Consider the following 115343-nt stretch of genomic DNA (forward strand, 5'->3'; position numbering starts at 1 on the left):
GGCTCGCAAACTTTAACCGGTATTCCTTATGTTAATAAAATTTTGAAAGAGATATCAGGCGCAAAGCTTTTCCCTTTCGATATTGGTTTTAAGGCTATTGATAAGGGTGATTTAGATGATGTTAGTGTTGTTATAACCGAAATATATCCATCTATGCTAAAAACAAAAGCTATTGATGGCGAAACCAAAGATTTAACCCAAGTTCGGGCAATCGGTGAGTATTTTGCCACACTTGATGACAATGATAAGCTTGGCGCACTGTTTGGCGGCCTTGCAAAAATTGATGAAAATCAAAAATTAGCTATTGAGAGCGAAGAAGGCTGGGTTTTAGGTTTTTAGGCATCATCTTTATTAGGTGATAAAATGCTTACCAATGATTGGCTTTCAAACATGGATTGTAACATCTGCAATGCTTGGTATTGTTTATTGTCGTCCGCAGCTTGATACATTTGTGCCATCATTAATGGGTTTTGTGAAAATGAGCTTTTCTTGTCGGCATCATTATTCAAAATCCCAAGCGTTGCATCAACATTTGCAAGCTCAAGCGCAGAAAGAAATTTATTATCTAAATCGCTTTTATCATAGCTTGCCAATTCTATTTTATCGTTTGGCGATATTCCTTGGGTTGCGGTTGAACGCAAATTTTCAAGCAGCTCAACAACGCTAAGTGCGCGCCCATTCTTGTAAAATATTGACTTATTTGCACTAGCGGCAGTTGGAAATAGATTTGCCGCGATTACTTGTGGGTTGTTTTTTGCATTGTTAATTAAATCTGATGCACCCTTTGCGCCGAGAAAGTGTGCAGCATATAAATCGCCAGCTTGCGCATCTTGTCCGGTATAGTTTTTAATTACTCGTGCATTATCTGATGCATATTCGGCAGCCATAATTGAAGAAAATTTAGGGTCATAACGCAAATCTAAGATGCGTTTTCTGGCGTCATTATTGCCAATATAAGCCTTGCCATTTGCATCTGTGTTAATCATGGCGGCTTCATTCATTAACCCATGTTTAGCGCCATGTTTCTTAACTGTTTTAAGCCAAGTCTGATCCAAAAATTGAAATAAGCCTTTGGCAGATGATGTACGGGCTCGTGCTTTTGGGTTTAATGAAGATTCGCGCTTTGCTGTTGCCAATAAAAAGGCAAAATCGACACCAGTCTTATTACTTGCCTGTGCGATTGCTTCGCGAATTGGCACTTGGTTACTATTTTTGTTTGGGCTTATATCCATGGTTCATCCACATTCTGTGTTAGGATGAACAAGTAGCTGATTTGGTTAAAATTGCTTTAAAAGCGTTTATATGAATAGGTTAAAGGGTCATTATTAATTGACTCAATAACATATTTTCCAATCATAGGCGCAAAAAGCCAGCCATTACGATAGGCACCGGTTGCAAGGAAAATACCTTCTATTGAAGACTGCCCTAAAATTGGCATTTCATCGGTTGTATTTGGTCTTAGGCCTGCACGCGTATTAATAATTTCTTTGCCTACTAATGATGGATATAGTCTACAAGCGTTGTTATAAAGCGTGTCGATATCTTCCTGATTAGTTGACCAATCATCATTATTATTTTGCGATGTTGCACCAACAATTGTTTTTCCTGCACGTGACATAATATAGGTTGAATGATAACGAATTGACCCATCCGCAGGTGCAGGGCAGTCAATTTCAATTACTTGTCCACGTGTTGGGAAAAGATGGTTTAATTCGGGTAGAGATTCTTTTAATTGATGGCTTTGATAACCAGCAGCAACAATAATTATTTCAGAATTATAATTACCTACCTTGCCGAAAATCTTACCTTTTTCTAATGCTAAAACTTCATCATATATAATTGTTCCACCCAAATTTTTAAACAAGTTCAACATTTGTGGGTAAACAACCATAGGGTTCAACAACCCATCAGATGCCAATTTCAACGCTGCATTTGTTTTTAGTCCATTTGGTATTTCAATAAAATCAAAATCATAACCAAAAACACGTGATGCAATTTTTTGTTTTTCAAGAAATTCAATTTCTTCAGGGGTTTCACCTAATGACAGAGCATTTGGGCTAATGGCAATATTCAGATTTTTTGCAAAACCATCCCATAATTTTCGTGCTGTGAATGCAAAATCTGAAAACTCTTGAGTTGATTGGCATAAACACTCATAAGCAGGTGCAAGCATTCCACCCGCCGCAAGGCCAGCAATATGTGCAACTTCTGAACTTTCAGTGATAATTTTTACATTATAGCCCGCTTCAAGGGCAAATATTCCACAACTAAGGCCAACGGGCCCCGCACCAATGATATGTATTTCAGGCTTTGTCACATTAGACGCCTTTTAAAGGAATATTCAAAGATGGTACCGTGAAGTGGATTCGAACCACTGACCTCTAGTGCCACAAACTAGCGTTCTAACCAACTGAACTATCACGGCGCATCTTGAGCAAGCGGGACTAGCCGATTTTTATTTTTACGACAAGCCCCACATGACATAAATCAATGATGTTTTTCAGAAAACTAGACAGTATAGCCCATTTTCCGCAATTCTTCAGTAAGTCTCGCGATACGTGTCTCTTCACTTGGGTGTGTAGATAGGAATTCAGGAGGCTTGTTTTTATTGGCTTCTGCCATTCTTTGCCACAAACGAATTGATTGACGCGGGTCATAGCCGGCATTTTTCATATATCTTAGGCCAATGATATCAGCTTCTGATTCTTGCGAGCGTGAAAATGGCATTAAAACGCCATATTGAACCCCAAGACCAAGTGCTTGTGCGATGTCTTGTTGTGCGCCTGTGCTAAGTTTTGTTTGCCCTAAGCCAATTTGGGCAACACCCATTCCAATCTGTGCAGCAACAGTTTGTGACATGCGCTCAGCAGCATGACGACCAGATACGTGGCCAGTTTCATGCCCAAGAACACAAGCAAGTTGGTCATCATTTTCAACTAGATCAAGAAGGCCTTTATATACGCCAACCTTGCCACCGGGTAAAACAAATGCGTTGATGGTTTTATCGTCAAATACTTGATATTCCCACTGTGCATTTTGAATATTTGAAACCGCCGCAATTTTTTGACCTACTTTAGTGACACGATTAATCATTTTCTGGTCTTTTACAACCGGAGTTTTTTGTTTTACATCGATCCATGCAGAAGCGGAAAGTTGCACTAATTGTGCATCATCAACCAGCATAAGTTGGCTTCTTCCCGTCTCAGCGTTAGTTGCACAACCTGAAACGAGTACTAACGAACCTGTAGCAAGCCCCATTACCATTTCACGTCTTGATAGACCGTTGCGTGAGTCTTCTGGTTTTTCGTGGTGATTTAGTCCACAGCTACATGTCATATTGCTTCTCCATAATTTGTTTTAATACTTCCCTCGCCTATAATTTAATATTATTGAAAATAAGTGCAACAATATATTCATCTGGCGTAAATAATAGCTGTAATAACGTTGCATATATTTGGAGGGTAACATGAAAGTTAAAACCAACACTCTTATTATTTCAGCGGCTTTAATCAGTGCAACCTTGTTTAATTCTGCTTATGCAGATGATTTTCGTCAAGGGGGTCGCCGCCAACCACAATTAGTATTATTTGCTGGAAAAGACTTTCGTGGCGAAAGTGTCGTTATTAATCGTGATAACCCAGATTTACGTTCAATAAATTTTGATGAAAAAGCGTGGTCATTGGTTGCAACTGGAAAATGGGAAGTGTGCCTTGATCCTAATTATGGTGTAAGATGCCGCACTTATGAAGGGCGTGTTGACCACCTTGAATCATTCAAGGGACGTGTATCATCTGTGCGCTTTGTTGGATGGGGTGATAATGATGGTTATGGAACTAGACCAGATTATCCTCGACCAGATTATCCAAGGTTTAATGGAACAAGGGGTTCAGCAACAACCTTTTACGCCGGTACTATTAATGGATATGACGCAAATAAATCGTCCGCTGACGCATTCTGTCGTGCCCAAGGTAATAACTATTCAGTATATTACGATGGTTATGGGCGAACATTACAAGACGTTCTTTGTAAATAAAAAAAGGGCGGGAAATTCCCGCCCTTTTCTATAATCAATTATGTATTACCAGCTATAAGAAACACGGCCATAGATGTAACGACCATTATGCCCGAATGGTCCATATGTTGAGAATGGTGTGTTTGATGTGCTGTTTACAGCATATGGGGTTTTGGTTGGGTATTCATCAGTGATGTTTTCAGCACCCAAAGCCAATTTAACTGATTTGGTAATTTGATAACGACCCTCTAGGTCGATAACAACTTTTGGCTCCAAAACAACGTCAAATGCAGCAGTTGAACCTGGTGATAATACTTCACCATAACGTGTTGCACGTAATGTTGCGCCAAATTTATCCAAGGTCCAATCTGTATTCAATGAATACTTATCTTTTGGTGTACCTTTTTCAAAGGTTAGTACGTTTACGCGTGAGAACAAGCCAGTTGATGAAATTCCCAATGACGCCAATTCAGGAGTAGTTGGAGTTTTCGTAACTTTAGTGTCATTGAAGTTTGCGCTGAAGGTAAAGTTGAATTTACCAAAATTATCAGTCGCATACGGCGCGCTTACAATTAAATCTAGGCCTTTGGTTTCAGTATCAACACCATTGATAAAGAAACGACCGCCACCTACACCAATAAAGCCTTGGCTAATTAGATAGTTACGCACTTGTGTTTGAGTAAGGTTCTCAGAAAGAACGATACGGTCTTTTAAGTTGATTTGATAAGCATCAACAGTTGCACTAATGCGTCCAAATCTAGCAACAGCACCCAAAGCATAGTTTACAGATTTCTCAGCTTTAAGAGGTTTTGCGCCAAGTGCTTTTGCAACATCGCTATCAGGCTGGAATGTAGTGATTTCATAGCCAACGCCGTTGATAAAGTTTGTTGATGTCGCGGTAAAGCCAATTTGTTGCAATGAAGGCGCACGGAAACCGTTTTGTACTGATGCACGAATTGCGAAATTAGGTGAGAAGTCATAACGAGTAGCAAGTTTTCCAGTCGCAGTACTTCCAAAACCTTCATAGTTTTCACCGCGAATAGCCGCAGAAACTAACCAAGGTTCGGTGATATTTGTTTCCAAATCAACATAACCAGCAATTGAGTTACGCTCTTTCTTGGTTTCATTTGCAGGAGTAAAGCCAGGGAAAACCTGTGAACCAGAAGGTGTTGGGCTTCCGTTTAATAGTACGCCGCCATTCGCATATGATTCATATTCACCTGCTTTGATTGAATACGCTTCTGAACGTGCTTCAATACCTGTTGATACGTTAAGTGGTTTTGCAAAGCCAACATCATACCCACGGGTACCAGAAAGGTTTACAACCAATTGTGTATAGTCAAAGCCACCGGCATCAAACTCGGTTTTGCTTGCCGCACCAAAAGAGCGGTTCAAAGTGTTTTTGATAGTATAATCAACAGAGTTATAGCCACCAACTAAAGATAAATCCATATCCCAGTCGCCGGCTTTCCACTGCATGCCGCTACCAAAAGAAGCATCTTTAACCAAAGGCGAAATTAACGGTAGGAAGCCATCAGGGTAAATTGAAACTACGTTACGAGAATCGTTAGAGCGGCGGAAATAGCCAGCTGAAAGTGCTTCACGGTTTTGATAAGATGCCCATCCGTACAATTTTGCGCTGTCAGATAAATCATATCCAGCATTTGCAAAGACGGTATATTGATCGATATCAGGGTCACCGTACCATGCATTATAGCGATTGATTGCAACTTCGTTTGCACTAGTTGCTGTTGTACCAGTATATTGTTGTCTCCAATCTGGTGCAGTTCTAACTGTATGCTCTTTATGAGAATAATCAGCGGCAACTGTTAAGAAACCAGCAGTGCCCAAAGGTAAACCAGCCCATGCAGATAGGTTGGTTGATGCGCCATCATGCTTTTTGTATTTTGCTAATTTTGAAACGTCATAAAATGCACCGGCAGAAACAGGCATATAATCTGTATCGACAGTTGTGTTGTATTCGCCATAGCTAGCTGTAACACCGCCACCTGAACTTGCTTGTTTAAGACGAATGTTAACAACGCCGGCAATTGCATCAGAGCCATATTGCGCTGAAGCGCCGTCACGTAATACTTCAACAGTTGAAATGATGCTTGATGGAATTGTATTCAAATCAACGGCAGATGAACCACGACCAATAGAACCATTTAGGTTCACCAAAGAAGATGAATGGCGACGCTTTGAATTTACCAACACTAGGGTTTGGTCTGGTGCAAGTCCGCGTAAAGTTGCAGGACGCACTGAATCTGTACCATCAGTCAAACTAGGGCGTGGAAAGTTTAATGACGGAAGTGAAACCGATAGCGCCTGTGCTAATTCAGATGTACCCTGATTTGTGATTGCACTGCTTGAGATAACATCAACTGGTGCAGCAGTATCAAGTGCAGTTCTTTTTGCTACCCTTGTGCCTGTTACAACTACATTTGTGTCAGAAGCTTCTTGCGCTGCAGCGAAGTCAGTCGCTACAAAACCAGTTCCGAGCGCAATAATAAGCGCCGCATAAGATATTTTCATTTATTTTCCCCTTTAGGCATACTTTAAAAGTATGGGCTGTTATTATAGTTAGAAATCGTTTGTCATAACAATTTCCAACTAATGATTTATATTAGTTTTGACTTAATATCAACTTAATAGGCAAAAACAGTATTGTATTGCGAATTATTTAGGCAAAATAGAATTTTTATTTGAATTTAGGTTTTCTTTTTTCAATAATCGCATTTATTCCTTCGATATGATCTTCAGTTTCATGCAAGATTCCTTGATATGCAGCAGATAAATCCATGATTTCGTCAAAACTAGCGCTCATTCCACGCCTTAATAATGATTTTGAAAGCTTTAGAGCTTGGGAAGGCTGCTCGCTTATAATGCTTGCCATTGCATAGGCGGCATCGTTTAACTCTTCTGGTTCAACAACATCCGCTAAAAATCCCCATTCAAGTGCTTTTTGCGCATCAATTATTTCGCTTGTATAAAGTAGTTGCGATGCACGTGACATACCTAACACCCTTGGGGTTAGCCACGCACCACCATCGCCAGGTATGAGTCCGATTTTTAAAAATGGAATCCCAAAACGCGCACTTGTTGATGCTATTCTTATGTCACTCATTGATGCTATATCGAAGCCTAAACCAACTGCAGGGCCGTTAATTGCAGCAACAATAGGAACTTTAATATCCCAAAAAGATTTAATAATCCTATGAACTTCACGACGATATGCATCCGCAATTTCTGCCGCGCCACCTTTGAAATACCCCGTTTTCTCTTTCATGGCTTTTATATCACCACCTGCGGAAAAGGCTTTTCCTTCGCCTGTTATGATAACTACTTTAATGTCTTCATCTTCATTAATTGTATTTGAGACATTTACAAAATTATCGGCATCACCCTCTTTTCCTACTGCATTTAAAATATCTGGGCGACAAAAAGTTAAACGCGCAATTGCATTTTCTTTTTCAAGTTTAAGTATTTGCATAGTCAATTCCGTAACAGTAAAATTATAAAAACATAATATATCAATTAAATAAACTTAGCTAATTTAATTTTCTAATCCTCACTACAATAGCGCGCGCTTGTGACGCATATTATTAGTTGGACAAAAGGTCTAGTACGCGCAATGCCAGTATCTTTTTTATGATTCTGTGCATATTTGCCTATAAATAAAGGGATACCTAAGTTTTTAAGGGGTTTATAAAAATGAAGTTTTCAAAATATATGATTATTGGTGCTTTGGGTGCAATGCTTGCTCTTGGTGCTTGCGGTAAAAAAGAAGCTGCTACAGAAGCTGAAACTGCTACACCTGCCGCAGAATCTGCTGCACCTGCTGCTGCAACGAATGAAACCGCTGCTGCGCCTGCTGCCGCTCCTGCTGCTGCTGTGATTTCAGATGAAGATAAAGAAGCATTGGCAAAATTGCCTGCACCGTTCAACACTGCTGATTTGGCAAATGGTGCAAAAGTATTCGCACAATGTAAAACTTGCCATACAATGGACAAAGCTGGTAAAAATGGTGTTGGTCCTGATATGTATGGCTTGGTTGGTCGTAAATCAGGAACCAAAGAAGGTTTTGTATATTCAGATGCTATGAAAGCAGCTGGCAAAACTTGGGATTTGCCAACACTTAATGAATATGTAAAAGCGCCTAAAACCTTCATTCCAGGTAACAAAATGGCATTCGTTGGCGTTCCTAACGACAAAAACCGTACAGACGTACTTGCTTATATCGCTGTAAAAAGCAAAGAATAATCCTCGATAATTTCTTTGAAATTAAGATAGCCCCCTGTTTACAGGGGGCTATTTTATTATTTCTTTGCAAAGCCTGAGTTAATTATTTTATCTCGATATACTTTTGCATTCTGCACCAGACCAAGTGCAAACATTACGGAAAGCATCACAGAGCCGCCGTATGAGATAAAGGGCATTGGCATGCCGACAACAGGCATTAAGCCCATAATCATCGCTGCATTAATACTTACATAGATAAACAATAACATTGTAACGCCACCGGAAACCATCTTACCAAAAATGTTTCTTGAAGATGTCGCAATATAAATACCATATGCCATTACGGCAGCGTATAAAACTAACGCTAGGATACCACCAACAAAGCCAAATTCTTCTAATAGCATTGCAAATACAAAGTCTGTATGTCTTTCAGGAAGAAAATCTAGGCGACTTTGCGTTCCGTGCATGAAGCCAGAACCCCAAAACCCACCTGAACCAATTGCAATTTTAGACTGGGTTATTTGATAACCCTGCCCTAATTTATCTAGTTCTGGATTAAGGAAGGTTTCGACCCGTTTTCTTTGAAAATCATGAAGCAAGAAATTATATGCAAAAACAAACAATCCAACAGCGCCAACAATTGCACCGGTAATCCAACGCCAACTAATTCCAGCAAGAACAACCATTACGCCGCCGACCAAGATTACGGTGATTCCTGTTCCAAGGTCCGGTTGTTTCATAATAAGGCCAGCAGGGGCAATAACCATCAAAATAGGAATTATATGATGCTTAATTTTTTCAATATTTTTAACATTTAAATCTTGATAATAGCGCGCCAGTGCAACAACGGCAGTAATTTTCATAAATTCCGATGGTTGTAATCTTAAGGGACCTAATTGAAGCCAACGCTGCGCACCTTTTGATATATCGCCAGCAAGTTCAACCCCAACAAGCAGAACAAAAACAATTATATAAGCCGGATATGCAAGTTGATACCAAACCCTTATATCAATCACTGCAACAGTAAACATTATTGCGGAGAATAAAAAGAACCTGACAATATGGTCAAGCGCCCAAGGTTGCCAACTTCCACCTGCGGCACCATAAAGCAAAATTGTACCGTATGTGGCCAATACAAGTAATACAAACCACATCCCCCATTCAACGCGGCGGAGCTTAGAAAAAATATTGTTTTCAGACAAATCTGAACCAAATGGGAGCAAATCCATTATATTCCCCCCTCACCGTCATCGGTCGCGGCATTTGTCTTTTTGTTATGCGGAACAAAAAATGGCAATGTTGCAGGATCTTTCAAAATTGCGGCTTTTATCACTTCACGACCACGCGGTGCAGCGGCACTTGCACCAAAGCCACCATGTTCAATAATTGTTGCACAAGCGTATTTAGGATTATCAAATGGTCCATAGCAAATAAACAAACTATGGTCACGTAAACGCCATTCTAAAGATGCGTTAGATTTTACACCAGTTGCACGTTCTGCCATTGAAATTCGTCTAACCTGTGCCGTGCCAGTTTTCCCAGCAATTTTAACGCCTTCAATGCCAAGATTGGCAACGGCTGTGCCACCTGCCTCATTTGTAACGCCATACATACCGCGGTGAACAATATCTAAATGCTCTTGACTTATTGGAATATTTTCAAATGGTCTTTTTTGTTCAACACCATCAATTGATTTTATAATATTTGGCTCAATAGCTTTGCCATTAGATGCAATTCTTGAAACCATTATTGCCAATTGTAGAGGTGTGACCGTTACAAGACCCTGACCAATTGACATATTAATTGTATCATAAATTTCCCATTTTTTCTTATAAATTCTCATTTTATCTTCTGGTGATGGGAATGTTCCTTTGGCAACACCAGGAAGACCAATATCATGGTCTTGACCTAAACCAAAACGCCGCGCAGTCTTGACCATGTTTTCAGGTCCCATACGGCGTCCAAGCTCATAGAAATAAACGTCACACGATGTCTTGATTGCATTGACCATATTTAGGCTTCCATGACCACGCCGTGCGGTACAGTGGTAACGGTTTCCACCAATTTCTATAAAACCAGGGCAATTGATATGATCTTCAGCTTTAATAACACCACTTTCTAGCGCCGCAAGCGCCATCATTGGCTTTATTGTCGAGCCGGATGGGTATGCACCACGAATTGCTTTATGATAAAGAGGGTGTCGTTCATTTTCATTTAGCGCTTTATAGTCAGCAGAAGATATTCCATCGATGAATTTATTATTATCAAATGATGGTGATGAAGCAAGTGCAAGAATATCGCCATTATTTACATCAATTAAAACAATTGCACCGCTTTCTTCACCTAACTGGTCATGTGCAACTTGCTGTAACTCGGCATCAATTGTCAAAACAACAGATGCACCAGCTTTGGGGACAAGGTTCGGGTCATATATCTCACGCACTACCTTGCCATGGGCATCAACTTCGGATTTTTGCGCGCCATGAACACCTTTAAGTATATCTTCAAGTGTTTTTTCAATACCTTGGCGACCTACGCGAATTGCAGGGTGTTTTGCCTTTGGATCTTTTTCAATTTCCTTATCATTTGCTTTTGCAACATAGCCAATAATATGGGCAAATGCTTCGCCCATTGGATAGTTACGGCTTTCACCCATTTCAGGATGAACACCTATGAAATTTGCACTATAAAGACTTATCCTTGAATATGCTTCCCAACTTAAATTGCCGGCAATTTGTGTTGAAGTATGTCTTTTTGCTTCTTTAATACCTTGTCTGGCTTGGTTTAATTTGTTTTCATCTAATTGAATTATTGTTGCCACATTGTTTAATGTGCTATCAATTAGATTTTTATCAGGAAATTCGTCAGTTGCTATTAGAACCCTAAAATCACGCCTATTTACCGCAAGTGGGATGCCAAATCTATCATATATCGGGCCGCGTGATGCAGGAATGATTGAATAATTAAACTGGTTGCTAGCTGCTTCTAGACGGTACTCTTTGTTTTCAAAAATTTGCAATTGTGCCATGCGCCCAATAAGCGCCGTAAAGGCAAGCCCGCCAACGCCTGCTAATAAGAATGCGCGCCTTTCAAATTCTTCAGGTATATCACTCATCGGTGCTTTCCCCGAATTTAAAATATTTACCAACAAATGGCGTTAAAGCAAACGTCACAGCGACAGGTAAAAAAGTTGCAAGCACATCAGCGCGATTGCCTATAATTAGGCCAGTCACAAATATTACAAATATCATTATAATTAGACAAATAGCTGCTGACACATAATTTGGTCTCAATTTTATTGCGACAAAGTTTCTAAAAGTAAGGGCAAAAAGATAGGTTAGTATATTTACAACTGCCCAAGTTCCAAAAAATGTCGCAGTTGCCAAATCCTGTACGATGCCCAAAATAAAGCAAAAAAGAACTATTGAAGGATTTATCCATTTATCAAAGTTGGCCAGAATAACCCAAATAATTACATATGGAACAAACGTTCCGAAACGCCACATAGTGAATGGAAAAGTTACAAGTAATGTAACCATTATGGCAATTAAATACACACCAATAATGTGCTTATATGTCTTCGAATTATTTGCCATTTATGCCCTATTCAGGAGCTTTTTCTTGAGGCGTTTTTTCGCCGTCTTTATTGGTATTATGCTCAACCGGAGCAGTAGCGTTGCTAACGGTGCTAGTTGTCGGAGTGAACACGGTTACACTATTTGTTGATACTTTGTTATTTGTACCATTCTTAGCTGCAGCCAAAGCTTTATCCCGCTGCTCTTTTAATCTTTTAATCTCCTGCGCCTGCGCAATTGCACCAGGCGTAGAATTTACGGGTAAATTAGCAGCGCCATTCTCATCCGGTAAAATACCGCCGGCAATATTATCGGAACCAGAATTTTGTGGCGGAGCACCAAAATTTGGATTTGTTACGCGTTGTGACGGAATTTGTATATTGTTTGGCTTAATCAATTTAACAAAATCAATAGCGCCTTTATTGCTATTTAGTCTTACCCTAAGTTTTTTATCAGGCGCAATACCAGCATAACCAACTGCAATACCACGAGGTATAATTCCGTCATCACCAGATGTTATGATACGTTCGCCATTTTTGATAATATTTGGCGTATTTAATTGTGACAGAACTGGTGCAGATGATTTATCACCAACAAGCATCGCTCTTCCGCGCGTTTCTTCACCCATAACCGGAATTCTACTTTGATTGTCTGTCAGTAGAATAACTCGAGAAGAGTTTTGCGAAACTGAAATCACGCGGCCAACCAAACCATTTTCATTTATAACAACCCAGTCAGTCGCAATTCCATCCTTAGCGCCAACGTTCACAATCGCCGAATTTGAAAATGGGCCATTGGTTTCGCCAACAAGCCTTCCAATAACTGCTGATTTAATCTGTTCATCTTTGATATTGTTTAATTGTTCATATTGCTCAAGACGCATCGCAAGGGCTTTGGCTTCGTCGCGCCATTCAAGCAGGGCACGATTTTCTTGCTTTAATTTGCGAATAGTTTCTGCGTTGCCAAAGTATGAACTTACATAATCGCCAATTCCATTGAACCACTTTTGTGGTGCTGATATAATTGACGAAGTAGCGCCAAATACTTGATTTGAAGTATTTGAAAGTATTGTGCGATCTTTTTGCGTTAAAAAATAAACAGAGGCACCAAGCAACAGAACAGTAACTACGATGGCTGTGGCTTTATAACCCCTACCCTCATTTTTACGATATGAACCGCGTCTTGCCATAAATGCCTCTTATTTAGGTTATTATACCTTGGTTAGGATGCCTTTCCACTGCTCAAGATTGTCGACGCATTTGCCGGTGCCTAGCACAACGCATGAAAGTGCATCATCAGCAATGCTAACAGGGAGACCTGTTCTATGGCGAAGAACAACATCAAGATTACGTAGCAGAGCCCCGCCACCAGTAAGCATAATGCCTTTGTCAACGATATCAGCAGCTAATTCAGGTGGTGTGGTTTCAAGAGCAACATGAACGGCTTCAACAATTTCTTCAACAGGGTCAGCAAGTGCGGTAGAAATTGATTGTTCGGTAATTATAGATTCACGTGGAACGCCATTGATAAGGTCGCGGCCTTTTACATTCATCTGTAAGCCAACGCCATCTGATGGAGGTTCAGCAGAACCAATTTCTTTTTTGATACGTTCGGCAGTTGTTTCACCAATTAAAAGGTTTTCCGTGCGGCGCATATGGTTGATAATTGCCTCGTCCATACGGTCCCCACCAACACGAACAGAACGCGCATAAACAATACCTTCTAACGAAAGAACCGCAACCTCGGTCGTGCCGCCACCAATATCAACAACCATCGAACCTGATGGTTGATCAATTGCAAGGCCGGCACCAATTGCTGCCGCCATTGGCTCTTCAATAAGCCATGCATCCATTGCACCAGCATTTATCGCCGCATCTTGAATGGCACGACGCTCAACAGGTGTTGCACCAGATGGTACACAAATTACGATGCGCGGACGGCCACGAATGAATGATTTAGATTCATCATTAACACGCTTAATGAAGTTTTTAATCATTTCTTCGGCAACTTCAAAATCGGCAATCACGCCATCACGCATTGGGCGTATAGCCTCAATTTGTCCGGGTGTACGACCAAGCATTAGTTTCGCATGTTCGCCAACTGCTTGAACAACTTTTTTGCCACCTTTTATAGAATAAGCAACAACAGATGGTTCGTTTAGAACTATCCCACGACCTTTAACATATACAAGGGTATTTGCTGTTCCAAGGTCGATTGCCATATCGCTTGAAAACATACTAAAAATTTTTCCGAACATTGTTTTTTGCCAATAGATAAAGTTTATTAGATTCGCTACATGCGGTGCAAAACTTCGTGCCTTGATATGGTTTTTTAATCAAGTAGTGAAGCTGAAATTATAGTGTTAAATTCTGTTTTACATTCCAAGTTCCTGTTTTTCCAATTCGTGAATTTGATCACGCAATTTTGCGGCTTCTTCAAATTCAAGTTCAGATGCATGTGCAAGCATTTTCTTTTCAAGTTCTTGGATAATTGCCTTGATATTGTGTCCGTTTAATGGCGCTTTATCTTTTTGTTTTGAGCTTGCTGAAGAATCTAATTGTGCTGCCTTCATTTTTTCAGAAGCATCGGTTCCATAGATTGATTCAATTACATCTTTGATTTTTGATTTAATGGTTTTTGGAATAATTCCAAATTTTTCATTATGAGCGATTTGTTTTTCTCGGCGACGATTAGTCTCTTTAATTGCCCTATCCATTGAGCCAGTGACTTTATCCGCATAAAGAATTACGCGCGCCTCTGCATTACGTGCGGCACGACCAATTGTTTGCACCAATGATGTTTCCGAACGCAAGAAACCTTCTTTGTCGGCATCAAGAATACAAACCAACCCGCATTCAGGAATATCAAGCCCTTCACGCAAAAGGTTGATACCAATTAAAACATCAAAAACCCCTTCCCGTAAATCTCTTACGATTTCAATTCTTTCAACCGTATCAATGTCAGAGTGCATATAGCGAACCTTTAAACCTTGTTCAAAAAGGTAATCTGTTAAATCCTCAGCCATTTTTTTGGTTAGGGTTGTGATAAGAACCCTATGCCCCTTATCAATTGCAATACGGCATTCATCGAGACAATCATCAACTTGTGTGCGGCCATGCGCTTGAACTGGTCGAATTTCTACTGGCGGGTCAATTAGGCCAGTGGGTCGAATAACTTGTTCTGTGAAAACTCCACCTGTACGTTCTAATTCCCAATTCCCTGGTGTTGCAGAAACGAAAATTGACTGTGGGCGCATTGCATCCCATTCTTCAAACCTTAATGGACGGTTATCCATACAGGATGGCAATCTAAAACCAAAATCTGAAAGTGTGCGTTTTCGAGCATAGTCCCCCTTAAACATGCCGCCAATTTGCGGAACAGTTACATGGCTTTCATCAACAAAAATCAACGCGTTTTGAGGTAGATATTCAAATAAAGTTGGTGGCGGTTCACCTGGGTTACGGCCCGTTAAATAACGTGAATAGTTTTCAATACCGGTACAAAAACCTGTTGCCATCATTGTTTCTAGATCAAATTTAGTTCGTTCACTAATTCTTTGTGCCTCAAGCAACATTCCATTTTTATTATACCAGTCAACACGCGCATCGAGTTCAGACTTTATTTTAATCATTGCAGCTGAAAGTGCTGGTCGCGGTAAAATATAGTGATTATTGGCATAAATATTTACGCCTTGGAATTCATTGGTCTTTTTGCCTGTTAATGGATCGAACTCAATGATTGTTTCAATTTCATCGCCAAAATAGCTTATTCGCCACGCCCTATCCTCAAGGTGAGAAGGGAAAACATCAACTACATCACCTTTTACCCGAAAAGTTCCGCGGCTAAAACCAACGTCATTACGCTTATATTGTAATGCTACTAATTCTTTAGTTAGCTTGGTTAATTCTGAAAACTCGCCGACATTAAGATTAATTGTCATAGCCGAATAAGATTCAACAGAACCGATACCATAAATACATGAAACGGAGGCAACGATAATGACATCATCACGTTCAAGTAATGCCCGTGTTGCCGAATGTCGCATTCGATCAATTTGTTCGTTGATAGTGCTTTCTTTTTCAATATAGGTATCGGTACGTGGCACATAAGCTTCTGGTTGATAATAATCATAATATGAAACAAAATATTCAACCGCATTATCTGGGAAAAACTCTTTGAATTCGCCATAAAGCTGAGCTGCAAGAGTTTTATTATGCGCCATTATCAAGGCTGGTCTCTGCAATCTTTCTATACATTTTGCCATTGTATAGGTTTTGCCAGAACCGGTAACACCCAATAAAACTTGTTCTTGTTCTCCATTTTCAACACCTTTTACCAATTCATCAATGGCAAAAGGTTGATCCCCACCGGGTTCATATGGGGCAACAAGTTTGAATTTTTTACCGCCTTCTAATTTTTCAGGTATAACAGCTTGATGCGGTGTCCACTGCGGCGGTGCCTCTTTTCCTCTTGAATCAAGGATGTCATAGTCAAAATCATGAATGAATTTTGGCCTTGCCGGCGCAGTGGCGCTAATTGGGGTTGTTGGAAAGGGGCTTGGTTTCTTGCTCATGCAGTGAACATAAGGTGAATCAAACTATTTTTAAAGCCCTTCTTATATCCCAATATGTGAAAGATGTGCCTCTAAAACTAATAATCCTAAAAAACCCACAAAAAACATAGAGGTAATTAACGGGCTATCTGGTTTTTCGTGTGCTTCGACTAATAGTTCTTCTGTTACCAAATATAAAAGCGCGATTAAGGCAAATGTATAAGCAAAAGAAACCCAAAATGATGGTAAATTATGAACTGGCGCGCCAAGTAAAGCACCAATTGGTAATACCGCGCCAATAAAGAGTGCTGTCAAAATTTGTGTGACTTTATTTTTGAAAACTTCATGTAATTCAGCACCTATTGTTAAACCAAGAAATAAAATTTCTAGGCTTAAGGCAAATAGCAATAATGCCCCCTGTTTTGCACCAACGGCAAAACTAATGCCCAAAACAACGCCATCAATAAATATATCAACACCAACTAAAATTATTAGTGAAAGATTACCCTTAAACATGCTGCCAATTGATTTGACGCCAAACATTGTCAAAAGACCAAAGGTTCCGCCCAATATAATTGCCCAAATGGTTGCGCTATGCTGCACATCTGGCAAAATTTCAGTTGCCGCTGCGGCAAAAACCACCCCTGCTGCAAGGTGCTGCAATGCTGCAAGTAATTTGTCATTTGGTGCTTTTAGACGTGCAACCATTGCACCAACGAAAAGACATGCCCAAGGAATTAAAGTAAATTGCCACGCAGCCATATAAAAACCTCATATTTAAAACAGGTGGCTTTTAATTATTGTTGAAAATATATCTATGCGGCATATGTCCTATAAATGCCTGTTTATTCATTTCCATAGTTAAAAGATTCATCTTTTGATCCATCCGGACGCGGCGGGCGCGTGCAACCCCCTAGCCCCATTTCCATGCAAAGTTCATATGGGGTTTTAACACGTGGGGGCTTCTTCCCTATCGGAACGCATACCATATATTTACCACCATTTTCCATTTGGCATTTGTCTCTTACGCCTGCGTAATATCGTGAATTATTTTCGGCCTTTGAGAAACCTTCAACCATTTCGGGACGATATTTAGGTGCTCTTGCAGCTTGTATTAGCTTTCTTGCCACATCATTTGGTGGACAGCCTTTAGGCCTACCTTCACTATCAATTTTTGTAAGGCATTCAGTGTTGTAAATGGTATTTTGTGATGCGTTGGATAATTTCGGCAAAGTTGGATTGGTTTTTATTCCATTAATGCCAGGTATAATGGTTTGAGCGTTGGTGGTTAAAGTATTGCGCTTTAATAAGCCATCTTTGTTATTTAAATTGGGTAACTCATCCTTAAAATTATTTATTGCGGCTTGTGACGTAATAGTTTTTTCAACCGACGTATTGGGAGGTATATAGTTTTCAGGGATTTCTGGTTTTGCTTTTATTATGTCAGTTTCAACTTTTTCCCATTTTATTGACGGCAATTCTTTGAACTGTTTATTCTTTTGATTAAGTAATAATAATATAAAAATACCAAATATAATGATTGCGGTGCCATTGGTTAGTAACCGCAAGTAAATCCTATTATTGATGATTTCAAAATGTCCCATAATTTTATATGAACAACTCATATAAAATTATCAGCTTAAATATCTTTTATCTAGATTAAATAGTGGCAATAGTTAGACTTGGCCATCTTTAAAACGCTCACGCTCCCATTTCATAATGGCCCAAGCGTGGCTTTCATGTCTAACGTTTTTAATAGCTTCATCCGGTGTCATCCAAACGAGCGTATGGTCAGGCTCAGTTGGTTTTGATGGGTCACCGGTTATTTCCACCTCATAAAAGCTTGCCAATGAGTTTAAAGGCTTGTCACCATTTATCCAAAATTGCCCGGCACGACCAAGTACGCGAATTGGCCAGATATCAAGACCGGCTTCTTCTTCAAATTCTCTGATTAATGCTTCTGGTTCGGCTTCCATAGTTTCAACGCCACCACCCGGAAGATCGTAGTGATAATTATCTTTTGAGCCAATCTTGATAATCGCGATTTTACGTAATTCACCTTGGCAAATTCCATAAACGCTTGGACGTTCTTTGTAATTTTTGCCTGGCTGATTGATGCCGAATTGGATTGAAAACCTTGCCATTTTAAACCTTTAATATTGCCAAGCCTTTAAACATAAATTATGGCTAGTCAATATTTTTTGTATTGCTGGGCATGTTAAATGAACTTGAACTCATCTAAACTTACTTTTGGTAAAATTACACTCGGAATTTTGGGTTTGTTATTCATGTCTTCATGTGGCAAACAACCCACCCAAATAAATAATTTGTTTGAAAACACATCGGCAATTAAGGCTGAACCTTCTAAACCTGAAGTTCCATCTGCGCCGAAAAACTATGCTAATTCAGATGCACTAATTGCCTATTCATATAATATCAGCATTTTATTACCAAAAGAGAATATCGATAAAATTTCAAGCTATCATCGATCAATTTGTGAGAAAGCTGGTTATAATAAATGTAGAGTGATTAGTTCAAATACGACTGACACTTCGGCCAATCTTTCAATCCGCGCAGAGCCAACATTTCTAAAAGGGTTTAGAGATTCACTTGGTAATGATGCTAAAGACAATAAAGGTAAAATTATCAGCTCTGAAACCAAGAGTGAGGATCTTACCTTTCAAATCACTGACACTGAAGCAAAATTACGTGCCAAAAATATTTTAAAAGAACGGATTGAAAAAATCATTGCATCACAACCTGCAAAGCTTGCAGATTTATTGGAGGCAGAAACCAAACTAGCTGAAGTTCAGGCAGATATTGATTCTACAAATTCAAATCTTGCCGTTGATAGAACAAGGGTTAATATGTCTGTCCTTGATTTAAATTATCAAACGCGCGACACCACAGGACTTGATGTTTTTGAACCATTGAATGAAGCTTTTGGACAATTTTTTTACGTAATGTCGGAAAGTTTGTCTTTTCTAATTCTTGCCTTTGCAGGAATATTACCTTTTTCTGTTGTAATAGTTCCAATTGTAATCTTTTTCATGTTCTTACACAAAAAGAGAATTGAAAAAGAAAAGAACAAAGATGTTATTGTAAATACAAAAGAAAATTAGCCACCATAATCAAACATAGATTTTGCCGCGCGATGGAATGCCAGTCTTGCGGAATACTCACGCGGGTCTTTTTTTGTAACTAATGCACCATCATTTGGTTTAAGCCAGTCATCAAGACGAGTTAAAAAGAAGCGAAGCGCCGCCCCGCGCGCTAATAGTGGAATAGCAGCCTTTTCTTCTTCACTCAAAGGACGAATGCTTTCGTAGCCACTCAAGAGCGCTTTACCTTTCGTTAGGTCAAATTCTCTACCCAATGGTAAGAAACACCATGAGTTTAGCATTACAGCAATATCATAAGCATAAAAGTCAGTAGCACCAAAATAAAAGTCAATTAAACCTGATACATTATCTCCAACAAACAAAACATTATCAGGGAAAAGGTCGGCATGAATAAAGCCAGATGGTAAATTTTTTGCCCATCCGTTCTCTATCGCCAAAAGGTCACTTTCAACAAGACTAACTACACCAGTTTCAACGGTCTCTGCGCCTAATTTGTTCTTATCCCATAATTTCCGCCATGATGCAGGTCCAAGAGAATTACTTCTTTTCAAAGGAAAATCGGATAATGCATTGTGTAGTTGCGCCAATGCTGCCCCAGCAGAACGAACTTGTGAAACATTTGGTTGTTTTGGTGAAATCCCCTTTAGAAATGAGCATAAGGCACAGGTTTTATCACCGATTTTATAGGTCATTTCACCGTCGATGGTGTGAATTGGTAAGGCCGTTGGTAAACCTTTTTTCGCGGCATATTCAGTTGCCCCCAAATAGAAAGGTAAGTCTGCAACCTCTGTCATCGCCTCATAAATGGTAAGGATATAACGAGTATCATTTGTTTCAATGAAATAATTAGAGTTAGAAACCCCCTCTGCTATACCTTTAAAAGCAATAATATCACCTAAATTAAAGGCGTGTTGAATTTTTAAAATATCATCATCTGAAAGAATTGTATAAACGGCCATTTTTGCTCTATATTAGTTTTCCATTCAGAAGCAAAGATATAAAATGCCGATAATTGAATTAGATGAATTTACTGCATTCTTAAATGCACAAGAAAATAAAAAAGGCGCACTATTGGGCATTGATAATGGCTCAAAAAACATAGGGCTTGCGGTCTCAGATTTAACGCGGACTATTGCTAGTCCTATTTATGCTGTGAAGAAGAAGAAATTAGCGGAAACTGCTGGCGAAATATTCAAAGCTTTTGATGAAAAAGAATGTGTCGCGATTATAATGGGGCATCCACTAAATATGGATGGCTCAAAAGGACCGTCAGCGCAGGCCGCACGTGCATTCGCACGCAATTTATTAACTGTGCGCGATGTCCCCCTTTTGATGTGGGATGAAAGATTATCAACATCGGTTGTGCAAAGGCAGATGATTGAGGCAGATATGACGCGCGCAAAGCGGGCCGAACAAGTCGATTCAGCTTCGGCAAGTTATGTATTGCAAGGTGTATTAGATCGTATTTATGGGCTTTGATTTACGTGCAAAGTGTAAATAGTGAAGTGCAAATATAATAGAAACAATAAATCCTATGGAAATATGAATTATGCTAGATATTGCTAGATTTAATTCACTAGAAAAATAATATAGACCCATTGCGCTTAAAAATAATATTCCAAAGCAAATACAAAGTCCTATTCCGCTTAAGATATTTTCTTTTTTACGCCAGCCTTGGCGCATATGATATGCCCATAAACTACCAACTACGAATATAAGTAATATAGAAGAAAAACCGTGAACAAAGGCTAATAATATCGAGTAACTTTCGGGAACGGGATTAGGAATTGTTAAAGCAAATTTTAATTCAATTGCTTGCGGCAAAATTAATATACCGCTTATAAAAGTTAAAGCCAATAAAATCATAAGAAGCGTTAAAAACCCTTTTGGATACCCACGCATTTATCAAACCTCTATTAAATGTCCGCCTAATTGAGCAATTTTTTCAGATGCAATGCATTTTTCATAATTACAAGCAATCTTTGTTAATGCATCTGCGCGCCATGCGCTTGCTGCGATTACGCTAAAGCTTCCTTGTCTTTTGTTTTTCCCAATAATCCATGACGGAAAATTGGGGGTATGATTTTCACGAACTACGCTTGTCGCAATTGCAGAATTTTGAATTCCACCAATTTCAATATTTTCACCTGCTTCATTTCTTATTGACACTGGAAATGCATAGTCACCAAAAACACGTATATCGCCACCGGCATTTATCCAGCCGTATTCGCAAGCAAATTCTTTTAGTTTTTTAGTGGCATAATCAACCGCAAAACCTTTGGCAATTCCATCAAGGCAAATCAAAACTGGACGCAAAAGCCGTGCTTGGTCACCTTTTATTTCAATATCTTTTGCATCAGATGAATTTATAAAATCACCAAAATCATGATTAGGCAATATTCCATATTTTACCAATTCCCCACCGATTGTTGGATTAAATAGCCCATCTGATGCACATGAGATGGTTTTTGCAAGCTTTAGGCAGTTTTTGGTTTTTTTATTAATTGTAACCCAATTACCATTTGCCAAATTTATGCGTGAAATATCGCTTTCAACTTGATGAAAGCTCATAATATTATGAATTTCTTGGATTTCTTTAAATGCGGCGTTAACTGCATCGTTTTCATTTCCCAAGGTGCAATGCGCCCCAATTTCGACATAAGTTCCCAAAAAGGGGCGCATTCGCTTTAACATTCCTATACCTTCTGTAGAAACATATCTTGCAATACTAAAAGGCGTTTAACACCATTCATAATATTCTTGCATGATAAAGTTGCGCCTGAAATGTTTGGGATATCCTTATTCAATTTGAATGGATCGTTTAAAGTTTTGCCTTTAAAAATATTGCGCCAACTTGATTGACGTACTTCATCCCCCCTAGTTTCTTTGTATGTCATTATTTCTATGCCACGAACATGCCCATCAAGACTAAGCCCTGTACCATAGGTTATAAATTCATGTTTTCCGATAACGTTATCGGTAATAAAATAGCCAATTAGTTTTCCATTTTTTTCTGCACGCCAAACATCTTGCTTTGACCAACGTTGCATTATGCCAGAACGCTTTTGTATTTCTTTCATCTGCTCTTTTGATAATGCCACTGGGGCATATGAAAATTTATCTGCCTCTGGAAAGATTGATTTTGCAGCCTGCTCGGCATTTAAATATTCGGTTGCGTAAGCAGGACTAATAGCAGCCATAGCCGCAGGGGCAATTAGCCAATTTGGATTAAATCTCATGATGCACCTTAGAAATTATAGCCAAGTTTAAAGCGGACTTCGTATTTTTCATGATCGGCAAGATGTCTACCTACATCGTTATCTTTAGCTTCATTAGAGCCCGCAAGTTGTGTAACTGCAGTCAAAGTTGCCCAATATTTCTTGCCGCCATAATGAATACTTGGACCAAAGAATGCATCCCAATGATCAAATTCCCAATTGCCGCCTATCGGATTAAGGATTTCAGCATCAACCCAACCTTCACCCCCAATAAACCAATTTGGTGCAAATCTGTATGCAACCCCTGAACGCCAGCGAGCAGCAATGGCATATTCAGTGCCATCTTCAACTTTTGGCGACCAAGATTCTGATTCTAGTTCTAAGTTATTTACCCATTGTAATTGGCCATCAAGATATGGTTTTTGGAAAATTACTTTGGTTTCAAGTTCAAAACCATCGCCTTTATCCCCAGTTATACTATCAATAGTATCGTAAGTTAGTTCTCCATATAAAGATACTCCAATATCGTTTTCATAAGGCGATAATAGCATTTTCTTTAATTCAACAGAAAAGCCGCTTAATTTAAAACTATCTTTACTGCCGGGAATTTCACGATCATTTACTGGTCCTGCACAGCCTTCTCCACAATTATAATCGTGGCGATATGCATTAAGGTATATTGCACCAGTTAGGCGATCTGTAAATCCATATTCATATTCTGCACGTAGATATTGTGCGCTATAATCACCATAACGTTTATCGCCATGATGTGTTAAGTGTAAATAGGCCTCCGAAGTACCTTTTGGAAGCGTTTCAGCGCCGGTTGTATATCCCAATAGATTTTCATCTGCCATTGCATTTGAAGCAATTAGCAATGGTGCAATGCCGCATAATATTTTAATTGTTAGTCTCATAAAGCCCTCCATATTGCTAAGGGCACGCAATAGCATATAAATAATTAATTGCAAGTGATTATCATTTGCGATATTTGGTCGCGCATAAACTTGTTGTAATCTATTACGACACTTAATAACGGTTAGATGTATGATTTAAGAGAAATTATACTTGCCTATAACCCCCAAATATGTCTAAAGCTGAGACTTGTGAACACATTAATCAAACCCCAAACTCGCGCACCATTTGCTAAAAAGCATTTGCTGCAAATTTTAGACCTTAATCGCTTAGAAGCTCTAGAGCTTATTGAGCGGGCGGAAGGTTTTCTCCCTTATACTTCTATGAAAGAAAAGAAGCTCGACTTTTTGGCGGGGCGCACACTTATTAATCTTTTCTTTGAAAACTCTACAAGAACTCAGTCATCGTTTGAACTAGCTGGCAAGCGCCTTGGTGCGGATGTCGTTAATATGGCGGTTAAATCTTCAAGCGTTGCCAAAGGGGAAACCTTATTGGATACTGCTGCGACTTTGAATGCAATGGGTCCTGATTTATTGGTTATTCGCCATAAATCATCTGGTGCCGCACAGCTTTTGGCGCGCAAGGTTAGTTGTTCGGTCATTAATGCAGGCGACGGTACTCATGAGCACCCATCGCAGGCCTTTCTCGATAGCCTAACATTAAAGCGTACCTTTGGCCGTATAGAAGGGCTGAAAATTGCAATATGCGGTGACATCCTTCATTCGCGTGTTGCGCGTTCAAATATTATGCTTTTGAACATGCTTGGTGCAGAAGTAAGATTAATCGCCCCCCCTACCCTTATGCCAACGGATGCTGATAAATGGGGGGTGAAAATTTATGACAACCTTCTTCATGGTATCGAAGGGGTTGATGTTATTATGGCATTACGCCTTCAACTTGAACGTATGTCAGGATCTTTCTTGCCAAGCCCACGTGAATATTTCCGTTATTATGGTATTGATCGTGAAAAAATAAGGGTTGCCGCGCCACATGTTCGAGTAATGCACCCCGGGCCAATGAACCGTGGTATCGAAATAGATTCGGAAATTGCAGATGACCCAAGAATTTCTCTGATTGTTGATCAAGTGCAATCAGGTGTGGCAATGCGAATGGCAATATTAGAGGCTATGGCTTCATTTGAAGGTGGTGAATATGCGTAAATCAAAACTATTCACCAATGCCCGCGTAGTTGCCCCTAATTTAAATTTTGATGGCAATGCTGAAATATTAGTTATTGGCGATGTCATTGCAGAGATTGGTGAAAGCATCGAGGCTCCACAAGATGCCGAAATTATCGACTGTGATGGCAATTGTATTATGCCTGGCCTAATTGATATGCGGGTTTCAATCGGTGAACCGGGTGCCGAACACCGTGAAACATTGAAGTCTGCTGGGCGGGCTGCTGTTGCTGGTGGCATCACCACAATGCTTATTCAACCAGATACAGAACATCCAATTGATGATGCTGCAATGGTTGATTTTATCATCCGCCGAGGTCGTGATGCTTCTTTAGCAAAAGTTCTATCTGCTGGTGCGCTAACCAAGGGGTTGCGCGGTGAGGATATGGCGGAACTTGGATTAATGAGTGAAGCGGGCGCCGTATTATTTTCTAATGGTCAAAATCCAATCAAAGACACAAAAGTAATGCAAAGGTTGATGTCGTATTCATGCGCATATGACACATTGGTTTCAACGCGACCACAAGATCCTTGGTTGGCCGGAAGCGGAAATATGGCACAAGGAGAGCTTGCAGCACGAATGGGGCTTTCTGGTATAAGTGCCAATGCAGAAGTTATTTTTGCCAATCGTGACATTGTGCTTGCACAAGCAACTGGATGCAAGTTGTTATTAGATATGATTTCAAGCGCAAGAACAATTCCTATTATTGAAGATGCCAAAGCCGATGGTCTTGATGTTTATGCAAGCGTAAACGTGCATAATCTTTGCCTAAATGAAAATGATGTCGAAGATTATCGAACCTTTGCAAAACTTAACCCACCACTTCGTTCTGAAGACGACAGGGTAGAGTTAATAAACGCGCTAAAAGATGGAATTATTGACGTTATTGTTTCGGGGCATGATCCTCGCCCGCCAGAAGAAAAGCGGTTACCATTTGATGAGGCATCTTTTGGTTCAAGTGCTTTAGAAGTATTATTATCGGCTTCTTTAAGTCTCTATCACAATGGTCACATAGACTTGATTGATCTTGTGAAAACCATGACATTAAATCCCGCAATGATTTTGGGGCTTGATAGTGGGAAAATTGCAAAAGGTGCGCCAGCAGACTTAATTGTTGTTGATTTGGGTTATCCTTTACGATTTGATGCATCTGAACTATATTCCAAAGGTAAAAACGCCGCATTTGACGAAAAACTATTGCAGGGCAAGGTTTTGCAAACATATGTTGACGGCGAAAAAGTATATGACATTGAAGCCGGTCATATATAATAACTCGGGGGGAATATGGATTTAATTAACATAATTATTGCTGTTATTGTCGGCTATCTTGTTGGTTCAATACCTTTTGGTTTGGTAATTACCAAAATGGCAGGACTTGGCGACATTCGTACTGTTGGTTCAGGTAATATCGGTGCGACCAATGTTTTGCGAACTGGCCGTAAGGATTTGGCGCTTGCAACACTTTTACTTGATGCAGGTAAGGCAGGTATCGTGGCCCTTGTTTTTGGTAAAGTTTTTAATCAAGATGTTGGCTTGATTGCTGGCGCGGCCGCCTTTTTTGGTCATTGTTTTCCCGTTTGGTTAGGATTTAAAGGCGGAAAAGGTGTTGCAACCTTCTTTGGGACGCTTTTATGTGGCGCACCAGCTGTTGGGGTTTTGGCTGGGTTAATTTGGCTCGCTTTTGCATTTACATTTCGTTTTTCATCTTTATCTGCATTAGCAGCAGCACTTCTAGCACCTTTATTTGCATCACTTTTTCATTTCCATCCGATTGGTATTGGCGCAATTTGTTTTATGTCGGCAATTATTTATATTCGCCATATCGAAAATATAAAACGCCTTATAAAAGGTGAAGAGCCAAAAATTGGAAATAAAAAGGATAAATAATTGGCCTCAAATAGTCTATTAAATTGGTTGCGCCTTGCCAGAACAGATGGCATTGGGCCAGTCACATTTTTTGGGCTCTTAACCAAATATTTAACCCCCGAAAACGCACTTAAAGCTGTTGCTAAAATAACCACCCAAAACGGAGATATAAAATATAAAATCCCTCCGATCGACGATATTAAAAATGAAATAGAACAGACGGAAAAATACGGTGGTAAATTTATAACCGCAGATGATAAAATTTTCCCGAAAGGTTTAGGTGCATTAACACCGCCGCCACCGATTATAACGGTACTTGGTAATTTATCACTACTTAATAAACCAATGCTTGCAATGGTTGGTGCAAGAAATGCGTCTATGGCGGGTATGAAAATGGCGCAAAATTTGGCGCGAAATCTTGGCAATGCTGGCTATGTTATTGTTTCTGGCCTTGCGCGTGGCATTGATGGTGCTGCACATATGGCGGCACTGGAAACCGGAACAATTGCTGTTGTTGCTGGCGGTATAGACCATATTTATCCCCCAGAACATGATGGTCTTTATCATAAAATCGCAGAATCTGGCGTAATAATTTCTGAAAATCCTTTTGGTGCAAAGGTTTTTGCGCGTGATTTTCCGCGGAGAAATCGTATTATCTCTGCACTTAGCCTTGGGACAATTGTGGTTGAGGCAGAGGAAAAATCAGGCTCTTTAATTACTGCACGTTTTGCTAATGAACAGGGGCGTGAAGTTATGGCTGTTCCTGGTTCTCCACTTGATCCACGTGCCGCAGGACCAAATAATCTTATAAAACAGGGCGCAAGCCTTGTGACATCACATCAAGACGTTCTTGATAATATCTCAAGCCAATTTAAGTTATCGGCAATTGATGAATATGAATATCAAGGCAATAAAGAGTATAATTCTGATGACGCCTTGAAACAAAAAATTGAAGAACTTTTGTCACCTGTGCCAATATCGCTTGATGAAATTTGCCGTTATAGCGGTTATTCATGGCGCATAATTGCGGCAATAATTATAGAGCTTGAACTCGAAGGAAAAGCATTTTTGAGAAGTGGCAATATGGTTTCAAACACACCATAAACTAAGGCTTGTGCTTGACAAAACCCGTAAACTAAGTGCAAGGCTTAGAATGAAACAAGAACAATTTGGTAGATATGCAGTTAGTAATCGTTGAATCCCCCGCAAAAGCAAAAACAATCAATAAATATATTGGCTCTGACTATGATGTAATCGCCAGTTTTGGTCACGTACGCGATCTGCCTTCAAAAGATGGTTCAGTTGACCCGGAACATGATTTTGCAATGCATTTTGAGGCTGATGCACGTGGCAAAGAGCGTATTAAAGAAATCACTGAGAAAGTTAAAAAAGCCTCTGCCGTAATTCTTGCAACCGACCCTGATAGAGAGGGTGAAGCAATTTCTTGGCATATTGCGGAAATCCTAAAACAGAAAAAACTATTAGGAAAAGTTCCACTTTCACGAGTTACATTTAACGCAATTACTAAACAAGCTGTTTTAGAAGCGATGCGTAACCCACGCGAAATTAATCAAGAATTAGTTGACGCGTATTTGGCACGCCGTGCATTAGATTATCTTGTTGGTTTTGAATTATCGCCAGTTTTGTGGCGTAAACTTCCTGGCGCTCGTTCAGCTGGACGTGTACAATCGGCTGCATTGCGACTTGTTGTAGAACGTGAACAAGAAATTGAAGCATTTATCAGCGAAGAATATTGGTCGATCACAGCAAGTGGAAAAACCAATAGTTCTGCCCACTTCCCGCTTCGATTAATCGCGCTTAATGGCAAAAAATTAGATAAAAAAGATATTAAGAATGAGGTTAGCGCTAATGCTGCCGTTGCTCAAATTGCGGCCTCTTCTTATGTAATTTCATCAGTTGATGCCAAGCCACATAAACGCCACCCACAACCACCTTTTACCACATCAACATTGCAACAAGAAGCCGCCCGTAAGCTTGGTTTCTCTGCAAAACGGACAATGGATGTTGCGCAACGTCTCTATGAAGGCGTTGATATTGGTGGTGAAACTGTTGGTCTTATCACTTATATGCGTACTGACGGCGTATCGATGGAAAATGAAGCGATAGTTGCAGCACGTGCAGTTATTGGCCGTGAATATGGCGATAGCTTCGTTCCAAAAGCGCCACGTCAATATGATGTTAAAGCCAAAAATGCACAAGAAGCGCACGAGGCAATCCGTCCAACTGATATGGGGAGATTGCCAAAAAATCTTCGATTAAATGAGGATATGGCAAAGCTTTACGATTTGATTTGGAAGCGTGCTGTTGCCTCACAAATGGAAAGTGCATTGGTTGAACGCACTACAATAGATCTCGAAGCAACGGATAAAAAATCTACGTTGCGCGCTACTGGCCAAGTAATTTTGTTTGAGGGCTTTCTAAAACTTTATCAAGAAGGTAAAGATGATAGCGATGATGAGGAAAATGCGCGCCTTCCAAAAGTAAATGTTGGTGAAACTGCAAATGTTTCAGATATTAAACCATTGCAACATTTTACCGAACCGCCGCCGCGCTATTCAGAAGCTACATTAGTTAAAAAGATGGAAGAAATCGGTATTGGTCGGCCATCTACATATGCCTCAACAATTTCTGTGCTTCAGGACCGTGAATATATTCGTCTTGAAAAGAACCGGTTCCATCCAGAGGTTAAGGGGCGTTTGGTTACCGCATTTCTTGAAAGCTTCTTTAACAAATATGTTCAATATGATTTTACCGCAGGCCTAGAAGAGCAGCTTGACTTAGTCTCAAATGGTGAGCTTGAATATAAAAAACTATTGCATGATTTTTATGATGATTTCCACAAAGGCATCACTGATATGGCCGATGTGCGAATTACCCAAGTTATTGATTCACTTAATGAACGACTTGGTTCATATTTATTCCCGGTTGATGAAAATGGAAACCAAAGTCGCGTCTGTCCAACCTGTGGAACCGGTGAATTATCATTAAAAGTAAGTCGTTATGGTGCGTTTACTGGTTGCTCTAACTATCCTGAATGTAAATACACCCGCCAATTAGGTGTTTCTGATAGCGATGCCAAAGATGCATTGGCAACAAATAATGATGAAGCACTTGGGGTTGATGATAAAACTGGATTAAATGTTTATCTTCGTAATGGCCGTTTTGGACCATATGTTCAATTAGGTGAGGATCCGGAAAAGGGCTCAAAAGACAAACCAAAGCGTTCAACAATACCGCGTGGTTTTAATCGTGACGTTACATTTGATGTTGCTATGGAGCTACTATCATTGCCACGTGTTATTGGAACCCATCCAGACGATGGGAAAGAAATTGTTTCCAATTTTGGTCGTTTTGGTCCTTATATCCTTCATGATGGTACATTTGCCAATCTAAAAGATGCTAATGAAGTATTTGAAGTCGGTTTAAACCGCGCTGTTACATTGCTTGCTGAAAAGCGCGCTGGTGGTGGACGTGGTGGGCGAGCAGCACCTGCGGCATTGAAAGAATTAGGCAAGAATGGTGATGCTGAAATTAAACTTATGAGTGGTCGTTATGGTAATTACGTTACTGATGGGACGACTAATGCGACTTTGCCAAAAGATATTGCCGCAGATGACTTAACTTTAGAAATAGCTATTGGCTTGATTGAGGCGCGCGCCGCACTTGGTCCTGCGAAGAAAAAAACAACCCGCAAAACAGCCGCAAAGAAAGCAACTACAAAAAAGCCAGCTACAAAAAAGGCAACGGCAACAAAAGCAACTAAAACAAAGGCAAAAGCATCTTGATTAAGAAAATAAAACGTAACAAGCCCAGCCCAATAATATTTGATAAGGCATCATTGTTGCGTTTTATCGAAAGCCAAAACGGGCAAATAACTAAGCGTGAAATTGCGAAACATTTTGGTATTAAAGGTGACGAACGACGTGTCTTAAATCAATATCTTAGGGAACTTTCTACCGAAGGAACGGTTGATGTTCATCGTCGTCGTGAAATAAAAACCCATTCAACACCACCTAAAACAGGGATATTTCAAGCTGTTGAAATTGATGACATGGGGGATGTTTGGGCGCGTGTTGTTGATGAAGATGGTGTTGCAGGCGCAAAGATTATTATTCAAACCCATTTTCAAGCTGATAAAAATCTTAATGTTGGTATAGGCGAACGTTTTGTTGGCTTAACAAGTCGAAATGAAAAAGAGAATATCTGGCAAGTTAAAATTGTTAAAAAACTTGGGCTGGTTATTGAGAAAATATACGGGGTTTTATCGTTACATAGTCCGCAAAGTGGTGGACGCATAATACCAGCAGATAAAAAGCAAAAAAATGAATTATTAGTTTTGCCGGAGCATGTTGGCGATGCAAAAGATGGTGATTTAGTTGCGGTAAGATTATTGCCAAACCGTGGGTATGGACCAAGAAAATGTGAAATTGTTGAAGTTTTGGGGAATAATAATGACCCTAAATCGGCTTCAATTCTTGCCATTGCGGCCCATTCCATTCCAATCGGGTTTACGCCGGAAGAAGAAGCACAGGCAGAAGCAGCAAAGCCATGCACTCTTGAATATAGAACTGATTTACGCCACCTTCCCCTTGTAACTATTGACCCCGATGATGCACGCGATCATGATGATGCGGTTTATGCAGAAAAGACAGAAAAGGGATTTAATGTCTGGGTCGCAATCGCCGATGTTGCCCATTATGTAACAACAAATTCACCACTAGATATTGGCTCGCAAAAACGCGGTAATTCGGTTTATTTTCCAGATCGTGTTGTACCTATGCTTCCTTTTAAATTGTCTGCGGATTTATGTTCATTGCGAGAACATGAAGAACGGGCCTGTCTTGCAGTCAAAATGAATATTGACAACGATGGTGATTTAAAAGGATTTGAATTCTTTCGTGGGTTGATGAAGTCTGTTGCTCGCCTGACTTATACACAAGCACAATTGGCAATTGATGGTATGCCAGACGATAAAACAGCCCCAATTCTTGAAACCGTACTAAAGCCGCTTTGGGAGGCATATGAAGCGCGAAAAATTGAACGTGCAGAGCGTGAACCGCTTGAAATTGCATCATCTGAACGTCGAATAATACTTTCACCAGAAGGCAAAGTTGAAAGCATTACACAAAAAGAACGATTTGATGCCCACCGACTAATTGAAGAATTTATGATCCTTGCAAATGTTTGCGCGGCGACCGCACTTGAAAATAAAAAGGCACAATTGATATATCGTGTTCACGATATGCCAAGTGATGCAAAAGTTGCTGCGCTCGCTGACTTTTTGGCGACGCTTAACATTAAGTGGGCTAAAGGGGTTGCAGTTACACCTAAACGATTCAACAAAGTGCTTGAAGCACAAAAAGATGGCGAAAATTTCCAAACTATAAATGAAATCATCTTACGAACTCAGGCACAAGCGGTTTATGATACGCAAAACCTTGGTCACTTTGGTTTGCAACTCGAACGTTACGCGCATTTTACAAGCCCAATTAGAAGATATGCCGATTTATGTGTTCATCGCAGTTTGATTGATGCACTTGGCCTTGGTGGTTTTGGTTGGGGTGAAAAGCCACCAACGGGTGAAACATTAAAACGCATTGCCCAGGAAATTTCTGATTGCGAACGTCGCGCAATGGCAGCAGAACGTGACGCAACGGATCGTTATTTGGCTGCATATTTATCTGAACGAATTGGTGCGGTATTTGATGGTAGAATAACTTCTGTAACTGGTTTTGGTGTTTTTGTAAGACTTGATGAAACCATGGGTGATGGTCTTGTACCAGTTTCAAAACTTGGTGACGAATATTTCGTTTATGATGAGGCTGCTCATAGCTTAATTGGACAATTTTCAGGTGACCGTTGGGAATTGGGAATGAAAGTAAAAGTGCGGTTGTTAGAGGCCACACCTGTTTCCGGTGGCTTAATGTTTGAGGTTGTTTCTGAACCTAAAAAAGGACCACCACCTAAATCAACACGTCAAAAGCTTGGCGGCCGCGCACGATTAGGTGATAGACGATCAACCCCAAAAGGTATAAAAAGAAAAATAGGTAAAAAACGCAGATAATTAGTAGGTTGGTTCTTCTTGTTCGCGCTTTTTCTCAACTAGTTTCACCAAATACGCACCACCATAATATAATATAAGAAGCGGCAACGACAATAATAATTGAGAGACAACATCTGGTGGGGTGATAAAGGCCGCGATTGTTATAATTGCTAATACAGCGTAGCGCCCATTTTTAAGCCAAAATTCAGATGAAACCAAATCGGCTTTTCCTAAAATAAGCTGTATAACGGGGATTTGAAAACAAACACCAAAACCAATAACCAAAGTGGTTATCATATGAATATAGTCAGCCACCTTACCTTGATAGGTAACCTTTACGCCGCCTACTGAATTTGAAATTTCTTGTCGCAATGAAAAATTCATTACCATTGGCATCGCAATATAATATGCCATTGCCGCACCAGCAACAAAAAGCGCCGGTGCCATAATCATAAATGGTATGAAGGCCTTTTTTTCATTAGTATAAAGACCTGGCGCAACAAAGCGATATAATTGCCATGCAACAATAGGAAATGCTATACAAATACCGCCAAACAGTGCGACATCAAGCTGTGAGAAGACGGTTTCCATTGGCGCTGTATAAATTAAGCCAAGCCCATCTTTTAAGGCATTTGCGCCTTTTAATGCAATTGCCGCTTCTTTGTATGGCTGGATTAAAAATTCCAAAATTGGACGCCAAAAAACAAAACAAACCGCAAAACCAACAAATATAGCCAAAATTGAAATGAAAAGACGATTCCTCAACTCTTCAAGGTGACTAAGAAGAGGTGCAGATGAGGCTTCTATACTTTCCTCGTCTTTTGCTCTTTGTTCATCAACAGTATCAGTAATCGTGGATGGTAGTTGTACTTCATCATCAGGAAGATTTGTCATCTGCAACCACCATTTTTTCGGTTTCTTTTATAGGCTCTTCTGGAAGTTTAATATTATCAATTACCGCTGTATTAGAAACATTTTCAACAGCAGCTTTTTCATTGTCTAAAATTGCCTGATTATGTGACGCGATATATTCATCACTGATATGTTCCAAAGCAGGATCAGGTTTTTCATCGGGTTTTGAATTATAGACGTCCCTACCCATATCAATTGCGCTGTTGAACTCATCTCTAATTTGATTGATAGGGTTCACCTTACGCAATTCATCAAGTTCTTTGCGCAACTCTGCAATTTCTGAATGTCGTGCGATATCTTCAAAGTTATTTTTGAACTCATCCGCCATAAGGCGCATTTTTCGTGTAAATTGGCCCAGTGATTTCAATAATTTAGGCAAGTCTTTAGGGCCGACGACCAACAAGGCAACAACGGCAATAACCATCCATTCGCCGAAACCGACACCATCAAACATCCGAACGCCTTTTACACATCAGTTCAAAGGAAATTATGAATTTGTTGTTTCTTTGTTTACAACAGTCGCGTCAATGGTTTTGGCTTCCTCAACACGTTTTGCTTCATCGGTTTTAACATCTTCATCTTGAAGACCTTTTTTAAAACCTTTGATACCTTGTGCCAAATCAGTCATTATGCCTGATAATTTGCCTCTTCCGCCAAAAAATACCAGAACAACCAGCAAAATCAGCAATATATTGGTTAAACCGGGTGCGTGCATCGTTTTCTCCGCCATTAATAATCTATTCTTATAAGATAATTAGTTGCTATGCCAATTACAAGCAAAACAAACTGTAAGACCTGCGGTATGATGTTAAATATAAGTAATTTTATTCAGTTTCTGTAAAAAAATCAGTCACAAAATCAGCCTCATTGCCTGTTTCTTCAAACTCTAAATCATTATTTGGGACAGAAAAAGGTTTTGGTATTTCAAAGTCTTTTGGCAAATTCGCACTTAATAATCCTTGCGCTTGAAGTTCTGCCTTGCCCGGTAAATCATCAAGACCTGAAAGATTAAAGTGTGATAAAAACTGTTCAGTCGTTTTATAGGTCATTGGTTTGCCAACAGTGCGTCTCCTTGCACCATATTTGACCCATTTTAATTCCATTAAAAAATCAATCGTTCCTTTTCCAACCGTAACACCACGTATCTCTTCGATTTCAGCGCGCGTGCATGGTTGATGGTATGCTATTATTGCAAGTGTTTCCATTGCGGCATTTGATAATTTTTTTGGTTCTTCGCGGTGTTTATTCAATAATAAAGCCAAGTCAGGCGATGTTTGAAATCGCCATCCGCCACCTACTTCGACTAAGGTAACGCCCCTACCTTTATAATGACGCTTCAGGCGGGCAAGTGCATTCCCAACCCCCTCTTCTGCCCCAATATATTCTGCAATTTCTGACGGTTTTAAAGGTTCGGAACTAGCGAACAAAATCGCTTCTACTGCACGCTCAAGATCATCAATGTCTTGCGAAAGTATATCAGCGCTATCGGCAAGGTCATATTCCGGTTTTATGGTTTGATATTTAGTTTGTGCAATTTTTTTTACTGCATCATAAATTTCTTGTTCGGTATCATCATCACTCATGGCTTTTTTGCCTTTTGTTTTGAATATAAACTTCGTCAAAGTTTGCAAGCTGCCGGATATTCAAATCGCCACCTTTTACCATTTCTAAACTAGCTGAAAATAAACCCGCATAATATGAAGATGGCGTTGGTGAATCTGGTGTCGTTTTCATTTCAGTTGGTGCAAATTTACCAAGACTATGCCACGCATTGTCTTGTGGTAATTTTTCACGCAGATTTTTACGTGCTTCTTCAAGACCGTAAACTGGCCAACTCCTAACTTTATGAACACGGGTCTTTTGTTTATTTCGTTGACGACAATATGCCTTTAGCAAATCTAATAAATCGGCATTTTCAATCATCTTTGTAACTGAAACCCCTAATTCCGCTGCACCACGTACGAAAACATCACTTCCCGTTTGTGGCATTTTCATAATTTTACCGCCACTATTGCGCATGGTTTCAAGTCTTTTTAGTCGCCAAGCAAGGTGGGATGACAAAAGTTCGGGTGCGGTTTCTTTATCATCATCACGTTTTTTAGGAAGCAATAAACGTGATTTTAAATATGCTAACCAAGATGCCATAACTAAATAATCGGCGGCAATTTCTATTCTTTCTTTTTTTGCATTGGTGACAAAGTCAAGATATTGGTCAACAAGCTTCAAAATGGATATGCGCGCCAAGTCAACTTTTTGACTGCGGGCAAGTTCCAGTAATAAGTGGAGCGGTCCTTCAAATCCATCGACGTCAATAATCAATGAGACGCCGTCATATTTGTCGGCATCTATTTTTACTTCATTAACTTCGAATGTTTCAGGCGACGACAAATATACCTCTTAAATGCCATTAAACCCTTTCTGTTGGGTCTGGCGCTAAAGAAAGCATTGTACCTTTTTCAATACCTGTCAAGGCAGCAAAGCGCGACCATGCGTCCTCATAATCAAATGTTTTTGGCGCACCCATTACAACTTTTTCCGAATTAATTGCACGCTCCAAAGCTATTCCAGCTAATTCGGGGCAAGCAGAAGTAAATTCAATCCTTTGCTCAAGTGGCGCATTGCAAAGCATTGCAACATCACATCCAGCGTTAATTGCACCTTTGGCCTTTTCTTCTAGGCTACCTTTAAGTGCTTTCATTGATATGTCATCTGTCATTAGAAGACCATTAAAGCCAAATTCTTCGCGAATTAAATTTTTAATAATAGTTGGTGATAAGGTCGCACAATATTCAGTATCAAGGTTTGTATATTTAACATGTGCAGTCATCGCCATTGGTGCATCTTTTAAAGCTTTGAACGGTGCAAAATCTAATTGTAAATCTTGTATGCTTTCTTCAACAACTGGTAATTCATGGTGACTGTCTGCACGTGCGCGACCGTGACCAGGAATGTGTTTTATAACACTTGCAACTTTGCCATCATGCAATCCGTTTATTGCGGCATGCCCTAATTTTGAAATGGTTTCTGGGTTAGCTGAAAAAGCACGATCCCCAATCACAGAGTGCGCACCATTAATTGATAAATCAACACATGGCGCACAATCGGCGTTTATGCCTACTGCACGTAGCTCAGCAGCAATTAGCAAATGATGTAAATATACCGCTTCTAATGCTTTTCCTTCATCTTCAATAAAAAGGCGTCCGTAAATTTCATTAGGCGGAAATTGTGGGAATTGTGGTGGTTTTAAACGCTGTACACGACCACCTTCTTGATCAAGGAATATTAAGCAATCACGGTCAACGCTATTACGTATGTCATCACAAAGTTTGCGAATTTGTTGTGGATTTTGGCAAGAGCGACCAAATAAAATGAAAGCCCAAGGCTGTGCAGATTTAAAAAAATCCGCCTCTTCTTTAGTTAGTTCAGTACCGGCAACATCGATAATTGCAGCTTTCATATTATATATCCATCGTTAAAATTCAAAAAAATGGGGCACCTTAATAAATAAGATGCCCCTTTATAAAACAGATTCTTTCACAAATTAATTAGATGGTATGCAATTTGCACCATTTGCCTTTGCTTTAGAGCAGAATGAAACAACTTGATCACGGCTTTCAAAGCCAGTTGCTTTGATACGATACCAAGTTCCTTTTGCACCCAAATCAGCTTTGACAACACCGACAGCGCCAGTAAGTCCGCCAGAACGGTATTTAGCCAACGCCGCATCAGCCTGTGCTTTGTCTTTGAATGAGCCAAGCTGTGCAGAATAAGAGCCAGAAGATGCCGGCTTGTCTTCTTTCACAGCAGGTTTAGCAGGTGCAGTTGTCGCTTTTTGTGGCGGTGCAACAGAAGGCTTTGATTCAACAGTTGCAGGTTTAGTTGGTGTTGCTGGTTTAACTGCAGTTTTGGTAGCATCTGTTGCAGGACGTGGTGGTACTACAGTAGTTGCGGTTTTCTGTGTTGCGGTTGGTGAAGAAACCGCATTTTGGCTAACAACAGGTTCTTCAGAGGCACCCATTGCTTGTACTTCAAGCGGAGGTGGGGCATTTGCACCAACACCATTAACCGCATCAGCACCATCAATAGCGTTCGCTGATACATCACCTTCAATAGGAGTTTCTTTGAATGATTCTGAATTTGCAGCAACTTGCGGTGTTTGACCATCATTTGATTTGCCGCCTTTGTAGATTGCAAATACGATGGCACCAAAAACCAGAAGCAAAAGAACTATACCGGCAAGAATATATGGTCCACGACCTGCGCCTTCTTTTTCATCACGCGCATCAAAAGTCATAAATCCTTCTTCGTCTTCTTCCTCATAGTCGAAAGGATCTTCATCATATTTTGCCATTTTCGAACTCCGTTATATTTTTGTGGCAGTGCAGCTATTACAATGTTCTGTCAAGGTTAAACAAACGTCTATGCTCATCTATTGCAAAATCATCTGTTAATCCAGAGATATAGTCACATACATGACGCATAAGTTTTGCCTTATCTTCAAGGTCAATATTTTGCCACATTGGTGGCAAAGTATCTGGCTCATTCACGAATACATCAAACAATTCTTTTACGATTCGGCGCGCTTGAGAACGGGCACGATTCACTTTCCAGTGACGATACATTTTAGCAAATAAGAATTTGCGCAATAATGCAGCTTTAACAAGCATATCTTCTGAGAAGCCCACTAATGGAACGCCAATATTACGAACATCATCCGCAGTTTCGGGTGCGTATTTATCAATTCTTTTTTTAGTTTCATTGACAAGGTCATTAACCCATATACCGATTAATCTGCGAATTGCTTCTGCCTTGATGCGATTAGGTGAAACCTTTGGATATTGCTCCATAACTTGGGTAAAGATTTCTCCAACCCATGGAACTTCTGATGAAACATCTTCAACGGTGAAAATTTCTGCGTGCAGACCATCATCAAGGTCATGATTATTGTATGCAATATCGTCTGAAACCGCTGCTACTTGTGCCTCTAACGAAGCAAATGACGTTAGGTTTAAATCAAATCCATTATTAATGCTTTTCCAAACTTCTGGAAGTTTATCAAATTCTGAAATTGATTTAATCAATGGGCCATTATGTTTTACTGTTCCCTCTAGAGTTTCCCAAGTAAGGTTCAAACCATCAAAGTGCGGATAAATCTGCTCCATTTTTGTGACAACGCGAATGGTTTGCGCATTGTGGTCAAATCCACCCCATCCAGTCATTGCCTCATCAAGTACATGCTCACCAGTGTGTCCAAATGGCGGATGCCCCAAATCATGTGATAATGCGCAAGCCTCAGCCAAATCTTCATTAAGCTTTAAACGCCGTGCCACAGAGCGGGCAATTTGTGAAACTTCTAAAGAATGCGTAAGGCGGGTTCTATAAAAATCGCCTTCATGTGCAACAAAAACCTGTGTTTTGCCTTTTAATTTCCTAAAAGAGCTAGAGTGTATAACCCTGTCACGGTCGCGTTCAAAGGGTGTTCGAAACGCGCTTTCGGATTCATTATGCCTTCTACCACGGCTTTGGTTTGGGTTAGATGCATAAGATGCCTGATTGGAAATATCAAATCTGTCCATAAATTTTCTTCTACTACTTTATTTTATTGCAAGAAATAATATATAATGAATTGCAATAGTGTTTAAATGACGAAAATTACTATCATTATATAAATAAAAGCGGTTAACAAAAAGAGAATCAATTATGGCGCAAGCTAATGAAATAGATCAACATCAATTCTTGATTGCCGATAATGCGGCGGCGCGCATACATTCAATGCTAGAAAACGACAAAAAATATGCCTTTAGAATTTCTGTTGAGGGTGGCGGCTGTTCGGGTTTTCAATATGATTTTAGCCTTGCCGAAGCACCAAATGAAGATGATATTGAATTTAAAAATGGCGAGGCCCGTATTTTAATAGATGAAACATCAATTGAATTTTTAGAAGGCGCGCGCCTAGAATGGGTAGAAGATTTGCTTGGCTCTTCTTTTCGGGTTAAGAACCCTAATGCCCGCTCTTCATGTGGATGCGGCATTTCATTTTCTGTTTAGGATTTATATGACACGTATCGCTTGCTTTAATGTTAATTCCGTTAATGCCCGTATTAATAATTTAATTTCATGGCTTGTTAGTGCGTCACCTGATGTTGTGTGTCTTCAAGAATTAAAATGTATGGATGAAAATTTTCCATATGAGCAAATTGAGAATCTTGGATATAACTGCCTTGTTTATGGGCAAAAGTCATATAATGGCGTTGCAATATTATCTAAACATTCAATAGAAATTGAAAACAAAGGTATTCCAAAGTTTGATGATGAGCAAGCAAGGTTTATTGAAGCAATTATAAGTTTGCCAAATAATAAATCTGTTCGTGTAATAAGTGTATATTGTCCCAATGGTAATCCCATAAAGAATGAAAATGACGAACCAAGTGAGAAATTCTTATATAAATTAAAATTTATGGATGCTTTAAATAAGCATGTTAAAGAATTACTCAAATTCGAAGAAAATTTTGTTATTTGTGGTGATTGGAACATTATCCCACGCGAAGAGGATTGCTATGATCCAAAAGCCTGGCTAGGCGATGCATTATTCCGCCCTGAAGCACGCGGCAAATGGCATGAAATGCAAAATATTGGCCTTACAGACGTTTTTATGGCTTTAGATGGTCGTTCACATCAATATACTTTTTGGGATTACCAAGGCGGCGCATGGGCGCGCAATTTTGGTATCCATATAGATACTTTGCTAGCAAGCCCGAATGCAGCAGATTGCTTAAAAGGATATAAAATTTGGCGTGACGAACGTGACCTTCCAAAGGCGTCGGACCACGTTCCTGTTAGCGCAGATTTTGAATTTTAGCTTATTTAAACTTCATTTGTATCTAATTGCATGCCTTCCCGCTTTTTGTGATAGGCATAAGAACCAACGCAAACAAAGGCAAGATTTATAAAACCTGAAAACGTACCCATGCAAAAATAATAAAGAATATAATTAGGGCGAAGGGCCGCAACAAAGCTTTCTGGGAATAAATTTTTGGCATTTTCTGGGTTAAAAGTTGACATCCCAAATATTGCACCGAGCGAACCTTGAATAATTAATGATGCAATCATTGCAAGTATGAACGCCAACACATATGCCCCCATATACGACCAAAATTGCGGTTTGGTTTCTGACATTACTTCTTTTAGTTTAAATCTACCATTTGCGATACTAATAACGCCATATTGCGAAACGGCTACTACAAACCAAATCATGGCAACTGTAACAATTGCCATCACAACCGGGGTTGCATATTCCACTGCAATACCAGCAGCTGCAAGAATACCGCCCAGAAGTCCAGCCGCAAAAAAGCTACCGATATATATTATTGCAACTATAAACATTGCGAATAACAAATTGTTTTCGTCTTTTCCCCATGTAAGACCATAAAAACCAATTTCTTGATTATTAACGGTTTTGCGTAATGCCATGGCCATAACCATTGTGCCAAATGCAATGCTTACAATAAAGGTTATTGCAACAACCACCCAATTAAGTGAGCTAAAAACACTTAAGATGTCTTGTTCAGATGGGGTTGCACTACCCATTGCCGCCATTTTACGTATTATTCCAAAATAACCAGTTGCGGCCAACAAAAGAACTGAAACCACCTGAAATACGCCATAAATCAAGGAATAGCGCAAAACAAATTTAGGATGTAATTTGGTGAATTCAAAAACCGATACCGAAGCTTCGGATGGGGAAAATTTATTAAGCATCAAATATACTTTCTGATTAACTGAATCAATATCTCGCATTTGTAATAAATAATGACTAAATCGGCTCTATGACAAATACAACAGAAATTCACGTTATTGGCGCTGGTTTAGCAGGTTCAGAGGCCACCTGGCAAATTGCAAACCAAGGTTTAAAAGTTACTTTGCATGAAATGCGCCCGAATAAACTTACGGATGCGCATCATACTGGCAATTTTGCGGAAATGGTATGTTCGAACTCATTTCGTTCAGATGATAGCGATTATAATGCCGTTGGTCTTATCCATTATGAAATGAGAAAGTGCAATTCAATAATAATGGCTTGTGCCGATGAGAACAAAGTTCCCGCCGGCTCTGCACTTGCTGTTGACCGCGATGGATTTGCGCAAAGTGTAACCGCACGGCTTAAAGACCATCCAAATGTTACAATTGAATATGGTGAGATTTCTTCAATTGATGAATTTGGTGATAAGCCTGTAATTATTGCTACGGGGCCCCTTACATCTGAAAATCTTGCTAAGTCAATTTTGACGCAAAGCGGCGAAGAAGAGCTATCATTTTTTGATGCAATTGCGCCAATTGTTTACAAAGAAAGTATCAATTTTGAAAAAGCTTGGTACCAGAGCCGCTACGACAAAGTTGGGCCAGATGGCGATGGGGCAGATTATATTAACTTACCGCTTGAAAAAGATGAATATTATGCCTTCATAAATGCGCTTTTAGAGGGCGAAAAAGCAGACATAAAACAATGGGAAGGTACCCCATATTTTGAAGGATGTTTGCCAGTTGAAGTTATGGCAGAACGCGGTGTCGATACGTTGCGGTTTGGCCCGTTAAAACCAGTTGGCCTAATTAACCCACACACTGGCACAAGACCTTATGCGGTTGTGCAGCTACGCCAAGATAATAAAATTGGCACGCTTTATAATATGGTTGGCTTCCAAACCAAGCTTAAACATGGTGCGCAAACTGAAATATTTAAAATGATACCAGGTCTTGAAAATGCACAATTTGCAAGACTTGGCGGCATACATAGAAATACCTTCTTAAATTCTCCTAAAATCTTGGATGAAGAATTAAGAATGAAGTCAAAACCAAATCTTAGGTTCGCTGGTCAAATTACAGGCTGTGAAGGATATGTCGAAAGCGCAGCTATTGGGCTTTTGGCAGGACGTTTTACTGCGGCACAAGTTTTGGATAAAAAATTAAGTGCGCCGCCAATCACAACTGCATTGGGTGCAATTTTAAACCACGTTACAAATGGTCATGTTGAGGGTAAAAAAGGAACATTCCAACCAATGAATGTTAATTTTGGCCTTTTTCCAGAATTAGACCAAGAGGCTATGAACGAAGTTAAAAAGGTAAAAGGCAAAGAAAGAGATAAAGCAAAAAAACTTGAAGTAACAAAACGCGCTAAACGAGATTTGGAAAGCTGGGGGTGAATTAGTTTACATCATCTTGCGCATCTTTAGTAAGTTTTCCAATTCTTACTGTTTTTGTATATTCGTCTTCATTACTTTCTTCGATGGTTCTAATTTGATTGCGAATTTCAATGTTTTTTTGAATTTTATCGTTTTCTGCTTGGATTTTCTGTGCGGTAATTCCGATTTGTGAGTCTTTAGGACTAAAAAAAGCGGCAATTTTTGCGGCAAGACCAATTTTGTTATAATAATTACTAGCTTTATCTATCGCTTTATCCGTTGCGATATCTTGTTGCCTCTGTGACATATCTGGGTCAAAATCAGATAATAGATTAGTTATTTTATCTTTTTCTTCAGCGCTACGTTTATAAAAATCTATACTTGGGTCAATGCCATTAGTTCTAAGAATTCTATCTTTTATTACCTTTATACGTTCCTTAGCATCTTCTTCAGTGATTTTGTTATTACTTAAATCGGTACGAATGTCGTAATAAGCCTTTTTATTGAAGTCCATAAATTTATCGCCACTATCAAATTTAGGTTCTTTTCTTAATTCACTACTAGCATCTTGTAAGGTATCATCACCTTCGCGTGGTGATAATGGGCTTATGATTTTTGTGTCATCTTTATCGAAGTCAAAATGAATCTGATCACGCATATAATATGCGTAACCTCCGCCCGTAATGACAATCAGGAGAATGAATTGCATGAAAGCTTTTACAGACATATCTCCCCCTCTCTACTACAATTATTACAGCGTAAAATAATTAAAGTTTAATTGTTATCATTTATATATCTACTTTTACGCGAAATAATTTAGTGCAATATTTAGAAACCAAGTCCTGGGAATAATTGCTGATTAAGTTCCACCTTAACGTAATAAGCGTACCAGGAACCCAACAATAGTAATAGGATAAATAATTGCACCGCCCCTTTTATAGACATGAAATCCTCCATACCTATGGGTAATTATATTATGAGATGCTTAATTAATGATTATAAATTCCATTAAAATTAATAAATAAAGGCTTTATTCGTTTGTATTATCTTTAATTTTTTGTGAAGCTTCGTCAAACGCTTTAATTACTGCCTCATCACTAATGTCAACCTCATTATTTTGTGCTGCATCGCTTGCAGAATTTTGGGTTGTGTTTTCAGTTTGCGCCTGAGGTTGCGGTTTGGTTAGTGCATCAAAATGGTTTGCAAATTGCACCAGCGTAAAAGCTAAAATTATGCAATCTAATACCAATAAACGCAATTTCCATTTTGATGGAACAAATAAATAAAACATATTGCCCTCTTTGGAATGGCAAAATATCTAATAATGAATAAAATTGGGTTTAATAATCGATAAAATTTTATTTAACTTTATGTGTTATCTTGTCAGAAGGTTCTATATTATCTTTTATAAGAACAACAGAAGATTGTGTGTCAATAAAACCTTTAAGGGCAAAATCTTTGTTTATATTAACTGCAGCATTGAAATTTGCATTGTTAAGCAATGGTGAAATTGCAACTTTTACTCTGTCACCATAGTTAATGAATGAAGTTTTAATATTATTTATTGCGTAGTTAAATGATGTTATATCAGAGCTTAACTGATCACGCATGGTATATGCGTAACTGCCACCAATTGATATAATTACAATTAAAAAATGATTTAGTGACGTAAACTTCATGTTATGCCCAATATAACGTTTCAATTGCAGACAATAATCTGCACAACGTTTAATCAAGCAAAACTAGTGCCAATGTTATATAAATTTAACCGACACGCCGCGTTGACGGAAATATGCCTGCATCAATTTACGCCCTTGGCGGTTGTTTTGTGCAAGTTTAGCAGCCTCAAATTCAGCTTCTTTAATGTTGTTTTCTTTCATAGCTGATTTTAGCTCTGAAATTTTTATATCTAAATCCTGATTATCGTTTTCTAATGCTTGATAAATTGAATCAATGATTGCTTTCAAAGCCATTTTAAATCCCTTAATATATATCTTTTCTTAAAAGACGTCCCTGTTCTACTTTCCATTCACGGTCTTTAGTTGCTTCACGTTTATCGTGAGATTTTTTACCACGTGCAAGAGCCAATTCAAGCTTCGCAAGCCCCTTTTCATTAAAATACATTTTTAATGGTACAAGGGTTCTTCCCTCGCGCTCAATTGCGCCAACTAATTTATTGATTTCTTTTGTTTTTAATAATAATTTACGATGACGTTTTGGTTCGTGATTAAAGCGTGATGCGGGTCCATATTCGGCAATATAAGAATTTATAAGCCATATCCCGCCATTTTCAGCACTAGCGTATGATTCAGCAATATTTGCCTTTCCCATACGAAGCGATTTAACCTCTGTACCAGTTAAAACAATTCCTGCTTCAAATGTGTCTTCAATCAAATAATCAAAACGTGCACGTCGGTTTTCGGCAATATGTTTCCTTGCCGCCATTCGTGCATTAATTTTCTTTTGATCTGCTGACATTAAAGCCCTGCTTTAATCATCGCATCTTTGATGATTTTTTTGCTTTCGTCAGAAATTTCAACTAATGGCAGGCGTACTTCAGGAGAACAAAGACCCATCTCAGCCATAACCCATTTTGTACAAACCAAACCAGGCTCGGTGAAAATCGCCCTTTGTAAAATATCAATTTTGGCATTAAGGGCGCGTGCAGCTGCAAAATTGCCATTTTTAACGAGCGTTTGAAACTCCGCAGCTTCTTTAGGCATAATATTTGATAATACAGAAATTGCACCTTTTGCGCCGTATGCAGCAAAGCCAAGATTATGATTATCGTCACCTGATAAAACCGTAAAACCTTCTTTACACGCGGCATAATTAAGAACTGTGCGTGACGGATCACCGGCGGAATCTTTTAGTGCAACAATATTTTTATGCTTTGCTATTTCACCCAACGTAGCTGGTAATATATCAATACCAGTACGCCCCGGAATATTGTAAACAACAATCGGCAAATCAACAGCATCACAAATTGCATTAAAATGCGCAATAATGCCGCGTTGATTAGGTTTATTATAATATGGCGCGACATGAAGCGCACCATCAGCACCTAGCTTTTTTGCCATTTCAGTATGTTCAATTGCTGCAATTGTATCATTTGAACCACAACCAGCAATAACTGGAACGCGTTTGTTTGAAACTTCGACAGCTAACTCAAAAACACGCCAATGCTCTTTGTCGTTCAAAGTTGCGCTTTCACCTGTTGTCCCAACTGGAACAACACCATTAATGCCCAAGTTTATTTGGCGTTCCAACAAGTCTTGGAAGCACTTTTCGTCTAATTTCCCATTTTTAAATGGTGTAACAAGTGCAGTAATTGCGCCGGAAAATAATGGTGAATCGAGGTTTGTCATTTTTTCTTAAAAGCACTTTAACAGTTAAATGGCAAGAATTTTGTCATTAATACTTAGTAGTAATTGATTTGTAGCTATTACACTTGCCTTAAAGGTCGAAACACGGTTAAAGCGCCTTCTGGAGAATAGAATGACCCCAAAAGCCCGTTCTTATAAAAATGGACTTGCTTCATTTTGTGCTTTTTCAAGCCTTTTTATTGCGTCTTATGCCTTAGCGCAGGATCAAGATGTTCCGACATCTGTTCCGGTTCCGATGAATGGACCAATAAATATTCCTGCCGATATTCCAACATCGGTAAGTGTACCTATGACACCATTCATTCCGTCATCACCGCTTGAAGCCATAAAAGCAGGATTGTCGGCAGAACGTGCAAGGAATTGGGGTGAAGTCAGACGATTATATTCTATTGCACAAGATGACTATGTTAAATCTGCATTATTATGGATGATTGTTACTGACCCATCATCTGATGCCACGTTTTTTGACTTTGATAAGGCCTTAAGAGAATTAAATTACTATCCGGGAATTTCAGATGTTAGAATGCGTGCCGAAATGCAAATTGATAATTTTGCACTTTCTCCACAACAAAAAATTGATTTTTTAAAACGTACTGAGGTTGGCCTTAAAAACAATGGCCCTATAACGGGTGAAGGTATGCTTTCTTTGGCATCTGCATTGATTGCAAAAGGTCAAACAGACGAGGCAAAATCATATATTTCAAAGGCGTGGCGTAATTTCAAGTTTGATTCAAAAAAACAGGCAAATTACCTAAGCATCTATCAATCATATCTTAGCCCAGAAGATTTTGATAAACGCGTAGATCTTTTAATTTGGAATGATCGGGCAACACAAGCAAAGCCATTGTTTCCGTTTATGACAGACCAAGGGCGGGTAAATGTTAATGCGCGCCTTGGTATTGCCAATGAAGAAGGTGCAGTTATTAGTGGTTCCGCACTTGATGACCGTGGGATTCTATACGCAAGGGTTGTAAATCTTCGTAAACAAGACAGAAATGCAGAAGCTTTAGATCTTCTTTTGAAAATCGATTCAAACGGACTTCCTGAATCTGCGCAAGAGGATATTTGGAAAGAACGCCGTATCCTACTTATTGAGGCTTTAAGATCCAAACGCTATAATGATGCATATAAAATTGTATCGCAACACGGCTTAAGCTCGGGGCAAAAATTCGCCGATGCAGAGTTTGTTGCCGGTTGGATTTCGCTTAGATTTTTAAACAATCCAAACCAAGCCCTAAAACATTTCAACGCCCTCGATAAAGCTGTTGAGACTTCAATGAGCAAGTCACGGGCTTATTATTGGCTGGGTCGCACATTTGAAGCCAATGGCGATAAAAAAACAGCCGATGCATACTATACAAAAGCACTTGTTTACCCGACGTTTTATTATGGACAGCTTTCAGCGGCGCGCCTAGCGGCAGAGCGTGGTCAAAAGGCAATTTTAAGCTTACCTCATGAAGCAAGGGCAAGTAAGGAAGATATAAAACAGCTTAATACAAACCCACTAATGAAAATCGCAACCGCATTTTCTGATATGGGTGAACGCTCACTTTTTGTGAGATTTGCTTTCGCATTGGATGATACTTTAAAAACTAATGGTGAGCACCAAGCATTGAGCGAATATGCACGTTCAAAGGGTGAAAATTTAGTTGGTATTCGTGTTGCTAAGGCCGGTCTTAACCGCGGTATTATTGCCACTGAAGCCGCCTTCCCTATCATTCCAATTCCAAGAATTGACGGTTATCATCAGGCAGAAGATGCATTTACACTTGCGATTACGCGCCAAGAAACAGAATTTAATGAAAGCGCAAAATCTGGTGCTGGTGCATTGGGGCTAATGCAATTTTTACCATCAACAGCACGCTCTCAAGCAAATAAAATGGGTATTCCACATGATACTTCATGGCTAATATCACGCCCGCAACACAGCCTAACACTAGGCTCTGCTCACCTTGCAGATTTGGTGGAAAGATTTAACGGCTCATATGTCCTTGCTATTATCAGTTATAATGCGGGTCCTGGAAGATCGTCACAATGGATTGATACCTATGGCGAAATTCGCGAAGTTGACCCCGATACGGCAATTGATTGGGTCGAGATGATTCCATTCTCGGAAACCAGAAACTATGTTCAACGTGTTATGGAAAATATCCAAGTTTACCGCGCGAGACTTAATAAAGATAGCGCGCCAATTGATATCTTGAACGACTTAACACGTGGCACAAAGCCAGCACCATTTTTTAAAGTTAACATTGCACCCGAAGCATTACAAACACCACCAGAAGAGCAGTGATATAGTTATATTATCAATGCCAATGCTTGATAATTTGGCATAGCGTTGCTAAATGATATATTATAACACTTATTTGGTATATTAATGACGCTTGAATTTATTAACCTAGGAATTGGTTACGAACAAAAAACATTATTTTGTAATCTTAACGCCTCACTAAAATCTGGCGATAGCTTAGCTATAATGGGATGTAATGGTGCAGGTAAATCAACGTTATTAAAAACCTTGGCCCTGCGACAAAAGCCAAACTCAGGGGGAATTTTGTTCAATGGCAATCTGCTTAAATCAAGTGATATAGGTTATTTACCACAATCATCTAATATTGTTTCGGATATTGGTATAAGTGCATCTGAATTCGTAAAATTAAGCCTTAAAGGTAAAATTTCACAAACTAAATTTGAAAATACTTTTGCGGAATATGATCTTGATAAAATAATTGACACCCCATTAAATGAATTATCGGGGGGACAACTTAATCGGTTGCAAATGGTGAGAATAGATTTGCAAAACCCGCAAGTTTTACTTTTTGATGAACCTTTTGCATATCTAGATAATTCTAGTAGAAACATCCTGATTAAGAAAATTTCTGATTGGAAACAGCTTGGAAAGATCATTATTGTCTCAGTTCATGATGAACGATTGACACTTGAATTTGATCACTTTCTAACGCTTGATGGCACTAATGCTCATTGGGAAGAAAAAATGAAGTCCCACAACAAAGATTGCGCACTTGCCGGTTGTGCCCTCGTGGGAAGTTGATATGGCTATTTACGATCAACAATTAACATACGCAATTATAACGATAATTGCACTAATTATTGGTGCAACGCCAATTGGTTTTTTTCTAATAAACCGCAAGATGTCATTAGTTACTGATGCTATGGGGCACACGATTTTACCCGGTGCCGCATTGGGTGCAATTATTGGCCATAACTCAGATTGGGCGATATTAATTGGTGCTACAATCACTGGCGTGATTTTATTTTTACTTGCGGCTAAAATGCCAAAAATTGCGCGCATTGGTGAAGATACAAATTTTGCAATATTTTATCTTGGTGCATTGGCAACTGGTTTATTAATCGCTGATTCAGGGCATGGTGATGTCCATCTTGATGATTTATTGTTTGGCAATATTTCAACAATATCAAATACAACACTGATATTCACATTGGTTATAAGTGTTGTTTCCGTAATTGCAATTTCAATAATTTTTAAACCACTTTTGCTTGATACAATTGATAAAGAATATTCAATTGGATTAAACTCAACAGTAATCGCAAGACAGATTTTTTATGCAATTCTTGCATTAATTGGTGTTGCAGCATTTAAAGCAGTTGGGACACTTTTGGCAGTTGGAATAATTATTGGACCATCAGCATTTGCAATCATCTGGGCAAAATCAATAAAGTCGCAGTTTATTGTAGCAATCATATTCGGCATTATATGTGCAATAATCGGCACTATAATTGGTCATTTATTTAACTTAAAGACCTCGGCACTTATTATATTATTGATGGTAATTTCGATAATTATTTCAATTTTTATAAAAAATAATAAAAATTAATTATCTTATATTGCATATAAGCAACATATTCTTGCAAAATATACATTTGCATTTTTTGCGGGCTAGATTATTGTGTAAATAAAATAACTAATAAGGTCACAAGATGCCAAAATCACTATTTGAAGATGTAAAAATTTGTTTATCTGTTCTTACTCGCTTTCCGGTTACAACTAGCCTTTCAACCCTGCCAGAAGATGGTGAAGACAAGTTGAAACGAATTGGTAAAGCTTACCGTGCTGCACCTGTTGTTGGTTTAATTGCCGGTGTTGTCGGAGCTTTTGCATATCTTGTCGGTAGTTCAATGACCGGAAGTCCGGTTTATCTTGCCGCTGTTATGGCGGTTGGCGCACAATTGCTTATAACTGGTGGTTCGCAAGAAATTGGCTTCTCAAAAGTGATTTCACTACGCCCTCACCCATCAGCTGATCAAAATGGACATGATGAGTCGGCTGGCGTAGCTGCCGGAACACTTGCAACAATGATTATGATGTTGCTTAAAATCTTTTTGATTGGTGAACTTGCAACACCATGGGCTGCAGGTATGGGGTTAATCGCCAGCGCGGCATTAGGGCGTGCGGCACAAGTGCAATTGATGGCATTTAGTTCCGATAATTCATCTGCACAGCCTTCAAAAGTTGATGCGACAACTTCTATGGTTGTTGGTGCTGCAATTGGTGGCGCTGCATTATTATTTGCATCTGGCCTACAATTTTACTTACCAGTTATTGGTGCGGTTATTGGGATTGCAATCTCGACACTTGTGTTTTTTGGGTTCACTAAATCACGCCATCACCTTGATAATTTGAATGTTAAAGAGGCTTTAAGCCTTGTTGTTGAAATCGGTGCCCTTTACGGTATCGTTGAATTAATGCCTGTTGGATTTAACTAGATTAGTAATAAATTGAACAAAACAATTTCATCGCCCTGTATTTTGGTCTGTCACATTGACCAACATACTGGGCTTTGTCTTGGCTGTTACAGAAATATTGATGAAATTGGCAATTGGACCAAGTATTCAGAACAAAAGCGACTTGAAATAATGGCAGAATTGCCTGGCCGCAAGCTTGAGTTTAATTTGCCTTAAAGGCGGATAAAATGACTTTTGATACAATTATTAAAAACGGCACATTGGTTAACCACAATGGTATCGGTGAAGGCGATATTGCTTTCAAAGATGGCAAGATTGTAGGAATTGGTGATTTTAAAACGGCGCATGCAGAAAAAATCATTGATGCCAAAGGTCTGCATATTCTTCCTGGCGTAATTGATTCACAAGTTCATTTCCGTGAACCAGGGCTTGAATATAAAGAGGATCTTGAAACCGGCGCCAATGCAGCGGTTCTTGGCGGTGTTACTGCGGTCTTTGAGATGCCAAATACAAACCCAACTACATCAACTAATGAAGCGCTTGATGATAAATTAAATCGTGCTTCGGGGCGCATGTCTTGTGATTACGCATTCTATGCAGGTGCAACCAATGATAATATCGATGAATTGGCGGACCTTGAACGTCATGAAGGTTGCGCAGGTATTAAAGTATTTATGGGTTCATCCACCGGTAGTCTTTTAGTAAAAGATGATGAAAACGTTGGTCGCATACTTTCAAAAATTAATCGCCGTGCGGCATTTCATTCAGAAGATGAATTTATTTTAGAACAAGATAAATCAAAAATACGTGCAGGCGACCCTTCTTCACATTATGAAGCAAGAAGCCATATTGCCGCCCTTACATGTACACAGCGCCTTGTACGATTGGCTCGTCAATATAAAAAACGTATCCACGTATTGCACGTATCAACTTTTGAAGAAATGCAGTTTCTTAAAGATCATAAAGATTTGGTTACTGTTGAAGTTTTGCCAAACCATTTATCTTTCTATGGTCCTGATATTTATAATAAAATTGGTACATATGCCCAACAAAATCCACCAATCCGCGAAAAACATCATTATGATGCATTATGGCAGGCAGTGCAAAATGGTTTGGTTGATGTTCTAGGGTCGGATCATGCGCCACATACAATTGAAGAGAAACAAAAGCCTTATCCATCTTCACCATCTGGTACACCAGGCGTGCAAACAATGCTTCCTGTTATGCTGACTTATGTAAACGAAGGAAAATTATCTCTATTGCGTTTGGTTGATTTATTATGTCATGGTCCAAATCGTATTTTTGGAATTGCTGGCAAGGGGCGAATGGCATTGGGTTATGATGCTGATATAACGATTGTGGACCTTAAAAAACAGCAATTGATAACAAATGATAGCATTGTTTCTAAATCAAAATGGACCCCTTTTGACGGGTTTATGGCAAAGGGCTTTCCAACACATACTGTTGTACGTGGTGAAATTGTTATGACAAATGGTGAAATAATTGCTAGTGGTAAAGGGAAACCGATTCAATTTCAGGAAAATTTGAAAAAATAAATGCTACCAACGCCATATATTTTACCTACTCGTGTTAATGTTGAGAAACGCGCCGATGGTGCTCTTCTTGTTACCAATCCCAACCCCATGCGTGCAACATTTGAAAATGTTGTGGTGCCAATTCGTATGCATGCACAGACGCAACCAAATAAGCTTTGGCTCTGTGGCAAAGAAGGTAATGAATGGATAAAAGTAACGTATGCACAAGGCTATAAGATTATAAACAGCCTTGCGGCATTTTTGTCTAAATACATTGGGCAAGGTGATATTGTTGGCATTGTTTCGCCAAACTCATTGACCCACGCATTTTTAACCTATGCATTACCAATTATTGGCGCTGTGCCTGCACCCATTACACCTGCATATTCGTTAAAAGCAAAAGATGCGGGGCGATTAAATGACATTTTGGGGCTTTTAAAAGCAAAAGCAGTGTTTTGCGAAGGCGAAAAGTTCAATCACATCCCAAATTGGTTGGAAAACACTGTTGAATATATTTTCACAAAAAACGTTACCACACAAAATAATAAAACTATCATTATTGATAATATTGAAGATACTGAAAAACAATTTGATATTGACGCAATTGACCCACAAAGCTTGTGCAAAATATTGCTAACATCTGGCTCAACTGGACTGCCAAAGGCGGTTGGTATTTCTCATTATAACCTTACACAAAATGCATCACAAATTAAGGCAACTTTTGACCCTGTAAAAGAAAAAGAAATGTGGCCAGATGGAATGATTATGATTAATCACCTTCCGTGGTCGCATTCACTGGGCGGAAATGCTGTTTTAAATATGCTTACAGATTCTGGTGATACTCTTTGGATTGATGACGGAAGTCCAACACCAGAGGGTATAATTAAAACAATTGCCAATATCAAAGAAATCAAACCCAATTATCATAACACTGTGCCGATTGGCTGGTCATTGCTTGCTGAATATCTCGAAAAAGACGCTGAATTGGCAAATGCCCTGTTTGGCAATTTGGTATTAATGCAATATGGCGGTGCCGCACTAACCCAAGAACTATACAACAGATTACAAAATGTGGTTCGCAAAGTTCGTGGTGATATCATTTCTGTTGCCGCTGGTTATGGCGCTACTGAAACAGGACCGACCGCATGTACTGTACATTTCCCAAATGATACTATGGGGCTTGTTGGGCTTCCGGTTCCGGGTGTCGTTCTAAAATTAGTACCACATAATGATAAAATGGAAGTTCGCATTAAAAGCCCTGCAATATTGCCATATTATGTTAACAACCCAGAAAAAACCAAAGAGGCTTTTGACGATGAAGGTTATTACCTTTTGGGGGATGCGCTTAAATTTTATGACCCTGAACACCCAGAAAAAGGTTTAAAATTTGATGGTCGTATTGCCGAAGAGTTTAAACTTGGCAATGGTTCATTTGTTCAAGTTGGCAATTTACGTACTGAAATCGTTAATTGTGCACATGGTCTAGTAAGCGATGCAGTTATTTGCGGTGAAGGTGAAAATGAAATTGGAGCGTTGTTATTCTTGAATGCTGCACGCTGTAAAATAATCATCGAAGAAGGCAATGATATTAAATCACGCCTCAAAGAAATATATGAAGCAGAGTTTAAGGGAAAGTCAGCAACAAGAAAAATAACAAAATTTTTGATATTAGATGGCGTCCCGTCAATTGAAGATGCTGAGATAACTGACAAAGGATACGTGAACCAGTCAAGGTGTCGTGAAACACGTTTTGAGGCTGTTAAAGACTTATATAAAAATTGCGGGGGAACAATAGTTTTAAATGTCTAAGACAGAGCTTAAATCTGGCGCTAATGCCCTTGTTGAAACACTTGCAAATTGTGGTGTTACTCATTGCTTTGCCAATCCAGGCACTTCAGAAATGCATCTTGTGCAGGCGCTTGATAATGAACCACGAATAAAATCAGTATTATGCCTTTTTGAAGGTGTGGCAACTGGTGCAGCTGATGGTTTCGCAAGGATGACTGGTATACCTGCCATGACGCTTTTACACCTAGGTCCAGGTTACGGTAATGCGCTTGCAAACATTCATAATGCGATGCGTGCATATTCGCCAATGATAAATGTTATTGGCGATCACGCAACCTATCATCGCGATCTTGACGCACCACTTACTAGCGATATCGAAACACTTGTTAAGCCACATAGCTCGTTTATTGGCGTTGTTGAAACACCTGCTATTGCGGGTGAAGTTGCGATGAAAGCGTATGTAAAATCTATTTCGCCACCCGCCTCGCCTGTTTCAGTTTTATTACCTGCTAACAGTGCATGGGGTAATGATGGCGTGGCATTACAAAAGCCTTCTGATATATCAATTGCAAATGTTGCAGAAGGTAAAATTCAAACTGTTTACGATGCAATTCAGTCGGCTAAAACGCCCGCAATTTTAGTTGGTGGTGATTCACTTTATGATGAAAATACCCTAGGAATTTTAGGTGCAATTTCTGAATACGGAATTCGTGTTTTGATTGATACTTTTCCGGCACGTCAAAAACGTGGAAGAAATATATTTCATCCTGATAAGATGCTATATTTTGCTGAAATGGCTGTTGAGGATCTTCAAAAACACGACTTGTTAGTTCTTGCCGGCACACAAAGTCCGGTTGCGTTTTTTGCATACCCGAATACGCCAAGCAATCTTGTGCCAGATGAAACAGCGGTAATTGAACTTTCGACAAGGCAGCAAAATACCAAAGCTGCAATTGAAACATTGGCAAAGCAACTTGGCTTAAAAACTGCCTCATCAAATGAAATTGATACGTCCGATATACCGCTACCTGAAGGCAAAATAAACGCCTATAAAATAGGTAAAATATTGGCCCGTCATTTACCAAAAGATTCAATTATTTCTGATGATGCTGTAACATGTGGGTTACCAATTTATACAGAAACAAAAAATGCCAATGATCATGATTGGTTGTTTTTAACTGGTGGTGCGATTGGTCAAGGTTTGTCATTGGCAATTGGCGCACAAATGGCGTGCCCAAATCGCAGAACTTTTGCCCTTCTTGGTGATGGTGCATCTATGTATAATATTCAGGCATTATGGACCATGGTTCGTGAAAAACTGCCGATTATTACATTTATTTTTGCAAACCGTAGCTATAAAATATTAAATATTGAAATGGAGCGTACCGGTGCAGGCGCAGTTGGTGATACTGCGCGTGAAATGCTTTCACTTGAGACACCATCGCTAGATTTTGTTAAAATTGCCGAAGGTATGGGGATGCGCGCGGAAAGCGTTAGTGCTTGTGATGAATTAGATAATATTCTCCAGCACGCCTTAACGCTTAATGAGCCAATGTTAATCGAAATCTGCCTCTAATTCTTCGGTTTCTTCGCCAAAAAGCCATAATATTAAAAGACCAATAACAAATGTCCCTCCAGCGGCAATTAAAGCACGCATAGCACGTGATGCATGCGCGTGAACACCAGTTTCGAACAACATGCCAAATGTAAACTTAACGTCTGAAAATGCAAAATATGACATCCAAGCTATACTTGCCATGGAACCAATAATAGCAGCCAAAAATCTATATGAAATTTTAAATCCGCCTCGTCCAAATTTACGCATAAATTCGCCTTCAAAAGCAATCATCAAAACTAATGCCAAACCAGTTACGGCGGCAATTTCATAAGAAAGCCCTTTGAACAAGGCATTAATTACACCAAGAGCAAGAAGAAAAGTTGCCATGTAAAAAGCAGTGCGGCTTTCACGCCATAAAAAATTGGATAATATCATTAAAGCCATGCCGATTATTGCTGAGAAAGCATGGCTAAATTCAATAAAATTCGGCCCTAAATATGATTCAAGTTTTATAAAACGGGTTGAAAATACTGGCGTAGCAGATGACGCAATTAGAATAAAACCAGCAATGAATACCAATAATGAAAGCAATTGCGGTGCGGCATTGATTGCCCTTGTCCCAATTTTTCTTACAACTTTTGCAGCAGGCTTTGCAACTGGTGCGGCATGATCAATTCCAAGGATTATTGTCGCAACAATCAAAGGAATTATGTTGTATGCAAGACGATAAATCAAAAGTGCTACCGCTGCACCCGGTGTATTTTGCGAATTAGGTGCCATTGTTAAGATAGCGGCCTCGAACACACCCAAGCCACCAGGCGCACCAGACAATGCACCTAATAGGCCAGCCAAAACAAATACTGCCAAAAATGGCGGAAAATTCCAGCCACCATAATCGGGTAACATTAGATACAAACATGCGGCTGCGCCAATTTTATCTAACATTACTAAAAGTAAATGCCCCACACCGCCCTTAAAAGTAGGCAAGAATATGCGTGTGTTACCCCATTTGAAACTTGCCCTGTCACTATGACAGAACCAAAGCCATAAAATAGCTGGCAAAAATAATATTAGAGAAAGTATCCACCAAAATACTGCATCAAATGGCCCATGCCTTGCTATTTCAGGTGCACCTATAAAAAGACCTATTGCAGCACATGTAAGAGAACCAATTTGAACACCGGTCCCAGTTGTCATAGATAATGCGCCAACCTCAGAATTATCAAGTCCCCATTTTTTATAAAGTCTTGCTCTTGCAGTTGATGCAACGGCCCATGAATAACCCAATGTTTTTGCAAGTGCATATGATGCAAGTCCACCACGTATTGATTTGGAATAGCTTAGCCTTTTTCCAATCATATCAAGGCATAATCTGTCATTAAATGTTAGCGCTAAATACGCACCAAACGCAAAAACTACGGCAATGAAGGCATTTAATTTATGAAAATCGCCGAATGCTTCAACGATGTCGTCAATTGTATAATTACTTAGCTCTTTATTGATTATAAAAAGCGCTATCAAAAATATCAACAATGAACCAAATGTGGTAACACGCGGATGATTAGTTATAGAGTTAAATCTAGCTCTACACCAATCAATCACATGCCATATTTTTATAAATGTGCCTTTAATAAGTGATGAAGCCATATTTTATCCATGATGCGTTAACCGCGCACCTTGGGTTTGAATATATCACGCATAAGCCCACGTCCAAAGATAGAAAGTGCATATGAATTGCCAACATCACGCACCGCACCGATCCGTGCAAATCCATCAATAAGTGTTATTATATTTTTGGCCTCTTCTGCCTTATGCGTAATTATGACGGCATCGGCAAATTCTAGGCTGTCATGAAATTCATGAAAGTCTTTTTCAGTGTTAATCCATAATACACGACTAGAATTTTTGCATTCAGTTATAGTGTCATATTCAAAATTAAGTGTTGGAAATTGTCGTGCCAAAAGCGCAATATACGCCCCCATATTGTCGCCCATTAATTGAAGCACTTCAACATTATTAAGATTGATATACTGATTAACAACTAACAGTGTTTTCCAACAATCTTGTTGTGCACGTTGGTGCTCTAATTGCACAAGCGAAATCTCATCCATATTTTGGTTGGAAGCGACATTTTTGATATTGATTCTTTTAGTTTGCACTTAATATTTCCCGTCTTTATTTCTAAACATTCGGGTGTTTCGGTTATCGAAAGGTTATCAAAAATGCATAAATGCAATTAATCTTATAGTAATAAAATAAACAAAAACCCCTGTAAAACAGGGGTTTAGACTTTGTTAATTTTTAAAACATTGACAAAACGTTAAAAAGATTACCTTGGAGTATTAACTCCTATCTGGAAAAAGAGGCTTGCGGATTAATCCAGCTTGTCTCTGATTTGCTATTTCCTTCATGTAGAGATCGTTTTTCAAAACCTCAGATACAGGTTTCTTCAGCAATGCATTCTGCGGAACATCGTGATTGCTTGTATCTTTTGGAATTACCGTTTTACTGTTTTCATATTTTTCTTGGGTAGATAATCCACGCATTGCTTTAGTTAGATTTAAGGCATCCACTTCGTCAGCTTTTAGAATATTAACTTTACCTACGCCGAATTCATTACGTAATTTAGCAATATCATAATTGTTGAAATATAAACGCATTGGAACTTGAACACCTTCACCGAATGCGATTGCTTCGCGGTTATCAAGAGCCGCAAGGAATGAAACAACAGATGCCGATGAATCGGCAAGCGCAGATTTAATAATGGCTTGGTCATTTTCGTTCGCAAGACGCATAGCAAACACAGTAGAACATTGTGAAAGTATTGTTGAATCTAGTTCCCCTGGCCTTTGTGTAATTACTGCAATTGCGCATCCATATTTACGCCCCTCTTTTGCAATTCTTGCAATTGCACGCCTTGTTGGTTCAAAACTATTGGCACGATCGGCCGGAACATATCTGTGCGCCTCTTCACAAACCAATAATACTTTAATTGCGCCCCTACTCGCCTGTGCAACATCGAAAGCCAAACGCGCAAGAACCGAAGCAACACAATTAATAACCTCACTAGGTAAGCCTGAAAGATTTACTGTTGTCATTGGTTTGCCATTTGCTGGCAATCTGAAAATGTTTGAAATAATGCGCGGCAAACTATCATCATTGCCATTAAAACCAAACATAAATTTATAGCGTGGGTTTGCTTCCAACATTTCAAGCCTTAGCTTTATGTTTTTAAGCAAGATGCGGCTAAAGCGCGGCTCTAATTGACCTAAGATATCATCAATTTGTTTATAAACATCAGTAAGGCGATAAGGAACAGGTGTGTCAATATTTATTGATCCAATGTTATAAGTTCCTTTTAACAAAGCGTCATCTTGTGATTGTTGCGCACGAATCCTTTTCGCAATTAACACTAATTCCCGAAGAATTGTGCTTTCTTCAATATGAATCATGCCTCTAAAGACGACATCTTCTAATTCGTCAAAATTTAAAATCCAATATGGAATTTCTAGATTGCTTTGATCCAATGATTGGGATTTATCGCCAAAAGCACCTTCAAATTCATTATGTGGATCAAGCATTATTACACGAAGATTTTCTTCTGCAGCCATTGCTTTATTAACAACGAGACCAACTGCACATGATTTACCAACACCAGTTGTACCAACAATTGCAAAGTGTCGTTTTAGGATGTCGTCCACACTTATATATGCGCTAATTTCTTCATTTTGGCTTAGTTTACCGATTTCAACGCCTTTACGTTCGCCAATATCAAATATTGATTCTAAATCTCTTGTTCTTATTTTATGTGCAATTGCGCCAACCCATGGATATTCACTAATACCGCGTTTAAATTTTGGACGCCCATCTTCAATATCTAATACTTCGCCAACAATATCAGCTTTTATAATAATAGAATTTATTTCCCCATCGGTCCATTCGCCCTTATCAGCGTTAATTTCACGAACCATCGCTACAACACGTGCTTTGCTGGTTACAATTGAAATCATTTGTCCAATAGACCAAATGTTCTTATTGGGATCACCGGCATCCGAATTTGCACAAATGAATACGCGTGAACCATTACAAGAAATCACATTGCCAATTGAACGTGACTTTGCTTGTTGGCGATTACGTCTTTCGCTAACTGCATCAATGGTTTCAGCTGTTTTTTGCAAATCGCTGGCAATTACGTCAACAATTTGGCGCTCGTTGAGCGGTTTATCAATTATAACTTCGCGGCGATTTACAGCTTCACCGTTATTCTGGTTAGGCTCAATATTTTGTGGCCCTGAAGTATGCATATTTTGCACATTTGTAGCACGAAGCATTGTTGCCGCTAGACTTTCGTCATTTCTGAACATTGGTGGTTCAGGATTAGCATTTGCCGCAAAGCTTTTTTGTACCGTAGCAGAATGAGAATCACTCTCTGAAGCTGCATGATTAGCCTGTGCTTCTGACTTTAAGTTTGATAATTGTTCACGAAGCTCTTTTAAAAAGTCATTTCCATTGTTTGGACTTGCCATTTTTTAATCCTGTAAAATACAACAGATATAGATTAGACAGTATTTTGGTTAATTTATTATGTTTACATTTTGCCAATCATCATTTTAATGGCCTTTTTGGTCACTTTAACGGGACAATTTATATTCATGCCAAACCAAGCACCAGCAAAAATTCAACTTAAAGACTATCGCCCTTATCCATATTCAATTTTGCAAACTAATTTATCATTTGAACTTGATAAGAAGCGGACAATTGTGAAGAGCAAGTTGGAATTTGCATTAAATAAAAATGATGAGGTTCCAGAATATGTTTCACTTGATGGTGAGAATTTAGAATTAATTGAATTGAAGCTCAACGGAAGGCTTTTAGATACCACTGAATATACATATTCTAACGATACACTTCGTTTTCCCCCACCATCTGATAAGTTTTCATTTGAAGCTACGGTTGCAATTTCGCCAGAGGCAAATAAAGCCCTATCCGGTCTTTACCTTTCTGGTGAAAGTCTTTGCACTCAATGCGAGGCAGAAGGATTTAGAAGGATAACATTCTTCCCAGATCGCCCAGATGTCATGTCACGTTTTTTTGTAAGATTAGAAGCAAACAAAGATACTTATCCGATTTTGCTAGCTAATGGTAACCCTATTGCATCTGGTACAATTGGCGAAAATCATTTTGCAGAGTGGAATGACCCTTGGCCAAAGCCATCATACTTATTTGCAATTGTTGCCGGCAATTTATTGAATAAAAGTGCTGACTTTAAAACGCTATCTGGCAAAAATGTCAAGCTGAACATCTATGTAGAAAGCGTTGATATTGACCGTATAGACTATGCGATGGATGCACTAATAAGGTCTATGAAATGGGATGAAGATGTCTTTGGACGTGAGTATGACTTAGATGTTTTCAATGTTGTTGGGGTTCGTGATTTCAATGCCGGGGCAATGGAAAATAAAGGCCTAAATATTTTCAATTCTGCGCTTTTAGTTGCAGATTCACAAACGGCAACAGATTTTGATTTCGCAAACATTGAACGAGTTATAGCCCACGAATATTTCCATAATTGGTCTGGAAATCGTGTTACCTGCCGTGACTGGTTCCAATTATCACTTAAAGAAGGTTTGACGGTATTTAGAGATCAAGAATTTTCCGCCGATCAACGTTCACGCGCAGTTCAAAGAATTCATGATGTTATACAATTACGCGCTCGCCAGTTTGCTGAAGATGCAGGCCCCAATGCACACTCTGTTCGCCCACATGAATACGCATCGATTGATAATTTTTATACTTCAACAATTTATGAAAAAGGTGCTGAAGTAATTCGTGTTGCACAAAATATTCTGGGTGAAAGTAATTTTAACAAAGGGGCAATCAAATATTTCGAAACCAATGACGGCAAGGCTGCAACCATTGAAGATTGGCTTGAAGCATTAAGAAGCAGTTCAAACGACCCATTGGATGGAATTGAAAAATGGTATTCGCAGGCAGGAACGCCGATTTTAGATGTTAAAACAGATCTTGTGGAAAATACTTACTCCATCAAGTTAGCGCAAAACACGCCTCCAACAAATAACCAACCAGTTAAAGAATGGGTTCCCATACCACTAGACATGGCTTTCTTTAATAAAAATGGTGAGAAAATGGTTCTCGACTTTGAAGGCACACATATTGATTCAATTCATTTAAATTTATCAACCGAAGAAACATTAATTGAATTTGAAGGAATTGATGAAAAACCAGTATTGTCGATTTTACGCGGATTTACAGCACCTGTAAAATTGATTAGCGACCATACAAACGAAGAATTGGCAATACTTGCCGCACATGATGATGACACTTTTGTACGCTGGGAATCTTTGCAAACAATTGCCCGCAAGGAATTGCTAATTGGCGCCTATGCGGTCAAAAATAATATGGAATTTTCCACATCAAAGATTTTGATGAATTGCTATAATAATGTGTTTGATATTGCACAAAATGATTATGCATATGCAGCATTATTGCTTCAATTGCCTGCAACAAACGACTTAATTCAAGCAAGCAACGATGCATATCCAGAAAATATATTTGCGGCGCGCGAGTTGTTGGCAACATCTATTTATGAACAAAACAAGGATAAGATTTCAAAATTCATTGCAGATTATAAGTTTGATGCCGAATATTCACCAGATGCGAAAAGTGCGGGTCTTAGAAGTTATGCAGCAGCATGTTTTTATCTTCTAAGTTTTGACGATAGCTCTTCTGAGCTATTGGAATATTTTAAATCTGCAAATAATATGACAGACAAAATGTCATTACTATTTGCTCTTGCTCGTAAAGGTGATGATGCTTGGTCACAAGCCTTAAATATTTTCTATAATGATTGGAAATCGAATAACCTCGTGCTTGATAAATACTTCTCCAATCAAGCTGCATCAGCATCTGGAAACCCTGTAAAGCGTTTAAAAGATTTGTTGGTACATCCTGATTTTGTTTTAACAAATCCGAATAGAGTTCGTTCAGTACTTGCAAGCTTTGCAGTAAACAATCCTGTTGGATTCAATAGCGCTGATGGTAGCGGTTACGAAACAATTGTAAATGAATTAATTAAACTTGACGGCATAAACCCAATGGTTGCAGCACGAGTAGCAACCGCATTTGAAAGGGTTGTTAAAATTGAGCCGCAAAGACGCAGTATTGCAAAACAACATCTTGAAAGATTACTGCGTGAAAATATTTCAAAACAAATGCAAGAAATTGTTTCTAGTATAAACAAATCAATCTAATCTTTTGATAATATATGAAAAGATGAGTTTATTTACTCCATTTATTTTAAAATGGACAAGTAAGTTAGTCTTTGTTTATATTAACTTTGGGCAAAGTAGATTCGGTGGGGAATATGGGGCATAGAAAGCATAGTGCAAATAGCAATTGGCAATGGTCCGTTGCTGTTGCATTGGTTATTTGCGCAATATTTGCCGCCGCTATCGCTCTAAAGGCAAAGAGCGACCTTTCAAATTATAAATCTGATATCACTGGCGAACTTATTGAAAATGCGAAAAATGCCGGGAATATTGTTGACCGTGAGTTCTTGATAGTTAAGGCAAGACTTTCTGGCACTTCTTTAAATGACAGTAATAGTGTCGCAGGTAGTTTGATTACATTACCTCAAATCAGCGATGTAAGTGTTTTTGACGCTTACGGGGCGCCAACAAACAATTCTACGGCAAGTGGCGTAGTACTTGACGCCCTAAGTGCAGCCGCTGTTCTTGCAACTAATGACGGTTGGTTTGGAACAATCGCACTTTCGAAAACAAATTACAAACCTGCATTGGCAATAAAACAGCCAAATGGTCAAATTATTACGGCGACACTAATTGCACCAAAGGATCTAGGGCTAAATCCTAATACTTATGCTATTATAGCCGATAAAAACGGGCATATAGTTTCAGCATCAGATAAGTTAAAGCTAAATTCAATTGGCGACATAAGGCAGGCTTTAAATTTTAAAAATAGAACCCCAAATGACTATTCATCCGGTGAGATAACTTCTCTAAGTGGTGAAAAATACTTCATTGGCACTAAGTTATCCCAATCTGGGTTTTATATTTATACCCTTAAGCCAAAAGCAATCTATAATTCATATATGATAAGGCTTTTATCCTATTACGCCTTATTATTCATGGGGCCAATTCTAGCTTATTTTGGCATTTTATATGTAATCAAAGACCAAGCCGCAAACTTCAAATACCAACAATCAAAAGTTCGTGATGCGGAACGCAGGCTTAAGATTGCAATTGAAGGTGCAAAATGTGGAATATGGGAATGGGATTTGTACGATGATAAAGTCTATTTATCTGCACGTTCCGCAAAAATATTTGGATTTAATAAATCAGGTATATTTAGCGGTGATGAATTCATGCCGCTTGTTTCACAAGATGATAGAACAAAGCTTCGTGAAGCTTTAAATAATGCACCGAAATTTGGCAATATTGATATCGTTGTAAAAATAAAGTTTGCACTAAAATCGAAGGATAATCCTGAAACAAAACAGGTTGTTAATTACATACAATTGCGTGGAAAAATTGCGCCAACCAGTAAGCGCAATAATCAATTATTGCTAACAGGTGTTGCAATGGATGTTACTTCTCAAATTGGTAACAAAGCAAAAGTATCAATAATTGAAGGCCGTGTAAGAGATGTGATTGAAGCAATATCCGGCCCCTTTGCCGTCTGGAGCGAAGAAGGTAAATTGATTTCATGGAACCATGAATTTGCAAAATGTTTTGAACTAGAAGACAAGAAAATTTTTCCTGGACAAAAATATTCCGAAGTTTCAAAACTTGCCGCTAAAGCTGTTGTTTCTCAGAAAAGCGATGTTAACGATAAGCGTGCCCAAGAATTATTATTAAAAGACGGCACTTGGATTAAAATGGTTGAACGTAAGACCCGTGGCGGTCGTATGATTTCAATTGGCTTAGATATAAGTAATCATAAGCGTACAGAAGCTGCAATGGAGGCATCAGAAAGAAAGTTACAAGATGCCACGAAAGAAATTAATGCATCACGAGAAGAGGCATTAAAACTTGCCAAAAGTTATGAAGCTCAAAAAGTTCGTGCAGAAGAAGCTTCAAGCGCAAAAAGTAGCTTTCTTGCAAACATGAGCCACGAACTTAGAACACCACTTAATGCCATAAATGGTTTCTCACAAATTATGGCCGATGAACTATATGGACCGCTCGGTGATAAACGATATGCTGAATATTCGAAATCAATACTCTCAAGCGGTCGTCATCTCCTTGAGTTAATCAATGATGTGCTTGATATGGCAAAAATTGAGGCGGGCAAATTCAATATTAATCCACGAAATATTTCTCTCTCAGAGACTATCTCTCAAGTAATCCATATGCTTGATATGCGTGCTGAGGAGAAAAACATAATCGTGGAAACAGACCTTGATGATAATGATGAAATTCAGGCTGATCAACGTGCTGTGAGACAGATTGTTATTAACTTATTATCTAATGCAATTAAATTTACCAATTCTGGTGGTCGTATATTAGTCCGCACTCGTGAAGACGGCGATAATATGATTTTATCAGTAATTGATACCGGCATAGGCATTGATAAAAAATATTTACCACGTCTTGGATATGCTTTTGAACAAGTTGAAAATGATCATGCAAAGGCGTCACAAGGAACCGGTCTTGGCCTTGCGTTATGTCGCGCATTTGCCGAAATGCATGGCGGCAGTATAAATATAATATCAAAAGTTGGGGTCGGTACGCGCGTCAATATTGTTTTGCCAAAATATGCGGCGATTGAAGAAGCGGCATAATTAAACAATGGCTAGTTAATCAAACAACGCATCCACATTATTCTGCGCATTGGTATTGGCATTATCATTACCGTGAATCATACCATCAAGAATAAGTATGCATGATTGCAATTCAAAGCATGTATATTGCGAAAAATCAGTTAAATTTTCACCACGCGCAATTAAATCTTTTGCCTCGGTAATAGCGTTTTTGATCATTTCACCTAATTCACGACTATTATTGTCAAAAGTCGCACGGACATCTTCTGCAATTAAATCATAAACTGCAATGGCAAGGTCTTTGGCCTGAAAACTAGATCTACGAAAGTGTTCTTTGTAGTCAAGAAATTCCCAGATTTCTAATTCTTCAATTATTTCTGGCATATCGCCTAAAAGCCCGAATAACATCACAGCTTCGTTAAATACGTTCAAATAATCTGTGGCAAAACCTGTTTTAGGGTTTATATTTGCGCGCGAAAGCATATTGGGGTCTAATTGCTCAACCCCAATTGCATTTCTTACTTCCGATAAAATTCCTAGGTTCTGATTATCGTCCATAAGTAGCTAATTTATATCAAACATATTAACCAAAACTAAAGCCTATATCATTCAAAATATTAAACTAAGCTTTATTACCAGAAAGGCGTTTCTTCGCTTTATCAGAACCGATTAATGCAAAGATTTGTGACATATCAGGCCCGTGTGCCTGACCAGTCAAAGCAAGTCGTAGTGGCATAAAAAGATTTTTACCAGTTTTACCAGTTTTTTCTTTAACCGAAGCTACAAAGCCAGACCATGTATCACTTTTAATGTCGTCTGGAACCAATGCAGCCGCAGCGTTTGCAAACTCTGCATCTTCTATAACAGGTTCTATTTCACCACTAATTACTTGCGCCCATATTTTAGCATCAGAGATTTTGTGCAAATTACCACGGATAATATTCCAAAAATCCACGCCAAGATCGCAGCCAAGTTCCGCAAGATGAGACTTAACAGCGTCATATTCAGTTATATGTAATAGTTGCGAATTAAGCCTAGTAACATCTTCTGGGTTAAAGCGCGCTGGTGCACGGCCAATCTTTGCAAAATCAAATGTTCCAATTAAATCATCAATGCTTAAAACTGCTTCGACAGCATCAGAAGTACCTAACTTCGCCAATAACGACAATATTGCCATTGGTTCAACGCCATCACCACGCATTGATTCAATTGATAAAGAGCCAAGGCGCTTCGACAACCCCTCACCGTCTTTGCCAACTAGTAAGGGAAAATGTCCAAATTCAGGGCGTGTACCAGAAAGAGCTTCGAAAATTTCAATTTGTGCACCAGTATTGGTAACATGATCTTCGCCCCTTATTACGTGTGAAATACCAAGTTCAACATCATCAACAACACTAGGCAATGTATATAAATAAGCACCATCTTCACGAATAAGCACTGGATCAGACATTGATGAAGTATCTACGGTTTGTTCACCACGTACCAAGTCATTCCATAAAACACGATTACCACTTAATTTAAAGCGCCAGTGAGCTTTGCGTCCCTCGGCTTCTAACTTAGTCTTTTCTTCAGCGGTTAGTTGAAGTGCAGCGCGGTCATAAATTGGTGGTTTACCCAAAGAAGTCTGAATCTTACGCTTTTTATCAAGCTCTTCAGCAGTTTCGTAGCAAGGGTACAAAAGTCCTTTAGCAATTAAATCATCGCGTGCTTTATCGTAAATTTCACCGCGTTTTGACTGATGTTCCAATGAATCCCATTTAATTCCAAGCCATTCAAGGTCGGCATAAATGCCATTCTCAAATTCTTTGGTAGAACGGACAAAGTCTGTATCATCAATACGCAACAAAAAATGACCTTTATTGATTTTGCAATAAAGGTAATTCATCAGAGCGACACGAATGTTGCCAACATGTAGTTTCCCGGTTGGCGAAGGGGCAAATCTAACTTTCATATAAGCCAGATAAACCTAATTTAACAAAATGGCAAAAACACATTTCATTAAATAAGATAAAATTCTGGAATTTACATTTTATTTGCAATTTGACTTTACAAAATATCAGAACATAGATAGAACGTTCTTTATATGTTCATTTCGATTCATTAATTAGAATAAGTATATTTTAGTTAGAATCAATAATGGGGAATTTGATGTTAACCTCTAAACAACAAGAATTATTATTATTTATCAACGATCGTTTGAAAAAAGACGGGGTTTCGCCTTCTTTTGAAGAAATGAAAGAGGCGCTTAACTTGGCATCTAAATCTGGTATTCACCGTTTGATTTCTGCTCTTGAAGAACGTGGATTTTTGCATCGCCTCCCTCACCGTGCACGTGCGTTGGAAGTTGTTAAGCTTCCCAATAGCCCAACTACTGCACCAACACAAAAACAAGGATTTAAACCTGTTATCGCGACAAATAATAAAGATATTATTGGCGCCCCTAAGTTGGGAATTCCAATACTTGGTAAAATAGCAGCCGGTGTACCTATTGCGGCCATTCAACATGAAATTGGAACTCTAGCTCCACAAGAAGAACTTAGTCCTGAAAACCACTTCGCATTAGAAGTCCGCGGCGATTCAATGATTGAAGCAGGCATTCTTGAGGGTGATATTGTAATATTGAAACGTACAGATAACGCAGAAACTGGCGACATCGTTGTTGCGTTAATTGACGAAGAAGAAGCAACTCTTAAAAGATTGCGTAAGCGCGGTAAATCTATTGCCCTTGAGGCCGCAAACCCGCGTTATGAAACAAGAATTTTTGGTCCAGATCAAGTTCGTATTCAAGGTGTTTTGGTATCATTATACCGTAAATACTAGCAAATATTATTTTCCCCAAGGCGTATTACTTGCCTTTGGCTGATCTAGTTGCAGTTGCCATCCATAACGATAAAGGATTGCCCCATTTGGGGCATTTTCTGTATTAAAGCCATAACTTCTCTTATCGTAGGTTAATGATAGCAAAGGTTCAGATCCTTTAAATTTTATATAATGCGCCTCCCAATCACCGCCGCGTAAAGAACATGAATTTATGTATTTTTTATCAACTATATTGGCCATAATATCTCGTTCGTCTTTGTTTAACGCTGCATAACTAATCATCTGTCTTGCATAAAAACCACCCCCCTTAATATAACAAAGGCGGTTTCTTCCGTAATATTCATTTTCAACAGCCATAACAGCAACACCATTTTTTGCAATTAGCAAAACTGGCGTAGGTTGATACCACCAAAGAATTGTCCCGATTACAAAACCCACAAACGAAATATAACGAATTTTCGAGTTTAACAAACAAAGACAAGTTATTGAAATAACGTAAATAATAGTAGATAAATTATTCAATCTATTAAATTGCGAATCCGCAAATGGCAATTTAGCGATGAATTGAGATATTTTTATAAGAAGTTCACAACCCCATGCGGCTATTACCCAAAATGGTTTTGCAATACCTAATAAAGACGTAAAGCTTGCTAATAATGCAAACGGCCCAATAATAAAGTCATTTATCGGTGCGGCAAGCATGTTAGCAATTACCGAATATTGGTTTATTCGTCCAAAATTATTCAAGACTAATGGTGCGGTTGCAAGCCCTGCGACTAAACTAACCAATAAAGAACCAACAAACCAAACCATTATTTTGGAAACAGGATGTATATCTTTATAAAATTTGCGAACATTTATGGCATCCCATAATGCAATAAGTGCCATAGTCGCCAGAAAGCTCATTAAAAAACCGGTATCAAAAACGCTTTCTGGTACGAAAGTTATAATAAAGAACGCCGCAACTGCAAGACCACGCATATTAATTGCCCGCCTGTCAAATATAACGGCCCCCAAAACAACTAAAGACATAAAAAATGCACGCACGGCAGGCGATTCAGCACCAGTAAAAACAACATATATCAATGATACTAATATGCTTATTCCCGCAGCAACTTTACGCACATCAACTCTAAGTGCAATATTCTCAAATAGTGATAGTATTTTTGACATTAAGAAAAAAGCAATACCGCCAACCAAAGCAACATGTAGCCCAGATATGGATATAATATGCCCCAATCCAGATATTTGCATTACTTGAGTTTCTGGATACGAAATATAGGCGCGGTCACCTGTTACCAGTGCGGTAAGTAAACCGTAACCACCACCAATTTTTCCTTGAGAAATTTCTTCAGAAGCATTTTTTCTTAATTTTATTAGAAAATAATCAAACTTGCCAAGCGCATTTGAACCTTCATCAATAATTATAATCTGTTTACAGTTTCCTATGGCGCCGATTTTTTTAAACCACATTTTTCTGGCAAAATTATATGAATTTGGCAGAAATTTTCCTGTTGGTGGCGTCAGAAATCCTTGTGTACATTTGATTTTTTGCCCAATTCTAAAATCGCCTTCATTTACTAAATTTATTCGCACTTTCTGTGGAAAATTATCATTATCCAAACCATCAATTTTGTCAGGCTTTAATGTAAGTCGTGGTAGTTCATCATAGTTTCTGTCATAATCAACTACTATTCCGCTTAGCTCTTTTATTTTTATATTTTGATGAATGGTGTTTGTTGATACTAATTCTAAACGTATAGCAGAAACAAATATTCCAAGTACAAATACCAGGATAAATTGCAAAATACGTGTAAAATTTCCATTTCTCAAAACAAACAATGTTGTTAAAAATATAAGACTTATAAATGCTGAGATATAGGTTGGAATTATGTTTAAATATTCAAAACCACAATATGCACCAACTCCATATGCAATAGGCAAAAATAGGCTAATTCGACTGCTTAATTTCTGTATCTCGCTCTTTTCTAAAATATTATTTACAAAATACAAAATTGCATTTTTGGGACTGTTAAATTGTTCATTGTCTGCTAAAGCAACATCATGCCGCAAGTAGTCAACTTGCAATCGCTTATTTGATGTATCACCGGATTCTTTTTGCATGAACCAAAACAACAATATCGAAAATGTAATAACTCGCTTTGCCCCTTCCCCTACTGGCTTTTTGCACATCGGCGGGGCACGCACTGCATTGTTCAACTATTTATTCGCAAAACGCAATAATGGTAAATTCCTTTTGCGCATTGAAGACACGGATAAAGAGCGTTCAACCCAAGAAGCCGTTGATGCAATCATTAGCGGTATGGAATGGCTAGGGTTAAAGCATGATGGCAATATTGTGTATCAGTCGGAACGCGCTAACCGCCATGCCGATATTGCACATGAATTGATGGCAAAGGGCGCTGCATTCAAATGCTATATGACAGCAGAAGAAACAGAGATTGAACGTAATAAAGCATTTGCAGAGGGTCGCGCATTACGCTCACCGTATCGCGATAATAAAGAAACGCTTGATAAGCCATTTGTTGTTCGTCTTCGCGCCCCTGATCCAGATGTTGAAATTATAATTGATGATAAAGTTCAAGGCCCAGTCAAAACAATTGCCAAAAACCTTGATGATATGATTTTATTACGTACCGATGGTACTCCAACCTATATGTTGGCAGTTGTTGTTGATGATTATGATATGGGAGTAACCTATATTATTCGTGGCGATGACCATCTAATAAATGCAGCACGCCAATCAGTAATTATTGATGCAATGGGATGGCAAAGACCTGTATATGCCCATATACCACTTATTCACGGCGAAGATGGCAAAAAACTATCTAAGCGCCACGGTGCACTTGCGGTAAATGAATACGAAAATATGGGCTATTTACCAGAAGCTTTGGATTCATATTTATTACGTCTTGGATGGTCACATGGTGATTTGGATATTGTTGATCTTGATGAGGCGTCAAAAATATTTAATTTATCTGGACTTGGAAAAAGTCCGTCGCGTTTAGATTTTACTAAACTTGGTGTGGTAAATGCGCACTTCATAAAACTTGCAGACGATAAACGACTTTTAAATTTGATTATTGAATATGCAAAGAACAATAACATTATTATTGATACAGCCAAAATAAAGCTTATTGAACCAGCAATTAAAGATTTAAAGGAACGCGCAAAAACAATTGGTGAACTACTTGAACAAACAGCTTTTTTACGCGCCAATATTCCTCTCGATTTTAGTCAAAAGTCTAAAACTTTAGTCGAAGGAGAGGGAAAAAACGTTATTGCACTTGCAATAGAGCTATTGAACACTTTAAAACAATGGGATAGGACGCAAATAAGTGAAATAATAACTAAAATCGCGACAGACCGTGGCGTTGGCCTTGGGAAAATTGGACCGGTTATACGTGCCGCCTTAACTGGCGGGTTAGTAGCACCCGATTTAAGCGCGACTATCGAATTATTGGGGAGAGATGAAACACTGGTTCGTCTTAAAAATGCATTAGAAATTTAATACACCGAATGCCAAAATGCTATTATGCTAGGGGATAAGAATGGAAAACAAAGTAAAACCAAATGGAAGTGCAACGCTAGAAGTCAATGGTAAAAAAATTGATCTTCCTATCTATTCAGGTTCAATCGGCCCTGATGTTTTGGATATACGTAAGCTATATGCAGAAACGGGCATGTTCACCTATGATCCTGGTTTTACCTCTACTGCGTCTTGCGAAAGCCAAATTACTTATATTGATGGGGATGCTGGTGTACTTATGCACCGTGGTTATCCAATTGATCAACTTGCAGAAAACTCTAGCTTCCTAGAAGTTTGTTATTTGCTTCTAAAAGGTGAATTGCCAAATAAAGAAGAATTTGCAGATTTTGAATATACAATCACTCGCCATACTATGGTGCATGCACAATTTGATCGCTTTTTTGAAGGCTTCCGTCGCGATTCACACCCAATGGCTGTTATGGTTGCTGCGGTTGGTGCATTGTCTGCATTCTACCACGATAGCCTTAACATCCATGATCCAGTACAACGCAAAGTTACTCAAAACCGCCTAATTGCAAAAGTGCCTACTCTTGCTGCGCGCGCATTTAAATATTGGATGGGACAGCCGTTCATAAGCCCACGTAACGACCTTGGCTACGCTGCAAACTTCTTGCGTATGTGTTTTGCTGTGCCTGCAGAAGATTACGTAGTTAACCCTGTTCTTGCAAAAGCAATGGATAAAATCTTTATCCTTCATGCGGACCACGAACAAAACGCTTCTACATCTACCGTTCGTCTTGCTGGCTCATCAGAAGCAAACCCATTTGCATGTATTGCGGCTGGTATTGCTTCTCTATGGGGGCCTGCTCATGGCGGTGCAAACGAAGCTTGCTTAAAAATGCTTGAAGAAATTGGACACGTTGACAACATTCCTTCATTTATTGAAAAAGTTAAAGACAAAAACTCTGGCGTTCGCTTGATGGGCTTTGGTCACCGCGTTTACAAAAACTATGATCCGCGTGCAAAAGTTATGCAAAAAGCTTGTCATGAAGTTCTTGAAGCCGTTGGCATCAAAGATGATCCATTGCTTCACGTTGCTGTTGAGCTTGAGAAAATTGCGCTTTCTGATCCATATTTCATCGAGCGTAAACTTTATCCAAATATTGATTTCTACTCAGGCATTACCCTTAAAGCTATGGGATTCCCTGTTGAAATGTTTACTGTATTGTTTGCTCTTGCGAGAACAGTTGGTTGGATTTCTCAATGGACTGAAATGTACGAAGACCCAATGCAAAAAATTGGCCGCCCTCGTCAAATTTATACAGGCGCAACCAAACGTGATTATGTTCCGTTTGACAAAAGATAATCCTATAGAGATTAAATTATTAAAGCCCCTGAATTCAGGGGCTTTTTTATTGATTAATCAATAATCTTGCTGCGACTTCGGCGGCAGGTTGCGAACCTAGCCCCATTTTTTTAAGCGCTAAATTCTGGTACATCAGTTGCTTATTTCTAAGCTTGACGTCTTTTAGCAATTTTACCAAGTGCCATAAAATATTGTCTGGGTAAAATTCACCTTGCAATAATTCTGGTATAATTTCCGCATCCATTTCAACGTTAATTATGTTCACGTATTTTGTCTTCAATAAAAATGTTTTTGCTATAAAATAAGAAATTGAATCAAGACGATAACCCATAACCATTGGCACGCTTGCTACTGCAAGTTCAGTTGTAACCGTACCAGAGCAAGCAATTGCCGCACGCATTTGTAAAAAAGAGGCTTCTTTAATTGTTTCATCAACTTTGAAAAGCCATTTTGTATCCGCAAGCCCGCTTTGATTAATTATGTCGTCAATGAGCTTTTCCTTGCCATTGGCAACGACCAAAAGAAAAGGCAATCTAGTAACTTGATTAAGTTTTTTTGCAGCTTCAAGCATATTGGGTAATAGCTTTGTTATTTCGCTATTCCTAGAACCAGGTAACAAGCCAACATACTTACGCTTACTACCATCATATACGTCTGTAGCCTTGACGCGCGCTAATGCCGGATTACCAATAACTGAAACTTTAATATCGAAATCTTTATAGAATGGTAGTTCAAAGTCGTGAATGCACCATAATTCGTCAAAAATTTTGGCGAGTTTTTTTGCACGTTCTGGTCTTGTTGCCCATACTTGCGGACCAACCATTTTAATTAGACGAATATTCGGAATTGCTTTTTTTAAGGCCTTCCCGGCCCTTACACTAAAACCCCAGGAATCAATTAGAACGGCAGTATCAGCTTCCCAATAATCTGCATATTCTGCAATTTCTTCAGCTTTTTCTTCCGCTGTTTTTAATGCTTTAAGCGCCTCAACAATGCCGAATATAGATAATCCATCAATTGAAACCTCTGACGTAACGCCTGCATTAGCCATTTTAGGGCCACCCATGCCGCGTATTTCAATATTGGGCGATAATTTTCGAACTTCAGTTATGAACTCAGCACCCAATTCATCACCAGATGCTTCAGCAGCAATTACCAATAATTTTTTCGGTATTGCCATATTAACCACCATTCAAATCTTTTTCAGAAAAGCCGTATATAAATAACCCCATTTCATCCGCAAGCTTAATTGCCTTCTCACGTTCTAAAATGATGGCTTTTCCTGCCTCTAATGCGATGCCTGCCAACCCTGCCCTTGCTGCATTTTCAATAGATCTAATACCTATTGTTGGCAAATCTACCCGCATTTCCTGAATAGGCTTAGGGCATTTTAATAAAACACCCTTTGCCTTATCCATAGTGCCGCGAATATTTTCAGGAAGAGAAACAATGCGCTTTAGCATTTCATCAGTGCCTTCTTGTGCTTCTACCGCAAGGGTAATTCCATCGCAAACAACTACGCCTTGCCCAATGTCAAGCGAACCAATTGATCGTGCAATGGGTATAGCACACCTAATATCTGATAAATTTTCTTCATTGGGCAATGTTTTACCAATGACGCCTTCGGTTATTATAAAGTCGGTTTGTATGTCTTCAACCCCAAGTACCGAGAAGCCATTTTTTTCAAATTCATTTACCAATAGACGCAAGAGAGCATCATCGCCCTTCTTACCTTCTGAAAGCATTTTTGGAAGCATTGAAAGCCCATAGGTATCTAAACCGATTTTAGAAAACTCTGGACGCTTAATGTACCCTACTAACACAACCGAATTAACATTTGCGGCTTTTAATAAGTCAAAACGCTTTCCGAATTGACCGAGCCCCAAATCATGCCCAGAATAAATGCTCAAAGCATCATCGCTAATCCCACGAATTCGACTAATTATAAAATCTTTATTCTGTGCTTGTAAGGTTTTGGCAAGTTCTATCGGAAGCTGACCGCCACCGGCAATTATTGCAATTTTGCCAAAACCTTTGACCATGGCTAATCCCGCGGCAAACAGATTGGTCGAGAAGATTCCGCGCGAACAAATTCTACAATTTCAATTGCTTCTGGAATATTAGAGAATCTTTCCAAAACATCCTCAATACGCTCCTGCATTGTGCCTTCATTTGAAAAAAGCATACGATATGCAGAACGCATTTCATGTATCTGAACACGACTAAAGCCACGGCGTTTAAGACCAACGATATTTAATCCCGCCAAATGGGCATGAACACCAACGACAGATCCATAAGGTATGACATCAGCAACAACAGCAGCAAGACCACCAACAAAAGCGTGGCGACCGACACGGCAATATTGATGCACGGCAGAAAGACCACCCAATATAACTCGTTCGCCAATTGTAACGTGGCCGGCTAAAGCAACTGAATTAGCCATGATGACATTGTTCCCGACAACACAATCATGGCCAACATGGGAATTTGCCATAAAATAACAATCATCGCCAACAACGGTAACCCCCTTGCCGTTTGGCGTGCCCCTACTCATGGTTACATATTCACGCATAGTGCAGCGGTTACCAATTACCAAAGTAGTCGGTTCATTTTTATACGATAAATCTTGTGGGGCACCGCCAATAACCGCAAAAGAATCAACATAGCAATCCTCGCCCAAGGTGGTGTAATTACGTATTTGCGCATGATTTCTGAGGCGTGTTCCAGCCCCAATCTTAACATTGCCTTCAATAATGCAATACGCACCTATCTCGACATTATCACCAATTTCGGCACTTTCATCAATAATAGCAGTTGGGTGGATATTTTGTGCCATTACGGCCCCCTATTAATTATAAATCAACCTTCATTGCGGCCCATTCGGCTTCGCAAGCTAGTTCACCGTCAACAATACTTTGACCTTTGAATTTGAAAATATTACGTCGCGCTAAAAGCACATCAATTTTCATTTCAAGAATATCACCTGGGCGAACCGGTCGGCGGAACTTTGCACCTTCAACTGACATAAACATGATTCCAGCCTTGGATATATCCACATCAAGGGTTTTACTCATTAGAACAGCACTAGCCTGTGCCATTGCCTCTATAATAAGTACACCAGGCATTAGTGGACGATTGGGAAAGTGCCCTTGAAAAAATGGTTCATTAAATGTTACATTTTTAATACCGATAATCGACTTGCCTTCAACATATGAATGGCATCTATCAACTAATAAAAATGGATATCTATGTGGGATGCGATTTGTAATTTCTTCGCAATCGATAATTTCATTAGCGCTCATTAAAAGTCCCCCTATTATCTTTTTCCCTTATCAAGCAGCCTGCTTAACGCAATGGTTTCGCGTAAAAATTTTGCCTTAGGCTTTGCCGGGTAGCCAACATATGTTTCACCAGCAGGTACATCGGACAAAACAGCAGATCCAGCCCCGAGTTTTGCGCCTGTCCCAATTTTAAAATGATCGCCAATGCCAACACGACCACCCATCATAACATAATCACCAATTTCTACTGAGCCAGATATACCCGCATATGCGGCCATAATCACACCCTTGCCAATTTTGACATTATGCGCAATATGACAATGGTTATCAGTTTTTGTCATCATACCAATCACAGTGTCATCAAACGCTCCGCGATCAATTGTACAAAGTGCACCAATGGTCACCGAATCTTGAATAATAACGCGTCCAAATTGTGGGACATCAATTATGCCTTCATCGCCACCAACGACACCAAAACCTGATTTGCCAATAACGCTATTAGCACCAATTTTCACATTATCACCAATATAGGCAGCGCTAATTGATACTCCTGAACCAATTTGGCAATTTCTTCCAATTGTTACACCTTCAGAAATAATTGAATTTGCGCCAATTATTGATTTTTCACCAATTTCAACATTTTTACCAATAATTGTTCCCGCACCAATAATTGCCCCAGTTTCAATTTTTGCATCTGTTCTTGAATCAATAGTTGTATATTTATCTAAAACAAATCCTGCGGCGAATTTTGCAAATGAAAAACGTGGTGATTTAACAATTATTGCATTAATGCCTTTGGGAAGTTTATCAACAAGGCATTGTTTGGTAATAACTAAACCTGCAGATGTTTGTATTTTTCCATCTGCCTTCCACTCTTCACAATAAGTTAAATCTGATATTTGTGCACTATCAAGGCTAGTAACACTTGAAATCGAGATTTCTTCATTTCCAATAATTACGCCGCCAATTTGGCTTGCAATATCTTTTGCAAGCATTGGCGGCATAAAATCATAGAAACGACTATCAATCATAGTTTATTTTATTTTTTACCAGGCTGACGTGGAAGTGGTGCGCCTGTTGTTGTAGTTGCAGGTTGCGGCGCAGCTTTTGGTGCTTCACCTTGTACAGGAACTGACTGGCGTGTAACAGCGATTGTTTTTGTTGTGGCATTCATTTTGGCAACTAAAGTTGACGTTACATCAACTGAAGGAACCGCATATGTTACCATTGATGAATCAAGCAATACAGTCGCATTTTTTTCAGCCATTAATGATTTTACAACTGGATCAAGGGCTGTTTGAAACTTATCAAGGGCATCTTGACGAGTTGCTTGAAGATCCGCAGCAATTTTACGTTTTTTAAGTTCAAAATTTTGCGCACGAACATTCAACGCATCACGTTGCTTAATAAATGCATCTGATTGTAGTTGAGAAGCAGGCGTTTGCTCAAGACGAGTAACTTCTGCATCAATTGCATTACCTTCAGGAGTAAGTTCTGTCTTCATTGCATTGGCGATTGTCGCCAATTTATTGTTCATGTCTTTGCCTGCATCAGTAGTAACAATTACTTCTTGTAGGTTTGCAACCAAAACAGATGATGCAGTCTGCGCAAATGCGCCAGTTCCAACAAGGCTCAATGCAACTACACCTGCGCTAATTAATTTTTTCATTTAATACTCCATTTATTGGCATGTGGCTTAACAATAATTTATTTATAGCCCATCTAGCCTAGAATTGTGTTGAAGTTGAGAACCTAAAGTTCTCAGTTTTGTCATAATCTTGTTTTGCGAACGGATATGCAAAGTCAAATCTGATTGGCCCAAATGGCGAAGTCCAGAATACTGAAAGGCCAGCAGATGCACGAAGGGCCATACCATCTCTTGTGGTCGCATATGTACCAGCAGCAACATCACCAGAATATTTATCGCTCTTATCAAGAACGCCTAATGTGCCAAAATCAGTAAATAGTGACGCTGAAATACCATAAGATTCAGGTAACGGGGTTGGCACAGTTAATTCAAATGAACCAATTGCGTATGCCTTGCCGCCTAATGCGTCACCATATGTATACGTGACATCATTTGAATAAGTATTCACCCCATTGCTGTCAGTTGATACAATTGCGCGATTTGCATAAATACGGCGTGGGCCTACACCAGCAATTTTAAAGCCGCGGAATGATGGGCCACCTTTAAAGAAGCGGTCAGTAATACGTACCTTATCACCACCAAAACCATCAATATAGCCAACATTCGCTTTTGCACTTGCCGTCCAACCAGGGATAATTCCGTAGTAAACCCCGCCAGATACTTCGTTTTTAAGGTATTTAACGCCAGTTCCAACACCCGCAAAATCTTGGCTTACATCAACAAAGAAGCCACGTGTTGGTTTAACAGGATTATTACGTCTATCCCAATCAAAACTATAACCAAGCATTGAAGTAGTATAGTCACCAGCCGATGCGCAAATAGAATCAGCCGTTGCAAGAATTGCCCCAGTACTATCAAAACACGATGAATTCGGAACTTCGATTGTATCGCGACGGAAAGTATAATGTAACCCTATGTTTTTATCCGCTGATAATGGGAAACCAACACGAAGGTTTGCACCTGTTGAACGGCTTAAGAAGTTTGCATAATTCAAATAGTCTGTTTCAACTGAGAATACGTCAATACCTGCCGCAATATTGCGTCCCATGAACCTTGGCTCAGTAAACCTGATATCAATATTTTTGGTATAATAACTTGTAGCAATACGGAAGCGGAAAAACTGCCCACGACCGCGCAGATTACGTTCAGTAATTGAAATATCAAATTGGTAAGATTCTTGAGACGAATAACCAACGGAGAATGCCAATTCACCGGTCGGTTGCTCTTCTACTTTAACTTCCACAATTGTTCTATCAGGAAGCGTGCCCTTCTTTTCTTTAACATCAACTTCTTTAAAGAAACCAAGCGCTTGAATACGGTTTTTAGAAGCATCCATAAGAACGCGGTTAAATGCATCGCCTTCTGAAATTCTCAATTCACGACGTACAACATTATCAAGAGTAGCTGTGTTACCGATAATATCAATACGTTCAATATAGACGCGTGGCCCTTCATCAACATCAAATTGAATATCAACTGTATGATTTTCAGGGTTTGCAACTTCACGAGGTCTTACATCAACGAACGCATAGCCTTTTGAACCAGCCGCAAATGTAATAGCTTCAATTGCTTTATCTATTTGGTCTTTAACATAAAGCTTGCCTGTTTTTACCGGGACAATAGCTTTTAAAGCATCGGTTGAAAGGCGATCAAGCTGTGTATTTACTTTAATATCACCAAATCGATATTTACCGCCTTCATCAATAGTAAAGGTCAGATAGAAATCTTTTTGATCTGGCGTTAGTTCAGCAACAGCTGATTTAATGTTAAAATCATAATAACCGTTATTAAGATAGAATTTTGTCAATTCTTCACGGTCATATTCTAATTTATCGGGATCATAATTGTCGCGGGTTGAAAAGAATTTATACCATTTTGATTCTTGTGTTGCTATTACACCCTTCAAATCTTTGTCTGAAAACGCGTTATTGCCGATAAAATTAATATCACGAACGCCAGTTTTAGCGCCTTCTTGTATTTCGAAAATCAAGTCCACGCGATTCTGTGGCAATTCTTTAATTTTAGGAGTGATTACCGCGCCAAAATGACCAGAACGTCTATATAGTTCAATAATACGTTTTTTATCGGCCTGAACACGCCCTAAAGAAAACCATGCACGAGGCTTGATTTGAACCTCTTTTTCAAGTTTTTCTTTTGTAAGAGATTTTTGCCCTTCGAACAAGACTTGGTTAATTGTTGGGTTTTCAACAACTTTAATAGCCAATACATCGCCGCGTTGCTCAAACTTTACGTCCGCAAAAAAACCTGTCGCAAACAGTGCCTTTAGTGAAATATCTACGCGCTCAGAATCAAATGCCTCGCCAGGAGAAATGGCAACATATGCAAGAATGGTTTCTGTTTCCACACGTTGATTGCCTTCGACAACAATTGATTTGATGATGTCGGGTGCTTTTTGTGGCGCAGGCGCCTCCTGCGGAGCAGCAGCAGGCGCAGGTTGTGCAGGAAGCACTTTTTCAACTTTGCCCTTTGTTTTTACAGTATTCTTCTTTGCAGCTTGTGCAAATGCATCTGTATAAGACATGCTGCTTGCCAATAAAACAAAGCCCGCTACGCTCAAGTAGGCACTCTTTTTTATTGTTATTCGTTTTTGCGAAACCATAAATATAACCTTTGTTGGCATTTGTTAGCCAATATATTGCCAGATGCCTAGTATTTTATACATTGTTTTTTGTGTAGAATTCACACTTCAAAAACTTATGTAGTCTAATTTACCATAACAATTGAACTTAATTTTCCGCAATAAATCAGCCCATACCAGCAATAGAATGAATTCCCCGGAAAATCCCCGTTCTTTCTATATCCTGAAATGTTGCAAAAACAAACAAAATCATTAAGCATGCAAAGCCGACCTTATAACTAGCAATCTGAACTGATTGTGGAACAGGTTTCCCCCGCAACCCTTCTAGCGCATAAAAAACTAAATGTCCGCCATCAAGAATTGGTAGCGGCAATAAGTTCATAAAGCCAATCGCAACCGATAAAACACATGCCAATTGAATTAAGCCTAATGATAATGCCTCAAGTTTTAACAATGCGCCTGCATCGTGACCGACACTATCAATTGAGTTTTTAGCAACCATGCCAGCACTTTGACCGATTCCTAATGGTCCGCTCAAGTGACCAAGTGACATTGCGCCACGGAATAAGGCACCAATAAATTTAACTTGTGTTGAAATAATCTGATAGGTTTTCTCAGTGGCTTTTTGAAGTGCTGTTATAGGGTTATATTTTACATTGTAGCTATATTTTGGATTATCACTCAAACCAATTCCGATTGCACCTTGCGTCTCTTTGTCACCAAATGGCGTTTCACGTGCCACAACCTGCGGAACTACATCGATATATACATGTTGATTATTGCGAAGAATATCTAATTTTAACGTTTCGCCGCCAGATGTAATAATGGTTCTCTGTAAATCTTGAATACTATCAACTTTTTGACCGTTAACTGTAAGAACTTCGTCACCAACAAGAACTCCAGCTTTATAAGCAGCACCATCAGGCATCACCATTTCAATCACTGGCTTATGAATTATTTCACCATATGATAGAAGCAATGTTGCAAAAACTAATATTGAGAATAAAAAATTTGAAAACGGGCCGGCGGCCGCTACAAGGGCACGAACCCAAACCGGCATATTATGGAAATGACCCTTTTCATTATCTTCAACAACATCAGCTATTGCATAAGATTCATCTGGAAAAGATGTACCATCTTTATCGCCTGCGAACTGCACGAAGCCACCAAGTGGATAGGCACCAATACGCCATTCAACACCATCTTTGTCCGTCCAACCCAAAAGTTTTGGACCAAAACCAAGCGAAAATTTATCTATTTTAACGCCCAACCACTTTGCGACTTGGAAATGCCCAAATTCATGCACAAAGACAACGATTGATAGAACGATTAGAAAAGAAAAAACACTTAGAAGAAAATAAACCATACCATTATCTAACAACGCCAGTCTCCATTTGCCTCATCGCAACAAATTCAAGCGCTTTTCTCCTTGCTGCATCATCACAATCAATAATAAGCTCATAATCATCAGCTCTGTCAATTGATGAAAAATTAAATTTAGAATTTAATACATCTTCAACTATAGCAGCAATCTCGAAAAACTTAATTTTACGGTTCAAAAATGATTCAACCGCAACCTCATTTGCTGCATTAAGCAATGTTGATGCCAATCCACCCTGCTCTGCTGCATCTCGTGCAATTCTTAGTGCAGGGAATTTCTGTGTATCTGGCTTCAAGAATTGTAAATCAGGGGCATCAGCCAAAGATAAACGTGGTGTAGATATGTTAATTCTCTCTGGATACGCCATGCAATATGAAATTGGAATCCTCATATCTGGGGTACCCATCTGTGCCAAAACTGAACCATCTTCATAACAAACCATTGAATGAACAATTGATTGGGGATGTATTAGAATATCAATTTTGGTTGCGGGCATTTTGAATAAATGACAGGCTTCTATTAACTCTAGCCCTTTATTCATCATTGTTGCGCTATCAACAGAAATTTTTTGCCCCATGCTCCAGTTCGGATGTTTACACGCCTGCTCAGGGGTTGCATTTTGAATAACTTCAGGCGTTGAATTATAAAAAGGTCCGCCAGAAGCTGTAAGTATTAGTTTCTCAACATTTTTTTTATTCAAAACCTGAAAAATTGCATTATGTTCAGAATCAACAGGAAGAATTGTAGCAGCATTTTGTGCGGCCTTTTGCATAAAATAATCGCCGGCACTTACCAAGCATTCTTTATTCGCCAGAAGAATTGTTGCACCACGTTCAACCGCTTTTATAGTTGGCATTAATCCCGCAAAGCCAACAATTGCTGCCATAACCATATCACTTTGTATGGACGCTGCTTCTAATAGCGCACCCTTACCCGCACCACATTTGATACCATGTGGCGAAAGTGCTGATTTTAATTCTGAATATTTTTCTTCATCAGCAATCGCAACGAACTCTGGTTTAAATTCAATTGCAATTTTTATTAAATCATCAACATTATTATTTGCTGTAATTGCCTTTAATTCATATTTCACATCTGAATTAGGCTTTTTATTTATTTCACGAATTATCGCAATTGTCGAACAACCTATCGATCCGGTTGCACCTAAAATACTTATTGTTTTTAAATTCATTTCAATAGTGCCGCCACTAAGGGTATGCTTAGAATTATACTAAACACTAACCCTGCTGAAAGATGCCCATCCATGCGATCCAAAAGCCCGCCATGACCAGGAATTAGTTTTGACGTATCTTTTACGCCAAAGTATCGTTTTATCATAGATTCAATTAAATCACCAATCTGTGTAGCGAGTGACAATACCAAACCCACCATTGACCAGTTACCAATCGTCTTAAACAAATTGCCTGGATTTAAAAAAATATTTGCTAAAACCGAATATAATGCTGCCGCAGCAATTCCGGTAACAATTCCGCCAATAAATCCTGACCATGTTTTATTGGGACTAACAACAGGGAATAATTTGGGGCCTTTTAATAGCCTGCCGAATGCATATGCAGAAGAATCTGTTGCCCACACGACTGAAAACAAGCCAAAAATATATAAAAGTCCATTCGCATCATCCATTCGCAAAGATGCGAGTGCAAATGCACAAATAGCAAAATAAGCACCGGCTATTGCACCAAGTAGCTTACCACGCCAACCAACGAACATTAGCGCAGCAATATAAACCACACATGAAAGAACTTCTATTCCTGTTTGACCAATAACAAATGCAAAACCACAAACCATTGCAATTGCAGTTGTAATATTTCTAGCGCGCTTTGATACCCCAGTAAGCATCGACCATTCGAATGCAATGATTGCGGATACAATTGATGAGGCCAATGCCCACAAAAAACCACCCATAATTGCGGCAGCTAAACTACTACCCATTAAAAGAAATGAGTATATAACCCTTTGACGTAATTCATTATTTTTACTTTTCTCAATAACAGGCGGTGTAGTTTGATTCATAAACTAAAGTCCCCCATAACGTCTTTTTCGGCTAGAATATTCTTCTAACGCAATTATGAGGTCATTTTCTTTAAAATCTGGCCAAAGAACATCAAGAAATACAAATTCTGAATAAGCGCTTTGCCACAAAAGGAAATTGGATAGTCTTTTTTCGCCTGCAGTTCTGATTATCAAATCTGGATTTGGTATTTCACGATTGAACAAATAATCTTGAAATAAGTTCTCATTGATATTTTCAATTTGCAAATTGCCATTTTTGACATCAGTAGCAATTTTTTTTGTTGCATCGATAATTTCGGCCTGTCCGCCGTAATTAAAGCAAATAACAAGATTTAGCTTATCATTATTACGAGTTTCATCTTGAACAATATCGATAAGTTTAAGTATTTCATCAGAAAGGCCTTCGCGACGACCTTGTATGATTACTTTTACGTTATTCGCTTTTAATCTTGCTAAATCGCTTTTGACAAATTGTTTTAAAAGCGCAAATAGACCTTCAACTTCTTCAGTTGGACGACGCCAGTTTTCTGTCGAAAATGCGTAAACAGATAGTGTCTTTATGCCAAAATTTGGAACAGCCTCAACAAGTCGCCTTAAAGCATCTACACCTGCTTTATGTCCGAATGCACGTGGCATAAATTTATTTTTAGCCCAACGCCCATTTCCATCCATAATCACTGCTATATGTTTTGGCGCAGTCGCAATTACCTCATCCGATGAATTTGCAGGCAATTCACCGTCAAGTTTTTCATTTGGTAATGGTGAGGTAATTGCCATTTATTTCTATTTCTAAACCTGCATAATTTCTTCTTCTTTTGCCTTTAACATAGTATCAACTTGTTTAACAAAAGAATCTGTAGCTTCCTGAACTAAAGTAGATTGTTTCTTATGTTCATCTTCGCCAATTTTTTTGTCTTTCTCAAGTTTTTTTAACTCTTCGTTACCGTCACGGCGAACGTTGCGAATAGCCACACGCGCAGTTTCGGCATATTTACCGGCAAGTTTAACCAATTCCTTACGACGCTCTTCATTAAGTGGAGGAATTGGAAGACGAATTGTTTGTCCATCAACAATTGGATTAAGCCCTAATTGTGAATTACGAATCGCCTTTTCAATTGAAACAATTACTCCCTTATCCCAAGCAGTAATCATCAACATTCTTGGCTCTGGCACTGAAACTGAACCAACCTGATTCAGTGGCACTGTTGAGCCATAGGCATCTACTTCAATTGTATCAAGCAACCCAGCATTGGCACGCCCTGTGCGAAGCCCTTGGAATTCGGTTTTAAGAGAAGATAATGCGCCTTCCATGCGGCGTTTTAGATCATTAATATTAAATTCACTCATTTTAATGTTCCATCTATGTAAAATTACTTACCATGTATAGTGGTGCAAATACCTTTTCCGTCAATCACTTCTTTCAGGCGGCCTTTATGGCGAATATTGAATACAATGATTGGGATATTATTTTCACGCATTAACGAAATGGCCGTAGCGTCCATTATTTTAAGATTTTTGCTTAACACATCTGTATATGAAAGCTCTTCATAACGTTTAGCATCTGGTTCTTTTTTCGGGTCAGCTTCATAGACGCCATCAACACCAGTTCCCTTTAGTAAACAGTCACAACCCATTTCAGCAGCACGCAGTGCCGCTCCGGTATCTGTTGTAAAGAACGGGCTTCCGACACCTGCCGCAAATATAACTACACGCCCTTTTTCCATATGTCTTTGCGCACGACGTCTGATATATGGTTCACATACAGTTGCCATTGGTATTGCCGATTGAACACGGGTTGGAACCCCAATTCCTTCTAATGCACTTTGCATTGCCAAGGCATTCATAATTGTAGCCAACATCCCCATGTAATCAGCACTTGCACGTTCCATACCTTGCGCTGAACCAGAAACACCACGAAAGATATTACCACCACCAATAACAAGGCAAATTTCTATGCCTTCGTCGTAAACCTCTTTAACTTCTTTAGCAAAACTCAGACAAGTTGCAGGATCTATTCCAAAGGCATTCGGCCCCATCAAAGCTTCACCAGACATCTTAAGCAATATACGTTTGCATTTAGTCTTTTGTATGGTTTGTGAATTTGTCATGTTAAATCGCCCCGATATTTTTTCCCTATTAGCATGAATCAATTTTTATTAAAGTAACCGAATGCTAAAAAGGCGGCATGCAACGCACACCGCCCTTTATAAAACCGATTTTTATTAAATTATGCGCCAGAAGTCATAGAAGCAACTTCAGCAGCAAAATCATCTTCTTTTTTCTCGATGCCTTCACCAAGTTTAAAGATTGCAAAGCCAGTTACTTTTGCTTTACCACCGGTTGCTTCTTTAACAAAAGCTTCAACAGTCTGGTCAGGGTTCATAACAAATGGCTGTTTAAGAAGAACAACTTCTTCTTCATATTTGCGCATGCGGCCTTCAATCATTTTTTCGATAACCGCTTCTGGTTTTCCAGATTCACGTGCAAGTTCCATTTGAACATGACGTTCGCGCTCAACAATAGCAGGATCAAGGTCGTCTGAAGAAAGCGCAAGTGGTGCAGTCGCCGCAACGTGCATTGCAACTTTACGACCAACTTCAGTTAATTCAGTAGCATCGCCTTCACCTTCAACACCAACCAAAACGCCAATGCGACCAAGGCCAGTAGCGATTGCAGAGTGGGTATATGGCGCAACAACACCGTTTGCAACTTCAACTTTTTTCATACGACGCAATGTCATATTTTCGCCAATTGTTGCAATCAAATTGGTAAGATATTCATCAACTGTACCATTGTCAGTTGCTTTTGTTTTAAGGTCTTCAACATCAGAAGCACCAAAAGCAAGGTCAGTAATTGTTGTTGCTGCTTTTTGGAAATGCTCGTTACGTGAAACGAAATCGGTTTCCGCATTAAGCTCAACAAGAACACCAGTTTTACCATTTACAGCAACGGCAACCAAGCCCTCAGCAGCTACGCGGTCAGCTTTTTTAGCAGCTTTTGAAAGACCTTTTGCACGCAACCAATCAACGGCTGCTTCAAGATCACCTGCAGTTTCTGCAAGTGCTTTTTTACAATCCATCATACCTACGCCAGTTTTTTCACGTAGTTCTTTTACTAATCCTGCGGTGATCTCGGCCATTGCCGGTCTCCTCTATTCTATGTGGTTAAATGAATATGGTAGCGGGCATTATAGCCCGCTATTATGAAAATTATGCGTCTTGTGCTGGAGTTTCTACTGCAGCAGCAATTTCTTCAGCAGCAGCTTCAGCGACAACAGTTTCAACTGGATTCACAGCTTCACCAAGGTCAACACCCAAAGAAGCTTGAGATTCAGCCAAACCATCTAATGCAGCATCAGCAATAAGATCGCAGAACAATTGGATAGAGCGTGCAGCGTCATCGTTTCCAGGAATTGGGAAATCTACTTCGTCTGGATCACAGTTAGAATCAACCAATGCAATTACAGGAATACCAAGTTTATGAGCTTCTTGAATTGCGATTGCTTCTTTGTTGGTATCGACAACGAACATCAAGTCAGGAATACCGCCCATAGAAGCAATACCACCCAAAGAACGTTCTAGTTTCTCGTGTTCACGAGAAAGGTTCAAAAGCTCTTTTTTAGTAAGACCAGCAGGTGCTTCACCGCCAGTGATTGCTTCAACTTCACGCATACGCTGAATTGATTTTGAAACTGTTTGCCAGTTGGTCAAAGTACCACCCAACCAACGGTGATTGATATAATATTGTGCACAACGTTTTGCAGATGATGCAATAGGGTCAGATGCTTGACGTTTAGTACCAACGAAAAGAACGCGACCGCCTTTAGCAACAACTTCACGAACTTTTACCAATGCTTGATGCAACATAGGTACAGTTTGTGATAAATCAAGGATATGGATATTTGAACGTTCACCAAAGATGTATTTTTGCATCTTTGGATTCCAACGGTGAGTTTGGTGACCGAAGTGTGCGCCCGCTTCCAATAGTTGACGCATAGTGAATTCAGGTAAAGCCATATTAAATTTTCCTTCTCTGGCTGGCCTCCGCGGACTGATGCAATTAAATGCGCCAGAAGGACGTTTTAAATATTTTCACCATGAAAACATTCAAAATGCCCAAGTCCGCGTGCGAAATTAGGTGGCTCGCATACCAAAATCATACCAAAATGCAAGCCTTTAAAGCACTTGGATGCAGATTTTATCACTTATTGTAATTCACTAATTGCTTCTACGCCCTTCAGCGCCTTTAAAGCACGCCGTGACGGTATATCTATCGGATAACGGCCAGGAAGTTTAATTTCGACTTCACTTTCATTTTCAATACGCATCATTATTCTTAATTCACCAGCTTGTTTTGCTTCTACACCCCTTAATTGCTCAGTCAGGTTTTTGAATTCAAGAACATCAAAGCTAGTATCAACATATAAGATTACGCCCGAATAATTGTTTGATCGCATGTTTTCTATTGCGTCAAAACGTGAAGCAGAAATTTTTACTTCACCATCTAAATTTTTTGCCGATGCAATAAAACTAACGGTTTTACCAACTTCTATAAATTGCCGTGAATTTTCTAAATCCTCTGGTCTAACAAAAACCTCAAACTCTCCGGTTGGATCAGACAAAGTTACCCATGCGAACTTCCCACCTTTACGTGCAGGTCGTTCCTTTGCAGCGCGAACCACGCCAGCCATAGGGAACAAGGCCTCAGAGGTTTGCATGTATTCTGCAATGTTTCCCCAGAAAACAGTTCTACGCGCTATTAAAATTTCAGATATATCGTCAAGAGGATGCCCCGATAAAAATAAGCCAAGCGCCGCAAACTCATGCGATAATTTTTCTTGCTCAGCCCACTGATTTACATTCGGCAAAGGAACGCGTGGTGGGGTAACAGAATCGCCAAACAAGCTAATTTGGTTCTTTTCAGCCTCATTATTACATGATGCAGCATGCGACATAAGCATATCGGCGGAATCAACAATCAATGCACGATTAGGCTCAATATCATCAAAAGCACCAGATTTTGCTAAATTCTCAATAGCTCTCTTGTTTAAATTTTTTGGGCCAATGCGTTCCATAAATTCATGGATATTTGAAAACTTTCCATTGGCAATTACATCTTCTTCAACTGCCTGCATTGCTTTTGGTCCAATATTTTTAATTGCACCAAGAGCATATAATATTTCACCATTTTCAATTTTGAAATATGCGCCAGATTTATTAACATTCGGGGGATTAACTATTATACCAAGCCGTTTTGCTTCTGTAACATAGGCGCCAAGTTTGGTTGTATCCTCTATATCCAAATTCATTGCAGCAACCAAAAACTCAACCGGATATTTTGCCTTTAACCATGCTGTTTGATAGGAAATAACCGCATATGCAGCCGCGTGGGATTTGTTAAAACCATAGCCCGCAAATTTATCAACAAGGTCAAAAATTGATCCTGCAAGCTCTGGGTCGATACCCTTTTCCTTTGCACCTTCGGCAAAACGTTGACGCTGTTTTGCCATTTCATCTTTTTGTTTTTTACCCATAGCACGGCGTAAAATGTCCGCCTCACCTAGTGAGTAGCCAGACAAGATTTGTGCAATTTGCATAACTTGTTCTTGATAGATGATAACCCCGTGGGTCTCTTTCAACACTGGCTCAAGTGATGGGTGAAGATAGTCGGGTGGCTGTTTACCGGCCTTAACGTCACAATAAAGTGGAATATTTTCCATTGGACCAGGACGGTAGAGCGAAATCAACGCGATAATATCATCAAGACAGTTTGGAACCATTTTGCGCAACGTATCGCGCATACCCTGACCCTCGAGCTGGAAAACACCTAAAGTATTACCTTGGCATAGAAAATCAAAAACTTCTTTATCATCATATCGTTGGGAGGCAAAGTTAACGTCAATTCCACGTGCGCGCAGTAAATCAATCGCATACTTAATGACCGTGAGCGTCTTCAAACCCAAAAAGTCAAACTTAACCAATCCCGCAGATTCAGACCATTTCATATTATACTGAGTTGCCGGAATATCTGACTTTGGATCTTTATAAAGCGGAACAAGTTCTTTTATTGGACGACCAGCTATAACTACGCCAGCAGCGTGAGTTGAACAGTTCCTATAAAGCCCCTCAAGCTCCATAGCTGTATCATAAATATTATGTACCGCCTCATCGTTATCATATGCTTGTTTCAGGCGGTCTTCCATCTCAAGCGCTTTACGAAGGCTAACTGGATTTGCAGGATTGTTAGGTATTAGTTTAGTTATCTCACTAACCCGCATGAAAGACATGTCTAAAACACGCCCCACGTCACGCACTGCTGCACGAGCCTGTAATGTACCAAATGTGATAATTTGTGACACGCGTTCAAAGCCATATTTTTCCTGAACGTATGAAATCACTTCTTCACGTCTATCTTGACAGAAATCGACGTCGAAATCGGGCATTGAAATACGCTCTGGATTCAAGAACCGTTCAAATAGCAAACCAAATTCAAGAGGATCCAAATCCGTAATCTGAAGACTATAAGCAACAATAGAACCTGCACCAGAGCCACGACCTGGGCCAACTGGAATATCATGTGCCTTTGCCCATTTTATAAAATCAGATACGATTAAGAAGTAACCCGCAAAGCCCATGCGATTGATAATTGAAATTTCAAATTCAAGGCGTTGTTGGTATTCCTCAACTGACTTAACTGGCGGCCTAGTTTTTAATCGATATTCAAGCCCCGCTTTGGCTTGTTCATATAGTTCATCACTTTCTGAGCGCCCTTCCCCATTGTCAAAACTTGGTAAGATTGGTTTGCGCTTTACAGCACGTACTGAACATCGTTTTGCAATTTCAACACTATTTGCAAGGCATTCAGGCAAATCAGCAAAAAGCGCACACATTTCATCTTCAGTTTTGAAGAAATGTTCCTCAGTTAAGCGCGTTCGATCTGGGTTAGAAATTTTGTCGCCAGTACCAATACAAGTTAAAACTTCATGAGAATAATATTTATCACGTGATAAAAAACGAATATCATTTGTCCCGACTAACGGAATATCGTTTTCGTATGCATAATCAATTAATTGTGCCTCTGTCGCTAATTCATCTTGCCGACCATGTCGTTGAATTTCTATGTATAAATTATCTTTGAATTCAGTTTTTAATTTATCGAGCCATTCAATTGCATATTGTGGTTTATTATCAAAAAAAGATTTATTTATTGGAGATTGCCAACCACCGGTAAGGACAATAATCCCATCTTTATTTTCAATTAGCGTCTGAATATCAACCGAGTTATCTTCATCAGAGCCATCCAAAAAATTGGTGCTTGATAAGAGCATAAGATTATCAAAACCAATTTGGTCTTTTGCAATTAATGCAATACTTCCACTTGTTGTGGTTTCATCTTCATGCTTCAAAAAACAAGGGAAGCATAAACCAACAATTGGTTGCACACCGCTACTTGCTAATGTCTCTGAATACTCAAGTGCGCCAAACAAATTTGGGTCAGATATACCAAGAGCGGGCAAATGCCTTTCTTTTGCAATTGCAGAGACTTTTTTAACCGTCATAGCACCATCAAGAAGCGAATATGCGGTTCTAAGCCTTAAATGGATAAATCTTGGTTCTGCCATAATAGTCTAAATGACGTAATTTATTTAAATGGGAAACCAAAATCTGCAATTACCCACAGTAAATTTCAGTTTGCGTATATATTAGCCAAACAAAGAACCGATACCCCACATCACAGCAGAACAAGCGATAATGGCAACCAAACCTAATAAATCTTCAATCGAAAACTCAACTTCCATGACAACCTCTCGAACAATTTGTTTCTATTTTGTTCCATGTTCTGGTTGTGTTCCATTTTATAATTAATGTCAAGCATAAAATTTTATCTATATGATTATTTTTCTTCTACTAAACGGCCGTTTTCAATGCGAACTATACGGTCCATTTTGTGTGCAAGCTCAAGGTTATGTGTACCTATAAGAGCCGCAACATTTTCCTCTTTTGCAATTTTTGCCAAAAATTCAAGCACATAAATTGAAGTTTGAGGATCAAGATTTCCAGTTGGCTCATCAGCAAGCAATAATTTTGGATGATTTACCAAAGCACGACCAATGGCAACACGCTGCTGCTCGCCACCTGATAATTGCGCTGGCAGATGTTTCACACGCGCACCTAAACCCAACAATTCAAGCAATTCAACCGCTCTTTTATTAGCTATATCACGCGAATGACCAGCAATTAACATTGGAAGTGCAATATTTTCGCATGCATCCAGTTCCGGCAGTAGGTTGTGAAACTGATAAACAAAGCCCATTTTATCACGACGAACTTTTGTTCTTTCATTATCATTAAGGGATGAAACATCTTGCCCTAATATTGATATTTTCCCACCTTGAGTTTCTTCCAATAAGCCAACAGAATGTAATAACGAAGATTTGCCAGAACCTGAAGGGCCAATTAGTCCGATTATTTCGCCTTTGCGGATTGTAAAATCAACGCCTCGCAAAACTTCTAATACGCCTGCTTGTGTGGAATAAGAACGAATTAAGCCTTCGGTTTTTAATATAACCTCACTCATAACGAAGTGCCTCCACAGGGTCGAGACGTGCAGCACGCCATGCAGGTGGTAATGTAACTAAAACACTCATGATAAGGGAGAAGCTAGCAACGATTACAACCTCGCTCCATTCAACATGAGCAGGAATTTGTTTCAAAAAATATACTTCAGATGGAAACACTGGGCCAAAAACCATTTCAACAATTTTTTGTATCGTATGGATATTTAAACAAAACAAAGTGCCAGCAACGACCCCAAAAAGGGTTCCCAAAATTCCAATACTTGCACCAATCATCAAAAATATACGCATTATTGCGCCTTGTGATGCACCAATTGTACGTAATACCGCAATATCACGCCCTTTATTTTTAACAAGCATAACAAGGCCCGAAATAATATTTAATGCCGCAATTACAACCAGCATCATTAAAATTAGTCGCATTACAGCACGTTCCACACCAAGTGCGGAAACTAGACTCTCTGAATGCTGACGCCAGTCCGTAATAATTGTGTTTGGCAGAAGCTTAGAAAATTGAGCCATTACTGGTTCAGTATTATCAGGATTATCAAGTCGCGCCTCGACCATTTCAACAACGCCTTCACGACCAAAAAACAATTGAGCCTGCTCTAAAGGCATATAAATTAGGCTATTGTCATATTCGCTCATGCCAACATCAAAAATTGCGCCAACCTTATATTCTTTGCTTACAGGCGCCGCACCAAATGCAGTAACCGCGCCAGAAGGTGAAACAAGGTTTATATAATCGCCTTGTAACAAGTTAAGGTCGCTGGCAAGACCTGAACCAATGGCAATCTCATCGCCGCCATATTCACCCTTGCCATAATTATTTAAGCTACCGCCGATAATATTTTTTGAAACCATATCAAGCTTCATTAAATCGCTACGCTCGGTACCTTGAACCATTGCGCCACGTGTTGCACCAGCATTGCCAACCGCCAATACTTGCCCCTGTGTGAGCCTTGTAAGCGATTTAACACCAGTTATTTTGCCAGCATCACGAACAAAGTTATCGACCATAGGCGGGGTTAAGCCACGTGTATCAACAAACACATGTCCATTAACACCAAGAACCCGATTAAGAAGCTCGGTCCTGAAGCCGTTCATCACGCTCATAACAATGATAAGCACAGCAACCGCCAACAAAATCCCAAAAAAGCTGATTGTCGAAATAAGCGTCACCCCGCCATTTTCCTTTTTGGCACGTAAATAACGCATGGCAATTTTTCGTTCCCATTCGCCAAAAGGTTTTGGGGCAATTGTTACTTCACTCATGCCTTTAACCACGTTTCAAATTCAGTAATTGGAATTTCTTTTTTCTCTTGTGTTTTGCGATCTTTAATTTCTATAACGCCATTTTGGATGCCGCGTGGACCAATTGTAATTTGGGTTGGAACACCAATTAAGTCCATCGTAGCAAATTTTGCGCCTGCACGTTCATTGCGGTCATCATAAAGTGGTTCACGGCCTGCTTTTAATGCAATATCATAAAGTTTATCACAAAGTGCATCACATTCTGCGTCACCAGATTTTAGATTTATAATACCCAAATCAAATGGTGTAATTTCTTTTGGCCAAACAATACCATTTTCATCATGACTAGCTTCGATAATTGCACCCACAAGACGTGACACACCAATGCCATATGAACCCATTTGCGCATTAATTTCTTTGCCCTCTGGCCCCATTATTTTCGCACCCATTGGCTTTGAATATTTTTCGCCAAAGAAGAAAATATGACCAACTTCGATACCACGACCTTCGCGACGACGCTCTTCTGGAACTTTGGCTTTGAATTCAGCATCATCATGCATTTCATCGGTGGCAGCATAGGACTGAAGAACCTCATTGAACAATTCTTCGCGCTGTTTACGACCAGTATCAGTATTGGAAAAATCAATTTCAGCATTAGCCCAATCGCGCTCTTCATAAATTGCGTCATAAAATACGCCGCTTTCACCAGTTGGTGCAAGAATAATGAATTCATGACTTAAATCACCGCCAATTGGACCGGTGTCAGCGCGCATCGGAACACCGCGTAAACCCATACGTTGGAATGTACGCAAATATGCAAGGAACATTTTACGATATGAATCACGGGCACCATTCTCATCAATATCAAAAGAATAGGCATCTTTCATAAGGAATTCGCGGCCACGCATAACGCCAAAACGTGGACGAATTTCATCGCGGAACTTCCATTGAATATTGTAGAGATTCAACGGCAAATCCTTGTATGAACGCACATAGGTTCTGAAAACATCGGTTACGACTTCTTCGGCGGTCGGTCCGAATAAAAGATCGCGCTCATGGCGGTCTTTTATGCGTAGCATCTCAAGACCATAGTCATCATAACGACCTGATTCACGCCACAAATCCGCACCCTGCATAGTTGGCATCAAAAGCTCTATCGCACCAGCATTATTCTGTTCTTCACGAATAATATTCTCAATTTTCTTTAGCACCTTCAAGCCAAAGGGGAGCCAAACATAAACGCCGGCCGATTGCTGCTTGATAAGACCTGCACGCAACATAAGTTGGTGAGATACAATTTGTGCCTCTTTAGGGGTTTCTTTGAGAACAGGAAGAAAATAGCGCGTCAGGCGCATGTTAAGCCTCTTTGAAAAAATTTAAAACGAGTAGCCATTAATACAAAAAGGATTAGCCAAAAGACAGTGGCTAATCCAGTTTGTTTCGCATTTATTGCAATAGATTAATTAATGGCCCTTTGGCGGTTCCATCAATTCAACCAAAACACTGTTAGAATTCTTTGGATGAATAAATATGATTAGAGTTCCATGTGCGCCAATACGAGGTTCATTCAATACTGTTGCACCCTCCGCAATAGCCTCTTCGCGTGCCTTATGAACGTCATCAACCTCAAAACATAAATGATGCTGGCCGCCAGCAGGGTTTTTCTCAAGAAACTTACGAATTGGTGATTTTTCACCCAATGGTTCAATAAGTTCAATTTGTGAATTAGCGACATTTACGAAAGAATATTTAACACCCTGTGTTTCCATTTCACCAATTGGCGTAATATCTTTATCTTCTACGCCATAAAGTGTTTTATAGGTCTTCCAAGCTTCTTCTATTGAAGGGACAGCGATACCAACGTGATTTAGTCTTCCGATTTTCATTTATATACCCCTATACGACCATTACCATAACTTCGACCATTGGCTTCTTTTTGATAATGTCAAAAATATTTTTGCGAATTGTACGAACAATTTTATTTTCGCAATATTCTTCATCAAGTCGTTCCGCAATAGTCAATTTGTCTATGGTTCTTTCGGCAATATCGGCAATAACATCCAATGTGTCACCCAAAGGCTCACCATTTTTATCAGCAATACCTCGCGCACGGACATCAGGGCCGCCAACAATTCGGCCCTTTTTATCAAAGCTTACCATAATAACAATTACGCCATTTTCGCCAATCTTGCTTCTTTCGCGAAGTATTTCAGCGCCTTGTGCAATAATCGTGTTACCGTCGACATAGAGCCTACCATTAGGAACTTCATCGACAATCATTGGTCCATTTGGTGCAATTTGTACCATTTCTCCATTACGTGGCGTAATCGTCTCTTTAATTTGCAAAGATTTAGCAAGCCTTGCATGCTCAATTAAATGTCTTCTTTCACCGTGGGTTGGTATGGCAATTTGAGGACGTACCCATGAATACATTTGCGCCAATTCATCGCGACAAGGATGCCCAGATACATGGATTGCCCGCTCGTGAGCGGTTACAACTTCAACACCAGCAAGCATGAAATCATTTATAAGATCATAAATATCGCGCTCGTTACCGGGAATTTCTCGTGAAGAGAAAATAACCGTGTCCCCCTGCCCCATATTTAAACTTGGATGTTTGCCTTGTGCAATCCTTTTTAATGCGGCCCTTGGCTCTCCCTGTGAGCCGGTACAAAGATATAATATTTCATTATCTTTATAGGTTGATGCTTTTTCTGGTTCTACAAAAACAGTATCAGTTATTATTCCAACCTTACGCGCCGCACCAACAACACGAACCATTGAACGACCCAATAAACAAACCGCCCGTCCACTTTGTTTTGCAGCCTCAACCCCACTAAGCACGCGGGCGACATTAGAAGCAAAACATGCAATAGCAACTTTTCCTTTTTGTTCAGACACAAGTTTTATTAACTCTTTACGGACGGCACCCTCAGAACCGCTTTGCCCTTCAACAAATACGTTTGTTGAATCACAAACCATTGCTAAAACACCATCGTCCCCCATTTGGGTAAGTGTTTTTACATCGATATTTTCGCCAACAATTGGATCTGGGTCAACTTTCCAGTCGCCAGTATGGAAAACAACACCAAGCGGAGTGGTAATTTTGAGACCATTTGGCTCGGGTATAGAATGCGTAATAGTTACATATTCAACAATAAATGGTTCAAGGTTTATTTCGCCTTTTAAAGGAACAACATTCAATTCAACTTTATCAATTAAATTATGTTCGCGTAATTTATCCTTGATAAGTTCGGCAGTAAACGGAGTTGCATAAAGCGGTGCTTCTAGTTTTTCCCACAAATGACCAAGTGCGCCAATATGGTCTTCATGCGCATGAGTAAGAACAACACCAATAATATCTTCTTTCACACCCGTTAGGAATTCGGGATCAGGCAAAATTACTTCAACACCAGGAATATGTTGTTCAGACGCAAAGGTCACCCCACAATCGACAACTATCCATTTTCGATTTTCTTCAGTTCCAAAACCATAGGCATTCAAGTTCATACCGATTTCATTTGAACCGCCAAGTGGCAAAAATACTAGACTATTTTGCAATAACTTATCCCATCTCCCAATATATATGGGCATGAATAGTATTATATATGGAAAATGCAATCACCAAATGTCTGATTACGATTATAGATTTCAGTCTGATACTTTTAGACATCTATTGGGTGTTTTTATAATTTCATCAAGCTTTTCAATGGCTGACAACGCGCGCTCTTTGAACATATAACCACTCGAAGCCAAGATATCTTTTTGCAAAAGCACAACACCATTAGCATCAATAACACCAATTTTAAAGGTAGAGCCGTTAACTCCACCCAAATCTTCTGCAAGATTGCCAGGAATCATAATTCCTTTTGATTCGGATGAAAAAATCTCTGGTTTAGAGTTTCTAATATTTTCTGTTATAGGAAACGTATATTTTTCACCATCAATCCCAATTATTCGCCAAGAAGTAATTTTTTGAATTTGCTCATTTTTGAAATTTATCGGAATTACTTCCAATGAATCAAGTTGTGATTCAACACTTCCACTAACTTCACTGACGCGCCAAGACAGTTTTACCGCTAGCGACGCATGGTTATTATTTGTTTGTTGTTCTTGGTTGGAATTTAATTCATCTGGGAAATCCATTGTTTTCCATTGAATGATACGAAACTTTGGTCCCTTGCCAATATATTGTCTGGCACGTAATCCAGACTTACCAAAACTTCCGCCAACATCAATAAAACATAGTTTACGTTCTTCTATGTCTTTGGTTTTTGTATTAAAATTGCAACCTGTTAAAAATGCACAAAGCATAATCGAAGTTAACGATAAAACATTTCTTTTAACTAAAAGCTGCACTTAAAATACTCACATTGATAATTTTCGCTGTTTTACTTTAGAAGCAAATAAAATCAAGTAATATTAAATATTAAATATTATGCATAGAACTCTATAATAACATTTCACCAGCATTTATTTTAATGACTTCACCGTTATCATTGCGCAATATTATTTCTCCACATGGCGAAATATCAATCAATTTGCCATTTATTGTGGCATTACCTTGAACTATTTCAATGTTCTTATTTATTTTAAAGGCGAATTTTTTCCATTTCTCAATTACGTGCCCGGAACCAAATTGTTCCCAGTACGACAAGTTTATTGCGAATTTTTGCATAAAATTATGTAAGATTTTCATCTTATCTAAACCAGGAATAGGGTTTTCTAGGCAATCCTTCATTGCAATCGTACCATATTCATTAATTATTGGTGCGTGCATGACATTTAGCCCCACACCTATAACCAACTGTACAATTCCACCTTTTATTTGGCTTTCAAGCAAGATTCCACTTATTTTCTTGCAATCAACCAAAATATCATTGGGCCATTTTAATGCAATTCTATTCTTATCAATGAATTCGCTTAATGTTTCAAACAATGAATATGAAACAACAAAGCTAAGAGTAGCTATAATAGCTGGATCTTGATTAAATTCATAAATACCGCTTGCAAAAAGGTTACCTTCTAAACCTTGCCATTGCCGCCCTCTTCGGCCACGACCGTTTGTTTGCTCATCTGCAACTACCCAAAAAGGCAACGCCTCGCCCGATTGGGCAAGGCGTATAACCTCATCATTAGTTGAGCCTACATGCTTTAAGTGAATAATTCTCACTTAAAGAAATGTCCGGCTGCCATAGAAGCAGTATAAATTAGACCAATAAATGGAGTAAGCAACGCGATCATTAAAGTAACCCCAGTTACTGTAACTTTTGTTGTTGCAAGCCCGCCAACGATCTCAACACTTGGTTCATCAAACCAAACAACTTTAAGAACACGAAGGTAGTAAAACGCTGAAATTACTGATGCAATTACCAAAATAAGCGCCAAAGGCATTACGCCACCATCAACCGCAGCAATAAAAATCTGGAACTTACCAAAGAAACCTAAAAGCGGTGGGATACCGGTTATTGAGAAGAACATAATGGTCAATGCAAGTGACAGCAACGGACGCTGTTTAGACAGGCCAGAATAACCAGAAATTTTTGTAATTTCCTTGCCTTTAGCATCACGCATTGAAAGCAAAACACCAAACATACCAACAGATGTAATCGCATAAATTGCAGTAAACAGAAGCAATGCAGATGGCCCGTATACCGGACCAGCAGCAATAGCAACCATTGCATAACCCATGTTCAAAATTGATGAATACGCAAGAAGCCGTTTCATGTTAGTTTGTTGTAGTGCAAAAATAGCGCCGACAAACATTGAAAGCACAGCCATTATCGAAACAACGTCACGCCATTGCGATACAACTTCACCAAATGCCTCAAATAAGAAACGCCCCAATAAAATTGCCGCCGCCATTTTTGGTGCAGTTGCAAAAAATGCCGTAGATGGAGTTGGCGCACCTTCGTAAACATCTGGTGTCCACATGTGAAATGGCGCAACAGACATTTTAAATGCGATACCAGAAAGAACAAAAACCATACCAAAGATTAGGCCAACATTACTGGTATCTTTGGCAATAGTCATAAGTTTTCCAAAGTTTATGGTTCCGGTAAAACCGTAAATCAGAGAAACACCATATAGCAGAATACCAGAAGACAATGCACCAAGTACAAAATATTTAAGGCCAGCTTCTGAAGACTTACGATCATCACGTGCATAAGCAGCAAGAACATATAGTGCAAGCGATTGAAGTTCCACGCCCATGTATACGGCTAGTAAATCATGCGCTGAAACCATTACATACATGCCCAAAACGGCAAGTAACGCCAAAACTGGATATTCCGGTTTTTCTAAATTTCGTTCGGCAAGATAATCAGCGCTCAATAGTATGGCGCATGCAGCAGTTAAAGCAATTATTAGTTTTGCAAAACCACCGAAGGCATCAACAACGTATGACCCGTTGAATAATACTTGTGCATTATCCGGTGCATGTTGAACACCAAGGAAGCCAGCAACCAATAAAACCACAACCGACAAATAGGTAATGGCGCGGTATGCACTCTTTGAAACAAATGCCCCCATTAAAACCAATAGCATTGCGCCAACCGCAATTACCAATTCTGGCGTCATAAAGGCTAAATCATGTGTTACGCTTGCAAGGTTCATGTTTTTTACCGCTTGCCTATTTAATTGCTGTCAAAACTTGGGTTGAAAGAAATTCCACTGATTTATCAGTAAAATCTAAAATCAATCCCGGTTTAAAACCTAAAATCAGTGTACCAATAATCAGTGGCAAGAATACAAGAACTTCACGCCAGTTCATATCAGTAATAGTTTCAAGTTTAGGATTAGTAATTGGTCCGAAAACCGTTTTACGATACATTGTAAGCATGTATGCAGCAGAGAAAATCACACCAGATGCCGCAAATAATGCAACTATGCGGTTGTCTAGGAAAGTACCCTGCATTGTCAAAACTTCGCCAATAAAGCCAGAGGTACCAGGTAAACCAACGTTGCCCATAGTAAATAGCATAAAGACTGCAGCATAAATTGGCATGCGGTTCACAAGACCACCATAAAACGCGATTTCACGTGTATGCATACGATCGTAAATAACACCAATACACAAGAACAACGCACTCGCGATAAAGCCGTGGCTTAACATCTGGAACATTGCACCTTGTAGGCCAATTTTATTGAATGCAAAAATACCCATCGTTACAAAACCCATATGGGCAATTGATGAATATGCAATCAATTTTTTGATATCAACCTGACGGAATGCTACCAATGAAGTATAGATAATCGCTATTATACTCATGGTGTAAACCAATGGTTGGAAATATAATGATGCATCTGGGAACATTGGCAATGAGAAACGGATAAGACCGTAACCACCCATTTTCAAAAGCACGCCTGCAAGAATAACCGAGCCAGCAGTTGGTGCTTCAACGTGTGCATCAGGCAACCAAGTATGAACAGGCCACATCGGCATTTTTACTGCAAACGATGCAAAGAATGCTAACCACAACAATTTTTGAACTGCTGGGTCAAAATGGAAGGTCTGAAGATCAGGTATATAAGAGGTTTTTGTTTTAACGATTATATATGCAACCGCTACAAGCATAAACAACGAACCTAGCAATGTATAAAGAAAGAATTTATACGCTGCATAAAAACGGTTCTTGCCACCCCAGATACCAATAATAAGATACATTGGAATAAGACCAGCTTCAAACAATACGTAGAAAAGCACGAGGTCAGTTGCAGTAAATACACCAATCATCATGCTTTCAAGAACTAAGAAAGCGATAAAATACTCAACAACGCGTTTCTCAACCGATTTCCAACTTGCAATAACACAAAGCGGAAGAAGGAAGGTTGTTAAAAGAACCAAAAGTACAGAAAGACCATCAACGCCAAGCGAATAATGAATGACACCAAACCAAGGAACATTCTCTACAAATTGCATAGCAGTTTCTTTGGTGTTGAAATCCATCACCATTTTCACTGATAAAGCGAATGTAACAAGTGAAACTAAAAGAGCAGTTACACGTGCAAAGCCAGCATTCTTATCTGAGCTTCCTTTTGAAATACCCGCAACAAGCGCAATTAAAACTGCACCAATTGTTGGAAGCCAAGTAATTAACGAAAGGATAGGTAAATTAGACATTATCTTATCCTTTCTTCAACAATACCAATGCGCCAAAGGCAACAAGGGCGATAAGCATAATAAAGGCATAGTGATAAACGTAACCCGACTGAACTTTTACAGATTTTTTAGAAATTATATTAGTATCGCTAGCAATACCGTTAATAATTCCATCGATTAATTTCTGATCCCCAACTTTCCAGAAGAAATCGCCTAGTGCGCGCGCGCCTTTAACAAAAACAGCATCATAAAGTTCATCAAAATACCATTTATTGTAAAGGAATGCATGAATAGGACCAGTTGCTTTGGCAATCTTTTCGCCAAGTCCTTTATTCCACAGGTAAACTATCATAGCACCCAAAAGCCCTAGAAGGGTAACCGTTAAAGGCATAAATTTAACCCATTCAGGTACATTATGGCGAGCATGAAGAATATGATTTTCTGGTGATACGTAAATAGCATGCCCCCAAAAATCATGTGCACCTTCACCTACAAAAGCGTCATTAAAAATGAAGCCGGCAAAAATCGCACCAAACGCAAGAATAAATAGCGGAACCAACATTACCAATGGGCTTTCATGTGCCGGTGCTACACCATCTTCTTGATGAGCATCATGGTGTCCCTCAACATGCGCTGCATGAACCGCGTGTGCATGTGCATCATCATCGTGATGTCCGCCATGTGCATCACCACGGAAAGTCCCAGTGAAAGTCATAAACGCCAAGCGCCATGAATAGAAACTAGTCAAGAATGCAGCAAGAATCCCCATCCAAAATGCAAAGGTTGCAAATGGAAGGCCTTCTGATGACGCAGCGAACGCAGATTCAATAATTGCATCTTTTGAGAAGAAACCGGCGAAGCCAAAATTAGTTCCAGGAATACCAACACCGGTAATTGCCAATGTACCAATCAACATAATAGCATATGTAATTTTCATTGGCTTCCAAACGCCACCCATTTTGCGCATATCTTGTTCATGATGTAGGCCATGAATAACAGAACCGGCACCAAGGAAAAGCATTGCTTTAAAGAATGCGTGTGTGAAAAGGTGGAACATTGCCGCCTGATAAACACCGATACCAGCCGCAAAGAACATATAGCCAAGCTGAGAACAGGTTGAATATGCAATCACGCGCTTAATATCGTTTTGCGCTATACCAATAGTCGCAGCAAAGATTGCGGTGATTGCACCAATAAGAGTAACAACACCAGATGCAAAAGGCGCAACCTGAAAAATCGGTGAGCAAAGTGTAACCAATACAACACCCGCAGTAACCATTGTCGCAGCGTGAATAAGTGCAGAAACCGGAGTTGGACCTTCCATCGCATCAGGAAGCCAAGTGTGAAGCAAGAACTGTGCTGATTTACCCATTGCACCAATAAATAATAATAGTGCAATTACTTCCATCGCAGGAAGTTGTAATTTGCCCCATCCCATAGTGTCATGAATATGGTGTGGAATTGCATGGAAAACATCTTTGAATTCAATTGTACCGAATACAAAATAAACCGACATAATCCCAAGAACGAAGCCAAAGTCACCAACACGGTTTACAACAAACGCCTTAATTTGCGCATCGTTAGCAGATCTTTTCAAGAAATAGAAACCGATTAGCAAATATGAAGCAAGACCAACGCCCTCCCAACCAAAGAATAGTTGCATAAAGTCAGCCGCTGTAACCAATGACAACATCGCAAAAGTAAATAGCGACAAATATGCAAAGAAACGAGGCTTGAATGGGTCATCGGACATATAGCCCCATGAATATAAGTGAACCATCGACGAAACAGATGTAACAACAGCCATCATGACAACTGAAATTGCATCAAGACGAATTGACCATGTTGAAGTGAAGCCAGCAACATCAATCCATTTAAAAATGCGAATTGGTTCATCTGGAAGCACAAGGCTTTTATCCCAATATCCAATAAAAATTGTAATTGCACTTGCCGCAGCAACCATCAATAATCCGGTTGTAACCGTCATTGATACCTTGGCAGGTAATACACGACCAAAAAGACCCGCAATAATAGCACCAATAACTGGGGCGAAAACAACTATGAGGGCGAGAGTTTCTACTGTCACGTTCATTAGCCCTTCAATACATTCAAATCATCAACTGCAATTGTTCCACGATTTCGGAAGTAAACCACCAATATCGCAAGCACTACCGCTGCCTCAGCAGCAGCAACAGTCAAAACAAACATTGCGAAAATTTGACCAACTAGGTCGCCTAAGAAAACCGAAAACGCAACAAAATTTACGTTAACCGCTAACAATATCATCTCAACCGACATAAGGATAACGATAATATTCTTACGGTTTACAAAGATGCCAAAAACACCAATTGTGAATAATGCCGCAGCAAAAGCAAGATAATGGGTAAGACCTATTTCCATCATAGTGAAACCCCTTCCCCGATTTTTGGTTTAGTATTTTCAACGCCGGTTTTGCGTGTACGCGCAACCTGTTTTCCAACATTTTGTCTTTTAACATAAGGTTTGTGGCGAAGAGTAAGGACAATAGCGCCAATCATTGCAACAAAGAGAACCATACCAGCAAGCTGGAAGAACAAAATATAATCTGTATAGAGGATACGACCAATTGCTTGGGTATTATTTGCAACATCAAGTGCCGGGGTTGGGCTCGCAAGAACATGTGGATCTACTTTTGCTTCAACAACAGCTGATGCAACAAGCACAAACATTGCAAAAAGAACCAATGCAACCAATGCACCAAACGGCGCATAACGCATGAAGCCCTGTTTTAATTCCACAAAGTCAATATCAAGCATCATGACTACGAACAAGAACAGAACCGCAACCGCACCAACGTAAACCACAATTAGCAACATTGCGAGATATTCCGCACCCGCCAGAACAAACAATCCTGAAGTTGTAACAAATATCGTAATCAGGAACATTACAGAGTGAACAGGGTTTTTTGCCGATACGACCATAATCGCCGATATAAGCGCAACCGCTGCTAAAATGTAAAATGCCGCAATCTGTAGCACTTTAACGCCCTTCCCTAATTTGCCCCATAATTAAATGGGGGCAATAAATCACCTATAAGGTGCATCCAATTCAATGTTTTTGGCAATTTCACGTTCCCATCTATCACCATTAGATAGCAAACGATCTTTGTCATAAAATAGTTCTTCACGTGTCTCAGTCGCAAACTCAAAATTTGGACCTTCAACAATTGCATCAACAGGACAAGCCTCTTGGCAGAAGCCACAGTAAATACATTTTGTCATGTCAATATCATAACGTGTTGTACGACGAGACCCATCATCACGTGGCTCTGCCTCAATTGTAATAGCTTGAGCTGGGCAAATCGCTTCACACAATTTACATGCAATACAACGCTCTTCGCCGTTTGGATAACGACGCAAAGCATGTTCACCACGAAACCGTGGGCTTAAAGGACCTTTTTCAAAAGGATAGTTCACAGTCGGTTTGCGACGGAAATAAACCTTCATCGCCAGCACAAATGCGCCGAGGAAATCGGTCATCGCAGCGCCTTTAATGGCTTGCATAATACCCATTACGCATTACCTCCGAAAAATGCGACATACGCCCCAACAATCGCCACACATACCAAAGTAGTTGGCAAGAAAATTTTCCAACCAATACGCATCAATTGGTCATAACGATAACGTGGAACAATTGCCTTTACCATTGCAAACATAAAGAACATCGCCCAAATTTTCACATAAAGTACCAAGAAACCTAGGAATGGATTTGTTACTTCACCCCATGGCAAGTTCCAACCACCTAGGAACAGGATTGAAATCATTGCACACATAAATACGATATTTACATATTCACCCATCATAAATAGCAAATAGAGTGTCGCTGAATATTCAACTTGATAACCGGCAACCAATTCTGATTCAGCTTCTGGCAAATCGAATGGAGGGCGATTTGTTTCGGCAAGCGCAGAAATGAAGAACACAACTGACATCGCAAACAAAATCAAGCCAACAACAAATGCCATGCCCATTTTAGCAGGGCTTCCACCATGCATTAAGGCACCAATAAATGCAAAAGCATTCCAGTCCCAAATACCGGCTTTTTGATGGTTCACAATATCGGTTAAGTTCAACGAACCAACCACAAGCAATACGCAAACAATTACAAAACCAATTGAAACTTCGTACGAAACCATCTGCGCAGCAGATCTAAGCGCGCCCAGGAACGGATATTTTGAGTTTGAAGCCCAACCACCCATGATGATACCGTAAACCCCTAAAGATGAAACCGCTAGAATATATAAAATCCCAACGTTCATATCAGAAAGAACCCAACCAGGCGCAACAGGAAGAACCGCCCAAGTTAAGAAAGAAGTTACAACAGTAATAATAGGCGCAATTACAAAAATTGTTTTATTTGCACCAGATGGAACAACAATTTCTTTTAGAACAAATTTAATAAAGTCGGCAAAAGATTGTAAAATACCAACCGGACCAACCATATTTGGCCCTTTACGCATCTGAACAGCAGCCCAGACTTTACGGTCAAACCATAGAATGAACGCAACAGTTAACAGAACCACCACCATATAGACAAGTGAAAGCCCGATACCTGCGAGGCTTCCCCATAATGGTCCTAATGCATCAATAAGAGCCTTCATACCCTACTCCGCCGCAACTTTATTTGCGCCCACACCACGACGTTCAGCAGAACATTTTGCCAAAGTTTGTGATGCACGTGCGATTGGATTGGTCAGGAAATAATCCTGAATTACATTAGAGAATTTATATTTATCGGCAACGCCATCGTTACCAACAAATCGTAAATCAAAATCTATTGCCGGTGCAATTTCACCTTCCGCAACATTAAGCGCAGGAACATCAGATTTCAACTTAGCACGTAATTCTTCAAGAGTATCATATGGCAATGGCTTACCAATAACTTGTGACACTGCGCGCATAATTGCCCACTCTTCTTTTGCATCACCTTTAGGCGCAACAGCCATACGGCCCAATTGAACGCGACCTTCAAGGTTTACATAAGTGCCATTTTTCTCAGTATAAGCAGGCGCCGGCAAGACAAGATCTGCACGGTGCGCACCATTATCACCATGTGAACCGATATAAATAACAAAAGTGCCCTCTGGAACAACAACTTCATCTGCGCCCAAAAGTACAATTGTATCAAGCTTTGAACCAAGCATTTGATACGTGGTCAAACCGCCATCTTTCGGCAGGAACCCAATATCCATTGCACCAACACGTGAAGCCGCGGTATGGAGCACATTCCAGCCATTCCAGCCATCTTTAACAATCTTTGCTTTGGCACCCGCCTCGGCAGCAAGTTTTGCAACCTTATCGCCATCGGCACGGGTTAAAGCAGAAGAACCGATGATAATCATTGGCTTTTCAGCATTGCTAAGAATTTTTGCAAACTCACCCTTACCTTTAGCAAGCTCTTCAAGAGCTTTAACATCATCACCAAGATGTGCATGAGGATAAGTCAGGTCAAAATCTTCGCCAATAAGAGCAATGTTTTGAAGTTTACCAGCAAGATACGCTTTGCGAATGCGGGCATTAAGGACCGGTGCATCATAACGCGGATTTGCGCCCACAATCAAAATCACATCAGCTTCTTCAATGCCATTAACAGTCGAATTGAATAAATATCCGCCACGACCAGCACTATCATCAAGTAATGCACCATCCTGACGGCAATCAAGGTTTTTAATGCCAAGCGATTTGGCAAGATCCAAAGAAGCCTTAAGACCTTCAACTTCGTTTAAATCGCCTGAAATAAATCCAACTTTTTCAGGTTTTCCAGAAAGCTGTTTTGCAAAAATTTCAATAGCCTCAGCCCAAGAAACCGGAACAAGTTTACCCTCTTTACGAGCATATGGTTTATCAAGACGTTGACGACGAAGACCATCACAAGCATGACGACCTTTATCAGACAGCCATTCTTCGTTTACGTCATCATTAACTCTTGGCTCAACACGAAGAACATCTGCACCACGTGTATCAATACGAATGTTTGAGCCTAATGCATCCATAACATCGATTGATTCTGTTTTCTTCAATTCCCAAGGGCGGGCATTGAAAGCATATGGACGCGAGGTCAACGCACCAACTGGGCATAAATCAACAACGTTGCCAGATAATTCTGAAGAAAGGGCTTTGTTCAAATATGTTGTAATTTCCATATCGCCACCGCGACCAGTTGCCCCCAATTCAGGAACACCAGCAACCTCGGTAACAAAACGAACGCAACGCGTGCATTGAATACAACGGGTCATCACTGTCTTGATAAGTGGCCCCATGTTTTTTTCTTCAACAGCACGCTTTGATTCACAGAAGCGGCTTTCAGCGCTGCCATAAACTACTGCTTGATCTTGCAAATCACACTCACCACCTTGGTCACAAATCGGGCAATCAAGCGGGTGATTAATAAGTAAAAATTCCATTACGCCTTGACGTGCTTTTTTAACACGCGGCGAATTTGTAAACACTTCAGGAGGTTCGCCATTTGGACCAGGACGCTGATCCTTTACAGCCTGTGAACATGACGCAACCTCTTTAGGTGCGCCCTTTACTTCAACAAGGCACATGCGGCAGTTACCAGCGACTGAAAGCCTCTCATGGTAACAGAAACGCGGAATTTGCGCGCCCGCAGCTTCGCAAGCCTGAAGCAGTGTATATTCGCCTGGAACATCAAGTTCTTGTCCATCGACGATGATTTTTGCCATCATCACGCCCCATAATTATTTTACCAAAATCATTTTTTGCTTAGCATAATACCAGACAAAAACAACAATGGTGTTCAACATTACAAACAGCCAAAATGGAATTAAATGGTTTTTAGCATTAAGACTATACTGCCGGATAAATATGCCAAATGGATTACAGAACGTCTTTCTATTCCCCGAATGGCACCTAAATAATTATCCGGTCATTTCGTCCCAGCCAGCCTAATATTAGTTTAACCTAATAAAAAAGCCCATTTTCCCAGTGGCGAATAACCAATTTTGCCGCATCTGCTAAGCCGAAATTGACAAAGTTACAAGCCCTATAACAGCAAAATTTAGCTAAAAGTTAGCTTTGTAACTGAACTAATCTTCATCTGCCCTTTGATATGATATGATTTGGTTTAAGAATGGTGCATCTTCCATGTCATCCAAAGTATCACGATTGGGCAAATTATGTAGATTATCAACATAAATTATCTTTGATTCTGTTCCAAATTGGATGACTGGAACAACCTCATTTGGCTTGTCAAAAGCCCCAATCGCAATTGCGATTCCATCGGGTGCTTCATAGGTTAAAGGAGTGCCACAACTATCGCAAAAACCACGCTTTACCAAGTTAGAAGATTGAAAATATTTAGGTTTTTCTTTTGGATAGTTTAGTGATTCTTGTGTTACTGAAACCAATGGCGCATAAAAATTCCCAAAAGCTTTTTGGCACATTCGGCAATGGCAAATTGATGCCTTACCCAAGTCACCATTAATTTCAAAAACTACTGCCCCACATTGGCAACCACCTTTATATTTTGGCATTTGGTTTTCCTAAAATAAAAGCCCAAGATTTAATCTTGGGCTTAATATTATTTTTTGTCAAAAAACATTTATTCAGCAGCAATTTTTGCGCCTTGAATTAATCCCTTCGAAGCACGGTATTTGTTGATTTTATCCTCAATTTCGTGGCGGAAGTGCATAATCAAACCTTGTATAGGCCATGCAGCGGCATCACCTAATGCACAGATTGTTTTACCTTCAACTTGTTGCGAAACCTCAAGCAATAAATCAATCTCACGAATTTCTGCTTCACCGCGAGCCATACGCTCCATAACTCGCCACATCCAGCCAGTACCTTCACGGCATGGTGTACATTGACCGCAAGATTCGTGCTTATAAAAATATGAAAGGCGGGCAATTGCAGCAACCAAATCTGTTGATTTGTCCATAACGATAACCGCAGCAGTACCAAGACCAGACTTTAGAGCAGATAAAGAATCAAAGTCCATCAACACGGTTTCAGCCATTTCAGCAGTAATCATACGAACTGATGAGCCACCAGGAATAACCGCTTTCAAATTACCCCAACCGCCACGGATGCCGCCGCAATGATCTTCAACAAGCTGTTTAAACGGAATAGACATTGCTTCTTCAACGTTACAAGGCTTGTTAACATGCCCTGAAATCGAGAATACTTTTGTTCCGGTATTATTTGGGCGACCAATTCCTGCAAACCATGCAGCACCACGACGAAGAATTGTCGGCATAACCGCAATTGATTCCACGTTATTAACTGTGGTTGGGCAACCATAAAGACCAGCATTCGCAGGGAATGGAGGCTTAAGACGAGGTTGACCTTTTTTACCCTCTAAAGATTCGATTTGTGCAGTTTCTTCACCGCAAATATAAGCACCAGCACCGTGTGAAACAAATAAATCAAAGTCCCAACCGTGAATGTTATTCTTGCCGATTAGTTTTGCTTCATATGCTTGTTTGATTGCCGCTTCTAAAATTTCGCGCTCATAAACATATTCACCACGAATATATATATATGCAGTGTGTGCCTGCATAGCGAATGACGCAACCAATGCACCTTCGATTAAAAGATGTGGATCATGGCGCATAATTTCGCGGTCTTTGCAGGTACCAGGTTCAGACTCATCGGCATTAATCAATAGATAATGCGGTCTATCTTTTACCTCTTTAGGCATGAACGACCATTTCAACGCGGTTGGAAAACCAGCACCGCCACGACCACGAAGACCAGACGCTTTACCTTCAGTAATAATCCAATCACGACCTGCTGAAAGAATATCTTTTGTGCCATTCCACGCACCGCGCTTCATCGCCCCTTCAAGACCCCAATCTTGAAGACCATAAAGGTTTAGAAAAATCCGATCTTTATCTTCTAAGATACCGACCATTGTTTAGTTCCTTTAATTTCAATGCGTTAAGCAAATATTTTAATATTATGCCTTCTCAGGAAGGTTTGGAATTTTAATTGGTTTTGCCAATGAACCATCATAAAGAGACGGGTCTTGCAAAGTTGTAGGACCACCTTCTGGTGCTGACTTTTGACGACCGATAGCAGATCCAGGTTTAACCTCTTTACCTGCAAGCAAGTCATCAATAATTTTGCTAAATGATTCTGCATCCAAATCTTCATGGTAATAATCATGAATGGCAACAACCGGAGCATTGGCACAAGATCCAAGACATTCCATCTCTTCCCATGACAAAAGCCCATCTTTGGTAACATGATGATGCTCACCAATACGGTTTTTGCAAACTTTGATTAACTCACCAGAGCCACGAAGCATACAAGGTGTCGTGCCGCAAACTTGCAGGTGGTGTTTACCAACCGGCGCCAAATGGAACATTGTATAAAAGGTTGCAACCTCTAAAACACGAATGTACGGCATTCCAAGTTCTTGTCCAATCGCTTCTAATGCAGGACGAGAAACCCAACCTTCTTGCTTCTGAGCAAGCCAAAGAAATGGAATAACAGCAGAACGCTGTCTGCCTTCAGGATATTTACTCAACCAAAATTCGCATTTTACGCGGCTTTCTTTTGACCATTCAAAAGATGTTGGCTGAACTTCATCCGGTGCTAAACGACGTGTGGACATCACATACTCACTTAATAAAATCTACGTTTTTAATTTTGCCATTTTCAATAGTGTAAACAGCAACAACTTCAAAAGGCTCGGCAGTTGGTGAACGCATCACTTTTTCGTGATCCAACACTTTATTACCCAAAACCATGCGTCCCAATAACTCAACTTTGTTTTCAGGGAATTGTGCAAAAACACCGGCCATTCTTTCACGATAATTTGCCAAATTCTGAAGGTTAGGTTCTTCGCGCAAATTGGCGATTGTCATATCCTCAGCAAAAAAGCTCAGATGTTTATCTAAATCCTGAATATTATATGCGTCTAGCTGGCCTTGAGCAATTTCTTCATTTGTCATTAGCGGTCAACCTCACCGAACACGATATCCAAAGAACCGATAAGTGCAGAAATATCAGCAAGTAAGTGGTGACGCCCCAAATGCTCCAAAGCCTGAAGGTGTGCAAAACCTGGTGCACGAATCTTCACCTTATATGGACGGTTTGTACCATCGGCAACTAAATACACGCCAAACTCACCCTTTGGTGCTTCAACAGCAGCATAAACTTCACCAGCAGGAACTTTAAAGCCTTCTGTATAAAGTTTAAAATGGTGTATCAACGCTTCCATTGATTGTTTCATTTCTGCGCGGCGTGGCGGTGCAAATTTTGAATTCTCAGGAAGCACAGGGCCTTGAGGCATTTTCTCAATGCACTGCTTCATGATTTTTACAGATTCACGCATCTCATCCATACGGCAAAGGTACCTGTCATAGCAGTCACCATTTTTACCAACAGGAACCTCGAAATCCATTTCATCGTATACTTCATACGGTTGTGATTTGCGCAAATCCCAAGGGATGCCAGAACCACGAACCATTACACCAGTGAAGCCCCAATCAAGAATCGTTTGAGTATCAACAACACCAATATCAACGTTACGCTGCTTAAAAATACGGTTGTCAGTAATCAATGTTTCAATTTCATCGCAGGCGACAAGGAATGGATCACACCAATCATAGATGTCTTGAAGCAATTGTTCAGGCAAATCTTGGTGAACGCCACCCGGGCGGAAATAGTTTGCGTGCATACGCGCACCGCAAGCACGTTCATAGAATATCATCAATTGTTCGCGTGGCTCAAAACCCCATAATGGCGGAGTAAGCGCGCCAACGTCCATTGCCTGCGTAGTAACGTTAAGAAGATGGTTTAGAATACGCCCAATTTCAGAAAATAAAACGCGAATAAATTGTGCACGACGAGGTACTTCGATGCCAGTTAATTTCTCAATCGCAAGACAGAATGCATGCTCCTGATTCATTGGGGCCACATAGTCCAAGCGATCAAAATATGGGGTACCTTGTAGGTAAGTTTTATACTCTAAAAGCTTTTCAGTACCACGGTGCAGGAGACCAATATGCGGATCCACACGCTCTACAACCTCACCATCAAGCTCAAGAACAAGACGTAAAACGCCGTGTGCAGCAGGGTGTTGAGGACCAAAGTTAATATTAAAATTTCTTTTGCCAGGCTCTTTTGCGGCCTCAATGGCTTCATCAAAAGTTTTATCAATAATCTCTGATGACATTATTTAGCCCCTTCAGAAGTTTTTGCTTTTTCATCACCCGGAAGCATACCTTCCCACGGGCTAAGGAAATCAAAATTACGGAATTCTTGAACCAGTTTCACAGGTTCATAAACTATGCGTTTTTGTTCTTCGTCGTAACGAACTTCTTGATAACCTGTAAGTGGGAAATCTTTACGAAGTGGATGCCCTTCAAAACCATAATCGGTAAGAATACGACGTAAATCAGGGTGACCTTCAAACAATACACCGTACATATCAAATGCTTCACGTTCAAACCAATTTGCACCCGGCCATAAAGCTACAACAGATGCAATTGATCCACCGTCTGGAACGAAGGCCTTAACACGCACACGGATATTATTATTCATTGAAAGCAAGTGGTAAACAACCGCAAACCGTTCTGGGCTTTCAGGGAAATCAACCGCAGTAATATCTATCAGGGTTGAGAAGCCTTCAATTTTTTGCAAATAACTTAAAACATCAATAATTTTAGAGGCTTGCGCAAGAATGCTAAGCTCTTGATTGCGAATTTCAATATGAGTAATTGAATTGCCAAATTTTTCCGGCATACGACCCAAAATTGCTTCAAGTTTTTCAAGTTGGGCATTGATGACTTGTTGTTTCATCGTTCAATCGTCCCTTCACGGCGGATTTTTTTCTGCAATTGCAAAATACCATAAACCAAAGCTTCTGCTGTTGGAGGGCATCCAGGAACATAAATGTCAACTGGAAGAACGCGGTCACAACCGCGCACAACAGAATATGAATAATGATAATAACCGCCACCATTCGCACATGATCCCATTGAGATTACGTAACGTGGATTTGGCATTTGGTCATAAACCTTGCGAATCGCAGGCGCCATTTTGTTAGTCAAAGTACCTGCAACAATGATAACATCTGACTGGCGTGGCGATGCACGGGGCGCAAAACCAAAACGTTCAACGTCATAACGCGGCATAGAAGCCTGCATCATTTCAACCGCACAACATGCAAGACCAAATGTCATCCACATTAATGAGCCAGTACGCGCCCAAGTAATCAAATCCTCGGTTCCAGCAATAACATAGCCCTTATCGGCCAACGCATCAGAAACACCTGTGAAAAACGGGTCGTTTGGCTTTGCAGCAAAGCCATTTTCAACGCCAGCATACGATGGGCTATTTGGTTTAATTATTCCCATTCCAATGCGCCTTTCTTCCATTCATAAATAAAGCCAATGGTTAGAACGCCCAAGAATACCATCATCGAGATATAACCAAAAGCGCCCAAATCTTTTAATACGATTGACCAAGGGAACAAGAACGCCACCTCAAGGTCGAAAATAATAAATAGAATTGATACCAAATAAAAACGTACATCAAACTTCATACGCGCGTCATCAAAAGCATTGAAACCACATTCGTATGCAGACATTTTTTCAGGATCAGGACTAGAAGGGGCAAAAACCCAGTTTGCCAGCATAAAAACAACGCCAATCAAAAGCCCAATACCGCCAAAAACCAATACTGGCAGATATTCTAGCAATAAAGCGTTATTCGCCATTCCTAAAGTAACGGGTAGTTCAGCCATTTTTCCCTCTTAAGAATACCATATGTGAAAACATATAAATCAAACTGGCTCTAGCTTGCTTGGCGCTCGGTTGCAATCCAAAGCCTCATAAAATTCATCATAATTTCATATCAAATCGCACAAAAACAGACGCGTGATAGTTTTTTAATCATTATTATAATTTAAACTTCAACCTGACTTTGGTTTATTTACCGAAAAAATCTTTATCTGCCAATGAAAATTTCCGTCTATTTCGTATAGCAGACAACTTGAACAGGTCATTTAATGTAAATTTTACTGATTATGTATAATGCTCTTAATTTGGTAGGGCTTAATGGAAACTTATAATTATCCAAAATTTAAATACCCAAAAAACATTGCAAGCGGCATTGTTAACAATGATCTATCATC

The 115343-nt window shown here is 39.5% G+C and carries 107 protein-coding genes and 1 tRNA gene (2 of these 108 running past the window's edge); 28 read left to right on the plus strand and 80 right to left on the minus strand.

The window, feature by feature from the left end:
- On the plus strand, positions 1-339 hold the end of the coding sequence (locus KXV15_RS07665; RefSeq protein ID WP_240007582.1) for a cobalamin biosynthesis protein CbiG. It extends 552 nt beyond the left edge of the window; only the last 339 of its 891 coding nucleotides appear in the window; its start codon lies off the left edge, out of view; it ends in the stop codon at positions 337-339.
- Here KXV15_RS07665 and KXV15_RS07670 read toward each other — a convergent pair.
- The 4 genes from KXV15_RS07670 to KXV15_RS07685 form a co-directional block, all read right to left on the minus strand.
- Positions 336-1232: a transglycosylase SLT domain-containing protein gene (locus KXV15_RS07670; protein ID WP_240007583.1), complete on the minus strand. Its 897-nt coding sequence runs from the start codon at positions 1230-1232 to the stop codon at positions 336-338. The genes KXV15_RS07665 and KXV15_RS07670 overlap by 4 nt on opposite strands.
- A 56-nt stretch (positions 1233-1288) precedes the next feature.
- Complete coding sequence (locus KXV15_RS07675; RefSeq protein WP_240007584.1) at positions 1289-2317, minus strand: NAD(P)/FAD-dependent oxidoreductase; 1029 nt, start codon at positions 2315-2317, stop codon at positions 1289-1291.
- Positions 2318-2348: 31 nt separating this feature from the next.
- A tRNA-His gene (locus KXV15_RS07680) sits at positions 2349-2425 on the minus strand.
- Positions 2426-2508: 83 nt separating this feature from the next.
- Entirely contained in the window at positions 2509-3336 is an 828-nt protein-coding gene (locus KXV15_RS07685) for a M48 family metallopeptidase (protein WP_240007585.1), read from the minus strand.
- A gap of 130 nt (positions 3337-3466) precedes the next feature.
- Here KXV15_RS07685 and KXV15_RS07690 point away from each other — a divergent pair, with 130 nt between their 5' ends.
- Positions 3467-4033, plus strand: coding sequence for a beta/gamma crystallin-related protein (locus tag KXV15_RS07690; protein WP_240007586.1), 567 nt, complete (start codon positions 3467-3469; stop codon positions 4031-4033).
- Between the two features lie 45 nt (positions 4034-4078).
- On the opposite strand, the gene KXV15_RS07695 is transcribed toward KXV15_RS07690, so the two are convergent.
- Complete coding sequence (locus KXV15_RS07695; protein WP_240007587.1) at positions 4079-6547, minus strand: TonB-dependent receptor plug domain-containing protein; 2469 nt, start codon at positions 6545-6547, stop codon at positions 4079-4081.
- A gap of 166 nt (positions 6548-6713) precedes the next feature.
- Positions 6714-7505 carry an enoyl-CoA hydratase-related protein gene (locus KXV15_RS07700; RefSeq protein WP_240007588.1) on the minus strand — a complete coding sequence of 264 codons (792 nt, stop codon included), beginning with the start codon at positions 7503-7505 and terminating at the stop codon, positions 6714-6716.
- Positions 7506-7726: 221 nt separating this feature from the next.
- Here KXV15_RS07700 and KXV15_RS07705 point away from each other — a divergent pair, with 221 nt between their 5' ends.
- A complete protein-coding gene (locus KXV15_RS07705) occupies positions 7727-8275 on the plus strand; it encodes a c-type cytochrome (RefSeq protein WP_240007589.1) in 549 nt (182 codons plus the stop codon).
- A gap of 56 nt (positions 8276-8331) precedes the next feature.
- Here the strand turns inward: KXV15_RS07705 and rodA are convergent, their stop codons facing one another.
- From rodA to KXV15_RS07750, 9 genes are all read right to left on the minus strand, one after another.
- Positions 8332-9483 carry a rod shape-determining protein RodA gene (rodA, locus tag KXV15_RS07710; protein ID WP_240007590.1) on the minus strand — a complete coding sequence of 384 codons (1152 nt, stop codon included), beginning with the start codon at positions 9481-9483 and terminating at the stop codon, positions 8332-8334.
- On the minus strand, positions 9483-11369 hold the full coding sequence (gene mrdA, locus KXV15_RS07715) for a penicillin-binding protein 2 (RefSeq protein WP_240007591.1): 1887 nt from the start codon (positions 11367-11369) through the stop codon (positions 9483-9485). The genes rodA and mrdA overlap by 1 nt, the downstream gene beginning before the upstream one ends.
- Entirely contained in the window at positions 11362-11850 is a 489-nt protein-coding gene (locus KXV15_RS07720) for a hypothetical protein (protein ID WP_240007592.1), read from the minus strand. The genes mrdA and KXV15_RS07720 overlap by 8 nt, the downstream gene beginning before the upstream one ends.
- A 7-nt stretch (positions 11851-11857) precedes the next feature.
- The gene (gene mreC / locus KXV15_RS07725) at positions 11858-13018 is read right to left on the minus strand and encodes a rod shape-determining protein MreC (protein ID WP_240007593.1); all 1161 of its coding nucleotides are present in this window, start codon (positions 13016-13018) and stop codon (positions 11858-11860) included.
- Between the two features lie 21 nt (positions 13019-13039).
- The gene (locus KXV15_RS07730) at positions 13040-14086 is read right to left on the minus strand and encodes a rod shape-determining protein (RefSeq protein WP_240007594.1); all 1047 of its coding nucleotides are present in this window, start codon (positions 14084-14086) and stop codon (positions 13040-13042) included.
- 117 nt (positions 14087-14203) lie between these two features.
- Complete coding sequence (gene uvrB, locus KXV15_RS07735; protein ID WP_240007595.1) at positions 14204-16402, minus strand: excinuclease ABC subunit UvrB; 2199 nt, start codon at positions 16400-16402, stop codon at positions 14204-14206.
- A 42-nt stretch (positions 16403-16444) separates the two neighbouring features.
- Positions 16445-17143, minus strand: a complete 699-nt coding sequence (locus KXV15_RS07740; protein ID WP_240007596.1) for a ZIP family metal transporter — start codon at positions 17141-17143, stop codon at positions 16445-16447.
- Between the two features lie 83 nt (positions 17144-17226).
- A complete protein-coding gene (locus KXV15_RS07745; RefSeq protein ID WP_240007597.1) occupies positions 17227-17949 on the minus strand; it encodes a hypothetical protein in 723 nt (240 codons plus the stop codon).
- Between the two features lie 108 nt (positions 17950-18057).
- Entirely contained in the window at positions 18058-18525 is a 468-nt protein-coding gene (locus tag KXV15_RS07750; protein WP_240007598.1) for an NUDIX domain-containing protein, read from the minus strand.
- A 78-nt stretch (positions 18526-18603) separates the two neighbouring features.
- Between KXV15_RS07750 and KXV15_RS07755 the strand changes: the two genes are divergently transcribed.
- Positions 18604-19503 (plus strand): DUF4349 domain-containing protein, encoded by a 900-nt coding sequence (locus tag KXV15_RS07755; RefSeq protein ID WP_240007599.1) that lies wholly within the window; start codon positions 18604-18606, stop codon positions 19501-19503.
- Here the strand turns inward: KXV15_RS07755 and KXV15_RS07760 are convergent.
- The gene (locus tag KXV15_RS07760; protein WP_240007600.1) at positions 19500-20462 is read right to left on the minus strand and encodes a homoserine kinase; all 963 of its coding nucleotides are present in this window, start codon (positions 20460-20462) and stop codon (positions 19500-19502) included. The genes KXV15_RS07755 and KXV15_RS07760 overlap by 4 nt on opposite strands.
- Positions 20463-20505: 43 nt before the next feature.
- On the opposite strand from KXV15_RS07760, the gene ruvX reads away from it, so the two are divergent.
- Positions 20506-20982 carry a Holliday junction resolvase RuvX gene (gene ruvX, locus KXV15_RS07765; RefSeq protein WP_240007601.1) on the plus strand — a complete coding sequence of 159 codons (477 nt, stop codon included), beginning with the start codon at positions 20506-20508 and terminating at the stop codon, positions 20980-20982.
- On the opposite strand, the gene KXV15_RS07770 is transcribed toward ruvX, so the two are convergent.
- From KXV15_RS07770 to KXV15_RS07785, 4 genes are read right to left on the minus strand one after another with little or no spacing between them, the layout of a single operon-like run.
- Positions 20959-21405 (minus strand): hypothetical protein, encoded by a 447-nt coding sequence (locus KXV15_RS07770; RefSeq protein WP_240007602.1) that lies wholly within the window; start codon positions 21403-21405, stop codon positions 20959-20961. The two genes, ruvX and KXV15_RS07770, sit on opposite strands and share 24 nt — an antisense overlap.
- A 3-nt stretch (positions 21406-21408) precedes the next feature.
- Complete coding sequence (locus KXV15_RS07775) at positions 21409-22197, minus strand: FAD:protein FMN transferase (RefSeq protein ID WP_240007603.1); 789 nt, start codon at positions 22195-22197, stop codon at positions 21409-21411.
- A gap of 2 nt (positions 22198-22199) precedes the next feature.
- On the minus strand, positions 22200-22742 hold the full coding sequence (locus KXV15_RS07780) for an FMN-binding protein (protein ID WP_240007604.1): 543 nt from the start codon (positions 22740-22742) through the stop codon (positions 22200-22202).
- Positions 22743-22750: 8 nt separating this feature from the next.
- Positions 22751-23635 (minus strand): DUF6662 family protein, encoded by an 885-nt coding sequence (locus KXV15_RS07785; protein ID WP_240007605.1) that lies wholly within the window; start codon positions 23633-23635, stop codon positions 22751-22753.
- A 189-nt stretch (positions 23636-23824) separates the two neighbouring features.
- Between KXV15_RS07785 and KXV15_RS07790 the strand changes: the two genes are divergently transcribed.
- The 6 genes from KXV15_RS07790 to rnr all read left to right on the plus strand — a co-directional run bounded on the left by KXV15_RS07790 (position 23825) and on the right by rnr (position 32763).
- The gene (locus KXV15_RS07790; RefSeq protein WP_240007606.1) at positions 23825-24793 is read left to right on the plus strand and encodes an aspartate carbamoyltransferase catalytic subunit; all 969 of its coding nucleotides are present in this window, start codon (positions 23825-23827) and stop codon (positions 24791-24793) included.
- Positions 24786-26081, plus strand: a complete 1296-nt coding sequence (pyrC, locus tag KXV15_RS07795) for a dihydroorotase (RefSeq protein WP_240007607.1) — start codon at positions 24786-24788, stop codon at positions 26079-26081. Before KXV15_RS07790 ends, pyrC begins: the two co-directional genes overlap by 8 nt.
- Before the next feature lie 15 nt (positions 26082-26096).
- A complete protein-coding gene (plsY, locus tag KXV15_RS07800; protein WP_240007608.1) occupies positions 26097-26699 on the plus strand; it encodes a glycerol-3-phosphate 1-O-acyltransferase PlsY in 603 nt (200 codons plus the stop codon).
- Positions 26700-27782: a DNA-processing protein DprA gene (dprA, locus tag KXV15_RS07805; protein ID WP_240007609.1), complete on the plus strand. Its 1083-nt coding sequence runs from the start codon at positions 26700-26702 to the stop codon at positions 27780-27782.
- A 74-nt stretch (positions 27783-27856) separates the two neighbouring features.
- Positions 27857-30484 (plus strand): type I DNA topoisomerase, encoded by a 2628-nt coding sequence (gene topA / locus KXV15_RS07810; protein WP_240007610.1) that lies wholly within the window; start codon positions 27857-27859, stop codon positions 30482-30484.
- Entirely contained in the window at positions 30481-32763 is a 2283-nt protein-coding gene (rnr, locus tag KXV15_RS07815; protein ID WP_240007611.1) for a ribonuclease R, read from the plus strand. The genes topA and rnr overlap by 4 nt, the downstream gene beginning before the upstream one ends.
- Here the strand turns inward: rnr and tatC are convergent, their stop codons facing one another.
- The 8 genes from tatC to KXV15_RS07855 form a co-directional block, all read right to left on the minus strand.
- Positions 32764-33636, minus strand: coding sequence for a twin-arginine translocase subunit TatC (gene tatC / locus KXV15_RS07820; protein ID WP_240007612.1), 873 nt, complete (start codon positions 33634-33636; stop codon positions 32764-32766).
- Positions 33620-34108 (minus strand): Sec-independent protein translocase protein TatB, encoded by a 489-nt coding sequence (gene tatB / locus KXV15_RS07825; protein WP_240007613.1) that lies wholly within the window; start codon positions 34106-34108, stop codon positions 33620-33622. The genes tatC and tatB overlap by 17 nt, the downstream gene beginning before the upstream one ends.
- Before the next feature lie 33 nt (positions 34109-34141).
- Positions 34142-34369: a twin-arginine translocase TatA/TatE family subunit gene (locus KXV15_RS07830; RefSeq protein WP_240007614.1), complete on the minus strand. Its 228-nt coding sequence runs from the start codon at positions 34367-34369 to the stop codon at positions 34142-34144.
- A 109-nt stretch (positions 34370-34478) separates the two neighbouring features.
- Complete coding sequence (gene scpB, locus KXV15_RS07835; RefSeq protein WP_240007615.1) at positions 34479-35237, minus strand: SMC-Scp complex subunit ScpB; 759 nt, start codon at positions 35235-35237, stop codon at positions 34479-34481.
- On the minus strand, positions 35230-36042 hold the full coding sequence (locus KXV15_RS07840; RefSeq protein WP_240007616.1) for a segregation and condensation protein A: 813 nt from the start codon (positions 36040-36042) through the stop codon (positions 35230-35232). The genes scpB and KXV15_RS07840 overlap by 8 nt, the downstream gene beginning before the upstream one ends.
- 19 nt (positions 36043-36061) lie before the next feature.
- Positions 36062-37111, minus strand: a complete 1050-nt coding sequence (gene nagZ, locus KXV15_RS07845; protein ID WP_240007617.1) for a beta-N-acetylhexosaminidase — start codon at positions 37109-37111, stop codon at positions 36062-36064.
- Between the two features lie 84 nt (positions 37112-37195).
- Positions 37196-38005: an SPOR domain-containing protein gene (locus tag KXV15_RS07850; protein WP_240007618.1), complete on the minus strand. Its 810-nt coding sequence runs from the start codon at positions 38003-38005 to the stop codon at positions 37196-37198.
- 37 nt (positions 38006-38042) lie between these two features.
- Positions 38043-39230 carry a deoxyguanosinetriphosphate triphosphohydrolase gene (locus tag KXV15_RS07855; RefSeq protein ID WP_240007619.1) on the minus strand — a complete coding sequence of 396 codons (1188 nt, stop codon included), beginning with the start codon at positions 39228-39230 and terminating at the stop codon, positions 38043-38045.
- A gap of 124 nt (positions 39231-39354) precedes the next feature.
- Between KXV15_RS07855 and KXV15_RS07860 the strand changes: the two genes are divergently transcribed.
- Positions 39355-39702, plus strand: a complete 348-nt coding sequence (locus KXV15_RS07860) for a HesB/IscA family protein (protein ID WP_240007620.1) — start codon at positions 39355-39357, stop codon at positions 39700-39702.
- Positions 39703-39709: 7 nt separating this feature from the next.
- Positions 39710-40513: an exodeoxyribonuclease III gene (xth, locus tag KXV15_RS07865; protein WP_240007621.1), complete on the plus strand. Its 804-nt coding sequence runs from the start codon at positions 39710-39712 to the stop codon at positions 40511-40513.
- 5 nt (positions 40514-40518) lie between these two features.
- On the opposite strand, the gene KXV15_RS07870 is transcribed toward xth, so the two are convergent.
- Entirely contained in the window at positions 40519-41412 is an 894-nt protein-coding gene (locus tag KXV15_RS07870) for a hypothetical protein (protein ID WP_240007622.1), read from the minus strand.
- A gap of 68 nt (positions 41413-41480) precedes the next feature.
- On the opposite strand from KXV15_RS07870, the gene trmFO reads away from it, so the two are divergent.
- Positions 41481-42851: a methylenetetrahydrofolate--tRNA-(uracil(54)-C(5))-methyltransferase (FADH(2)-oxidizing) TrmFO gene (gene trmFO, locus KXV15_RS07875; protein WP_240007623.1), complete on the plus strand. Its 1371-nt coding sequence runs from the start codon at positions 41481-41483 to the stop codon at positions 42849-42851.
- Between the two features lies 1 nt (position 42852).
- On the opposite strand, the gene KXV15_RS07880 is transcribed toward trmFO, so the two are convergent.
- The 6 genes from KXV15_RS07880 to dapA all read right to left on the minus strand — a co-directional run bounded on the left by KXV15_RS07880 (position 42853) and on the right by dapA (position 46198).
- Positions 42853-43557 (minus strand): hypothetical protein, encoded by a 705-nt coding sequence (locus KXV15_RS07880; protein WP_240007624.1) that lies wholly within the window; start codon positions 43555-43557, stop codon positions 42853-42855.
- 303 nt (positions 43558-43860) lie between these two features.
- Positions 43861-44121 (minus strand): hypothetical protein, encoded by a 261-nt coding sequence (locus tag KXV15_RS07885; RefSeq protein WP_240007625.1) that lies wholly within the window; start codon positions 44119-44121, stop codon positions 43861-43863.
- 67 nt (positions 44122-44188) lie between these two features.
- Entirely contained in the window at positions 44189-44440 is a 252-nt protein-coding gene (locus KXV15_RS07890) for a hypothetical protein (RefSeq protein ID WP_240007626.1), read from the minus strand.
- Positions 44441-44584: 144 nt separating this feature from the next.
- Positions 44585-44803 carry a hypothetical protein gene (locus KXV15_RS07895; protein ID WP_240007627.1) on the minus strand — a complete coding sequence of 73 codons (219 nt, stop codon included), beginning with the start codon at positions 44801-44803 and terminating at the stop codon, positions 44585-44587.
- Positions 44804-44813: 10 nt separating this feature from the next.
- Positions 44814-45308 carry an SsrA-binding protein SmpB gene (smpB, locus tag KXV15_RS07900; protein ID WP_420830573.1) on the minus strand — a complete coding sequence of 165 codons (495 nt, stop codon included), beginning with the start codon at positions 45306-45308 and terminating at the stop codon, positions 44814-44816.
- Positions 45308-46198: a 4-hydroxy-tetrahydrodipicolinate synthase gene (dapA, locus tag KXV15_RS07905; protein ID WP_240007628.1), complete on the minus strand. Its 891-nt coding sequence runs from the start codon at positions 46196-46198 to the stop codon at positions 45308-45310. The genes smpB and dapA overlap by 1 nt, the downstream gene beginning before the upstream one ends.
- 130 nt (positions 46199-46328) lie before the next feature.
- Here dapA and KXV15_RS07910 point away from each other — a divergent pair, with 130 nt between their 5' ends.
- The 8 genes from KXV15_RS07910 (at position 46329) to KXV15_RS07945 (ending at position 55840) form a co-directional block, all read left to right on the plus strand.
- Positions 46329-48509 carry a lytic transglycosylase domain-containing protein gene (locus KXV15_RS07910; RefSeq protein WP_240007629.1) on the plus strand — a complete coding sequence of 727 codons (2181 nt, stop codon included), beginning with the start codon at positions 46329-46331 and terminating at the stop codon, positions 48507-48509.
- Positions 48510-48593: 84 nt separating this feature from the next.
- Entirely contained in the window at positions 48594-49268 is a 675-nt protein-coding gene (locus KXV15_RS07915) for an ATP-binding cassette domain-containing protein (RefSeq protein WP_240007630.1), read from the plus strand.
- Position 49269: 1 nt separating this feature from the next.
- Entirely contained in the window at positions 49270-50073 is an 804-nt protein-coding gene (locus KXV15_RS07920; RefSeq protein ID WP_240007631.1) for a metal ABC transporter permease, read from the plus strand.
- 103 nt (positions 50074-50176) lie between these two features.
- Complete coding sequence (locus KXV15_RS07925; RefSeq protein WP_240007632.1) at positions 50177-50962, plus strand: adenosylcobinamide-GDP ribazoletransferase; 786 nt, start codon at positions 50177-50179, stop codon at positions 50960-50962.
- A gap of 42 nt (positions 50963-51004) precedes the next feature.
- Positions 51005-51157: a DUF1289 domain-containing protein gene (locus tag KXV15_RS07930; protein WP_240007633.1), complete on the plus strand. Its 153-nt coding sequence runs from the start codon at positions 51005-51007 to the stop codon at positions 51155-51157.
- 11 nt (positions 51158-51168) lie between these two features.
- Entirely contained in the window at positions 51169-52497 is a 1329-nt protein-coding gene (locus tag KXV15_RS07935; protein WP_240007634.1) for a dihydroorotase, read from the plus strand.
- Positions 52498-54285 carry an AMP-binding protein gene (locus tag KXV15_RS07940; RefSeq protein ID WP_240007635.1) on the plus strand — a complete coding sequence of 596 codons (1788 nt, stop codon included), beginning with the start codon at positions 52498-52500 and terminating at the stop codon, positions 54283-54285.
- Positions 54278-55840, plus strand: coding sequence for an acetolactate synthase large subunit (locus KXV15_RS07945; protein WP_240007636.1), 1563 nt, complete (start codon positions 54278-54280; stop codon positions 55838-55840). The genes KXV15_RS07940 and KXV15_RS07945 overlap by 8 nt, the downstream gene beginning before the upstream one ends.
- Here KXV15_RS07945 and KXV15_RS07950 read toward each other — a convergent pair.
- From KXV15_RS07950 to KXV15_RS07960, 3 genes are all read right to left on the minus strand, one after another.
- Entirely contained in the window at positions 55820-57469 is a 1650-nt protein-coding gene (locus KXV15_RS07950; RefSeq protein WP_240007637.1) for a putative bifunctional lysylphosphatidylglycerol flippase/synthetase, read from the minus strand. The two genes, KXV15_RS07945 and KXV15_RS07950, sit on opposite strands and share 21 nt — an antisense overlap.
- Positions 57470-57486: 17 nt before the next feature.
- Positions 57487-57981 carry a hypothetical protein gene (locus KXV15_RS07955; RefSeq protein WP_240007638.1) on the minus strand — a complete coding sequence of 165 codons (495 nt, stop codon included), beginning with the start codon at positions 57979-57981 and terminating at the stop codon, positions 57487-57489.
- Positions 57982-58164: 183 nt separating this feature from the next.
- Entirely contained in the window at positions 58165-60348 is a 2184-nt protein-coding gene (locus KXV15_RS07960) for an ATP-binding protein (RefSeq protein WP_240007639.1), read from the minus strand.
- Positions 60349-60474: 126 nt separating this feature from the next.
- Here KXV15_RS07960 and pepN point away from each other — a divergent pair, with 126 nt between their 5' ends.
- Together pepN and KXV15_RS07970 are read left to right on the plus strand one after the other, a co-directional pair.
- Positions 60475-63093: an aminopeptidase N gene (gene pepN, locus KXV15_RS07965; RefSeq protein ID WP_240007640.1), complete on the plus strand. Its 2619-nt coding sequence runs from the start codon at positions 60475-60477 to the stop codon at positions 63091-63093.
- 86 nt (positions 63094-63179) lie between these two features.
- Positions 63180-65645: a PAS domain-containing sensor histidine kinase gene (locus tag KXV15_RS07970; protein WP_240007641.1), complete on the plus strand. Its 2466-nt coding sequence runs from the start codon at positions 63180-63182 to the stop codon at positions 65643-65645.
- Positions 65646-65660: 15 nt separating this feature from the next.
- Here KXV15_RS07970 and KXV15_RS07975 read toward each other — a convergent pair whose 3' ends face one another.
- Both KXV15_RS07975 and gltX (KXV15_RS07980) read right to left on the minus strand, forming a co-directional pair.
- Complete coding sequence (locus tag KXV15_RS07975; RefSeq protein ID WP_240007642.1) at positions 65661-66182, minus strand: hypothetical protein; 522 nt, start codon at positions 66180-66182, stop codon at positions 65661-65663.
- A 64-nt stretch (positions 66183-66246) separates the two neighbouring features.
- Positions 66247-67575: a glutamate--tRNA ligase gene (gene gltX, locus KXV15_RS07980; RefSeq protein WP_240007643.1), complete on the minus strand. Its 1329-nt coding sequence runs from the start codon at positions 67573-67575 to the stop codon at positions 66247-66249.
- A 197-nt stretch (positions 67576-67772) separates the two neighbouring features.
- Here gltX (KXV15_RS07980) and lexA point away from each other — a divergent pair, with 197 nt between their 5' ends.
- Positions 67773-68444: a transcriptional repressor LexA gene (gene lexA, locus KXV15_RS07985; RefSeq protein WP_240007644.1), complete on the plus strand. Its 672-nt coding sequence runs from the start codon at positions 67773-67775 to the stop codon at positions 68442-68444.
- 6 nt (positions 68445-68450) lie between these two features.
- Here lexA and KXV15_RS07990 read toward each other — a convergent pair whose 3' ends face one another.
- A complete protein-coding gene (locus KXV15_RS07990; protein ID WP_240007645.1) occupies positions 68451-70568 on the minus strand; it encodes a ComEC/Rec2 family competence protein in 2118 nt (705 codons plus the stop codon).
- On the opposite strand from KXV15_RS07990, the gene gltX (KXV15_RS07995) reads away from it, so the two are divergent.
- On the plus strand, positions 70567-71976 hold the full coding sequence (gltX, locus tag KXV15_RS07995) for a glutamate--tRNA ligase (RefSeq protein WP_240007646.1): 1410 nt from the start codon (positions 70567-70569) through the stop codon (positions 71974-71976). The two genes, KXV15_RS07990 and gltX (KXV15_RS07995), sit on opposite strands and share 2 nt — an antisense overlap.
- 40 nt (positions 71977-72016) lie before the next feature.
- The gene (gene gltA / locus KXV15_RS08000) at positions 72017-73321 is read left to right on the plus strand and encodes a citrate synthase (protein ID WP_240007647.1); all 1305 of its coding nucleotides are present in this window, start codon (positions 72017-72019) and stop codon (positions 73319-73321) included.
- Between the two features lie 46 nt (positions 73322-73367).
- Here gltA and lpxB read toward each other — a convergent pair whose 3' ends face one another.
- The 39 genes from lpxB to KXV15_RS08195 form a co-directional block, all read right to left on the minus strand.
- The gene (gene lpxB, locus KXV15_RS08005) at positions 73368-74501 is read right to left on the minus strand and encodes a lipid-A-disaccharide synthase (RefSeq protein ID WP_240007648.1); all 1134 of its coding nucleotides are present in this window, start codon (positions 74499-74501) and stop codon (positions 73368-73370) included.
- A gap of 1 nt (position 74502) precedes the next feature.
- A complete protein-coding gene (locus KXV15_RS08010) occupies positions 74503-75363 on the minus strand; it encodes an LpxI family protein (protein WP_240007649.1) in 861 nt (286 codons plus the stop codon).
- A gap of 2 nt (positions 75364-75365) precedes the next feature.
- Positions 75366-76157, minus strand: a complete 792-nt coding sequence (gene lpxA / locus KXV15_RS08015) for an acyl-ACP--UDP-N-acetylglucosamine O-acyltransferase (RefSeq protein ID WP_240007650.1) — start codon at positions 76155-76157, stop codon at positions 75366-75368.
- Positions 76158-76173: 16 nt separating this feature from the next.
- Complete coding sequence (fabZ, locus tag KXV15_RS08020; RefSeq protein ID WP_240007651.1) at positions 76174-76623, minus strand: 3-hydroxyacyl-ACP dehydratase FabZ; 450 nt, start codon at positions 76621-76623, stop codon at positions 76174-76176.
- Between the two features lie 14 nt (positions 76624-76637).
- The gene (gene lpxD, locus KXV15_RS08025; protein WP_240007652.1) at positions 76638-77633 is read right to left on the minus strand and encodes a UDP-3-O-(3-hydroxymyristoyl)glucosamine N-acyltransferase; all 996 of its coding nucleotides are present in this window, start codon (positions 77631-77633) and stop codon (positions 76638-76640) included.
- 8 nt (positions 77634-77641) lie between these two features.
- Positions 77642-78271: an OmpH/Skp family outer membrane protein gene (locus KXV15_RS08030; RefSeq protein ID WP_240007653.1), complete on the minus strand. Its 630-nt coding sequence runs from the start codon at positions 78269-78271 to the stop codon at positions 77642-77644.
- A 58-nt stretch (positions 78272-78329) separates the two neighbouring features.
- The gene (bamA, locus tag KXV15_RS08035; RefSeq protein WP_240007654.1) at positions 78330-80792 is read right to left on the minus strand and encodes an outer membrane protein assembly factor BamA; all 2463 of its coding nucleotides are present in this window, start codon (positions 80790-80792) and stop codon (positions 78330-78332) included.
- 223 nt (positions 80793-81015) lie between these two features.
- Entirely contained in the window at positions 81016-82230 is a 1215-nt protein-coding gene (locus KXV15_RS08040) for a M50 family metallopeptidase (protein ID WP_240007655.1), read from the minus strand.
- Entirely contained in the window at positions 82220-83422 is a 1203-nt protein-coding gene (dxr, locus tag KXV15_RS08045; protein WP_240007656.1) for a 1-deoxy-D-xylulose-5-phosphate reductoisomerase, read from the minus strand. The genes KXV15_RS08040 and dxr overlap by 11 nt, the downstream gene beginning before the upstream one ends.
- Positions 83419-84264, minus strand: a complete 846-nt coding sequence (locus tag KXV15_RS08050) for a phosphatidate cytidylyltransferase (RefSeq protein ID WP_240007657.1) — start codon at positions 84262-84264, stop codon at positions 83419-83421. Before KXV15_RS08050 ends, dxr begins: the two co-directional genes overlap by 4 nt.
- 3 nt (positions 84265-84267) lie before the next feature.
- Positions 84268-85041 (minus strand): isoprenyl transferase, encoded by a 774-nt coding sequence (locus tag KXV15_RS08055; protein ID WP_240007658.1) that lies wholly within the window; start codon positions 85039-85041, stop codon positions 84268-84270.
- A gap of 12 nt (positions 85042-85053) precedes the next feature.
- Complete coding sequence (gene frr, locus KXV15_RS08060) at positions 85054-85611, minus strand: ribosome recycling factor (protein WP_240007659.1); 558 nt, start codon at positions 85609-85611, stop codon at positions 85054-85056.
- Between the two features lie 23 nt (positions 85612-85634).
- A complete protein-coding gene (gene pyrH, locus KXV15_RS08065; RefSeq protein ID WP_240007660.1) occupies positions 85635-86372 on the minus strand; it encodes a UMP kinase in 738 nt (245 codons plus the stop codon).
- A 119-nt stretch (positions 86373-86491) separates the two neighbouring features.
- Entirely contained in the window at positions 86492-87403 is a 912-nt protein-coding gene (tsf, locus tag KXV15_RS08070; protein WP_240007661.1) for a translation elongation factor Ts, read from the minus strand.
- A gap of 70 nt (positions 87404-87473) precedes the next feature.
- On the minus strand, positions 87474-88280 hold the full coding sequence (gene rpsB / locus KXV15_RS08075) for a 30S ribosomal protein S2 (RefSeq protein WP_240007662.1): 807 nt from the start codon (positions 88278-88280) through the stop codon (positions 87474-87476).
- Between the two features lie 188 nt (positions 88281-88468).
- Complete coding sequence (gene dnaE, locus KXV15_RS08080) at positions 88469-91885, minus strand: DNA polymerase III subunit alpha (RefSeq protein ID WP_240007663.1); 3417 nt, start codon at positions 91883-91885, stop codon at positions 88469-88471.
- Between the two features lie 272 nt (positions 91886-92157).
- The gene (locus KXV15_RS08085) at positions 92158-92841 is read right to left on the minus strand and encodes an ABC transporter ATP-binding protein (RefSeq protein ID WP_240007664.1); all 684 of its coding nucleotides are present in this window, start codon (positions 92839-92841) and stop codon (positions 92158-92160) included.
- Entirely contained in the window at positions 92834-94114 is a 1281-nt protein-coding gene (locus tag KXV15_RS08090) for a lipoprotein-releasing ABC transporter permease subunit (RefSeq protein WP_240007665.1), read from the minus strand. Before KXV15_RS08090 ends, KXV15_RS08085 begins: the two co-directional genes overlap by 8 nt.
- Positions 94111-95448, minus strand: a complete 1338-nt coding sequence (gene proS, locus KXV15_RS08095) for a proline--tRNA ligase (RefSeq protein ID WP_240007666.1) — start codon at positions 95446-95448, stop codon at positions 94111-94113. The genes KXV15_RS08090 and proS overlap by 4 nt, the downstream gene beginning before the upstream one ends.
- 108 nt (positions 95449-95556) lie before the next feature.
- The gene (mce, locus tag KXV15_RS08100; RefSeq protein WP_240007667.1) at positions 95557-95979 is read right to left on the minus strand and encodes a methylmalonyl-CoA epimerase; all 423 of its coding nucleotides are present in this window, start codon (positions 95977-95979) and stop codon (positions 95557-95559) included.
- Positions 95980-95989: 10 nt separating this feature from the next.
- Positions 95990-97687 carry a ribonuclease J gene (locus KXV15_RS08105; RefSeq protein WP_240007668.1) on the minus strand — a complete coding sequence of 566 codons (1698 nt, stop codon included), beginning with the start codon at positions 97685-97687 and terminating at the stop codon, positions 95990-95992.
- A 57-nt stretch (positions 97688-97744) separates the two neighbouring features.
- Positions 97745-98452, minus strand: coding sequence for a hypothetical protein (locus KXV15_RS08110; protein WP_240007669.1), 708 nt, complete (start codon positions 98450-98452; stop codon positions 97745-97747).
- 91 nt (positions 98453-98543) lie between these two features.
- The gene (locus KXV15_RS08115; RefSeq protein ID WP_240007670.1) at positions 98544-99266 is read right to left on the minus strand and encodes a biotin--[acetyl-CoA-carboxylase] ligase; all 723 of its coding nucleotides are present in this window, start codon (positions 99264-99266) and stop codon (positions 98544-98546) included.
- Positions 99263-100708 (minus strand): NADH-quinone oxidoreductase subunit NuoN, encoded by a 1446-nt coding sequence (gene nuoN / locus KXV15_RS08120; protein ID WP_240007671.1) that lies wholly within the window; start codon positions 100706-100708, stop codon positions 99263-99265. Before nuoN ends, KXV15_RS08115 begins: the two co-directional genes overlap by 4 nt.
- 16 nt (positions 100709-100724) lie before the next feature.
- Positions 100725-102215 carry an NADH-quinone oxidoreductase subunit M gene (locus KXV15_RS08125; protein WP_240007672.1) on the minus strand — a complete coding sequence of 497 codons (1491 nt, stop codon included), beginning with the start codon at positions 102213-102215 and terminating at the stop codon, positions 100725-100727.
- A gap of 4 nt (positions 102216-102219) precedes the next feature.
- Positions 102220-104286: an NADH-quinone oxidoreductase subunit L gene (gene nuoL, locus KXV15_RS08130; RefSeq protein ID WP_240007673.1), complete on the minus strand. Its 2067-nt coding sequence runs from the start codon at positions 104284-104286 to the stop codon at positions 102220-102222.
- On the minus strand, positions 104286-104594 hold the full coding sequence (gene nuoK, locus KXV15_RS08135; RefSeq protein WP_275671597.1) for an NADH-quinone oxidoreductase subunit NuoK: 309 nt from the start codon (positions 104592-104594) through the stop codon (positions 104286-104288). The genes nuoL and nuoK overlap by 1 nt, the downstream gene beginning before the upstream one ends.
- On the minus strand, positions 104594-105154 hold the full coding sequence (locus KXV15_RS08140; protein WP_240007770.1) for an NADH-quinone oxidoreductase subunit J: 561 nt from the start codon (positions 105152-105154) through the stop codon (positions 104594-104596). Before KXV15_RS08140 ends, nuoK begins: the two co-directional genes overlap by 1 nt.
- 105 nt (positions 105155-105259) lie before the next feature.
- Positions 105260-105745: an NADH-quinone oxidoreductase subunit NuoI gene (gene nuoI / locus KXV15_RS08145; protein WP_240007675.1), complete on the minus strand. Its 486-nt coding sequence runs from the start codon at positions 105743-105745 to the stop codon at positions 105260-105262.
- On the minus strand, positions 105745-106833 hold the full coding sequence (nuoH, locus tag KXV15_RS08150; protein WP_240007676.1) for an NADH-quinone oxidoreductase subunit NuoH: 1089 nt from the start codon (positions 106831-106833) through the stop codon (positions 105745-105747). Before nuoH ends, nuoI begins: the two co-directional genes overlap by 1 nt.
- A 3-nt stretch (positions 106834-106836) precedes the next feature.
- Positions 106837-108918 carry an NADH-quinone oxidoreductase subunit NuoG gene (gene nuoG / locus KXV15_RS08155; RefSeq protein WP_240007677.1) on the minus strand — a complete coding sequence of 694 codons (2082 nt, stop codon included), beginning with the start codon at positions 108916-108918 and terminating at the stop codon, positions 106837-106839.
- A 363-nt stretch (positions 108919-109281) separates the two neighbouring features.
- Positions 109282-109728, minus strand: a complete 447-nt coding sequence (locus KXV15_RS08160; RefSeq protein WP_240007678.1) for a GFA family protein — start codon at positions 109726-109728, stop codon at positions 109282-109284.
- A gap of 68 nt (positions 109729-109796) precedes the next feature.
- Positions 109797-111110 carry an NADH-quinone oxidoreductase subunit NuoF gene (nuoF, locus tag KXV15_RS08165; RefSeq protein WP_240007679.1) on the minus strand — a complete coding sequence of 438 codons (1314 nt, stop codon included), beginning with the start codon at positions 111108-111110 and terminating at the stop codon, positions 109797-109799.
- 45 nt (positions 111111-111155) lie between these two features.
- Positions 111156-111815, minus strand: coding sequence for an NADH-quinone oxidoreductase subunit NuoE (gene nuoE / locus KXV15_RS08170; RefSeq protein ID WP_240007680.1), 660 nt, complete (start codon positions 111813-111815; stop codon positions 111156-111158).
- 7 nt (positions 111816-111822) lie between these two features.
- Entirely contained in the window at positions 111823-112155 is a 333-nt protein-coding gene (locus KXV15_RS08175) for a nuclear transport factor 2 family protein (protein ID WP_240007681.1), read from the minus strand.
- On the minus strand, positions 112155-113381 hold the full coding sequence (locus KXV15_RS08180; RefSeq protein ID WP_240007682.1) for an NADH-quinone oxidoreductase subunit D: 1227 nt from the start codon (positions 113379-113381) through the stop codon (positions 112155-112157). Before KXV15_RS08180 ends, KXV15_RS08175 begins: the two co-directional genes overlap by 1 nt.
- Positions 113381-113992, minus strand: coding sequence for an NADH-quinone oxidoreductase subunit C (locus KXV15_RS08185; protein ID WP_240007771.1), 612 nt, complete (start codon positions 113990-113992; stop codon positions 113381-113383). The genes KXV15_RS08180 and KXV15_RS08185 overlap by 1 nt, the downstream gene beginning before the upstream one ends.
- A gap of 11 nt (positions 113993-114003) precedes the next feature.
- Positions 114004-114585: a NuoB/complex I 20 kDa subunit family protein gene (locus KXV15_RS08190; RefSeq protein WP_240007683.1), complete on the minus strand. Its 582-nt coding sequence runs from the start codon at positions 114583-114585 to the stop codon at positions 114004-114006.
- A complete protein-coding gene (locus KXV15_RS08195) occupies positions 114555-114926 on the minus strand; it encodes an NADH-quinone oxidoreductase subunit A (protein ID WP_240007772.1) in 372 nt (123 codons plus the stop codon). The genes KXV15_RS08190 and KXV15_RS08195 overlap by 31 nt, the downstream gene beginning before the upstream one ends.
- 340 nt (positions 114927-115266) lie before the next feature.
- On the opposite strand from KXV15_RS08195, the gene KXV15_RS08200 reads away from it, so the two are divergent.
- Positions 115267-115343, plus strand: partial view of an O-antigen ligase family protein gene (locus KXV15_RS08200; RefSeq protein ID WP_240007684.1) — the 5' end (the start) only. Its footprint extends 1267 nt past the window's final position; the window shows 77 of its 1344 coding nt (coding positions 1-77); its start codon is at positions 115267-115269; its stop codon lies beyond the right edge, outside the window.

This window comes from Pseudaquidulcibacter saccharophilus (genome assembly GCF_019455445.1).
Taxonomy (GTDB): Bacteria; Pseudomonadota; Alphaproteobacteria; order Caulobacterales; family Aquidulcibacteraceae; genus Pseudaquidulcibacter; species Pseudaquidulcibacter saccharophilus.

Bases quoted from the DNA above. Each gene is read 5' to 3' on its own strand.
- KXV15_RS08085 (WP_240007664.1), bottom strand. From the start codon at position 92,841: ATGAGTGAGGTTATATTAAAAACCGAAGGCTTAATTCGTTCTTATTCC.
- KXV15_RS07730 (WP_240007594.1), bottom strand. From the start codon at position 14,086: ATGTTCGGAAAAATTTTTAGTATGTTTTCAAGCGATATGGCAATCGAC.
- KXV15_RS08160 (WP_240007678.1), bottom strand. From the start codon at position 109,728: ATGCCAAAATATAAAGGTGGTTGCCAATGTGGGGCAGTAGTTTTTGAA.
- nuoE (WP_240007680.1), bottom strand. From the start codon at position 111,815: ATGTCCACACGTCGTTTAGCACCGGATGAAGTTCAGCCAACATCTTTT.
- KXV15_RS07750 (WP_240007598.1), bottom strand. From the start codon at position 18,525: ATGGCAAGGTTTTCAATCCAATTCGGCATCAATCAGCCAGGCAAAAAT.
- lpxB (WP_240007648.1), bottom strand. From the start codon at position 74,501: ATGGCAATACCGAAAAAATTATTGGTAATTGCTGCTGAAGCATCTGGT.
- KXV15_RS07945 (WP_240007636.1), top strand. From the start codon at position 54,278: ATGTCTAAGACAGAGCTTAAATCTGGCGCTAATGCCCTTGTTGAAACA.
- KXV15_RS08055 (WP_240007658.1), bottom strand. From the start codon at position 85,041: ATGGCAATTACCTCACCATTACCAAATGAAAAACTTGACGGTGAATTG.
- dapA (WP_240007628.1), bottom strand. From the start codon at position 46,198: ATGACAAACCTCGATTCACCATTATTTTCCGGCGCAATTACTGCACTT.
- KXV15_RS07785 (WP_240007605.1), bottom strand. From the start codon at position 23,635: ATGAGACTAACAATTAAAATATTATGCGGCATTGCACCATTGCTAATT.
- KXV15_RS07990 (WP_240007645.1), bottom strand. From the start codon at position 70,568: ATGCAAAAAGAATCCGGTGATACATCAAATAAGCGATTGCAAGTTGAC.
- trmFO (WP_240007623.1), top strand. From the start codon at position 41,481: ATGACAAATACAACAGAAATTCACGTTATTGGCGCTGGTTTAGCAGGT.
- KXV15_RS07915 (WP_240007630.1), top strand. From the start codon at position 48,594: ATGACGCTTGAATTTATTAACCTAGGAATTGGTTACGAACAAAAAACA.
- KXV15_RS08190 (WP_240007683.1), bottom strand. From the start codon at position 114,585: ATGGAAGAAAGGCGCATTGGAATGGGAATAATTAAACCAAATAGCCCA.
- pyrC (WP_240007607.1), top strand. From the start codon at position 24,786: ATGCGTAAATCAAAACTATTCACCAATGCCCGCGTAGTTGCCCCTAAT.
- KXV15_RS08090 (WP_240007665.1), bottom strand. From the start codon at position 94,114: ATGAGTGAAGTAACAATTGCCCCAAAACCTTTTGGCGAATGGGAACGA.
- KXV15_RS07885 (WP_240007625.1), bottom strand. From the start codon at position 44,121: ATGTTTTATTTATTTGTTCCATCAAAATGGAAATTGCGTTTATTGGTA.
- scpB (WP_240007615.1), bottom strand. From the start codon at position 35,237: ATGAGTGATGATGATACCGAACAAGAAATTTATGATGCAGTAAAAAAA.
- topA (WP_240007610.1), top strand. From the start codon at position 27,857: ATGCAGTTAGTAATCGTTGAATCCCCCGCAAAAGCAAAAACAATCAAT.
- nuoN (WP_240007671.1), bottom strand. From the start codon at position 100,708: ATGAACCTTGCAAGCGTAACACATGATTTAGCCTTTATGACGCCAGAA.
- KXV15_RS08125 (WP_240007672.1), bottom strand. From the start codon at position 102,215: ATGTCTAATTTACCTATCCTTTCGTTAATTACTTGGCTTCCAACAATT.
- fabZ (WP_240007651.1), bottom strand. From the start codon at position 76,623: ATGAGCGCTAATGAAATTATCGATTGCGAAGAAATTACAAATCGCATC.
- gltX (WP_240007646.1), top strand. From the start codon at position 70,567: ATGAACCAAAACAACAATATCGAAAATGTAATAACTCGCTTTGCCCCT.
- plsY (WP_240007608.1), top strand. From the start codon at position 26,097: ATGGATTTAATTAACATAATTATTGCTGTTATTGTCGGCTATCTTGTT.
- KXV15_RS07775 (WP_240007603.1), bottom strand. From the start codon at position 22,197: ATGTTAAAGCGAATGCGCCCCTTTTTGGGAACTTATGTCGAAATTGGG.
- lpxD (WP_240007652.1), bottom strand. From the start codon at position 77,633: ATGATTGATAGTCGTTTCTATGATTTTATGCCGCCAATGCTTGCAAAA.
- dxr (WP_240007656.1), bottom strand. From the start codon at position 83,422: ATGAATTTAAAAACAATAAGTATTTTAGGTGCAACCGGATCGATAGGT.
- uvrB (WP_240007595.1), bottom strand. From the start codon at position 16,402: ATGAGCAAGAAACCAAGCCCCTTTCCAACAACCCCAATTAGCGCCACT.
- KXV15_RS07975 (WP_240007642.1), bottom strand. From the start codon at position 66,182: ATGGACGATAATCAGAACCTAGGAATTTTATCGGAAGTAAGAAATGCA.
- nagZ (WP_240007617.1), bottom strand. From the start codon at position 37,111: ATGAAAGCTGCAATTATCGATGTTGCCGGTACTGAACTAACTAAAGAA.
- nuoF (WP_240007679.1), bottom strand. From the start codon at position 111,110: ATGGTCGGTATCTTAGAAGATAAAGATCGGATTTTTCTAAACCTTTAT.
- KXV15_RS08105 (WP_240007668.1), bottom strand. From the start codon at position 97,687: ATGCCCATATATATTGGGAGATGGGATAAGTTATTGCAAAATAGTCTA.
- nuoK (WP_275671597.1), bottom strand. From the start codon at position 104,594: ATGGAAATAGGTCTTACCCATTATCTTGCTTTTGCTGCGGCATTATTC.
- tatB (WP_240007613.1), bottom strand. From the start codon at position 34,108: ATGTTTGATGGTGTCGGTTTCGGCGAATGGATGGTTATTGCCGTTGTT.
- tatC (WP_240007612.1), bottom strand. From the start codon at position 33,636: ATGACAAATCTTCCTGATGATGAAGTACAACTACCATCCACGATTACT.
- dnaE (WP_240007663.1), bottom strand. From the start codon at position 91,885: ATGGCAGAACCAAGATTTATCCATTTAAGGCTTAGAACCGCATATTCG.
- KXV15_RS07770 (WP_240007602.1), bottom strand. From the start codon at position 21,405: ATGCGTGGGTATCCAAAAGGGTTTTTAACGCTTCTTATGATTTTATTG.
- KXV15_RS07855 (WP_240007619.1), bottom strand. From the start codon at position 39,230: ATGGACAGATTTGATATTTCCAATCAGGCATCTTATGCATCTAACCCA.
- KXV15_RS07690 (WP_240007586.1), top strand. From the start codon at position 3,467: ATGAAAGTTAAAACCAACACTCTTATTATTTCAGCGGCTTTAATCAGT.
- xth (WP_240007621.1), top strand. From the start codon at position 39,710: ATGACACGTATCGCTTGCTTTAATGTTAATTCCGTTAATGCCCGTATT.
- KXV15_RS07950 (WP_240007637.1), bottom strand. From the start codon at position 57,469: ATGGCTTCATCACTTATTAAAGGCACATTTATAAAAATATGGCATGTG.
- KXV15_RS07670 (WP_240007583.1), bottom strand. From the start codon at position 1,232: ATGGATATAAGCCCAAACAAAAATAGTAACCAAGTGCCAATTCGCGAA.
- KXV15_RS07705 (WP_240007589.1), top strand. From the start codon at position 7,727: ATGAAGTTTTCAAAATATATGATTATTGGTGCTTTGGGTGCAATGCTT.
- KXV15_RS07960 (WP_240007639.1), bottom strand. From the start codon at position 60,348: ATGGCAAGTCCAAACAATGGAAATGACTTTTTAAAAGAGCTTCGTGAA.
- KXV15_RS07740 (WP_240007596.1), bottom strand. From the start codon at position 17,143: ATGGCTGCGTGGCAATTTACTTTAATTCCTTGGGCATGTCTTTTCGTT.
- KXV15_RS07720 (WP_240007592.1), bottom strand. From the start codon at position 11,850: ATGGCAAATAATTCGAAGACATATAAGCACATTATTGGTGTGTATTTA.
- KXV15_RS08010 (WP_240007649.1), bottom strand. From the start codon at position 75,363: ATGGTCAAAGGTTTTGGCAAAATTGCAATAATTGCCGGTGGCGGTCAG.
- KXV15_RS08050 (WP_240007657.1), bottom strand. From the start codon at position 84,264: ATGAATCAAACTACACCGCCTGTTATTGAGAAAAGTAAAAATAATGAA.
- nuoG (WP_240007677.1), bottom strand. From the start codon at position 108,918: ATGGCAAAAATCATCGTCGATGGACAAGAACTTGATGTTCCAGGCGAA.
- mrdA (WP_240007591.1), bottom strand. From the start codon at position 11,369: ATGAGTGATATACCTGAAGAATTTGAAAGGCGCGCATTCTTATTAGCA.
- KXV15_RS07850 (WP_240007618.1), bottom strand. From the start codon at position 38,005: ATGGCAAAATATGATGAAGATCCTTTCGACTATGAGGAAGAAGACGAA.
- KXV15_RS08195 (WP_240007772.1), bottom strand. From the start codon at position 114,926: ATGGCGAATAACGCTTTATTGCTAGAATATCTGCCAGTATTGGTTTTT.
- proS (WP_240007666.1), bottom strand. From the start codon at position 95,448: ATGCGCCTGACGCGCTATTTTCTTCCTGTTCTCAAAGAAACCCCTAAA.
- KXV15_RS07890 (WP_240007626.1), bottom strand. From the start codon at position 44,440: ATGCGTGATCAGTTAAGCTCTGATATAACATCATTTAACTACGCAATA.
- smpB (WP_420830573.1), bottom strand. From the start codon at position 45,308: ATGTCAGCAGATCAAAAGAAAATTAATGCACGAATGGCGGCAAGGAAA.
- KXV15_RS07935 (WP_240007634.1), top strand. From the start codon at position 51,169: ATGACTTTTGATACAATTATTAAAAACGGCACATTGGTTAACCACAAT.
- lexA (WP_240007644.1), top strand. From the start codon at position 67,773: ATGTTAACCTCTAAACAACAAGAATTATTATTATTTATCAACGATCGT.
- pepN (WP_240007640.1), top strand. From the start codon at position 60,475: ATGCCAAACCAAGCACCAGCAAAAATTCAACTTAAAGACTATCGCCCT.
- tsf (WP_240007661.1), bottom strand. From the start codon at position 87,403: ATGGCCGAGATCACCGCAGGATTAGTAAAAGAACTACGTGAAAAAACT.
- mce (WP_240007667.1), bottom strand. From the start codon at position 95,979: ATGAAAATCGGAAGACTAAATCACGTTGGTATCGCTGTCCCTTCAATA.
- KXV15_RS07940 (WP_240007635.1), top strand. From the start codon at position 52,498: ATGCTACCAACGCCATATATTTTACCTACTCGTGTTAATGTTGAGAAA.
- KXV15_RS07895 (WP_240007627.1), bottom strand. From the start codon at position 44,803: ATGGCTTTGAAAGCAATCATTGATTCAATTTATCAAGCATTAGAAAAC.
- frr (WP_240007659.1), bottom strand. From the start codon at position 85,611: ATGAGTGAATTTAATATTAATGATCTAAAACGCCGCATGGAAGGCGCA.
- KXV15_RS07925 (WP_240007632.1), top strand. From the start codon at position 50,177: ATGCCAAAATCACTATTTGAAGATGTAAAAATTTGTTTATCTGTTCTT.
- gltX (WP_240007643.1), bottom strand. From the start codon at position 67,575: ATGAAAGTTAGATTTGCCCCTTCGCCAACCGGGAAACTACATGTTGGC.
- KXV15_RS08140 (WP_240007770.1), bottom strand. From the start codon at position 105,154: ATGGTCGTATCGGCAAAAAACCCTGTTCACTCTGTAATGTTCCTGATT.
- gltA (WP_240007647.1), top strand. From the start codon at position 72,017: ATGGAAAACAAAGTAAAACCAAATGGAAGTGCAACGCTAGAAGTCAAT.
- KXV15_RS08030 (WP_240007653.1), bottom strand. From the start codon at position 78,271: ATGAAAAAATTAATTAGCGCAGGTGTAGTTGCATTGAGCCTTGTTGGA.
- rodA (WP_240007590.1), bottom strand. From the start codon at position 9,483: ATGGATTTGCTCCCATTTGGTTCAGATTTGTCTGAAAACAATATTTTT.
- KXV15_RS07880 (WP_240007624.1), bottom strand. From the start codon at position 43,557: ATGTCTGTAAAAGCTTTCATGCAATTCATTCTCCTGATTGTCATTACG.
- bamA (WP_240007654.1), bottom strand. From the start codon at position 80,792: ATGTCTTATACAGATGCATTTGCACAAGCTGCAAAGAAGAATACTGTA.
- KXV15_RS08180 (WP_240007682.1), bottom strand. From the start codon at position 113,381: ATGTCATCAGAGATTATTGATAAAACTTTTGATGAAGCCATTGAGGCC.
- KXV15_RS07910 (WP_240007629.1), top strand. From the start codon at position 46,329: ATGACCCCAAAAGCCCGTTCTTATAAAAATGGACTTGCTTCATTTTGT.
- KXV15_RS07700 (WP_240007588.1), bottom strand. From the start codon at position 7,505: ATGCAAATACTTAAACTTGAAAAAGAAAATGCAATTGCGCGTTTAACT.
- KXV15_RS07760 (WP_240007600.1), bottom strand. From the start codon at position 20,462: ATGGCCGTTTATACAATTCTTTCAGATGATGATATTTTAAAAATTCAA.
- ruvX (WP_240007601.1), top strand. From the start codon at position 20,506: ATGCCGATAATTGAATTAGATGAATTTACTGCATTCTTAAATGCACAA.
- nuoL (WP_240007673.1), bottom strand. From the start codon at position 104,286: ATGAACGTGACAGTAGAAACTCTCGCCCTCATAGTTGTTTTCGCCCCA.
- KXV15_RS07685 (WP_240007585.1), bottom strand. From the start codon at position 3,336: ATGACATGTAGCTGTGGACTAAATCACCACGAAAAACCAGAAGACTCA.
- nuoH (WP_240007676.1), bottom strand. From the start codon at position 106,833: ATGAAGGCTCTTATTGATGCATTAGGACCATTATGGGGAAGCCTCGCA.
- KXV15_RS08175 (WP_240007681.1), bottom strand. From the start codon at position 112,155: ATGACAAATGAAGAAATTGCTCAAGGCCAGCTAGACGCATATAATATT.
- pyrH (WP_240007660.1), bottom strand. From the start codon at position 86,372: ATGACAAATTCACAAACCATACAAAAGACTAAATGCAAACGTATATTG.
- KXV15_RS07920 (WP_240007631.1), top strand. From the start codon at position 49,270: ATGGCTATTTACGATCAACAATTAACATACGCAATTATAACGATAATT.
- lpxA (WP_240007650.1), bottom strand. From the start codon at position 76,157: ATGGCACAAAATATCCACCCAACTGCTATTATTGATGAAAGTGCCGAA.
- KXV15_RS07860 (WP_240007620.1), top strand. From the start codon at position 39,355: ATGGCGCAAGCTAATGAAATAGATCAACATCAATTCTTGATTGCCGAT.
- KXV15_RS07695 (WP_240007587.1), bottom strand. From the start codon at position 6,547: ATGAAAATATCTTATGCGGCGCTTATTATTGCGCTCGGAACTGGTTTT.
- KXV15_RS07755 (WP_240007599.1), top strand. From the start codon at position 18,604: ATGAACTTGAACTCATCTAAACTTACTTTTGGTAAAATTACACTCGGA.
- KXV15_RS07780 (WP_240007604.1), bottom strand. From the start codon at position 22,742: ATGAGATTTAATCCAAATTGGCTAATTGCCCCTGCGGCTATGGCTGCT.
- nuoI (WP_240007675.1), bottom strand. From the start codon at position 105,745: ATGGGTATTATGCAAGCCATTAAAGGCGCTGCGATGACCGATTTCCTC.
- KXV15_RS07870 (WP_240007622.1), bottom strand. From the start codon at position 41,412: ATGCTTAATAAATTTTCCCCATCCGAAGCTTCGGTATCGGTTTTTGAA.
- KXV15_RS07830 (WP_240007614.1), bottom strand. From the start codon at position 34,369: ATGCACGCACCCGGTTTAACCAATATATTGCTGATTTTGCTGGTTGTT.
- rpsB (WP_240007662.1), bottom strand. From the start codon at position 88,280: ATGGCTTTACCTGAATTCACTATGCGTCAACTATTGGAAGCGGGCGCA.
- mreC (WP_240007593.1), bottom strand. From the start codon at position 13,018: ATGGCAAGACGCGGTTCATATCGTAAAAATGAGGGTAGGGGTTATAAA.